Consider the following 114,401-nt stretch of genomic DNA (forward strand, 5'->3'; position numbering starts at 1 on the left):
CACTCAGCGAGGGCTGCCTGGTCTCATCGCACTGGCCTTAATCGTCAACTGGCCGCAGACGGGGCGGGGTGAGAGCTACTTTAACCCGGCATTTTTATCCGATAGCGCGGCAGACGTCGCCGATTTATCGCGCTTTGAGCAAGGTTATCAGCAGGCTCCGGGCCTCTATCGGGTCGATATTTGGCTCAATGAGGCCTTTATTGGGACGCAGGATATCCGCTTTGAGAGCGCGTCTGAACCGGTTCCCACCGTGGCGGGAGGGCTGGCGCCCTGTATCACGCGCGCGCTGCTGGAGCGGTTTGGTGTAAACCTTGCGGCATTTCCGACACTCGCCGGCGCGGAAGGAGAACACTGTGTTCCGCTGACCCAGGTGATTGCGGGAAGTCAGATCATCTTTAATTTCGCCGCGCAGCGGCTGGACGTAAGCCTGCCGCAGGTGGCAATGCAAAACAGCGCGCGGGGATACATCTCTCCTGAGCAGTGGGATAACGGTATTCCGGCGGCATTGTTGAATTACAGCTTCAGTGGCAATCGCGGTAGCGACGACGACAGCTATTACCTCAATCTACAAAGCGGGCTGAACTATGGGGCCTGGCGATTACGTAATACCGGGGCGTGGCGCTATACCCGCAGCAACGGAACGCGGCACAGCGAATGGCAAAATATTGGAACCTGGGCGCAGCGTACGCTGGTGCCGCTAAAAAGCGAGCTGGTGCTGGGAGACAGCAATACGGGTAACGACGTATTCGACAGTATCGGTTTTCGTGGGGGACGACTTTACGCTGCAGACAGCATGTATCCGGACAGTATGCAGGGCTACGCCCCCACCGTGCGCGGTATCGCCAGGACCCCGGCCAAAGTTGTCATCCGTCAGAACGGATATGTCATTTATCAAAGTTACGTTCAGCCCGGCGCCTTTGCCATTACCGATCTCAATCCCACCTCATCGAGCGGCGATCTGGAGGTGACGGTGGAGGAAAAGGCGGGAAGCGTCCAACGCTATAGCGTGCCCTATTCCACGGTCCCTCTGTTGCAACGCGAAGGGAGACGAAAGTTTGACCTGGTCGCCGGCGCCTACCGCAGCGGTAATCAGGGGCAGGATACGCCGGTATTTGCGCAGGGCACGCTGCTCGCAGGTCTGCGCGACGGTTATACCCTCTACGGTGGCGCGCAGGTTGCCGCACGTTATAGCGCTCTGGCGCTGGGGGCGGGCAAGAATCTGGGGGAGTGGGGAGCGGTCTCGATCGATGTTACGCATGCCCGTAGCCAGCTTGCCGACGAGAGTCATCATCAGGGCCAGTCCCTGCGCTTTCTCTATGCCAAATCATTGAACGGCTATGGCACAAATTTCCAGCTGCTGGGCTATCGTTACTCCACTAAAGGGTTTTACACCCTGGATGATACCGCATGGAAATCGATGGAGGGTTACCAGTATGGCGAAAGCCTGACGAAGGACGGCGTGCCGGATGTGCAGAGCTATCACAACCTGGCATGGAGCAAAAAGGGGCGTATCCAGCTCAATATCTCCCAGTCACTGGGGGAGTGGGGGTCGGTCTATCTGTCCGGCAGCGAGCAAAGCTACTGGGACACCTCAGAAACTAACACCTGGTATCAACTCGGCTACGCGGGTGGGATGCAGGGGATCAGCTACGCCTTTACCTGGGCCTGGAGCCGGGCGGCGGGCATTGAAGGCACCGACAGGATTGCCTCTTTTAACGTCAGCGTGCCTTTCTCGATCTTTATGGGCAGAGGCTACCGTCGCGATAACGCTCTTGAGCGCGCGTGGGCGACCGCCTCGGCCAGCCGCAACAGCGACGGGCAAAGCAGCTGGCAAACGGGCGTGAGCGGCACGTTGCTTAAGGATAAGAACCTGAATTACAGCGTGATTCAGGGGCACTCCAGCAGTGGAGGCGTAAGCGGAAGTGCCAGCGCGAACTGGCAGGCAGCCTGGGGGAACCTGGGCGCGGGGTATAACACCAACCGCGAAAAACGCGACTGGAACTGGCAACTGGCGGGCGGCGTGGTGGGTCATGCCGACGGTATTACCCTGAGCCAGCCGCTGGGGGACACCAACGTTCTGATCAAAGCGCCGGGCGCATCGGGCGTCAGCATTGAAAACCAGACCGGGGTAAAAACCGACTGGCGTGGCTACGCCGTTATGCCTTACGCCACCGTGTATCGCTATAACCGCGTCGCGCTGGACACCAATTCTATGGGTAACAGCATCGATATTGAAAACAACGTAAGCAGCGTAGTGCCGACCCGGGGGGCACTGGTGCGGGCCACCTTTGATACCCGCATTGGCGTACGCGCGTTAATGACCGTAACGCGATCCGGCAAACCGGTGCCCTTCGGCGCGCTGGTGCGTGAGAACCAAAGCGGTATCACCAGCGTGGTGGGTGATGATGGACAAATTTACCTTAGCGGATTGCCGCTGGCGGGAGAGTTAATGATTCAGTGGGGTCGCGATGCGCAGTCTCAGTGCCGGGCACAGTACCGGCTGCCTGACGATAGTCAGGAAAGGAATATCACTCTGGCGGAGGTGGAGTGTGAACCATAAAGGGCAATCTCGGCGCGCCATTGCCGGGGCGGTGTTAAGTGGCCTACTGGCGCTGAGTGCCCTCTCGGCCAGGGCAACCGTGTGTCAAAACGTGGACGGCGGGGCGAAAGATATCTCGTATGACCTCTCGGATGTCTTTAACAGCGCCAATAACAAACCAGGCCAGATCATCACGCTTTCCCAAAAATCCGGTCTGGTGGGAGTGAATGCTATCTGCCCGAAGGGCACCACCGGTAAATCGACAATGCGAAGTTATGTGACCGATCTGCCTGTCACCAGCGTGGAGGATAATTACCAGTACGTAAAACTGAACGATTATCTGGAGGGGGCCATGCAGATACACGATGATTTTGCCGGCACCTTCTATCCGCCCGCTAATTTCATCCAGATGGGACAGCACCCCAACGTGCCAAAACAGAAAGCCTTCCCGGTGACGGACTCGAAGCTGATTTTTCGTCTGAAGGTGACCCGGCGGTTCATTAACCTGGTGGTCATCCCACGTCAGACCATGTTTCGGGTTTACGTCACCACCGCGAAGGGCGATCCCTTAACCACGCCGGTGTATACCATTAGCTACAGCGGAACCATACAAGTGCCGCAAAGCTGTATGTTGAACGCCGGCTCGATTGTGGAGTTTGATTTCAAAGAGATGGCGGCCTCCCTCTTTAGCGAGGCGGGGGCAGGAAATCGTCCGCAGAAAATTTCGCCCCAGAGTAAAACCATTGCCATCAAATGCACTAACGTCGAGGCGCAAGCCGCGCTGACCATGCGTATTGAAGCGGATAAGGTGGCGGGCAATGCGCTGGTCTCCGACAACCCGGATCTGGGATTTGTCGTGGCGACGGAGGGCGGCACGCCGCTTACGCCAAATACGCTGGCAAGCAAGATCCCGTTCCGCCTGGATGATAACGCCGAGGCGTCAGTGGCTATTCGCGCCTGGCCGGTGAGCATTACCGGCATTAAACCGGCGGAAGGGAAATTTACCTCGTTGGGCTATCTACGCGTGGATTATGAATAAGATAAAACCTCTGATCGTTCTGGTCACATTATTAACGCAGGGTTTCGCCAGTGCCAGTAACTCCCTGGGGCAGGTGAATATCAAACTCTCTGGCACCATCGTGGATTTTACCTGCGTGGCAGAGGTGGGCGACAGCGTCAAATCCGTGCCGCTGGGGCGCTGGTCGACTAAACAGCTGAGTACGACGGGCAGCCGAACCCCGGCGGTACCCTTTAGTTTGAAACTGGAGGGCTGTCCGCCGGGCGCGGCATCGTTAACCTTCACCGGCAAAGCCAATGCACAAGATAGCGAACTGCTCGCACTCAATGAGGCTAGTCATGCCAGCAATGTTGCCATTGAGATCCGCAATCAGGATAAAACGCGTTTGCCATTGCAGCAGGCCAGCCAGGATGTGAAAGTCGATGCGCAGGGGCATGCCGTTTTGCAGTTTTATGCTAATTACATTGCCACGGCCAATGACCCGCAGCCGGGGCGTGCCGATGCCGATGCGACTTTTGTTATCAATTATTACTAATACCGTTGCCAGGCCCTGCCGTCTCTTCGCGGCAGAGCGCAACAGTAATTACAGCAATTCGTGCATTTTTGCGTAATCAATTAATTCGACAATGCTCTGCACGCCGAGTTTAGCGTAAATATTCGATTTGTGGGCGCTGATGGTTTTGTTGCTTAACATCATTTGTTCGGCAATTTCTTTATTAGTCATACCATTGGCAAGGTAGCGTAAAACGGTTACCTCGCGATTGGATAAAGGCATGTCGCTGAATTTGCCCCGTCTGGACTTGAAATGATTTATAAAATTTAACGTCTCCGCCGGGAAAAAGGAGTAACCCGATAAAATCATTTCTACGGCGTTATAGATATCATTTAAATCCTTACGTTTACTCACAAAACCGTTGGCGCCGGCAGCTAAAGCTCGCCCGGCGTAGAACGCCTCTGATTTTGAAGATAAAAAAAGTACCTTTATATCTTTATTTATGTCTTTGATTCTTTTCAGTAAAGAAAAGCCATCCGCGCCGGGAAGTTCAATGTCGAGGATGACAAGATCGACAGGGTGATTCCGAAGATACTCAAGCGTCTCATGGCAATCCCCTGACTTGAGTGTAATCTCAATATTTTTATTTTTCTGTAGCAGGACCTCTATCGACATTCTGACGATAGGATGTTCGTCCATAATGATTACGGATGCCGGTTTCATTGTTATGCCTCAGATGGTTAAAGCGTGGGTAAGTCGGAAGGATATTTTGCACATCCTTATGCGGGGTTCGTCGTTAAAAAGTCATCACTGCCTTATTGACATAGTGATGTTCAGGGCACCTCTTTATTGTGAATAAAATACAAGCTCACCACAGCGTGAGATATTATTCAGGAAATTAATCTTATAAGTCTTATTATACCCGCTACGTTTTATCCGAAAAGCAGGTAAATGATTGTTAATGGCTTGCCTAATATGATGTTCTGGAGAGGAAAAACTATTATTTTAAAATTGGGTTAATAACCTGCTTATCAGAAGAACGGCAGCGAAACATGTGAATGTATCAGGAAAAAATAATACATCTCGCCAATTGTTGGCAAAATGTTAATAATCGAGCGACGGCTTCCGTAGCTGAAATTCCCGGCATCGTCAGCGAAGAGGGTGTGCAGCCCGCGCTGTACCTTCATATGAAACATTCAGAGAAAATTTTTCTACCAAAAGCCATATCTGCTGCGCGCCTGCCCGGCAGCCAGCGTCTTGTCTACAACCAATCCTTGTTTACATTGCTATTACATTAATTACGCAAAACAGCCCGTAATCGTAACCAGACGAATATTCTTTTTTGGCCGTGTTTCTGGTGTTTAGCATCGTCAGAGCGGTGCCGTTAGGAATAGTTATATTTGTTGTTGTTTTGTTTTTATTTAACAAAAATTTAACCAAGTAAACTACGTCATTTCTTAACATTCTCCAGGAAGAGAGGGGCGGTCGAACGTACTGGACGAGGCTGGAAGCTGGCTCAGTAGATGAAAGAGCTCCTGACGATGACTCAGCCCCAGCTTATTCAGGATGCGGCTAAGCCGGTAAACGACGCGGCTATAGGGCTGGCTATTCTCCTGTGCTATCTCCTTCAGGGATTGTCCACACGATAACGGGAACAGCAGTTTCCACTCGTTGGCTGAAAACCACCCCTCTTTCGGTATATCGTGCGGATTCAACGCCGCTGGCAAGGCGGTAGCGCAAAGCTGGCGTTCGACGACGTGAAACGGGCCCGCCGTTTTGCAAAACAGGCGGCCCGGGTAGTTATCAGCGCGTACCAGCAAAGTGACCGGGGTATAGGGAGGGTAGAGCGTTAACCGGCGTAGGGCGTCGAGGAGTTCAAGCCACGGCGCGATGTCGCTTTCAATATCGATCACCAGCCGGGCGGAGGGCCAGAGCTGACTGGCGCCCAGGGCGTCGTCCAGAGTGTCATAACTGCGGCAATGCTTCACCGGTGAGGGGCTGCGTTGTAGCCCCGCGCAGAGATAGTTATCGCGGGAGACCAGGATCATCCAGGGAACTTCAGGTTTGCGCGTTTGATTTATAGCCTGGCTGAGATAGACCAGCCGATCAAAGAAAGGCGCGCTAAAACGGGACTGTGCGAAGCCTAACGAATCACTTCCCGTGCGACGTCGCCGGTAACGGCGTACGGTCATGCGCATAGTTGTTCCCTCAGGCAAGCCTCCTTTTAGCCATGCCGTCTGCCGACGGAGGGCCATAAATATCCCTGGCCGAATCCGGCCCCCGCCTGACGCGCAAGCGCTAAATCCTCTTGTGATTCGATTCCTTCAACAAGGACGTTTCGCGCAAGCGTTGCGCAGAGGTTTACCAGGGATGAAAATGCGGGAGTCGTCTTCAGACGCCAGAACGCCATCTTATCGATCTTGATCCCGCTCAAAGGTAAATGCGCGTCGATGAAACCGTGGATTTGCGCTTCATCAACGTCATCGAGCCATATACGGCAGCCACGCCCGGACAAAAGATGCAGATGTTCTATCGCCAGGATGCGTGAGGTGCAGGGCAGGGAGAGAAGCTGAGCGGGTTCAACGATCTCAATATTCGCACCCGGACCGGGTAGCGACAGCAACTGGTGAAATAAATCCACCTCTGTTAGCAGGGTTATCGGCAAGTTGATGAAAAGGTTGTGCCAGGGAAAGTGATTTTTGAGCGTCTCGCACTGTACTTGTAGCAAGGCGAGTGCGTGTTCCGCAGAGAGTTGTTGAAACCACAGCTCGCTTTGCAGGGTCGGCGACAAAAGGCTCAGCACTTCCACACCGACAGTGTGAAATGTGGCGAGGTTGACGATGGGTTCCAGCTTCATGCCGACGATGCCGCAGGGGAGAGACTGCAACGGACTCTTTAGCGGAGGGGAGGCCAAAAACGAGGTTAAGCTCACTTCACTGTCCTTTATACCGGCTTCCAGGGTGCCGGGTTACCGCAGAACAGTGTGTCGGGTGGCGGAGGGGGATAAAACTGGGCGTTACTTAATGTCGACTAAGCTATTTCGTAGTTGGCTGATCCGCCAGTAAATGTTGAAATTTTAAACGTATTGTTAAGGGGGAAAGAGACATCTGCTGAGATGCGCGGCAAACGCGCCGAAAGGCATTGACTCACCTGCTATTGACCGTATAATTCCACGCGTTTCACCACTGCGTAGTACCCGCATTCAGTGCGCCCTTAGCTCAGTTGGATAGAGCAACGGCCTTCTAAGCCGTAGGTCGTAGGTTCGAATCCTACAGGGCGTGCCATTTCCCATCAGAGACTCACCTCACTCCTCCCGCGTCACAAATGTCATGCTGAGACAGAGTTGGGACATCAGCCGTCAAAATCAAAAAGCAACGTCTGAAATAAACGCCTTCATACGGTTACTATGCGTTTAATCAATCTGAAACATAAGGTTAGGGTAAAACAGCACCGCCAGAACTGGTAGGAATAATCCTAATGAGTTGCGGTTGAAAGTTCATTCTGAATAATGGACGCAAACGTGTTATGGAAAACGCTTATGAGAATCTGGCTTGGTATCCTTTCATTTCTGGCTGTAATCAGTTCAAGTGCTTCGGCTGCGTCTCTCCAGCGGGAATACAACACATGGTATTCGGATGGGGTGGTACTTTACGGCATGACGCAAACCTCGAATGAGCTGCCGGTTATGGTGAGCATCTCACAGCAGGGCCATCCGGGCGCCAACATGGTTGTTTCCTATATCGCTGAAGGTGGGTGTGATACGCCTGAAAAGCCTTTCGAGGTGAGTGGACACGAAGTTCCCGCAACTTATAAATGTGTGAATATCGGACACCATCAAAAAATTGAACACTTTGCGGTGACTGACGCGGAGCGGGTAAATGGGATGGTTCAAAACCTGAAATCAGACTTTACGCTCGTCTTACAGAATGACATTAAAGTGTGGGCAGCGAATATTAAGACGCCGAAGTTTGGCGTTGCCCCCAATTTCTTATAGCTCTGCAGAGTCGCCGCCTGGAATGTTTTCGTTACTTTCGCTTCTTTAATTCGCGTCGTTAAAGTGATGAACAGCCGCCCGTTATACAAAGTGCCCGTTGCACGGTACGGGCTGATTGAGACCGTTAACCTCTGCTCGCCCGAACGCAACTGCCGCTTACCATTAAAGAAACAGAGCCTGCATTCCGCACTGTCATAAATAATGCGTTCCAGCTCATGGAATTTGTACGCTTTCTCACCCATGCTGTTTAAACTTTGCGCACTGTCGCAAGGTCAGGTAGATCTTGTATTAATCAAAAGGAATCAGGTTATGAGAAAGACGACTGCTATTTTGTTAGGAACCGCTTTTTTCTTTACCACCAACACCTTTGCTGCAGAACTTATGACGAAAGAGGATTTCTCTAAGGTCGAGTCTCAATACGAGAAAATCGGTACGGTTAATACCTCGGGTGAAACGGCGGTTTCGGATGCAAAAGAAGAGCTGATCAAAAAAGCCGATGAGAAAGGTGCTGATGTGCTGGTGCTGACCTCCGGCAATACCGATAAAAAAATCCACGGCACCGCCGACATCTACAAGAAAAAATAACCCTTCCACCGCCCCGGGAGACCGGGGTGGTGTCCAATCACTTCCCCTCTTTATGTCCCCCTTCGGCTTTTATGTCGGGAGATGTCCATATTTACACTTGATTACGAAAGGATAATAAGTATAGTTCTCATTCTCTTTAGTGTTTGCGGGTGACAGGGATCTTTCCGCAGCAGGAGTGAGCGCAGATCTCACAAGGAACACTGAGTGTTACGGTGGAGTCTGCAGGGGCGTAAGCCCAACATCACAACCATAAACGCATTTTCATGCGACGCAGACATCCGCCTCAAATTCGATTTGTACGGTAAAGGATGTTCCTGATGACCCAAAAACTTTCCGCCCTGGCGCTATTCGTTGCCCTCTCCCTGACGGGCTGCGCCACACAGCAATCCGCCGTCACCAAACCGGTAGCACAAACTCCCGACGCTGCGACAGCGCCCGCCCAGACCGGCGTGGTAAAACGCGAGCTGGCAGAGGGGCTGTATGAAATGGTGCTCAGCCCGAAAGGCGATGCGCTCTACGTAGCCAGCGCTGAAGGCTTTAAAGACGTGCAGGGTGGGGTGGTGTACAAGCTCGATCCCACCACGCTGAAAACCCTCGGCCGCAGCCATACCGACCTGAAAAACTTTGCGCTGGCGATCTCTGACGATGGCAAAACGGTCTATACCACCAATTCGCTGGATGGCGGCATCAGCGCTATCGACACGGCCGACGGCAAAGTGAAACAGCGCCTGCTCTTTAGCGAACGCAATAAAGAGGGGTATCCGTACGGTGCGCGTCAGGTCTTGCTGCATGAAGGCACCCTCTATATCGGCGGTGTCGCCGATCCGGCAGTAGTCTGGGTTGTGGATGCAAAAACGCTGAAGCTGAAAAAGACCATCAAGAACGCCGGTCAGTGGGTGACAGGCCTGCTGTGGTCTGAGCAAACCGACCGTATCTATGTGGCTAACGGCGGCGGTGAGATCCTGGTGCTTAACCCGCACACCAACCGTATCGAAAAACGCTGGAAACCGCTGGGCGATAAACCGGCGTTGCTGCTGAACTTCGCTGAAGACAAGGCCACAGGCCGTCTCTTTGTCACCGATAACTCGAAAGCGAAAACCACGCTGGTGCTGGATATCCACAGCGGCAAGGTGATTAAGCAACTGGATGTCGGCGATTCGCTGGCGGTGAAATTTAACGCCAAACGTAATGAGCTCTACATCTCCCAGCGTGAGGCAGGAAAAGTGCTAAGCCTGGATGCGACCACCTATGCGGTGAAGCAGAGCTGGGATCTGCCGCCGAACCCGAACAGCCTCCTGCTCTCTGAAGATGGCCAGACCCTGTACGTTACCGTCAAACAGCCGTTCAACAAAGATCACTCTACCAGCGGGCCGGATAGCGTCGTCAGAATCTCTCTTAAATAAAAATAGTCAGGCCCGGCAACGGGCCTTTTTGCGCGTATTTGAACGAGTTAACCATGAACAACACCAGAAAATTAAATAAAACGTTGCTGGCGCTGGCTATTGGCGCCGTCACCCACTCCGCCTGGGCCGCCGTTGACCCCAAAGAAGAGACCATTGTGGTGCAAGCCGCGCCAACCGGTGAGTTCAAGCCCGGCGGCGATCAGCTGGTGCCGGCCTTCCTGGATGGGCAGGTCGCCAACGGCGGACGCCTGGGGATGCTCGGCCAGCAAAACGCCATGGACGTGCCTTTTAACATCATCAGCTACACCTCCAAGCTGGTGGAAGATCAGCAGGCGCGCACCATCGGCGATGTAGTTTCTAACGACGCGGGCGTGCAGCCGCTGCAGGGCTATGGCAACTATGCGGAAAGCTTCCGCATTCGTGGCCTGAAGTTTGATGGCGATGACATGACCTTCGGTGGCCTCTCTGGCGTTCTGCCGCGCCAGGTGGTAGACGCGCAGATGGTCGATCGTATCGAGATCTTCAAAGGGGCTAATGCCCTGATGAACGGCGCGGCCAGTTCGGGCGTGGGCGGGATGATCAACCTTGAACCCAAACACGCCGGTGACATCCCGCAGGTAAAACTGGGGATGGATTACACCTCTGATGCGCAGATTGGCACCACCCTGGATGCGGGCCGTCGCTTTGGCGACAGCGATCAGTTCGGCGCCCGCGTTAATCTGGTCCACCGTGAAGGGGATAGCCCCGTCGACAACGATCGCCGCCGTACCACCCTGGCCTCGCTGGGCCTGGACTACAAGGGCGACAGCTTCCGCACCTCCGTCGATATGGGTTACCAAAAGAAAACGTTCCACGGTGGCACAACCGGTCTAAACATTTCAGTGGTCGATTTTGTCCCCTCGCTGCCGAAAAACGATCGCAGCTATTCGCAGAAATGGGCCTGGAGTGATATCGAGAATGAATTCGGCATGTGGCGCAGCGAATACGATATTAACGACAACTGGACGGCTTACACCGGCCTGGGGGCGCAGCATGCCCACGAGCAGGGGCTCTACAGCGCGCCAAGACTGCTGGATGCAGACGGCACCGCGAAGGCCAGCCGCCTTGATACGAACCGCATCATCGACTCCGTGAGCGGGATGGCGGGGATTCGCGGTCAGTTTGACACAGGCTTTGTTTCACACAGCGTGAACCTGGGCTATTCGGCGCAGACGAAAACGGACAAAACCGCCTGGAAAATGTCGGCGCTGGCGGATAACCCGATCGTCAATATTTACCATCCTTATGCGGTTAATCCTCCAGTCAGCACGGACTCCGGTGGAAAGGGGGGGAATTACACCGATCCGCGTATAAGCGGACGTACCCGTCTGCAGGGCTGGTTGCTGAGCGACACCCTGAGCGTACTGGATGATACGCTGCTCTTCACCGTGGGGGCGCGTCATCAGAAAGTGGTGATTCGCGGCTACGATAAAATCACCGGGCAGGAGAACGCCGCCGACGGCTTCGACGGCAGCCGCTGGATGCCGACTTACGGGGTGGTCTATAAACCGTGGAAAGAGCTGTCGTTCTATGCCAACCACACCGAAGCGCTGCAGCCGGGCAAAACGGCACCTAACACCGCCAGCAACTACGGGCAAAGCACCGGCATCGTGCACTCTAAGCAGAACGAAGTGGGGGTTAAAGCCGATTTCGGACGTATCGGCGGCTCCCTGTCGCTGTTTGAGATCAAAATGCCGACCCCAACGCTCGACAGCGTAACCCAACACTACGGTCTGGACGCCGAACAGCGTAACCGTGGCGTAGAGCTGAGCGTCTTTGGCGAGCCGATGCTGGGCCTGCGCCTGAACGGCGGTGCGACCTGGCTACAGGCAGAGCTGACCAAAACCAACGGCGGTGTGAACCAGGGCAACGATGCCATCGGCGTGCCAAACTTCTACGCCGTGCTGGGCGCGGAATATGACATCAAGCCGGTCGAGGGGCTTACCGCTATCGCGCGCGTCAACCACTCCGGCTCGCAGTATGCCAACCTCGCCAACACCAAAAAGCTGGATAGCTACACCACACTGGATCTGGGCGTGCGTTACCGCGTAGCGCTGAACAACAATCAGAATCAGATGACGGTACGTGCCGGCGTGGAAAACGTTACCGACGAAAATTACTGGGCGGGTGCGGACGACAGCGGCACCTATATCTACCAGGGTGAGCCGCGCACCTTTAAAGTCTCTGTTGGCTACGAGTTCTAAGTTTTACCTTCGTTATCCGGGGCAGGGATGCCCCATTCTTGCGTCTGTTATAAAACTGTCATGCGGAGTTTTTATAGTGTTCCCACCGTGCTATTTTCGAGCCAATGACAGGAAGCCATCGTGGGTAAACCTCTTAAGTCCGTATTTAAAAAAGAACATCGCGACGATGTCAGTAATCCCTCTACCAACCCGGCCTTTTCCAGCGTAGCGGAGATATTTCTCTCCCGCCGACGTCTTCTGCAGTTGGGTGCCGTTGCCGGAGCCGCAGCCGCGTTTCCCCTGCTGATTAAACCTGAGCAAGCCTTTGCCGCAGTTGCTACGCCCTCACCGCTGGCGAAGGCGGTCTCACTCGGCTTTACCAGCATCGCCGTGTCCACAGAGGATAGCGTCAGGGTCCCCGAAGGGTATCTTGCGCGGCCATTCTACCGCTGGGGCGACGCCACCGGCATTCAGGGGAATATGCCTGCCTTTAAACTGGATGCCAGTAACACGGCAGAGGAGCAGGCGGTACAGGCCGGTATGCACCACGACGGCATGGCGTGGTTCAGTCTGCCGCAGAATCAAGACAACCCCGCTCACGGCCTGCTGGCAATGAACCACGAGTATATCGATAACGGCATGCTGTTCCCCGACGGCGCGGCGAACTGGAATCTTGAGAAAGCGCGCAAAGGGCAGAACGCTATGGGCGTGTCGGTCATCGAAGTGAAAAAAGGTGACAGCGGCTGGGAGGTCGTTCGCCCCTCCGGCTACGCCCGTCGCATCACGGTCAATACACCGATGCAGCTTACCGGCCCGGCGTGCCACCAGCCGTTGATGAAAACGGCAGCCGATCCGCAGGGTGAGCAGGTGCTGGGCACCATGCAAAACTGCGCCAACGGCCATACGCCCTGGGGCACCTATCTCACCTGTGAAGAGAACTGGTCAGATATTTTCGTCAAAAAAGGCGATCATAACGCGCTGGAAAAGCGCTACGGCATTAGCGATAGCGATGAATCCTACCGCTGGAATGAAGTGGACGATCGTTTCAACGTCGATAAAACGCCAAACGAACCCAACCGCTTTGGCTGGGTGGTCGAGATCGATCCCTATAATCCCACCTCGACGCCGCGTAAACACACCGCGCTGGGCCGCTTTAAGCACGAGGGGGCCGCGGTAACGCTGGCGGCCGACGGACGGGCGGTCGTCTATATGGGTGACGATCAGAAATTCGAATATATCTATAAATTTATCTCAGAGAACAAATACGACCCGGCGAACCGCGATGCCAACATGCGTCTGCTGGAAACGGGCACGCTCTACGTGGCCCGCTTTAACGACGATGGCAGCGGCGAATGGCTCCCGCTGATCTACGGGCAGAACGGTCTGGATGCGCACAAGGGCTTTGAAAGCCAGGGCGATCTGTTAATCAAAACCCGACTGGCCGCCGATGCGGTAGGGGCAACGAAAATGGATCGTCCTGAGTGGATCGCGGTGGATCCACACAGCAGCGGTAGCGTCTATTGCACGCTGACCAATAACAGCGATCGCGGGAAAGAGGGCAAGGCGGCACCGGATGCGGCGAATCCGCGGGCGAATAACCAGTACGGTCATATTATGCACTGGCTGGAAGCCGGGAACGATCCTGCCGCCCAGGGTTTTGCCTGGGATATCCTGGTGCTGGCGGGGCGCGCCCAGAGCGACGATCCGCGCGCGAAAGGGACGATGAAAGGGGCCGAGTTCGGCAGCCCCGACGGCCTCTCCTTCGATCATCAGGGAGTGCTCTGGATCCAGACCGATGTCTCCTCCAGTACCATCAATAAGAAAGCGTACGAAGGGATGGGCAACAACCAGATGGTGGCGACCATTCCTGGCACCAATGATTATCGACGTTTCCTGACGGGACCGCGTGGCTGTGAGATCACCGGTATCGCCTTTACGCCAGATAACCGCACGCTGTTTATCAATATTCAGCATCCGGGAGAGGGCGGGGATGATATTACCGATCCGGCTAACCCGCGCGCCGTCTCTAACTGGCCCGATGCCAATCCGAACGGACGCCCGCGCGCCTCGACGGTGGTGATCACCAAAGCGGACGGCGGCATTATCGGATCTTAACCTCTGCATGCCGGGCGGCGTCCGCTGCCCGGCGATTCACTTGCTCCCATCTGCCTGAAGTGTTAAAAGGTGCCCCTTCTATTAGAAAGAGACAGGGGTAGGACGTGAAAGACGCGTCATCCGCTTCAGCCACTGGTGCTGCTGAAGCCTCGTCGGAACAGGCTCCGACGCTGCATCGTGGTTTGCAAAATCGCCATATTCAACTCATTGCCCTTGGGGGCGCTATCGGTACCGGCCTTTTTCTCGGTATCGGACCTGCAATTCAAATGGCCGGGCCAGCCGTACTGCTGGGCTACGCTATCGCCGGGATTATCGCCTTTCTGATCATGCGCCAGCTCGGCGAGATGGTGGTGGAAGAGCCGGTATCCGGTTCCTTTGCCCACTTTGCTTATAAATACTGGGGCCCGTTCGCCGGCTTCCTCTCCGGCTGGAACTACTGGGTGATGTTTGTGCTGGTGGGCATGGCTGAGCTCACTGCGGCTGGCATCTATATGCAGTACTGGCTGCCGGACGTGCCGACCTGGATCTGGGCCGCGGGCTTCTTCATCATCATCAATGCCGTCAATCTGGTGAACGTGCGCCTGTATGGCGAAACCGAGTTCTGGTTTGCGCTGATCAAGGTGTTGGCGATCGTCGGCATGATCGGCTTTGGCATCTGGCTGCTGTTCTCTGGTCATGGCGGGGAACGGGCATCGATCGACAACCTGTGGCAGCACGGGGGCTTCCTGGCGACCGGCTGGAAAGGGCTGATTCTGTCGCTGGCGGTCATTATGTTCTCCTTTGGCGGGCTGGAGCTGATTGGTATCACCGCCGCTGAAGCGCAGGATCCGCACAAGAGCATCCCTAAAGCCGTAAACCAGGTGGTCTACCGTATTCTGCTGTTTTATATCGGTTCGCTGGTGGTGCTGTTGGCGCTCTATCCGTGGGTAGAGGTGAAATCGGACAGTAGCCCGTTCGTGATGATTTTCCACGATCTGAACAGCAACGTTGTGGCCTCTGCGCTGAACTTTATTATCCTGGTCGCCTCGCTGTCGGTCTATAACAGCGGCGTTTACTCCAATAGCCGGATGTTGTTTGGTCTCTCCGTGCAGGGCAATGCGCCGAAATTCCTGACCCGGGTCAGCCGTCGCGGCGTGCCGGTGAATTCGCTGATCCTCTCCGGGGCGATTACGTCATTGGTGGTGCTGGTTAACTACCTGTTGCCGCATGATGCCTTTGGCCTGCTGATGGCACTGGTGGTCGCTACGCTGCTGCTGAACTGGGTGATGATCTGCCTGGCACACCTGCGTTTTCGCGCGGCGATGCGCCGTAAAGGGCGTGAAACGCAGTTTAAGGCCCTGCTTTACCCGGCGGGTAACTACCTCTGTATCGCTTTCCTGGCGATGATCCTGGTGCTGATGTGCACCATGGATGGTATGCGTACTTCAGCCATTTTGTTACCGGTGTGGGTGGTGTTTTTGTTTGTGGCGTTTAAGCTGTCGCGTAAAAAGTAACGGCAGGGGGTTAAGGGGAATGGCAACGTAGAGTGTCATGCCGGGCAGTTAAGCAATTCGGTATTTCTATGTCACTCAAGTGGAAAGGTTCCGTTCACTAAGGCATCTCTGCTTTATGCCGGTACCTCTGCGGTGAACGTGCCAGGGGGGCTCGCCGCCTCCCCCCTGGCTACCCCGGCTCCCGGCAATGAAAATCGCCGCTTCGCGGATTGTTCGCCCCATCCCTGGGGCTCACCCCTTCGGGGCCAGCACAGGTGCTGTCCAAAATTGCTCCCGGCAATTTTGTCCTCGGCTTTCTCCCTCCGGCTGTCGGGTCGGGCGCGATCCTACATCCCTGTAGGTCGCGCCCTCTCGGCGCATCCCTGCGCCTCGCCCCGGCCTGCGGTCAACGCCTCGGCGATTTTCTGCCGGACTGGTCCCCCCCTCCGGCTACTCTGCGGCCTGAACAGGGCACGGGTGTTGAATCCCCGCTGAACATGCGGTGAACGAAACAATTCTACTGAGCTTAACTGATCGCCGTTTTTTGTCTCTTCTCCGGATGCACACAACCCCCACCAGCGCATAAGAATCTTTATCGTGACCCCTCTCCCAATTCTGTTTCGATCCCCATGATCTTTCTTTTGTAATCGATTACTTTTCAATTGATGTAATTTGTAATCGATTACTTTTGAGGGTGAGGCAGATCATGGTGTCAACAACTGAAAGTCGTGGAAAGGCGATAGTCCAGCACCGCATGCTGGTGCCGCGCCTGTCGCTGATGATGTTCTTACAATTTTTTATCTGGGGGAGCTGGTCAGTTACGCTCGGCCTGGTAATGACCCAGCACAATATGTCACTGCTCATCGGTGACGCATTCTCGGCGGGGCCTATCGCGTCAATCTTGTCGCCGTTTGTGCTCGGCATGTTAGTTGACCGCTTCTTCGCCTCGCAAAAAGTGATGGCGGTGATGCACCTCGCCGGGGCGGTGATCCTGATGTTCGTCCCCGGGGCACTGGTGGCGGAAAACGGCGCGCTGTTAATTGGCCTGCTGTTCGGCTACACGCTTTGCTATATGCCTACGCTTGCCTTAACCAATAACATTGCTTTCCATAGCCTGGCGAACGTCGATAAAACCTTCCCGGTGGTACGCGTGTTTGGCACCATCGGCTGGATTGTGGCGGGGATCTTTATCGGGGTGACGGGCGTCGCCTCCAGCGTCACCATCTTCCAGGTGGCGGCGGTAAGCTCCGTGCTGCTGGCGCTCTATAGCCTGACGCTGCCGCATACGCCTGCGCCCGCCAAAGGGCTGCCGGTCAAGGTGCGCGACCTCTTCTGCGCCGATGCGTTTGCGCTTCTGAAAACGCGTCACTTCTTTATTTTCTCCCTGTGCGCAATGCTGATCTCTGTACCCCTTGGGACCTACTACGCCTACACCGCGTCGTACCTGGCCGACGCCGGTATTGCCGACGTCAGTACCGCCATGTCCTTCGGACAGATGTCCGAAATCTTCTTCATGCTGGTGATCCCGCTGCTGTTCCGTCGTCTTGGGGTGAAGTACATGCTGCTGATCGGCATGCTGGCCTGGTTTGTCCGCTATGCCATGTTTGCGCTGGGGGTCAGTGAAGAGGGGCGGATCCTGCTCTATCTCGGCATTCTTCTGCACGGTGTCTGTTACGACTTCTTCTTCGTGGTGGGCTTTATCTACACCGACCGCGTGGCGGGTGAAAAGGTAAAAGGGCAGGCGCAGAGCATGATCGTGATGTTCACTTACGGTATCGGCATGCTGCTCGGCTCGCAGATTTCTGGCGCGCTCTATAACCGCCTGGTGGCGGGTGAACCCGTGCCAGCGGCGTGGGTCACATTCTGGTGGATCCCGGCGGTAGCCGCTGCCGCGATCGCACTGATTTTCCTTGTCTCATTCAAATATGAAGATGACAAGGCGTAATAACGGGAGGGGGTATGAGGACAATTAAAGGACCGGGTATTTTTCTGTCGCAGTTCATCGGGGGGCACCCCCCCTTTAACACCCTGGACGGGCTGGCAGGCTGGGCGGCGGAGAAGGGCTACAAAGCGCTGCAAATCCCCTGTAATCATCCGGCGATATTTGATGTGGCGCAGGCGGCAGCCAGCCAGACTTACTGCGATGAAATCCGCGGAAAGCTGGCCGAGTTTGGGCTGGAGGTCAGCGAGCTGTCCACGCATCTGGAAGGGCAATTGATTGCCGTTAATCCCGTCTACGATGACGCCTTTGATCACTTTGCACCACAGGCCGTGCGGGGGAATGCCGGAGCGCGTCAGGCGTGGGCGACCCAAACGCTAAAACAGGCGGCGGTGGCGTCGGCCAGACTCGGGCTTACCGCCCACGCCACCTTTTCCGGCTCGCTGGCCTGGCCGTGGATGTACCCCTGGCCGCCCCACAACGAAGCGCGCTTCCGCGATGCCTTCAGCGAACTGGCGCGACGCTGGCGTCCCATTCTGGATGCGTTTGATGAGCAGGGGGTCAATGTCTGCTACGAGATCCACCCAGGGGAAGATCTGCATGATGGGGTGACCTTTGAACGCTTCCTGGCGCTGGTGGATAACCACCCGCGCTGCAACATGCTCTACGATCCCAGCCACCTGTTGTTGCAGCAGATGGACTATCTGGCCTTTATCGATCACTACCATACCCGCATCAAGGCGTTCCACGTGAAGGATGCGGAGTACCGCCCGAACGGACGCAGCGGCGTCTATGGCGGGTATCAAAGCTGGATCAACCGTGCCGGGCGCTTCCGCTCGCCGGGAGATGGGCAGGTGGATTTCAAGGGCATCTTCAGCAAGCTGACCCAGTACGATTATGACGGCTGGGCGGTGCTGGAGTGGGAGTGCTGCCTGAAGGATGGCGACACCGGCGCCCGGGAAGGCCGCGAGTTTATCTCCCGACATATCATCCCCGTTTCGGCGCGCGCCTTTGATGATTTCGCGGCAGGAGAGAGTGATGATTAACGTTGGCATTATCGGCAGCGGCTTTATCGGCCCGGCACACATTGAAGCGCTGCGCCGCCTCGGCTGCGTGCAGGTGGTGGCGCTTTGCGACGGGTCGTTTGCGCAGGCCCAGGAGAAAGCACAGGCGCTGAATATTCCCCACGCCTACGCCAGCGTGGAGGCGCTCCTGGCCCATCCGGATCTGCACGTGGTGCATAACTGCACGCCGAACCATCTGCATGCGGAGATTAACCGCCAGATCCTGCGCGCGGGTAAACACGTCTTCTCAGAAAAGCCGCTGTGCATGACCCCGGAAGAGGCCCGCGAGCTGGTGACGCTGGCCGAGCAGGCCGGGGTGCTCCACGGGGTGAGCTTTGTCTATCGCCAGTTTGCGATGGTACGCCAGGCGGCCAGCATGGTGCGCGACGGCACTGTCGGGCGGCTTTTTGCCGCCCACGGTAGCTATCTGCAGGACTGGATGCTGCTGGAAACCGACTACAACTGGCGGGTGGATGCCGCGCTCGGCGGCGCGTCGCGCGCGGTGGCGGATATCGGCTCTCACTGGTGCGATACGGTGCAGTTTATCACTGGCCGCCGCATTACCGAGGTGATGGCCGATCTCGCCATCGTCTGGCCAACCCGTAAGGCGAACGTTGCCGGCAATCAGACCTTCAGCCACACAGCCGAGGCGGAGTATGAAGATAAACCCGTTACCACGGAGGATTTTGGTTCGGTGCTGTTCCGCTTTGACGACGGCAGTAAAGGCTCTTTCAGCGTCTCGCAGGTGAGCGCAGGGCGCAAAAACCGCCTCAGCGTCGAAATTAATGGCAGCGAATGCGCGCTGGCCTGGGACCAGGAGGTGCCGCAGCAGCTATGGATTGGTCGTCGCGCCGAGGCCAACCAGCTGCTGACCGACGACCCAGGCCTTATGCACCCGGACGCCGCCGACAGCGCCCACTTCCCTGGCGGGCACATTGAAGGCTGGCCGGATGCCTTTAAGAACATGATGGCGCAGTTCTATCGCGCCGTTCAGGCCGGGGCAATGCCTGCGCAGCCGCTGTTTGCCACCTTCCACGACGGCGCCAATGTGATGCACATCATTGATGCCATTGTGCAGAGCCATCAGCAGCAACGCTGGGTGAAAGTCGCCGTGTAACACGCAGCCCGGTACGCCGGGCCGCGAATTTATGATAGCCTGCCGGGAATCTCAACTGCAGGATCACTCGTTGTTATGTCCATTCAGAAAATCGCCCGGCTGGCGGGCGTGTCGGTCGCGACGGTCTCGCGCGTGCTTAATAACAGCGATACCGTCAAAGCCAAAAACCGCGACCGCGTCTTGCAGGCGATAAAAGAGGCCAATTACCAGCCCAACCTGCTGGCGCGCCAGCTGCGTACTGCGCGCAGCTACATGATTTTGGTCATGGTCTCGAACATCGCAAACCCTTTCTGTGCCGAGGTGGTAAAGGGCATCGAAGAGGAGGCGGAAAAGAATGGTTTTCGCATTCTGCTCTGTAACTCCGGCTCGGATATCGAACGTTCACGCTCGGGCCTGAGCCTGCTGTCGGGCAAGATGGTCGACGGGGTCATTACTATGGATGCGTTCTCACGCCTGAACGAACTGGCGGCGCTGATTGGCGAGGCACCCTGGGTGCAATGCGCCGAATATGCCGATGCCGGGGCGGTCTCCTGCGTCGGTATTAACGATGTGGATGCGTCACAGCACGTGGTCAGCCGTCTGGCTGACGCCGGCCGGCAGCGCATAGCCCTGATTAACCACGATCTCAGCTACAAGTATGCCCGCCTGCGCGAGCGCGGTTATAAGAGCGTGCTGCATCTGCGGGATCTGGAGTATCAGGCGGTGGAGTATGCCAGCGAGCTGAGTTCGGCGGCAGGCATGGCGGCGATGGAAGCGCTGCTGGCAGCACCCACCCGACCGGATGCGGTCTTTGCCGTTTCCGATACCCTTGCCGCCGGGGCGCTGCGCGCCATTGAGCAGGCGGGTTTACGGGTACCTGACGATATCGCCGTGGCCGGCTTCGACGGCACCGAGCTTGCCGGGCTGGTCTCACCACCGCTCAGCACCATCGAACAACCCTCGCGGGATATCGGGCGCAAGGCGGTGGAACTGCTGCTGAACAAGATTGACAACCCCGATGCGCCCACGGAGCGGGTGATGATGGACTGGCACTATATTGAGCGTGCCAGTACCTAATCGTTATTTTGTCAGGGCGCCTGCCAGCGAACGAATATCGTTACCGGTAGGGGCCTGATGAATACGCAGCCCAAACTCCTCAATCACGGCATAGATATGATCGAAAATATCGGCCTGAATAGCTTCGTATTCTGCCCAAATCACCGTATTGGTAAACGCATATATCTCGATGGGCAGACCGTTCGCCTCCGGTGCCAGTTGACGCACCATTAAAGTCATATCCTGGCGAATGCGCGGGTGGTTGCGCAGATATTCATTCAGATAGGCGCGGAAGGTGCCAATATTGGTCATCTTTCGCAGATTCAGTACCGATTCACCCTCACCGTTCTCCTGATTCCACAGCGTAATCTCTTCATGGCGTGCGGCCATATAGGGCTTCAGTAACTTCGCCTGTATCAGTTGCTGCTGCTCCCCGGCATCCAGAAAATGGATGCTGGTGGTATCAATGTTCAGGCTGCGCTTAATACGCCGCCCCCCGGAGGCGGACATCCCGCTCCAGTTGATAAAGGCATCGGAGACCATGGCCCAGGTCGGAATGGTGGTGATGGTATTATCAAAATTGCGCACTTTTACGGTGGTCAGCCCAATGTCGGTGACCGTGCCATTCGCGCCATATTTCGGCATCTCCAGCCAGTCGCCCAGCTTAAGCATGTCGTTGGCAGAGAGCTGGATCCCGGCGACCAACCCCAGAATCGGATCTTTAAAGACCAACATCAGCACGGCGGCCATCGCGCCCAGACCGCTTATCAGTATCGCGGGGGACTGACCAATCAGCAGCGAGATAATTAAGATCCCCACCAGGATTGCGCTCACTAACTTTATACCCTGGAAGATCCCTTTCAGCGGCAGTTGCGAGGCGGTCGCCAGCTTTTGCGACAGGTTGAAAATCACATCCAGCAGGGAGAAGAAGGCGAGCAGGGCGTATACCATCACCCACAGTTTTGCGCAGGTGGTGAGTATTTCAGCCGCTTCGCTGCCACGCTGCAGCCATAACACCGCCTGCACGTTGACGATAATCCCCTGCAGGGTAAAGGCTAAGCGGTGAAATAATTTATTCTGGGTAATAATCTGCAGCCATAAATGGCTGCTGGCCTGCGCCCGTTTTTCGAAAATGCGCAGCACCAGCTTGTGTAAAATAAGATGAATAATGAGGGCGGTAAGAAAAATAATGCCAAAAATAATCACCAGCGAGGTGGTGTGATTAATTTCAATGCCTAACTCTTCGACCTGAGCAATGAATTCCTGCATAACGTCTCCTGTATTGATGCGGCTACATGATGACGGCTGCGAATTTATTATGCAAACCGCGACGTTATGCAGGAGAGGGTTATTTCACGGCGGTGCAGCCCGCCGGGACTGTCGCACTCAGGCGATGGCGCAGGCGGAGCGTGGCCGCGGCAAGTATTCCCATCATGGCCGTTTCCACCAGCAGGAAGACGTTAATTGCCCTGGCATAATCGCCCCCATGCGTCTGCAGCGCGTGCAACAAGATCGCGCCAAATATAGCGGGGCCCAGCCCCAGCGCGGCCTGTTGCAAGGTGCTAAGAATGGCGCTGGCCGCGCCGGCGTCGTCCGGTCCGATATCACGCATCCCCATGCGATAAAAGCTGTTCACAATCAGCGCCTGGCCGTAGCCCACCAGCCCGGTGGCGGGGGCCAGCGTCAGGGCAGTATTGTGCAGCCCCCAGTAACGGAAGGTCGCGATCAGGGCCAGCAGGCCGACCATCTGAATCCCCAGCCCCATCAGCAGAATGGTGCTTGTGCTGTAGCGGGCGATCAGGCGCGGGGCAAACCACGCCGAGACAAAATAGGTCACCCCGAGGGCGATAAAGCTGTTGCCCGACTGCCAGGGCGCCATCCCCAGCCCGGTCTGCATGGTCAGCGCCATGCAGAACATAAATCCGGACCAGACGCTGAAAAACAGCATCGCAATCAGTACACCAAAACGGATACTGTGAAGCTGCATCAGGCGCGGGGGGATGAGCGGATGCGCCTGATCACGCTCTTTTTTCCGGGCGCTGATAATCATCAGCCCCGCAAGCGGGATGATGGCGATAAGCGCGGCCTTAAGCGGCCATGCCCAGTGCCACTGAGGGCCGAGCGCCATCGGGAACAGCAGGCAACAGAGGATCGCGGCCAGCAACACCGTCCCTTGCCAGTCGATGCGCGACGGGGTATCACGATGCGTCTCCGGAATGTACTGACGGCTTAATGTCAGCACCAGCAGGCAGATGGGCACGTTGATAAAGAAGGCGTTACGCCAGCCCAGCCCGGCAATATCTGCTGATACCAGCCAGCCGCCACCCATCTGGCCGACAATAAAAGCAATCCCCCCTATGCCGCCAAACAGGCTAATGGCCTTCGCGTGGGCGCTGCCTTTTAGCGTGACGTGCAGGGTGGCCAGGATCTGCGGCATGATCAGCGCCGCGCCAGCACCCTGCACCACCCGGGCGGCCAGCAGTTGCGACACGCTGCCTGCTATACCGCAAAGCAGTGAGGCCAGGCCGAATATCGCCACCCCGGTCATAAACAGACGACGGCGACCAAGGTTATCCCCCAGTTTGCTACCGAGCGCCAGGCAGACGGCGAAAGCGACCCCATACAGGGCGACGATTAACTCCAGTTCGGTCGCGCTGGCGTGCAGCGAATGCGTGATGGAGTCCAGCGCGACGTTCGTGATCGAGGTGTCAATCAGCGGCAACATCTGGCCGGTGAGCAGTAAAATGAGGCCGGCGCGCCCCGGTGAAACGGCAGAGGTTTTCATGGTAACTCCATTGCATGTAACAGCTGAGGGACGTAGCATCAACGATCTGATAAACGGGTACCAGTTCCTGCTTATACTGGTACTGGCACTACCACGCAGGAGTGATGTATGGCGTTGATAGCAGACCCCCTCCCTTCGTTACAGGAAGAGAACCGTAAACAGCTTGGCGCGTTTTTACGTTCCCGCCGCGAAAGCCTCGATCCGCAGCGGCTGGGGCTGCCGCGCAGTGGCCGCCGGCGTACCCCAGGGCTACGCCGGGAAGAGGTGGCGATGCTGGCAGACGTGGGCGTGACCTGGTACACCTGGCTGGAGCAGGGTAGGGACGTCAACCCCTCAGGCGTGGTGATGGCGGCGGTGGCAAAGGCGCTACAATGTACCCCTACCGAGACGCGTCATCTGTTTGTGCTGGCCGGACTGCCGCCGGGGGAAGCGCCGCAAACGCTGCCGTGCGAGGGGATAAGCGAGGGCACGAGGCGCCTGCTGGATACCCTGATGCCGAAACCGGCCAGCATCCAGAAACCGAACTTTGACATCGTGGCCTGGAACGACAGTTTTGGGCATCTGATGGGGGTGGATTTCAATACTATCCCGCCGGAGGATCGCAACTGTATTTACCTCTACCTGACCCATCCCACATGGCAGGCCCGCCTCGGCAGGCGTGATGACGTGCTGGCGATTTTTGTCTCTTATTTCCGCGCGGCGATGGCCGAGCATCGCGGCGATCCCGCCTGGGAAGCTCAGCTGGCGCGCTTTTTTGCGGTCTCGGCGGAGTTCGAAGCCTTGTGGCACCAGCGCTACGACGTGCGTGGCGTAGAAAACCAGTTGAAGCTGTTTTCCCATCCGGAACTGGGTGATTTTCATCTGCAGCAGATGTACTGGTACTCAGCGCCGCGAAACGGATCCCGGCTGCTGGTCTATCTGCCGGTGGATGAGCAGGGTGAGCATGCACTAACGTGGCTGGCTCAACAGGCTGTTATACTCAGTTAACTCTATCGGCTTCAGGGATTGAACATGCAGGTAACGCGTAAACAAGAGCGTCTGCTACGCCGGGCGCTGGCCCAGTGGGAGCAGGAAGGGGCGCTCAGCGCCAGCGATCATCAGCGGCTGGCTGCAACCTTAAAACGTACCGTGCTGGACTGGCAGCGGTTGAGCCGCTACGCCATCTGGACGGCGCTGGCCTGCGCAATTATCGCCCTCGGCAGCCTGTTTGCCGACAGCGAACTGATGGCCTGGATAATCGATTTTCTCTCCTTCTCCTCGTTGGCCCGCATCGGCCTCCCGGCCGCGCTGGCGGTAGGGTTTTACCTGTGGGGGTTTGCCCGCCAGCGACACGAAACCCAGTGGCACTACACCACTGAAGGTCTGCTCTTTCTGGGCGTGCTTTTTACGGCAATCGCCCTCTGGCAGCTGGGCGAACGGCTGGATAACGGCAGCGGGCATCTTGCCCCCCTCTTCCTGGTGGGGTGTGCGGTCTATGGGCTGGTGGGCTTTTTCGGGCGTTCCGGGCTGGTGTGGCTCTTCTTTTTGCTGTCGCTGGGTAACTGGTTTGGCGCCGAGACGGGGTATGTATCCGGCTGGGGAGCTTACTGGCTGGGCATGAACTATCCGGTGCGGTTTATCTTCTTCGGTGGGGCATTACTGGCGCTCTGCTGGCTGCTGCGTAAGACCCTTATCCAGCGTCATCTCTACACCACCAGTAAGGCGATGGGGCTGACGTATCTCTTCGTCGCGCTGTGGATCATGTCGATTTTCGGTAATTACGATATTGATAACTGGTATGGCGTGACACGCGCGGCGTTACTCCCCTGGGCGTTACTCTTTGCCGTGGCCGCGGTGGTGGCTATTTACATCAGTCTGAAAACCGACGACGGCATGCTACGCGGATTCGGCCTGACCTTCCTCGCGATTAATCTCTACACCCGCTATTTCGAATACTTCTGGGACGGCATGCACAAGGTGCTGTTCTTCCTGATTCTGGCGGTGTCGTTGGCGATGCTGGGGCGTTATGCGGAGAGGATTTGGCACGCCACCGAACCCGGTAATTAATTTTTTGCGAGTCGCTTTCCGGGAATCAATTCGAGTTGAGGTGGCGCGGTAAAAATTGCGTATTGTTCATTGCGTTAACAAAATAACTCACTGAACTTCCGTCATTTCGATGGAAAGTAAAGTGGCCTATAATGACGAAATGAGCAACAACCCCCATGTCGCCACTGATGATTGAATCTGCTGAATTCAGCCAGAAGCTGGGGCTTATCGCCCGTAATATCGAACATACGGAAGCCTTTCTGGCCCGCGGTACCGCAGCCTTCGCGCTGCCGGGTTTTGTCCTGCCTGTCGGCTATCGCCTCTTAAAATCCCTTTATGGGGACGAATACCGGATAGTGACAACGGATGAGGGGCAGCCCTATACGGCCTATGCCGTTAAGTTGCAATTTCAAAATGAGATCACCTTTCCCCACGGGGCAGCCACTCAGGTTATGGTCTGGCGTACCCCGCGTACGGTTCATCAGCCTGTCATTAGCGGGTTTCCGCAGCTTTTTTTCCAGTGGCTCTTAAATGAGTACGACATTGTGGTATCAGACAGCGAACAGACCGGCGATGGCCAGCGTTTTTGGTTGCGGATGATCGACTGGGCGTACAGCATGCAGTATCAGATTAGCGTAGCAGACGGCACAGTCGGGGAGGTCTGGCAATTAACGCCCGTAGCATCTTACGCTGAACTGGAGGCGCGGTGGATTACCTTTGCATGGGGTGACGATAAAAATGTGCATCCACATCGCAGGCTGGTGATCAGTAAGGTAAAATTGTAACGGGCCGCAGAGTGCGGCCCGTTTGCTTTTAGCACTCGGTCACGATAGTGCTTAACGGCAGGCGAGATTTCGGCAGGGAGGCGTTGAAATCTTCCACGCTGTGATAGCCCACCGGCACCACCACGATGCTGGTGAAGCCCTGCGCTTTCAGGCCAAACTCTTCGTCCAGTACCGCGGCATCAAAGCCTTCGATTGGCACGGCGTCCAGTCCGAGCGCCGCCACGCCCAGCAGGAAGTTACCCACGTTCAGGTAGACTTGTTTCTCCATCCAGTGGTTGTCATCTTTCAGATCTTTGCGGTGCATATCGGCAAAGAAGGTGCGGCCTTTATGGTTGGCGGCTTTGGCCTCTGGGGTGGCGAAGCGGCCATCGGCCTCTTCCTGGTTTACTACGCGCTCCAGCCAGGCGTCGTCCATCGCAGTTTTGGCGCAGAACACCACCACCAGCGACGCGTCCAGCATTTTGCGTTCGTTAAAAACAAAACCGCCCGCGGCCGATTTTGCCACGCGGGCTTTGCCCTCTGGCGTACGGGCAACGATAAAGTGCCACGGCTGGGAATTGGTGCTGGACGGGCTGTACTGCAGCAAGGTTTTCACCTTCTCTACCTGCTCGTCTGTCAGGGTTTTGCTCGGGTCAAAGGCTTTGGTGGAGTGGCGTTTCAAAGCAACAGAAATAATATCCATAACAGCTCCTGGTGAATAAGATCCGCCCCTCAGCGAGGCGTAAGCTGAGCAGATTACCAGGGGAAACGTGAAATGATAAGTGCGTTAAATGCGCTTAAACTGTTCGCCTGAGGCGAACAATCACTGAGGGCGAATACGCTTCTGGTCACGTTTGGGCAGTTTATCCACGACCAGATGCCAGGAGTCCAGCACCAGATCGGTAACCAGCTCAGGGGTAATATCATCGCCGGCATAGAGGGAGATCCAGTGTTTTTTGTTCAGGTGATACCCCGGCTCCAGGCTGCGGTAGATGGCCTGGTTGAGCAGGGATTTTTCTGGATCGGCTTTCAGGCTCACGTGCGCCCGCCCGCGCGCCACGCCCATCAGCATAAATATTTTCCCGCCCACCTTAAAAACATCATACTCCGGACCAAACGGCCAGCAGTGTTCCGTAAAGGGGAGCTCCAGCGCCACTTTTTTGGCCTGCTCCTGCAAGGTACGACTATCCATTGTCCTCCTCCGAGGCGAGGCCGCGCCACATCACCTCAAAGCCCAGCGATTTAAATTCCACGGCGCGAGAGGGATCGCGGGTGGCAAATTCCATCGTGGTCTCGGCCAGGGATAAGAAAATGGCATCGCCAAAGGTGCGGAACTCGTCAGACATAAAGACCTGGCGGATAGAGCGGCGGCAAAGCTCATGCAGCTCCGGGAACATATCTTTTACGGCCTGCTCGGTCTCATTGTTGATTTTCTCGCTGACGCCCAACTGGCGAATGGCCGCGTGGGAGACCGGATTGCGGATACCCCATTCAACGTAGCTGTTCCAGATATTACGCGTATATTCTTTTGGCAGCGTGATGGTGCGATCAAGGTTCGCCAGCATCGACTGGCAGAGATCCTGCTTCAGGTGCAGATAGAGGGCATTCAGCAGATCGTCTTTGGTAGCAAAGTAGCGAAACAGAGTCCCTTCAGCGACCCCCGCGTTACGGGCAATTAATGCCGTCGAGGCGGCAATGCCAGACTGGGCAAATGCAGCCGTTGCCGCCTCCAGTAACGCCAGTTTCTTATCTTCGCTTTTCGGACGTGCCACTAAATATCCTCCCGTGTCAATTGTAAAAAAGCGTATTGAAGCATGCGTTTCATATGGCTGCAACGCGGAATGTCAAAGATTGAAAACGTCTTGACGACATTCTATTCACTCCTATAATGAGTGCTTACTCACTCATAATCAAGTTTTGCCCGCGCATACCATCGGATGGAGCGCGAAATCGGGTCGGGATATGAAGAAACCTCTCATTGTAAGCGTGGTGTTGGTCATGATTCTTGCGTCAGCGGCGAGTTTGCCTTTTGTCTTCAATGCGGGTTTTGGACAACCGCCTCAGGGCGCACAGCTAAGCGAAGTGGAGGCCTCTCCTCACTACCGCGACGGCCAGTTCCACAACACCCTGCCAACGCCGGGCTATACCGGTCAGAAAAATATGCTGGCGGCATGGTGGGGCTTTTTGATGACCAAAACCGAAAATGCGCGTCCGGCGGCGCCGCTGCCAATGGTCAACACCGATCTGGCCAGCCTGCCGCTGGAGCAGGAAACCCTGGTCTGGCTGGGTCACTCTTCCTGGTATCTGCAGTTGGCGGGCAAGCGCATCCTGATTGATCCGGTGTTCAGTAACTACGCGGCGCCTTTCTCGTTTCTGAATAAAGCCTTTACCGGGGACTACCCGTGGCGGGCAGAGGCGATGCCGGAGATCGATCTGCTGATCATCTCTCACGATCATTACGATCATCTCGATTACGCCACCATCAAGGCACTGATGCCAAAGGTGAAGCGTGTCATTACGCCGCTGGGCGTGGGCTCACACCTGCGTTATTGGGGCATGAACCCGGACATTATTGACGAACGCGACTGGAACCAGTCGGTGCCGGTGAGCGATGCACTCACCGTTCACGTTCTGCCCGCTCGCCACTTCTCCGGGCGCGGCCTGAAGCGTAACCAGACATTGTGGGGCAGCTTTATGTTCGTCACCCCGCAGCGCAAGGTTTACTACAGCGGGGACTCTGGCTACGGGCCGCACTTCAGCGCTATTGGCGAGCAGTTTGGCGAGGTGGATCTGGCCATCATGGAAAACGGTCAGTACGACCAGGACTGGAAATACATTCACATGCAGCCGGACGAAACGGCACAGGCCGCGGTGGATATTAAGGCCAAAGCGGTGGTGCCGGGGCATAACGGACGCTTCGTGCTGGCTAAGCACACCTGGGACGACCCGTTGATCCAGCTCACCCGCGCCAGTAAAGATAAAAATTATCGGCTGTTAACGCCAGAACCCGGCGAGCCGGTAGATGTTAGTAGCGCCACGCAGCACTTTCGCGAGTGGTGGAAATAATGTTAACCCGAGGAAGAGAAGGGGAGAGCAGTATGACTATTTCCGCTCAGGTCATTGATACGATTGTCGAGTGGATCGACGACAACCTCCATCAGCCGTTACGCATTGATGATATCGCCCGTCACGCGGGATATTCGAAATGGCATTTGCAGCGGCTTTTTATGCAGTACAAAGGAGAGAGTCTGGGACGCTATATCCGCGAGCGCAAACTCTTGCTGGCGGCGCGCGATCTGCGCGAGTCAGATGAAAAGGTCTATGACATCTGCCTGCGTTACGGCTTTGATTCCCAGCAGACCTTTACCCGGGTCTTTACCCGCACCTTCAATCAGCCGCCCGGCGCGTATCGCAAAGAGAACCACTATCGGGCGCACTGAAGGTTGACCTCTCCCGCCAGGGGAGAGGGGAGACATTCCTCTTACCAACGATAGTTCACGGTGGCGGTCATCGTCCGGCCAATGCCATAGAAGCATGCCGTATCGCTTGCACACGAAGCCACATACCGGGTATCCGCCACGTTATTCACGTTGAACTGCACGCTGGCGCCTTTCAGCGTGCTGTTCAGCTCGCCGAGATCGTAGCTCACCATGGCGTCATACAGATCGACCGAGGGCACCTTGAACGTATTCTTCGCATCGCCGTAGCTGGTGCCGATGTAGCGCATGCCCACGCCTGCGGTCAGGCTCTTTAGCGCGCCTCCGGGAATGGTGTAGCTGGCAAAGGCAGAGGCCATATGAGCAGGTATACGCGCCGGCGTTTTGCCCTCCGTCCCTGCCACCGTGGTGCTTTTGGTTTCTGCATCCGTCCAGGTATAGGAGCCAATCAGGTTGATGTTCTCCATCAGCGTGGCGTGGATCTCTGCTTCAACCCCTTTCGAGCGAACTTTGCCGGCGTTCTCAAACCAGCCTTCGGCGCTGTTGTACGTTGCGACGTTCTCCTGGGTTAAATCGTACAGCGCCAGGGTCATCAGGGTGGTGTCCACTGGCTGATACTTCAGGCCAATCTCCGTCTGCTCGCCGGTGGTCGGTTTAAAAGGCCCGACGCCCGGCGCGCGGTTGGTTTGCAGGTTCGGTTCGAAGGAGGTGCTGTAGCTAATATAGGGCGACAGGCCAAAATCAAAGGCGTACAGCAGGCCGGTACGCCAGGTGAATTTGCTGTCGTTTTGCTGGGTGACGCTGCTGTCCGTGAAGTCTTTGGTGCGAACTTCGCTCCAGTCGTAGCGCCCGGAAACCAGCCACTCCCAGTTTTTCCAGCTCATCTGATCCTGCAGATAGAGGCCCATCTGGTCGAGATTTTGCTGTTCATCCGTTGCGGTGCTGAACGTGCTTTCATCGACATTCACGCCGTAGACCGGGCGGGTCCAGTCGAGGTCGTACTGCGTGCCGGCGCCGCGCGCCAGCAGCTGTTTATCTTTGCTGGCCTTGTAGTCGACGCCACCCAGCAGAATGTGGCTGACTTCGCCAGTATTGGCCAGATACTCCAGCTGATTATCCAGACCAAACTCGTTGGTGGTGCGCACTTCACGCTGCGCCCGGCGGGTCAGCAGCGTGCTGTTGGCGGCGCTATTGGCATAAACAAGGTAGCGATACTTCTGCTTGATAGTGGCGTAACGCGCGTTCTGGCGGAAGGTCATATTATCGGTGAACTGGTGCTCCAGCTCGTAGCCGATAAGGGTCTGCTCGCGCCAGGACTGGTCGTAACTGGGATCGCTCACGTTAAAATCGTAGGGAATGTACTGGCCGTTAGCGCTCTTTACCGTGCCGTAGGCGGGCAGGAAATTGCGGTAACCTGCATCGGGATCTTTCTGGTAGCTGGTGAGGAGCGTAAAGCGCGTCTGATCGTTTGGATACCAGGTGATCGCCGGGGCTATCGCCATACGCGTCTCTTTATAATCGTCCACCTGGTTGTGCTGGGTGCGAGCAATGCCGTTCACACGATACAGTACGCGACCATCGTCGCTAAGCTTGCCGCCGAAATCAAATGCGCCTTCTGCCAGATCATGATTGCCGGTGCGAAACTGCACATTATGGATAGCCTCTGCGGTGGGGCGTTTGCTGGTCATGCTGATTAAACCACCAGGGTTCACCTGACCGAACAGAACGGATGCCGGACCCCGTATCAGCTCCACCCGTTCCAGTAACCATGGATCGATCGTCCCCGTCTGGGAAGAGGCGGTTGCGCCAAAGCTCAGCTCGTCGAGGAACTTTGGCACATAGCTAAAGCCGCGCACAAAGACCTCGTCGTTACGGTTGGATGATCCGCGGTATTCTGTAAAGACCCCAGCGGAGTAGCGCAGCGCCTGCGATACGGAGGTGACATCCTGCATTGCCATCTGGTCGCGGGTGATCACCGAGACCGACTGCGGCGTCTTCACAATTTCTGCGCTGGTTTTCGTCGCGGAGAGCGTTTTGGTGGCCACAATGCCGGTGACCGGGGCCGTGGGCTCCTGACTCACACCCTGCGTAACCACAAGCGTTTCTTCATTGTTTGCGGCCTGAGCCACCATGCTGACTGTCGCCAGGCTCATAAGCCAGAGGCGCATTACTTTATTCTTTTTAAACATTTTTATTATCTGTCCTTGGTTGCTATCGCCATAAAAACACCGGTAAAAACGGTTTAAATGATATTGCAAACAATTACCATTTGCATTAGCGTTACTGACAAATTTTGCGAGGAAAGGGTGTAAATGAAAAGGGTGTGGAGTGGGTTGCTGTTAGGAATAAGTACACTGCCAGCCATGGCGGCGACCTGTGAACACTCTTCCCTTCAGGGGGATGTGCAGGGGAAATTTGATACCAGCGGCGAAGTCTGTTTTACGCTGCCGAAACTGAATGAAAACTATGTCTCGGCCACGCTAAAAGGGGTAACCGACGCCCGCCTGCTGGATGGGCAAAATAGCCGGGTTCGCACCCTGATTGAGAATGGCCCGGCGGACGGCGAACACTCGCTACTCTTCGCTTTGCCGGTGCGCCAGAACACCTCCCTGGTGCTGCACGGCGAACCGGGTCAACCCTGGCATTTTCAGTGGCGAATAAGAGAAACCTCCGCATTACCGCGCGTGCAGATGCTTGAGCCTGAAAGTCCGACCCTGAATGCGCTGGCAAAAACGGTTGCTGCTGGTGGGAGTACTGAGGCGTTCTGGCAGGCGCAGCGTCGGCAGGGAACGCCGATGGTGGAGCCGGTGGACGCCGACCACAAGCGGGTGACCTTTCTCTGGCGCGGCGCGCGGGAGAACGTCTTTATTCTTGGATCACCGGCGGGCGACCATGACCCCCTGTTCCGGTTAGGGCAAAGCGACGTCTGGTTTCGCAGCTATGTGGTGCCTGCCGATACCCTGATGCAGTACAAGCTGGCGCCGGATGTGCCGGTTATCACCGGCTCCCCACGCGATCAACGTCGGGCGATCCTGGTCAGCGCACAGGCCGATCCGCTCAACCCCCAGACTGCCGTGCAGGGTAAGCAGGATCGCTGGAATCGTTATTCACTGCTTGATCTCAGCCCGACCCGCTACTGTTCCGCGCAGGCCGCCGCCACGCCCATTGTGAATGGCTCGCTTACCCGTCACACCTTTACCAGCACCCAGCTTGGCAACAGCCGCGACGTGTTGCTCTACCGGCCGCGCAGCGGGCAGCCAGCGCGCTGGACGCTCATTCTCTTCGACGGGCAGATCTATCAGCGCGACTATCACGTCGCCAATATCTTCGATAGCTTAATTGCGCGGCATGTTCTGCCGCCGATAAATGTGGTCTTTATCGATAGCCTCGATCACGCCCGCCGTAGTCAGGAGTTGCCGCCTAATCCGCGCTTCGCCAATGCCATGGCCCACGAGTTTCTGCCCTGGCTACGGGGTCAGGGCGTGGCTTTACAGCGGCAAAAAACGGTGCTGGCGGGCTCCAGCTACGGTGGCCTTGCCGCCTCGTGGGTGGCTTTACGCTATCCACGCCTGTTTGGCAATGTGCTGAGTTTGTCCGGCTCTTACTGGTGGGCGCCTGAAGGCGAAGAGGCAAGCTGGTTAACACGTCAGTATCAGCATGCCCCGCGCTACCCGATTCGCTTCTGGCTGCAGGCCGGCAGGTTTGAAAGCAGTGGTCCGGATGGCGGTATCTACCGGAATACCCTGGAGTTTGAGCAGGTGCTAAAAGAGAAAGGGTATCGGGTGAGTTTTCACCCGTGGTCCAGCGGTCACGATTACACGGCGTGGTGCGAAGCGCTGGTCCAGGGGATGCGCGATTTCACCGGTTTACGACGCCCGTGAGAACCAGCGGCGCCAGATGAAACGCAGGATGAAAAATTCAATGGCGCCCAACAGCAGAAACCACAGGCAGAACAGAATAGTGTAAAGCTGATTCAAATCGACCATATGGAAGGTGGTCATTAGCTTTTGCGCCAGCCACAGACCCAGCGAGGGCGCGGGCAACAGCAGCACGGAGAGAAAGGCCATCAGCAAAATGCCGCCTGCCGTTAACAGCGATTCTAACGGGTGTTTCATAGTAATGTTAATCGTCAGTTAAAAATAGCATTGTCCGGGATAGCGCAACGTAAAGCAATATAAACCTCTGGCCGCGAGGGCGGATAATAATCCGCCGATGTGCGCCGGAATTGCATTATTTTAGTGGCGAATATTCAAGTAATCCTTATCCGTGTAAATTAATGTCATCCCACGGAAAATAATTTAACGAAAGTGTAGGTGCTATATCCAATTAACGTGGCGATAACAATGGCAGCGACAATATATAACGCCAGACGGCGGCCGCGATAAATACCAAACATGCTTCCCCCTTGTTTAAGGTTGGTTTAGAAATATTTTGTGAAAATCATTATATGAAATAAGTTGTGCTGAGTTTTGCCGTTATCTTTTTAGAATATATTGCGATAAATCAATTTTTGCCACAACTTATTATTTTATTTCACGCCCATTTTAATAAGCCAGAAAGGAATTCCGGCTGCCATTCACATGAAATTAAAGGAACTGACTATGACGAAAATGCCTAACCCGCCGTCTTCGCCATCCACTGACAACAAGGCTTCTGGTCTGGCGTACCAGCAGACCGTAGAGCAGACTCTGGCCGCGCTGCAAACCCACACTAACGGTCTGAGCCGCGCCGAGGCGGATGAACGCTTAAATAAATATGGCCCGAATGCGTTGCCAGAGAAAAAAGCGAAACCTGCCTGGCTGCGTTTTCTGGCTCATTTTAATGATGTCCTGATTTATGTACTGCTGGCGGCAGCGGTATTAACGGCGGTAATGGGACATTGGGTCGATACGCTGGTTATTCTTGGCGTGGCGGTCATTAACGCCTTAATTGGTCATGTTCAGGAAAGCAACGCTGAGAAATCGCTGCAAAGTATTCGAAATATGCTCTCTAGCGATGCACGTGTTATTCGTCACGGCGAGCACGAAACCATTCCAACCACTGAAATCGTTCCGGGCGATATTATTGTCTTGCGCGCAGGGGATCGTATTCCGGCGGATATGCGTCTGATTGAAGCGCATAATTTACGCGTGGAAGAGGCGATACTGACCGGGGAATCCACGGTGGTGGATAAACATACCGATGTGCTGCACGGCGAACTGCCGCTGGGCGATCGCACCAATCTCGTCTTTTCAGGCACGACCGTCAGCGCGGGCGGTGGCGTGGGCGTGGTCATCGCCACCGGGAAAGAGACTGAACTTGGGCACATCAACCAGATGATGGCCGGTATAGAGAAGCACCGCACACCGCTGCTGGTACAGATGGATAAGCTGGGCAAAGCGATTTTCGCCATTATCCTGGCGATGATGGCGGCGCTGTTTGTCTTTAGCATCCTGTTGCGCGATATCCCGCTGGGTGAACTGCTTCTCTCCCTGATAAGCCTGGCGGTCGCCGCCGTGCCGGAAGGTTTGCCGGCCATTATTTCGATTATCTTGTCGCTGGGCGTGCAGGCGATGGCGCTTAAGCGGGCGATCATCCGCAAACTCCCTACCGTGGAAACGCTGGGGGCAATGACCGTGGTCTGTTCGGATAAAACCGGCACCCTGACCATGAACGAGATGACCGCGAAGGCAATCATCACCGCCGAAAGTTGCTACAGCGTGGACGGTAATAGCTACGAGCCGGAGGGGAAGATCTGCCTTGAGGGCAGCGACGAGCCGGTACAAATCCAGCCAGGCACCGTGCTGGAGCAGTATCTGCGCACGATTGACCTCTGCAATGACAGCCAGTTGATTAAGGACGAGCGCGGCCTGTGGGGCATTACCGGCGGGCCGACCGAAGGGGCGCTGAAGGTGCTGGCCGCTAAAGCGAAGCTAAGCCCCGTGGCGACCACGCTTATTAGCAAAATCCCGTTCGACTCCCAGTACAAGTACATGAGCACGCACTACCAGGTGGGCAACGACGCGCAGATTTTAATTACCGGCGCGCCGGACGTGATTTTCGCCCTTTGCGAGCAGCAGCAGACCCGCAACGGCGCCGAGCCCTTCAACCGCGCGTACTGGGAAGACGAGATGGCGCGCTTTGCCCGGCAGGGGCTGCGCATGGTTGCCGCCGCCTTTAAGCCGGCTGCCGCCGACAAGCCAGCATTGTGTCACGAGGATCTCAGCAGCGGGCTGATCATGCTGGGGATCGCCGGCATGATGGATCCACCGCGCCCGGAAGCGATCGATGCCATCCACGCCTGTCAGCAGGCGGGGATCCGAGTGAAGATGATCACCGGTGACCACCCGCAGACGGCCATGAGCATCGGTCAGATGCTGGGAATTGCTAATAGCAGCCAGGCGATAACCGGCTATCAGCTGGAGCATATGGACGATGCGGCGTTGGCGACCGCGGCGGTGCAGTATGACATTTTCGCCCGTACCAGCCCGGAGCATAAGCTGCGCCTGGTGAAAGCCTTGCAGGAGAAGGGCGAGATTGTCGGCATGACGGGTGACGGGGTGAACGATGCGCCCGCGCTGCGTCAGGCGGATGTGGGCATTGCGATGGGTATTAAAGGCACCGAAGTGACTAAAGAGGCGGCCGATATGGTCTTGACCGATGACAACTTCGCCACTATCGCCAGCGCGGTAAAAGAGGGGCGCCGCGTTTACGACAATCTGAAGAAGACCATTCTCTTCATTATGCCGACCAACCTCGCGCAGGGTCTATTGATTATCATCGCCCTGCTGGCGGGGAACGTCATTCCGCTGACGCCGGTACTGATTTTGTGGATGAACATGGCAACCTCCGCCACGCTCTCTTTCGGCCTGGCTTTCGAAGCCGCCGAGCGCAACATCATGAAGCGTCCGCCGCGCCAGACTGCGCAGCATGTGATGGATGCCTATGCCGTATGGCGCGTGGCGTTCGTTGGCACCATGATTGCCATCGCCGCCTTTGCGCTGGAAGCCTGGCTGGCGCCGCGTGGGCACAGCGCCGAATTTACCCGCACTGTGCTTCTGCAGATGCTGGTCTGCGCCCAGTGGGTTTATATGATTAACTGCCGCAACACCGAGGGCTTCTCCCTCAACCGCGGCCTGCTGGCTAACAAAGGTATCTGGCTGGTAACGGGTGTACTGCTTCTGCTGCAGCTGGCGATTATCTACCTGCCATTTATGCAGATGTTGTTCGGTACTGAGGCGTTGCCACTGCGTTACTGGTTCGTCACCCTGGCGGTGGCTGGCGCAATGTTCTTCGTTGTCGAAATTGAGAAACGATTGACCCGCAGGTTCCGTAAGGCGGCATAAGATAAATGGTTCCTCCCGCCCTCTCCTCAACGGGGAGAGGGCGGGAGGAGATCACGCGCCTTTAGGCCATCATGCCTGTCCGTAAGCGTTACGGACTCGTCGCCCACAGCTCAGCATGTTTCTGCACCAGAGTGATCAGCGACCCGCCGTCGGCGACGAAATCACGCATGCGCTGCGCCTCGCTTTTACCCTGTTTCAACATCCGGCCAATCTCCTGAATCGCGCTTGTCGCCCCCAGCTTTTCGGCTGACGGGGCGACGCGCTCCAGCAACCATGCGATATCCTCTGCGATGGTCTTCTGATCACCGCTGTGAACATCCGTCAAAATGCCCGCCAGACCGTAGCGGCAAGCCTGGAAACGGTTGAACCGATACAGTAGAAAATCCTGCTCCTGATGTTTGTAAGGCCGGGTGGTCAGCAGCCAGTGTGAGGTGGCCTGAATCAGACCCGCGATATTAATGGCATGGCCCAGCGTCAGGGGGGTGTCCATTACCCGCACCTCCACGGTGCCGAAATGGGGGCTGGGGCGGATATCCCAGTGCAGATCTTTGATGCTGTCGATCATGCTGGTGGAGCTAAGCCGGCGGAAAAGCCCTTCGAACGCCTGCCAGTTAGGTACCCAGGGCATCAGCCCGTTATCCGGGAAGCCTGAAAAGATATTCAGCCGTGATGAAGCAAACTGGGTGTCGGTGCCCTGCATATAGGGCGAGGAGGCCGCCAGCGCAATAAAGTGCGGCACAAAGCGGGATAAACCGTGCAGCAGATAGATAGCGTCGTCACCGGTGCGGCACCCCACGTGCACATGCTGCCCGAAGACCGTCGCCTGTAAAATCAGGTAGCCAAAGCGCTCCAGGGTGACGTTATAACGCTCGTCGTCGCACACTTCCTGGCGTTGCCATTTCTGGAAGGGGTGGGTACCACCGCCGCAGATCTGCACATGATGCTCGCTGGCTGCGCGCAGAATGGCCTGCTGGATAGCCGAAAACTGTGCGGCGGCCTGGTCAATGCTCTGGCACACGCCGGTGGCAATTTCGAGCATGCTTTCGGTGATATCGTGTTTGACTTCACCGGCCTGGATCTCGTTTTCAACCGCGGCAATCAGCGCGGAGGAGTCCTGGCTAAGGTCATAGCCCGGTGGGTTGACCACCTGTAGCTCCAGTTCAATGCCAAGCGTGAAGGGTTCAGAGGCGTGGAAGTCAGGTAAAGGCATGGCACACTCCGTTGTCAGGTATCATTTCAGTATAGACAACGCAGGCGGTTCGCCCTCGCTGGTCAGTTGCCGGTATCGGCACGCTCCGACAACTCACCGCGTGTTACCGGGGCGCGTTTCATCCCGCCTTGATCTTCACTTATCGTTATTGCCGATTTTTTCTCTCCTTGTCTCCCCATAGCCTCAAAACCCATTGTGCTTTACACTGCGCGCTGCAAAAATTGAGTTATGAACGATCAGACAGGCGGTAAAAGCGATGAACGGAACAATCACAACGTGGTTTAAAGATAAAGGCTTTGGATTTATCAAAGATGAGAACGGTGACAACCGCTATTTTCATGTGATTAAGGTCGCTAACCCTGATCTGATCAAGAAAGATGCGGCGGTGACCTTTGAACCGACCACCAATAACAAAGGCCTCTCGGCATATGCCGTGAAGGTGATCCCCGAAAGCAAATACCTCTTTATTGCGGGCGAGCGTGTGAAGCTTACCTCGATCAAATCTTTCGTAGTCTTTAGCGAGGATGAACCTGTTGAGACCGGGATCGATAAAGAGAACGCGGTACTGTCGGTAGGGATCCTGATGAGCAATATCAGGCCAAAAGCGGATAAGAAGCCAGGCGAAATGCGCGCCGTGAAGAAGCTGGCCATTACCACTTTCCAGAACACAACGCTGATCTTCACCGAAGATGAGATCGACATCGATGCCACGGTGAAGCTGCTGAAGTGATCCTGTGCCGAAATTCTGCAGCAATGAGAAGCAGAATTTCGGCTTTATAGGTTGTCTCTGCACTTACTGTGCCGCGCCGGACGACTCCTTCACAAATTCCGCCAGCATCCACACCATGTCATGCAGTAGCCCCGTAAGTGAACTCTCCACGCTGGCTGGCAACGTTCCGCCCAGAACGGCCTGCGTCAACGCCAGGGCATAATCCACCTGAACGGTTATCTCCTGCCAGCACGCCGGCACGCTGGTGCTGAATCTTTCACCTTCGATCAACTGCGCAATCAGTTCCGGGGAAGGCTCGCTCGTGTCGCACTCCCGCATCTGCCCAAGGGTTTGCAGCAGCTTTTCGCAGAGGGCTTTGCGCGTGTCGTGCGCGTCGGTCTCCTGCAGCACGCTAACCAGTGCCGCGCTGATATCAGCCAGTTCAGGAAGTTCTGCCGTTGTGGCAAGCGGCGTATCGATCAGTTGCTGAACTAACGCGTTAGTGGATGAGGCGTAAACGTATGTCGATTTTGTTGTCATGTCGTGTTCCTTCTCTATAAAAGCTCCTGACAGCGAAATTTTCTGTGCTCGTGAGGGGTAGCACTGACGGAGGTAGGAATACCGTACACGACAAAACGGCCAGCCAACCGGCTGCTCCGCCAGCGCTACCGCGATTTTAACGGCGTGGCAAAGTGACTGTCGTGTCATCCTGTCTGGGTTCCTACACCCGGTTGCAGAGCGCCCGCAACTCAGGCACTTTACGGCCCCGCCCTGGCAAATAACAGTCAAAACCGCGAAATGCACCCGCTAACTTTTCGATTTGCGAGGCGCTTTCCAGAATGTCGGGATCCAGGCGTAAAAATCCTCTGTTCGCCTGCTTTTCATCCTGATATAACAAAGTGTTTACATTTCAAAGGAGGGGCACCGTGCCGGAAATTAATGAATTTGGTCAGACTGTTAATGACATCGTTCCCGGCTGGAATGGCGCACGCGTTTTACCCCGCTCGCTTCTGTCAGGACGCTTCTGCCGACTGGAGCCGCTGGATGCCGCCCGCCACGCCGTCGATCTGTTTGAGGCTTTTGCGCTGGGTGATGGCAGCGACTGGACGTGGATGGCCAGTAACCTGCCGGAAAGCGTGGAGGTCACCCGACACTGGCTGCTGGGCAAAGTCATGGACGATGCCCTGGTGCCCTATGCGGTGATTGATACCCGCACGGACCAGGCCGTGGGGGTAGTGTGTTACATGGCGATCGACCGCCAGATGGGAACGGTAGAAATTGGTCACGTGACCTGGTCGCGCAAAATGCGTCACAGCCCGATGGGTACCGAAGCCATCTGGCTGCTGCTGAAAAATGCTTTCGCGCACGGATATCGCCGGCTGGAGTGGAAGTGCGACTCAATGAACGTGGCCTCGCGCCGGGCCGCCGAACGGCTGGGGTTCACCTGGGAAGGGCGGTTGCGACAAAAAATTGTGCGCAAGGGCCGAACGCGCGACAGCGATATGCTTTCGATTATCGATGGTGAGTGGCCAGAAAAAGAGGCGGCGCTGTGTGCCTGGCTGGCGGCGAAGAATTTTGACGGGGAAGGGCGGCAGATTAAAAAACTGGAAGCGTTTCGCGAATAATCCCCCTCTCCAGTGAGGAGAGGAGGAGAGGTGAAGGGCGACTTAACTGCGAACCGGTGCGCCGTTCGCCACATAATAGGCTGCTGTGCTTTTCGCCAGCGGCTCGCGCCCGCGGATCGCGTCAGCAATTTTCTCGCCAATCATAATGGTGGTGGCGTTCAGGTTGCCGGTGATGATTTGCGGCATGATCGACGCATCCACCACGCGTAACCCTTCCAGCCCGTGAACACGGCCTTCGCCGTCTACCACCGCCATCTCGTCGTAGCCCATCTTGCAGGTGCCGCACGGGTGGAAGGCGGTTTCAGCGTGGTTACGCACGAACTCGTCCAACTGCTCGTCGGTCTGGCACTCCACGCCCGGGCTGATTTCCCGGCCACGGTATTTGTCCAGCGCGGGCTGGTGCATGATCTCGCGGGTGATGCGGATCGCGTCGCGGAACTCCTGCCAGTCCTGTTCGTGGGACATGTAGTTGAACAGGATCGCCGGATGCTGATGCGGGTCGCGGGATTTGATCCGCACGTGCCCGCGGCTCGGCGAGCGCATGGAGCCGACGTGACACTGGAAGCCATGCTCTTTCACCGCGTTCGAGCCGTTGTAGTTAATCGCTACCGGCAGGAAGTGGTACTGAATGTTCGGCCACTCGAACTCCTCGCGGCTGCGGATAAACCCGCCCGCTTCGAAGTGGTTGCTTGCGCCCACGCCGGTGCCGCCAAACAGCCACTCCGCGCCAATCTTCGGCTGGTTCCACCACTGCAGGGCAGGGTAGAGGGAGACCGGCTCTTTGCATTCGTACTGGAGATACATCTCCAGGTGATCCTGCAAGTTCTCACCCACGCCGGGTAAGTCATGCACCAGCGGAATGTCGAACTGCTTCAGCAGTTCAGCGCTGCCCACGCCGGAGCGTTGAAGGATCTGTGGAGAGGCAATCGCCCCCGCGCACAGCAGCACTTCTTTGTTCGCCGTTGCTTTCGACGGAATAGTGCTTTCGCCCTCCAGCCACTCGACGCCCACCGCGCGTTTGCCGTCAAAGATAATATGATCGGTCATGGCGTGAGTGCGGATGGTCAGGTTCGGGCGCGGCTTCGCCTGGTCCAGATAGCCGCGCGCGGTGCTGGCGCGTCGACCCTGCGGCGTGACCGTGCGATCCATCGGCCCGAAGCCTTCCTGCTGGTAGCCATTGAGATCGTCGGTGCGCGGATAACCCGCCTGCACGCCCGCTTCTACCATCGCCTCGAACAGCGGGTTCACGCCCGGTTTAGAGGTGGTAACGCTCACCGGACCGTCGCCGCCGTGGTAGTCATTCGGACCCACGTCGCGGGTCTCCGCCTTGCGGTAGTAGGGCAGGCAGTTGAGATAGCTCCAGTGCTCCAGCCCGGTTTCCTTCGCCCAGTTATCCAGATCCATGGCGTTACCGCGCACGTAGCACATGCCGTTGATTAGCGATGAGCCGCCCAGCCCTTTACCGCGTCCGCACTCCATGCGACGGTTGTTCATATACGGCTCTGGTTCGGTTTCATACGCCCAGTTGTAGCGCTTGCCCTGCAGCGGAAACGCCAGCGCGGCGGGCATCTGGGTACGGAAGTCAAAGCGGTAATCCGGACCGCCTGCTTCAAGCAGCAATACGGTGGTGTTGGGATCTTCAGTCAGTCGTGTTGCCAGCACGTTGCCGGCAGAGCCGGCTCCGATAATGATGTAGTCAAATTGCAAATAAACCTCCCGGTTAAAATATGGACTGGAATTTAGCCATCTCAACCTGGATGGACTTCACCTGGGTATAGCTCTGGAGCGTCATCACTCCGTTCTCGCGGCCAATGCCGGAGTGTTTATAGCCGCCGACCGGCATCTCTGCGGCGGATTCACCCCAGGTGTTGATCCAGCAGATGCCCGCTTCGAGCTGATGAATGGCGCCGTGGGCGCGGTTCAAATCGGCGGTGACGATGCCCGCCGCCAGCCCGTAGTCGGTGTCGTTGGCGCGACGAATCGCTTCCTCGTCGGTTTCATAGGTGAGGATGGACATCACCGGCCCGAAGATCTCCTCGCGCACGATAGTCATCTCGTCGGTGCAGTCGGTGAACACGGTCGGGGCCACCCACGCACCGTTGTCAAAGCCTTCACCTTTCAGCACGTCGCCGCCGCACAGCACGCGCGCGCCTTCCTCTTTGCCTTTGGCGATGTAGCGCAGCACGTTGTCGCGGTGCGGGAAGCTGACCAGCGGGCCGAAGTTGGTGTTTTCATCGAACAGATCGCCCGCACGGATGCGACCCACGCGCTCGACAATTTTCTGCTCAAATGCGGCTTTGTATTTCGCAGGCACAAACACGCGGGTGCCGTTAGTGCACACCTGGCCGGAACTGAAGAAGTTGGCCATCATGGCGATGTCTGCCGCAAGATCGAGATCCGCATCATCGAAAATAATCAGCGGTGATTTGCCGCCCAACTCCATCGTCACCTCTTTCAGGGACGAGGCAGCAGAGTTCGCCATCACCTTTTTGCCGCTGGCGACGCCGCCGGTAAAGGAGACTTTCTCGATGCCCGGATGTTCGGTCAGGAACTGGCCGGTTTCCGCGCCCACGCCCGGCAGGACGTTAAACACGCCGTCCGGCAGACCCGCCTCGGTATAAATTTCGGCAAGTTTCAGGGCGGTGAGCGGAGTAACCTCACTCGGTTTGAAGATCATTGCGTTGCCCGCCGCCAGCGCCGGGGCAGATTTCCACAGGGCGATCTGAATGGGGTAGTTCCACGCACCGATCCCCGCCACTACGCCCAGCGGCTCGCGGCGGGTGTAGACAAACGAGGTATCGCGCAGCGGGATCTGGCTCCCTTCCAGCGCCGGGATCAGGCCCGCGTAGTACTCCAGTACGTCCGCGCCGGTGACGATGTCGACGGTGCTGGTTTCAGAAAACGCTTTACCGGTATCGAGGGTTTCTAGCTTCGCCAGTTCGTCGTTACGTTCGCGCAGGATCTCCACGGCGCGGCGCAGAATGCGCGAACGCTCCATGGCGGTCATCGCTGCCCAGATTTTTTGCCCGCGCTGTGCGCTTTCAACCGCGCGGTCGACATCCTCGCGCCCGGCGGCCTGTACGGTCGCCAGAACTTCGCCGTTGGCCGGGTTGATGGTCTCGAAGGTGCGACCGCTGGTGGCCGATGTATAACCACCATTGATATAAAGCTGCTGTTCTGCCATTCGGGACATAATTTCTCCTCGGTTAATCGGTCGGTAAATGCTGGCTAATAAAGTGGCTGGTGAGCGACTGGGCCAGGTTTTTGTCCAGCGGTTTGCCGCTCAGTGCGGCGCGTAGCCACAGCCCGTCGATCAGGGCCGCCAGTCCGTATCCTGCCTCCTGCGCCTGGTCACGCGGCAGTTCACGACGAAACTCGTACACCAGATTCGACAGCAGGCGGCGGCTGCTCACCTGCTGCAATCGATAAAGCATCGGCTGGTGCATACTGCTCGCCCAGAAGGCCAGCCAGGCTTTCATCGCCGCGCTGCTTACCTGGGTTTCATCAAAGTTGCCGCCGACAATCGCCTGTAATCGCTGCTCCGCGCTGCCGTTGGGCAATGCATGTAAACGGCTTAATACCGCATCGCGCAGCTGGCCGGTAATGTCGCGCATGGTCGCTTCCAGCAGACCGTTTTTGTCTTTGAAATAGTGACTGATGATCCCCGTGGACACGCCCGCCCGACGGGCGATCTGCGCGATGGTCGCGTCGTGCATGCCCACCTCATTTATTGCTTCCAGCGTGGCGTCGATCAGTTGCCTGCGCCGGATTGGCTGCATCCCCACTTTGGGCATTTTTGCCACTCCATTCATCAGCGTTGGTAATACATTAAAGCGGTTTTTGATTGGACGTTCAATATAAAATGTGTCTTAATTGTTGCGGATTTGGATTTCAATAGTTACAAAAACAGTGGGGATACTGGATGACAGACCTTTCACAAGACAGAGAAAAAGACAAAATCAACCCGGTCGTTTTTTATACTTCCGCCGGGCTGATTTTGTTGTTTTCCCTGACGACGATCTTCTTTCGTGATTTTTCTGCCGAGTGGATTGGGCGCACCCTCAACTGGGTGTCGAAAACCTTTGGCTGGTACTATCTGCTGGCGGCGACGCTCTATATCGTCTTCGTGGTGTGCATTGCCTGCTCGCGCTTCGGTTCGGTGAAGCTCGGGCCGGAGCAGTCAAAGCCCGAGTTCAGCCTGCTGAGCTGGGCCGCGATGCTGTTTGCCGCAGGCATCGGCATCGATTTGATGTTCTTCTCGGTGGCCGAGCCGGTCACGCAGTATATGCAGCCGCCGGAAGGGGCGGGGCAGACCATGGAGGCTGCGCGCCAGGCGATGGTCTGGACGCTGTTCCACTACGGCCTGACCGGCTGGTCGATGTACGCCCTGATGGGGATGGCGCTCGGATACTTCAGCTATCGTTATAATTTGCCCCTGACCATCCGCTCTGCCCTCTATCCGATTTTCGGTAAAAAAATCAACGGGCCCATTGGGCACAGCGTAGATATTGCGGCGGTGATCGGTACCATCTTCGGCATCGCTACCACGCTGGGTATCGGTGTGGTGCAGCTTAACTACGGGCTGAGCGTGCTGTTTGATATCCCGGATTCGATGGCGGCCAAGGCGGCGCTGATTGCGCTGTCGGTGATTATCGCCACCATTTCGGTCACCTCCGGCGTGGATAAAGGGATCCGCGTGCTCTCCGAGCTGAACGTCGCGCTGGCGTTGGGGCTGATTCTGTTCGTGCTGTTTATGGGCGACACCTCGTTCCTGCTTAACGCGCTGGTGCTGAACGTTGGCGACTACGTGAACCGCTTTATGGGCATGACGCTGAACAGCTTCGCCTTTGACCGTCCGGTGGAGTGGATGAACAGCTGGACGCTTTTCTTCTGGGCGTGGTGGGTGGCCTGGTCGCCGTTTGTTGGCCTGTTCCTGGCGCGTATTTCGCGCGGACGCACCATTCGCCAGTTCGTGCTGGGGACGCTGATTATCCCGTTCACCTTTACCCTGCTGTGGCTCTCGGTGTTCGGCAACAGCGCCCTGCACGAGATTATCCATGGCAATGCGACCTTTGCTCAGGAGGCGATGGCGCACCCGGAGCGCGGTTTCTACAGCCTGCTGGCGCAGTATCCGGCGTTCACCTTTAGCGCCTCCGTGGCGACCATTACCGGCCTGCTGTTCTACGTCACCTCGGCGGATTCCGGCGCGCTGGTGCTGGGGAACTTCACCTCGAAGCTGAAGGACATCAACAGCGACGCGCCAAACTGGATCCGCATCTTCTGGTCGGTCGCCATTGGCCTGCTGACGCTCGGCATGCTCATGACCAACGGCATTTCCGCCCTGCAGAACACCACGGTGATCATGGGGCTACCGTTCAGCTTTGTGATCTTCTTCGTGATGGCCGGGCTGTACAAATCGCTGAAGGTGGAAGACTACCGCCGCGAAAGTGCCAATCGCGACACCGCCCCGCGCCCGATGGGCTCGCAGGACCGCCTGAGCTGGAAGAAACGTCTGTCGCGCCTAATGAACTACCCGGGCACGCGTTACACCAAACAGATGATGGAGACGGTCTGCTTCCCGGCAATGGAAGAGGTGGCTCAGGAGCTGAAGTTACGCGGCGCGCGCGTCGAGCTGAAAAGCCTGCCGCCGGAGGAGGGCGAAACCCTGGGGCACCTGGATCTGCTGGTGGATATGGGCGACGAGCAGAACTTTGTTTACCAGATCTGGCCGCAGCAGTATTCCGTGCCCGGCTTTACCTATCGGGCCCGCAGCGGGAAATCAACCTACTACCGGCTTGAGACGTTCCTGCTGGAGGGCAGCCAGGGCAATGACCTGATGGATTATAGCAAGGAGCAGGTCATTACGGATATTCTGGACCAGTATGAACGGCACCTGAACTTTATCCACCTGCACAGGGAAGCGCCGGGGAACAGTGTGATGTTCCCGGATGTGTAAGCTGGAGTGTTAAATTGAGAGCGGTGCCACGCGTAAGTGTGGTGCCGTTTTTTTTGGCGTAAGCGCCAGGCACCACGAAAAAGGGTATGTGTTTGGGGTTAGGGATGAATGGCTAATCTGTGCCAGAAGCGGACTTTCGGGGCACAGTCAGTCAGTGGCCGCTAATTTCTTATCATAAGTTTCCGGGATTGCCAGAGTGGCAACTTTGTCAAAGCATTCCGCTTTGATCATATCGTTGCCAGCAAAAGACTTATCGATAAGGGTTAACCATGCCTATGTTTCAATAATAATTCGGAATGCGTACTCAGTGGTCAAACCGATTACAGAGAACGCAGTCCCTCAGGTAAATCAGCCCTCAGGTATCCAACGTTGTTCTGTCGCTTCTTCATCGTAACGTACACCGGCTGGAAGGGATATTAGCTCAATTAATATGCCAAACGGCGTCATGCCGAACCACGTCTGGTTACCTTTACCCTCTTCCTGTGCGAAACAGTCTGACGGCCCGTCGAACATTTGCGCTCCGTGTAAACGCATGTTGGCAGCAGTCTTATGGATATCATCAGTATACAGCGAGAAGTGATTAATTCCCGGCTGGCCAGGATTGGCAGAATGTTCCTGAACAGTGGGGGAGGTCTGAAACAGTTCAACGTTACAACCGTTAGCCAGACGTAACATGGCTAACCCTGTAAGGTTCATTTCAGCGGGAAAACCATTCAGAGGGGACATTTTATCTCCTGTTATGGTCTGATCCGGATTGTCAGGCGGCACTAAACGATAAAGGACGGAAGCCCCCAGCGCCTGACAGAAAAATGCTTCAGCTTGTTCAAGGTTTGAAACCGTAATGCCAATGTGTTCAATCCCGCGAATCATAAAAACCTCCATTCGATGCTTTTCATTAAATAGATATCAGAGGCATATAAGCCTGGCAGAAATGTCATATTTGTCACATGAAGGGGGTTAATCGTACTTGAGTAAGACCAGAAGCGGACTTGATAAAGCTATTCGGCTTTCTTCGTATGTTCTGGCGGGCGGGATACAATTAATTCACCACGCATAATAGTCCGCATCGTTCTGACGCATAGCGAAAAGAGACAACGTCCGCAAAGTTTTGCATGGCAAGTTTCCCGATGAACATGATAAAGGCACTGTAGCTCACCCTTCGTCAGTGTCGGCTAAATAGAAGCATAAGTGCCTGTCTACGCTGACTAAACGGATTAATCTTCAGGTCATTGTGCCGTACCGGCTACTTCACTTTTCCGATACGGATATTGAGTGGCCACGACATTTTTCTACAGCTTTCAGGGTCGCCCCATATCTTGGCCAGTTCATCAGCAAAGCGCGCAAAAAGATGCGCCTGTCCTTTCTGCTGAGCCTGCCGGACAGCAGACCATGTCGAGATGTAACCCAGCAGAGCCTGTAAATTCCATTCGGCTTCAATCTTTAAATCGGGAACCTCCAACTCCTGGAACGGGAAGTAAAGCTCCCTGTAACCTGAATCAACGAGCTTTCGTTCAGGAGGCCAGAGATGGGCGATTTCCTCGTAATACAATTTTTGGAAGCGCGTACCCACCTCTCCCTCAATATTCAGTACACCGTAACTTATCAGTACGATGATAGCGTCAGGCGAGGCCACGCGTCGGACTTCGCGATAGAACTCCTCCAGATGGAACCAGTGTGCGGCCTGAGCAACCGTAATCAAATCATAATCACACAAGTTACCGGGCAGGCTCTCAGCAGTAGAATGGAGGTAAGTAATTCCGGGCTCCGGGGAGACGTTTTTTAACTGGTCCTCGCTTGGGTCGATGCCGGTGACGGATGCAAAATAGGCCGACAGCGTACGGGTCAACTGTCCCGTACCGCAGCCAACATCCAGGGCTTTATGCGTACGCGGAGAAATTTCCGCCAGAAATCTGGCGAGCTCAGGAGGGTATTCCGGACGATATTGCGAATACTTTTGCCCTCCCTGCGAAAACCAGTTTGCTTCATCATGTTTCGTGTTCGTCATTGCGCTGCTCCCCCTTTAAAATGTCGGCCTTCGCCTCTTCTATACGTCCTTCAGCCGAGCGTTCATCAAGCGCCTTTATCGTTTGCTCGAGTGTCTTCATGATCGGCAGGCCCGTCTCTTTCTCAAGCCTGTCGACGGCCAGAAAAATGGATTGCCAGTGCACTTCAAGATCGCGTTGTACAGAGCGACCTAAAGGTGTGAGTCGCAACGCGTTTTTTCTTGCGTCCGGTAAGGCTTCCCGCCTGAGGAGGCCATCTTTCTCCATCAGGGAAACTGTCTGGCTGACGGCCCCCTGAGTGAGGAAGGTGACTGAAGTTATTTCGCTAACCGTCGTTGCTCCGGCAACAATGGCCCGCATGACGGGGGTATAGCGGGGGCGGTAATGCACGGACAGCTCGGGGTAAGTTTTCTCCGAGCCGCTGTCGAAAAGTTCGGTGAGGTATCGCAACATCTCACCTATCCCATGAATGTAAGCCACGGTCATCCTGTCATGTCAAAAAGCATTAGTGCTAATGCTTTTAAACCGACGAGCGGGTCGTTGTCAACCAGACAACGATTTCTAGCATATAAGTTATGAAGCAATATAAACGTAATATGTCCGCTTATCGTACATAGCGGCATGATTGATATACCTGAACCAGATCCGCCAGGCGCTCGGGGTATTCGCTAATCCGGATTTGAAACAGCGGAGGAGCGGGGGCAAGGTCGGCGTTAAATGCAGGGGTACACCCAGTTTTTTGATGGTATATTCCTTTTTTTCAGCAGAATAAGTGTCGCAATATGAAAAAGGCCGGTAATAAAGCACCTACCATCACTGACATCGCCCGTCTTGCTGGCGTCAGCAGTATTACCGTGTCGAGAACCTTTACCGATCCGGACAAAGTAAAACCGAAAACGCGGGAGAAAATCCTGCAAATAGCCCGCGAAGTTAAGTATGTTCCCAACGTTTTTGCGCAAAATATCAAGACGGCACAAAGTCCAATCATCGGGATAGTGACCGACGATACCTTTAACCAGAGTTATGCGTATGTGATTCAGGAGCTATGCCAGCACGCGGAAGCGAAAGGCTACTCGGTGATGATATTTACTACGGGTGGCAGTCGGGAGTCAGAGGTGAAGGCCGTGAATACTCTGGTCGGCTATAAAGCGGCAGGTATTGTGTTATCGGTTATTAACGATACGCCAGACTATGACACTAGCCACTTGAAAATGCTCTACCATTCAGCGACCAAGCTTATCCAGTTTGACCGCCAGTTTGATACAACGCTTCCTGCCGTCTACGTCAATGATGAACGGGCAGGGGAGTTGATTGCCTCGGTGATTAAACAAAAGCAGTATCGGCATGTGCTCGTGATTGGTGGCCAGGAGCAGTCTCGCATCACGCAAGCACGTGTGCGGAGCATCTGCGATAATGTTTCAGCCACAACAAAAATCACGCATTTGTATGCGGATTATCGCTACGACAACGCAAATGAGATGATTACCGCTCATTTTGCAGCAGGTGCCAGGCACTATGACGCGATTGTGGGTGTCAACGGTGCCATCTCCCTTGCCGCTCGCAGTGTCGCCACGACATGGTCGCTCACTGACGTGGATTTCCTGTCTATCGACGACATCCCTCATGCTGAAGCCTTTGGCTTTTTTTATCCCTCCGTTGTTCACGATTACAAACAGTGGGCCACCATCGTGGCGGAAAACCTGGTTGCCGCCATTGAAGGCCGTCCCTGGCAACCTCGCACCGTTATCAATGGTTTTTTAAAGAACGCCCGTTGAACTTCGAATCCGTAGCCTGGTTGTTGGTTTCAAAATGTTCACATAAACATTTTAAGGCTGTTTTAAGTGTTATTTTTTGAACGTTCTATCCCTCAATATCAACTGAATAATTTTAATGTATTGATAAATAATAATATTTTAAGATTAGTGTAATGTTGATCACAAATGAGAGCGCCTGGCTTATAAATGTTCACGAAAACATTATAAGGTTGATCCATCATCTTTCATTTCAGGAACGCTGCTGTGAACATTCAACCTACCGTCATCAAGCAATTGGTCAATTTTGGTCCTCACGATTACCGCTTAGTCACTTCGCCTTTGCAAAAACCGCAGCACAATGAGCTGCTGGTAAAGGTTGGAGCATGCGGTATTTGCGCCTCTGATTTTCACTGCTATCACGGTGCCCCTATGTTCTGGGGAAACGAGACCTTCCCGGCGTATGTCAAAACCCCGGTCGTGAGCGGCCATGAATTTTTTGGCACGGTCGTAGCGGCAGGGCCTAACGCGCTGGAACACTTTAACGTCGAGGTGGGAGACCGGGTGATCGCTGAACAGATCGTTCCCTGCGATAAGTGCCGGTTCTGCCGGAACGGACAGTACTGGATGTGCGAAAAGCACGATATTTATGGCTTCCAGAAAGAGGATGCCGACGGCGGCATGACCGAATACATGCTGTTCAAACCCACGAGCCGGGTACACAAAATTCCCCCATCACTCTCGCTGGAGGAGTGTGCATTGATCGAACCGTTCTCCTGTTCGGTGCATGCCGTTAATCGTGGGGATATTCAGTTTAATGATGTGGTGGTGTTGGCCGGGGCGGGAACGCTTGGATTGGGCATGATCCAGGCCATTAAACTAAAGACGCCGAAAAAGCTGATCGTCATAGACACCATGCCTTATCGTCTGGCACTGGCGAAGACGCTGGGAGCGGACGTGGTGCTGAACCCGCTTGAAGAAGATGTTATCGCCGAGGTTAAAGCGCTCACTGACGGCTACGGCTGCGATGTGTATATCGAGGCGTCTGGTAATCCCGCCGCAGTAACTCAGGGGTTACAGATGATTCGTAAACTGGGCCGCTTCGTTGAATTTAGCGTCTTTAGCCGCGAAACCACCGTGGACTGGTCCATCATTGGCGATCGTAAAGAGTTGGATATTCGCGGCGCGCATTTAAGTCCCGGCTGTTACGAAACCGTTATCGATCTCTTCAGCCGCAAACTGTTCACTGCTGAAGGCATTGTCACGCATAAATTCCCGCTCGACCAGTGGGAACACGCGTTTGATACCTTCGGTACGGCAGAGGCGGTAAAAGTACTCCTGGTGCCTCACGCGGAGTAACGCATCACGTTCAACCTCCGGTGCTGGCGGCTTCGGACGCCAGCCTGCTCAGCCTGTACTCTACGCTTCGGGGCATAATAAAAATGAAAGAACGCAAAATCCGGCTCCACCACTATCTGGCTTACGGTTCAGGTGATTTTCTTGGCGCTGGCACCGCAGTGCTGACCTCTGCCTGGCTGCTCTATTTTTACACCAGTTTCTGCGGGCTGACGCCTGTCGAAGCAACGCTCATCTTCGCCTGCGCACGCGTGCTGGATGCGGTGGTGAGTCCGTTGATGGGGTATCTCAGCGATAACTTTGGCGGAAACTGGTTTGGAAAACGATTTGGACGCCGTAAGTTTTTCATTCTTCTGGGGATCCCCTGCATCTTCAGCTACGCCGTCATGTGGGTGGGTGGGATGGATTTCTGGTACTACCTGCTCACCTATCTGATCTTCGATATCGTCTACACCATGATTCTGGTGCCTTATGAAACGCTGGTGCCGGAAATGACGGACGACTTTAAACACAAATCCCGGTTCTCTGGCGCACGCATTGCCATGGGGCAATTATCGGCCATTCTCGCGGCCTTCCTGCCCGGTGTTTTTCTTGGCTATTTCGGCAAAGACAATCCCCTCTCATTCTTTTACGCCAGCCTTGTCCTTGCCACCATTTGTGCGGTGGTGTTGACCCTGGTTTACTGCTTTACATGGGAGCGGCCCGCTGAACTGAAGTCTGAGGCTGAACGGCAGTCAGACGAGGAGGTACTCAGCGCAGGGCAGCGGCTGAATCGTCTGCGCATTGAGTTGACCTCGACGTTTCGCATTAAAATTTTCCGTCAGCATCTGGGGTTATACCTGGGAGGCTATATCGCACAGGATGTCTTCAATGCGGTATTCACTTATTACGTGGTGTTTGTACTGATGCAAACCGCCCAGACCGCCTCAAACTTAATGGGCGTGATGGCAATCCTGCAATTTGTCGCTGTGATAGGGATGATCCCGCTCTGCATTCGCTTTGGGCCTGCGCCAAGCTACCGTTTTGTGGTTGTGCTATTTGGCCTGGCGTCGGCGTCGTTCGCGCTGGTTTATTACATGGGGCTGAGCGATATCTACTCGCTTTTACTCTTTATCTCAGCGGTGGCCGGGCTTGGCCGCGGCGGGATTAATTACATCCCCTGGAACATCTATACCTACATTTCTGATGTCGATGAAGCGGTAACCGCGCAGCGCCGCGAGGGGATCTTTGCAGGGGTTATGACGATGACACGTAAAGCCTCGCAGGCTGGTGCCGTCATGCTGGTGGGGGGCGTCATGCAGATGTCCGGTTTTGTCTCGGGGCAGAGCGTTCAGGACCCGCAGGTTAGCCATACAATTTTACATCTTCTCAGTTTTGGTACGCTGGGCGTGCTGGCTATAGGCTTTATCATCTCTCTGAAATTCAAGCTTAATCTGCAAACGCACCAGCAACTTCAACAGGAAAATCAGCGTATGCGCCTCGCCAACGGCCCGCTGCCGGAGAGCGTGTCGTCAGAAACCCGTACGACGATAGAAATGCTGACGGGCATGAAATACGAATCACTGTGGGGCAATAACAATATTGGCTATCTCAACCGCATGAAGGCCGCACCGGTTAAAGCCGACATTTCGCACAGGGCTTATATTCCTTCCGAAAATGACAAATATACAGGGTGACACCATGACAATTTATCCCGTGAAACACAGCGCCTTACTGCGCCAGCCAGAGCACTTTATTTCGCGTGACGCGCTAAAGGCGCTCATCCGTAAGGTCACGCAAAACCTGATTGCAATCGAAGACAGTACAGGTGAGTTTGCTCTGCATTTGGATGATGGCCGGATTATCGATGCGAAGGGCTGGAGAGCAGGCTGGGAATGGACGCATGGCGTGGGGTTGTATGGCATTTTGCAGTTCTATCAGCAGACGGGCGAGCCGGAAGTGCTTGCCATCATTGACGACTGGTTTAGCGCCCGACTGGCAGAAGGCGTCCCTACCAAAAACGTAAATACAGTCTGTCCGCTGTTAACCCTGGCCTACCGTTATGAAGAGACGCGTAATCCTGCCTGGCTGCCCCTGCTTGAACGTTGGGCGGAGTGGATCATGCACGAAATGCCGCGCACCGAGAAAGGGGGCATTCAGCATGTTGTCATCCATAAAGAGAACAATCAGCAGCTATGGGATGACACCCTGATGATGACAGTTATGCCGCTGGCTAAAATTGGCAAGCTGCTGGGGCGCCAGGCATACATCGAGGAAGCTAAATTTCAGTTCCTGACCCACATCCAGTATCTGATGGATCGCGAAACCGGGCTCTGGTTCCACGGCTGGACCTTTGAAGGCAACCACAATTTTTCTCGCGCCCGCTGGGCACGCGGAAACAGCTGGCTGACAGTCGCAATCCCGGACTTTATCGAGCTGTTGGACTTACCCGAATACGATGCCACACGCCGTTTTTTACTCGAGGTATTAAACAGCCAGGTGAGCGCACTGGCAGAGCTGCAGGATGAGAGCGGCCTGTGGCATACGCTGTTGGACGACCGGGATGCCTACCTTGAGAGTTCGGCCACGGCGGGCTTTGCCTATGGAATTTTGAAAGCGGTGCGCAAGCGCTACATCAGTTCTGAATATGCCGTAGTCGGGGAAAAAGCGATTCGAGGTGTGGTGAACTGCATCAATGACGAGGGGGAATTAACACAATCCTCATTTGGTACTGAAATGGGGCCGAATTTAGACTATTACCGTCAAATCCCTCTCACGCCTATGCCCTACGGGCAGGCCATGGCCGTACTTTGTCTGGCCGAATATTTACATACCTACCTTTAACAGAAGAGGTCATGGCGGAAAACCGCCATGACTGTCTGGCAGTACTTCCAGATGGCATCTCCAGCGATTATTTAAGAAAAATACAGGTATTCCTCTCGATCTGTTTATCAACCGCAGAAAACTTAAATTTGCATACCCTGATATATCGATAAATAAAACACCCTCACTGATATCGCGAATAAGTATGGCTTTGAGTCATTACAGCCATTTACCCGCGCCTTCACCCGATATTATAGATATCCTCCGTCTGAAGTCAGAAACAATCGGAGCGCGGGAGAGTGCTCTGGCCTCTTTACTCGCCCTCATTTTGAATGACGGGATACTCACTTCACCTTTCGGAATATAAGCCTTATCTTTTATCACTACAGGATAACTGCTACTCTATCATCCCGATATTCCTCGGGATTTTCTAACCTAAATACATGGCGGCATATATTTGCGTTAAGGTATCCTCTCTTCCAGCCTGCGCTTATAAAAGATATTCAGCGACCAGAGTGAAACGGATTTTTATGAGAAACATAACAAGAAAAAACGAACATAACGGAAAGCGTCGCACTGCTCTTTTTGCAATATTGCTGTTGCTGCCCGCCTTTATAGCCAGTGCTCAGCAGAATGTAGAAGGAAAATATCTTTTTGCGTTTACCTCGACCAAAAGCACCTGCCTCTTGCGCGTGAACGATCTCCCCGCGTTTGATAATACGACGGATGATGACGGCACCCTTTCTGCCGGGTTAAATATGACCGCCTTTCTGGAGAACGGCAGCAACCAGATTGAGCTTTTGATGGGGCCGCAGGATGCTGAAGATCCGCAAACGCTCTTTGCCGACTCCTCGTGCCAGGTCACCATTAGGTATGAAACGGAAAAGAAGAGCGTCAGGCTGGCCGACTATCGCCTGGCGGTGAACGATAAAAAAGCCATCACTGCTCTTTATTCGGTCGACGCTACACGCGGGGAGAAATTCACCGAGGGCTATAGCAAATTAGAGGGCGATTACGGGTTATATAAAATGCAGGGCGCACTCTCCCTGCAGCACGTGCCTGTCTGGTCATGGGTGAACGCAACGCCAGTCACGGAGAACGATCTCCCCAAAATTCGTAAGGCCTATGAAGAGATTTGGGCACAGATAAAACGTCGCGATATCGATGGCCTGAAACGTACCGCAAAAGTGTCGTCAGCGGAAATGGCCAGGGCCGAAGCCACCACGCCGGAGATGATATTTGTCTCGAATGATTTACCCGCCTATGTTGCTGCGCCAGAACTCACACCCGTGGAAATCGACTGGGAAAAATATCACCTGCTACGCTATCGCGACGGGCGTCTTTTCCGGCTTGGCGTCGGGTTCTTCCAGAACTCTCCGCTGATGTTCCAGGATGCCAAAGGGAAAGTGATTTATACATGGAATCCCTTGTTCTCAATGATTGATGGCAAGGTTGTATTAGTCCGCTAACGGCGGGGCGGCAAGGTGAATGCAACACCTTGCCGCACTAAGAGGCGTTGAACTGCCCGGCGTTTCAGGTTTATTCGTGCCCGTGATGCTCACTGATGGCCTGCGCTGCGCAGATAAGCGCAAGATGACTCAGTCCCTGGGGCATATTACCCACCCACTCGCCGGTGCGGGTATCAAACATCTCATTGAACGTTTCAACATTGCCGCGGTGGCATAGCGTCTCCAGAATCTCCTCCATGAGCTCCCCGGCAATCTTCGGATCGCCCATCGAGGCCCAGGCCTCTGCAAGCCAGAATGAGCAGGCAATGAAGGTGCTCTCCTCCTGTTCAACCCCGCTGTAGCGGTAGACCATCGCGCTATTGTGACCCAGCTCGCGCTGGATAGCCTGATAGGTCAGCTTCATGCGTTTCGGATTGACCTTCACACCGTAGCGTGAAACCAGGGCGAGCGAGGCATCCAGCTTGCCGCCATCTCCGACGTAAAAGCAGTAGGATTGATGGGCATCGGACCAGCAGTGCTCTTCCACCCAGTCGCGGATCCGATCTCGCTCGCGCTCCCAGCGCGCCTTCCATGTGGGTTCAATATGGCTAGCCTCCGCCAGTACCACGGCGCAGTCCAGCGCCAGCCAGCAGGACATTTTGGAATGGGTATAGTGATGCTCGTCCGGTAGTTCCCAGATGCCGGAGTCTTTCATGCGCCAGCGGTCAGCGCACTGATTGGCAAGATGCCCGAGAAAGCGTGACGTGCCCGTATCCAGAATGTGGCCTGCTTCCACAAACAGCTTTGCCACCCCAAGCATATCGGCATACATGCTCAGCTGGCGCTGGTTGCGGGCATTATTACCAATGCGTACCGGCTGCGAATTTTGGTAACCCTGGAGTTCGGCATACCACTCTTCCGGGACCAGATCGCCTTCCAGGGTATAACAGGCCCGCATCTCCGGACCGTGTTTAATAATGGTTTTCGACAGCCAGGAAAACGCTGCCTTACACTCTTCCAGGGTACCCAGATAGGTAAAGGCTTTGATGATCAGACAGGCATCTCTTACCCAGGCAAAGCGGTAATCATAGTTTTTCTCGCCGCCGATCCCTTCCGGCAGGGAGGTGGTAGCCGCCGCGGCCAGCGCGCCGGTTGGTGAATACCAGAGAAACTTCAGCGCCAGCGCAGAGCGGATAACGTGATCTTTATACAGGCCATCATATTTCAGCCCCTTCACCCAGTCCTGCCAGGCGGTGTGGCTGGTTTCGATGCGATTATCTATCGCCTGAATATCCGGCACCGCCAGCGGTTCGCTCTGGGTCACGAGCAGGGCGACCACCTCGCGGCTTCCCTTTTTCAGGGTGATTTCCGCTTCGATCTCCTCGTCATCGGCATGGGTGATGACGACGTTTTCACTGGTGTGTAGCATCGCCATCAGATCGCCGATATGGTAAACGCTGCCCTTGAAGGTGTCTGACCGCCAGGGCGATCGCGTTTCGATCATGGTGCCGAACCGCAGCTGGAGCCGGAAAGGAACCGTACCGCGCACACCTTCAAGCCGCCGCGCCAGTTCACTCCAGGGCAGGCGTCCCGCCAGGGTGCTGTTAATCGACTCGGTTAACAACGCCGTGCCATCCTCCGTCTCAAAACGGGTCTCCAGCACGTTGCTGTCCTCGCGGTAAGCGCGGGTGACGGTATATTCAACCGCGGGCGTCAGGCTAAAAAAACCGCCGATGGTCGGGTCAAGCAGACGATCAAAAAGGGGCGGCGAGTCGAGATTCGGCGCGCTCCACCAGTCAATTGAACCATCCGGAGCGATAAGCGCCACGGATCGGCCTTCGCCGATCGCGGCATAATCCCCCAGGCCAATGAACCCCTCCTCGCGTAACGGCATCGTGTATTTAGCATTTTTCAAATGAGTCATCCCTTATGTCTGGTGCAGCGGGCCGCGTTGTCGTCACGTTGTGGTGAACCCTATAAAGCCTGGCATAATGTGATGGATATCGCGCTTTCGGAGAGGATTTTTTGAGAATGTGCCGGGTTTAACGCGTCATGCCGACAGCGCTAACACGTTGAAATACCTTCGTTGGGAGAGGAGGGCAGGGCGTATCAAAGGCAGCATAACCCCTGGGCCTGGCCGTAGCCAGAAGCGCTCCTTCGCCTGGTTTGCGCCATGCTGCCGGGTACGAGTCCAGGCGCAGCGCCCTGCGCCTGGCAAACGATCCGCTTACTTATCTGCTGGCATCTTCATCTGCTCGGCAGCCTTCAGGTGCATCTCAACGACCGGGGTGTGCTCGTCGGCCAGGGCCTTCACATCCGGGTCCTTGATATTTTTGGCATCGCTCTGCAGTTTAGACAGCACCATTTTATGGTCTTTGGTACCGGCGTTTTCCATATACATCTTATCGAATGCGTCACCGCTCTCTTTTTCCAGCTTGTCGGCCATCGCCTTATGCTGAGCGTCCGGCTCGGTCGGCAGCGTTACGTCCTTTTGCTTAGCGACCGTCTGCACTTTGGTCAGGGCATTGCCGTGGTCATCGACCATCTTCTGCGCAAAGGCTTTTACCTCGCTGCTCTGGGCTTTGTCCAGCGCGATTTTGGCGGCGGCAACTTCGTTGATATTGGCCTGCGCCATGTCCTTCAGCGCTTTTTCATCGCCGGAACTGAGCTTAGCCATCGATCCGGTCGAGCTGGTCTGGGCTGAGGCGTCACTCTGCGCGGCGCTCGTCGCCTGGGCATGCACACCGACAGTGCTGAACATTGCGGCGACGGATGATGCAATCAGCAGTCCTTTCAAGGTCTTACACTTTTGCATGTTGCTCTCCTGATGGTCATGGATAGGGTTGATGTCAGAGACTGAATCGTGCGTCTTATCCTGCAAAATCGACAACTGCAATGGTCAGTATAGTGGACAGGCGAGGAGGGATAGCAGATTAAGCTATATTCCTGGTCGGAGGGCGGCAGGAAATGACGCAGGCTGGAGATTGAGCTGGCCTGAAAAGAGCCCGGTGCGCCATTTTTACAGGGCATATCACGCAGGGATTTGCATACCTATTCGCTTCGCGTCAACGCAATCAGGTATGCTGACACAGGAACAAAATAATAGGCGCATTAACTGTCGATACAGACGGTACTGAAAAATCAGTCACCTTCTCTATTTTGCTGACTAAGGATGGCGGTTATTTTTATGTTTTATTCTGATAACAGTGACCCAAATTTTCCTGCTGCCCTCGGTTGCGGGAGATATATATTCCATTAATGAAATCTGTAACGCCTTGCGTTCCAGTAACCGTTCCCCTGACAACGATGCTCCTTCAAACCCAACGACCTCAGTTCTCTTGCAATGAGTCGATTCATCACGCCATGCCCCATGAGCAGCACAGGCCCGTCGGATATTTTTGCACACCTGACGAGAATATTCGCAGCGTGTTTAGCGCGTCGCTTTGCTGTTCTCATCGACTCCACTTTACGGGAAAAGCCGCAGATCCAGATGATGCGGAAGAGAGCAGCCCAGAGGGATGGGGATAATCTGATGCCGGGGATGGCGAATACCGGCAGGTCAGCCTCCCTGAAGGCCTCATCGACGACATCCGGTTCGCACCCTAATGCTCTGAGGGAAGAAAGCGTTCTGGGAAGCGGGCTACTTATGATTTGCAATGCGCTGGAGGCTAAGCGTTTACTGGATTCAGGCGGCATATCATCCCCCGTGTCAGAGAGATCATATTCCGTTATCCAGTTTGCCATTTCATGACTCGTTACCTTTGAAGAGCCTTTATAAGCAGGCTTTCCATGACGCATCAAAATAATTTCCATACCGCGTTTATTCCCTGTGGCCTTTTAGGTAGTGGCAGACTAACGCGATTAAGCCAGGGATCACTACGACCATCTTTTGGGTTGACGTACGGGGGGAAATCGCACCTTATGGTTTTGTTCATCTCTGCGGCATTGGGTCACTCATGAAATCATTACGTCTGCCAGACATTTATCGTTCAACAAATTTAAACACGTTAGCGATATGGAAGGAAAATGCTGGGATCGGGGAGATCAGAGAAGATAGCTACTACGACCCGGTAAAACTTGCTCTGGCAACGGGCATAAAACCCGCTATGCCATCACCTGTGTCACGCCTGGTTAATGAATTAAACGCCGTTATAAGTAACGATCCCCTCGCCGATATTCTGCCGACAGAGAGTTTTCATTTCACTTTCTTACCTCTGACTCTGCCGCTATATCAGGTCAACGAGCCATTGCCTGACAAAGTTCAGCAATTGACGACTATCTGGACGGGATACGATTCGAAAAAAATTGTTATCAGACACCTTCGCTTAGTCGCATTACCCAGCCAGTTGTTACTGGCTGGGATCCCAGAGGAAGCGGCGGTAACGATGCGCCAGTCGTTATGCGAAGAGATTCTGGCGTCTCGCTGGAAAGAGGAGTTACTGATGCGCCACAGCAACACGCCATTACCCGCTCCGTTCTGGCACAGCACGATTCTGCGCTACCACGCTGCTTATTTACCTGCTGCGGTGCGTCAGTTTTTCTTAGAACGTCAGAATAATGATTACGGCGATGTCGCCGGAGAATTGATATTAGCGAGGATAAGTTACAACTGGACAAAATTTTATCCATTCCGCTACGGCACAAAATGAACTCTTCTCCATCAGGCTGTTAGCCAGCGCTGACCTTCGGCTTTCATTGCTGTTTCAAGTTCGCTGCCCCGGGTGGCAAATACGCGCCCGAGTGGAAACCCGCTGCACTCCAGTAAGTAAGCCAGCGCTGCATATTCTCGTGGATATTTCAGGGCAATATTCCGATCAATTTCGACAGGACCTAACGGGAAGGTAAATGTGCCGATGTCGTAAATACTCTGACGATGAAAGAGTTTCCAGACCCCCTCTCTTTTTTCTGCCAGATCATAAAAGCGATTGTGGCATTCACAGCCAATATTTAACTTCACGTTTTCAGCAATTATGATCGCATTGGTTTCCAGAATGGCTTTATTACCCGCGTCATTGAATGTCACAGCGGGAGAGGCGATCAGGTGCTTAGTCCGCAAATCCGACGCCCCCATCCGCATTGAACCCTCTACAAAATCACTCGCCAGCCCTTCAAACCAGGTGATTTCAATGGTGCCATCAGGATGGAAAAGGTTTCGTAATTGTGCCCATTCGCCAAGATCTCTGTGCATCCAGCCATTCACTAAATCGTTAAGTTGTTGACGGTCTTGCAGTTGATTGTTCATTGCGTTTGCTCCGGTACGTTGACAGGATTCAGTTTGCCCAACATAAGAGATAAAATGAAATATATTGATTTTACTAATCAATCATTTTTATTTATTGATAGGGGCAGCCATGGATTTACGTCATCTGCGTTACTTTTTAGCCGTCGCGGAAGAGGGCCATTTTGGTCGTGCCGCGAAGAGGCTTAACATTGTTCAGCCCGCCCTGAGTATGCAAATCAAGGCTCTTGAGGCCGAACTGGGAGGGGCCCTCTTCGTCCGTACCAGCCGTCGGGTTGTGCTTACAGAAGCGGGGCTGTTAATGCAGGCTGAAGCAAAGCGAATATTTGAGCAGACCGAGCGTGCCCGACTTACCGTGGAACGCGCGATTCGGGGGGAGACGGGTCGGGTACGGGTGGGATTTGCCGGAAATGCCATCTTTAGTGGCAAACTGATAGCCGATCTACGTCTGTTTCATCAATGCTTTCCTGATGCAGAACTAATGATCCATGAGGTCGGTCCGCAAGAACAGGTTGAGGCCATTTTAGCCGGGCAACTGGACATAGGGTATACGCCCGTGCACAGCAAAATTACGGCATCAGATCTGGCTGTCAGACCTATTGGCGACTGGGAAATACGGGTTGCACTTACTGAGGATCATCCGCTTACGCAGCATGAATGCCTAACGATAGACATGCTTGCCGGGCAACCCCTCATTATTTATGACGCTCACGACGCACATGAGCATCTTTTTATCACTCTCACCCAGCGGCTTGGGGAAGATTGTCACATTGCTTATCGATCGGGTAGCACGCTGAGCATACTTGCTATGGCTGCTACCGGCTTGGGTCTGGCATTCATTCCAGCGCCTTTGCAGCAGGTGCATATTCCGGGCCTGGTTTATCGTCGTCTGATTGAACCCAATTTAACCGCTAATCTGGTGCTTATCAGTCGTGAGCAAGAAACCAGTGAAAGTGTTAAAGCCTACCTGAAGTTGATTAGCCGGTCCGCCTGAGTGAGCGACACCAGTAAAAACTAACAGAGGAATGTGACAACGCCGCTTTGTTGAGGAGCCTCATAAATAGATTCTCTGACGTGGCGCGCCCCTTAAGCCATCAAGCCATGTGTTTGTCTCTCGCTTTACCCAATTTCAGTTCCCCCTGCGGGTCCTGCAGGGGGAAGCGAAAATGCCATTTTGACGCAGGGCGTGCCTTTATGCCGACTTTGTCGGAAAACCATGCAGCCTGGCAGCCCAGATCACCGCCAGTGCTGAGAGCAGCAGTAAAACGACCGCAGGTGAGAAAGCGGTAGACCCTAAGGAATCAAGCAATATACCCCCGACAATACCGCCGCCGGCAATCGCCAGATTCCAGGCTGTGACCAGCATGGATTGTGCCACGTCAGCGGCGTCACCCGCGTTTCTGGCAATGGCGGTCTGGAATAAGGTTGCAGCGCCACCAAAGGATAAGCCCCAGACGGCAACTGCCATATAAACCGCAGCCGGCATATCATTCATCACTCCCAGTACAAACGCAGACAGGGCGAACAGTACCGTACTGATCAGCGTCAGCAGGCGCAGATATCGGTCAACGAATACGCCGATAACCCCAATGCCAGGTAACGACGCGACACCAAAAACCAGCAATATCAGGTCAGTTCGGTCAGCCATGTTAACGGATGCCAGAAACGGCGCAATGTAGGTATAAAAGATGTTGTGCGCCAGGACGAACGTCAATACCACAAATAACACCGGGCGGACGCCTGCAAGCGTCAAAATCTGCCTCAGCGGCAGGCGTTTACCCGCAGCCAGCCCCGCAAAATCAGGCACACGGATACGCACCCATACCATCAACCCCACCGCCATCACGCTCATGATACCGAAGCACATGCGCCACCCGATCAGGCTGCCAAGAAGAGTGCCGGCAGGCACGCCAAGCGACAGAGCAAGTGGAGTGCCGACCATCGCTATGGCAATAGCCCGGCCTTTCTTTTCGTCTGGCACCATACGTGCGGCATAGCCAGCCAGCAATGCCCAAACGAGCCCGGCTGAAACGCCGGCCAGGAACCTTGCCGCCATCGTAATGACATAATTACCAGAGAACGCTGTGACGGTATTTGCGACAACAAATCCTGCCAGCGCGAGCAGTAATAACGGGCGGCGACGCATGCCCTGCGTGGCGGTAATCAAAGGGATAGCAGCCACCAGCGATCCGACAGCGTAAAGCGTAACGAACTGTCCGGCCAGCGCGCCCGAAATATTCATGCCAGCACTAATCTGCGGCAACAATCCCGCAGGGAGAGCTTCTGTCACAATGGTAATGAACCCTGCGAGGGCGAGCGCCAAAAGCGCGGCAATGGGGAGCCGATCATGTTCAGCATTTTGACGCTGAGTGAGAGTTGAATCAGTCATAGTTGTGCCTTGCTGCACGGCGGAACCCCGTCTTTGTTACCCGGGGCCGCCAGAGGAAGTGGGTAGCAGCCATAATGCGGGTGTTACTTATTCAGGACAATAATGCTAATGTTCAAAACATATCGGACAAATATTCTTAAGTGTTGTTAATGATGGAATCACTGAGTGGTATCACCTTTTTCGTGCAGGCAGCAGAAGCGTTGAGCTTCTCCGGGGCCGGGCGAAACCTTGGCGTTTCTTCATCAACGGTAGGCAAAAGCGTCTCCCGGCTGGAAGAGCGGTTGGGCGTCCGCCTGTTTCACCGCAGCACGCGAAGCATAAGGCTCACCGCTGAGGGCAGTCTGTTCCTTGAACGATGCCGCCGCATTCTGAGCGAAGTGGAAGCCGCCGAGCTGGAGCTTTCTGAAACCAGACTGAAACCCCGCGGGCGCTTGCGTATCAGTATGCCTCTTGTTGGTATGCTGGTGATGCCTGCCATAACCGCCTTCATGCATCGTTATCCCGAGGTCGAGCTGGATGTGGATTTTTCGGATCGCATGGTAGATGTGATTGAAGAGGGATTCGATGTAGTGATGCGTACCGGTGAACCGGCTGATTCACGCCTTATGTCACGCACGCTGGGCAACTATCAACTAAAGCTGGTTGCTTCACCGGGCTATCTGGAAGCGTCCGGCGTACCCGAAATTCCTAACGATCTGGTCCAGCATTTCTGCCTGCACCACAGATTTCCCAGTACGGGCAGGCTTGAACCCTGGCCGCTGAAAACATCCCCTGAGACCCCGGTCGTAAGCCCACCCGTAACGATGATATGCAACACCTCGGCCGCACTGATGGACGTTGCCCTGGCAGGGCTGGGCATAGCCTGCCTGCCGGATTTCATGATTCGGCGCTCTCTGGCGACAGGCCAACTTCAGCTCGTCCTTGATCAGCATATCGCGCATCAGGGTACGTTCAGATTGTTATGGCCCTCAAGTAAGTTTCTCTCACCCAAAATACGCGTGTTCATCGACTTTATGGCCGAAACGCTTTTTCGGGACGAGGATGAGACCTGTTAAGTCTGCATGGGGCATGTGGGGGATCGCTTGCGAATGCAGTATCCGCTTTTTGCTCACAGCGGACGTTGGCTCACAACCTGGCTCGCTTTGCGCCAGAAGCGGAAGTTCATTTACCCCAACTGTCGAAAGGTGAATCATTGCGTTAAGGCTTTGTTTGCGTATCTGTCCCAGAAACCGGTCATTTTGAATAGGCGGGGCGTTCAGAAATGCCAGTAATCGACTTGCCTATAGCACTTATCAGAGAGGGTATACGACACCTTCGTGTCCGTAGGTATAACGCTTTCCCTGTGTTATTGTGCCAATAAGTGCATGGGTAAATTAAGGATGAGATATGTCCCGATTTAATTATATGAGTGACGACTACTTATCGACAGTATTTGCCGATGAGTCATTTACTTGTGATTGCTGTAAAAAAATTAGCAATGCTAAATATATCGGCCCCCAATATTCTACGGCGGATAATGATGCCAGCCTGTGCCCGGATTGCATTCAAACTGGTGAGGCTGTTCAATCCGGCTTAGTCGATTTTTTTAATGAAATAGATCCTGAGTGTGTCGATGAGAACGTCTCGAGTGAAATTTCTTGCCGCACACCGGGCATCTTTACCTGGCAAGATCAGGAGTGGGCTACGCATTGTAATGATGCGTGTGAATATCATGGCGATGCTACTGCTCAGGATATAATTAAAGCAGATGAAAAAACTATCCAAATCTGGATGGAAAGATACGACCAAAGCCGGAATGACTGGGATACCTTTATGAGCGGGTATCAACCCGGAGGAGATCAGGGGGTTTATAAATTCTCGTGTAAACACTGCAACGCTATCATTCTTAATTGGGATTTCTCATAGTTCCTGAGAATAAAGAGAGTTGAGTCGCCACGATGCCGATATGCACGTTTGCGTTCTTTGATAAATGTTAACGTCCGCTTTTTCTCAGAGCGGACCTTCAGATCCCTGCCGCATTTGCTTCGCTATTTTTCCTGCTGTATCTCCTAATTCCTCTGTTAGTAGTCAGTTTAGTTCCGGAACAACCTTTTCTCGAATCGCAGAAGAAAGAGAAAGATGTTATTGCCAGGTAAGCATAAAAACCAGATCCCGCAACCACTGATGGCTGAGCTGCTACGGACTTTTTAAGAGGCTGAAAGCCCATATCTCGTACTATATGGCTCCCCCAGGAGAGATCTCTCTGGGGGGCGCCCAAGCACCCGGAAAACCATCCTTATACAGAGCATTACGCCGTATCTTGATACTGTCGACTGAGACAGGTTCATCAAGGTCAAGTAAAACCGTGGCCAGTGTCGCCAGGCTGGCGTCGGAAAGACGTAAATCTGTCGGCAAAAATATGTGTGCCGAGCGCCAGTCATTTTTTTTGACCCTGGCATCATGGAGATTGCTGAACAGCCGACGCAGGAGATCCGGCACCGCCGCCCCTCGTGCCTGCACGATAGCTTCATCACTCCGGTCCCTGAACGCTGCCACGGGAGATTCATTCGCCACCACATCTAGGATCTGCTGCAGCGAAGGCCAGTATTTGTCACCATAACGTCCACGAAGGGCCTCAAGAGGATCACGAAGATAAGAGTGATAATGACCATTCTGTGAGCAGGCCTTGTCGATCAAATCAACGATATGGGAGGGATGGTCAAGATTAATGGCATGGTGGTTAAGGATATCTTCCCGCTCAGCCCACATTCTGGCGAGATCGACAGCCTTTCTGGCTATACCCGCATTCAGGGCTGAGAGTTTTGCATAATCTTTTTTCAGACGGCTGTTCTCTTCTTCAGAGCCGTAAGCACCGGCAAAGAACAGCTGCTCGAGGAGAGTGCGGCACTGCTCGGGGGTCAGCGCATATCCGGCAATATCATTCCAGACCGGTGTCATTTCCAGCTCACGGTTAATAAGCCTTTCCAGCACAGGCCAGTGCGGCTTCCTGAGATCGAGTTCATGCAACTCATCACGGTATGCTTTGAGTATATTCAGCACATCAGCACCTGTGCGGGAACGGGTGTAGTCCATGTCTCTTCCTCATCAATTTTCAGTCACGGCCATTATGTGTGGCCACTCCGGAAATGTCGGTAACGCAGGAGAGGAATATTTTTAGCCGCTGCGTTACTTAACCTCCGGGTCTAGCTTTTTTCGGATCTGCCGTAAAAAAAGAGAGGCAAAAGGAATCGAAGCATCACGTTCATCACATTATAAAAATTATATGTAATCACTAAACGAATAAAACACATAATCATGGCAGTTCTATAACATCGAGATGCTATGCTAGCATGTGGTTGCTTATAAATAATGAAGGAATGACCATGCTTAGCCAGTTGAACCTGCGTTTCCCCAAAAAGCTGATTGAGGCGCTCAAGGTCCGCGCTAGGCAGGAAAGTACGTCCGTCAATGCACTTGCTGAGCGCTTTCTGGATGACGGTCTCGCCACAGCCACCGCGGGCGATGGTTTTTTTCAGCTGCTGACCGATCCGGAATCAACGGCGCGGCAGCTCTATCGCCGGATCGTGCTCGGACAGGCCTTTGGTCTGGCCCCCGTTTCCCGGGATGAACTTCGTTTCATGCTCACGTATGCTCGTGAGGGCTTTCTGCCTGGGCGTAACCGGGTGGCCTCGCTGCCAGCATTCAGCACATTGCTGCAGATCACGCGAGATCTGCTTGCCTGGCAGGAAGCACATGCACAACCGGTGGATAGTCACTACCTGAAAGGCATATTCCGGTTGACAGGTGAAAACCTGACGGAGGAATTTGACGCGTTTCTGACGGAGCTGCGACCGGTCATCGATCAGGTCTATGCTGAAAATCTGTTGCGCCCGCTCATCAGCGGGTGCTTCAGACTGACGGACTTCCCGGATACGGTGCTGGTGGATATCTTTACCCTGCCGCGGCTGAAGGCAATTTTCCCTTTGATACTACGCGGACTGGGCTGGACGGATGAAAAGGCAGAATCTCTGGCGCGTGAGATGCGTCCTCTCATTGCAGCCCAAGTCCATACCATTGAGGCCGGTACACTGCGTGTGGATCTGCGTATAGACGGCCAGCCGGCCGGCCAGCGCCCCGGCGCCTGGTATGAGACACCTCGGCTTCATGTACTCATCACCGGGCAGGAATTTGTGGTCCCCTGTGCTTGGGCGCATTTTTCAGAGCTGCTGGGTCTGCTTGATCTCTACGCACGATACCCTGAGGCCCTTCAGCATGGTCATCAGGGAGAACATGTGATGTTTTCCCCCCCCGGGCACGTAATCAAAGAAGGCTTTTTCGGCATTGACGGGCTGCGTATCTTCCTGCCGGCGAAGGCCTTTGAGACCATGGTCAGCCGGCTAACGCTGGCCTGTCGGGAAGGTGCGCTTGCAGCGGCGCTGACGGAACTGCGCAGCCTCTACGGAGACATTTGAATGTCCGTAGAGACCAAATTTCCCGGGCAGGTGATGGCACCTGATGAGGACAGCGATGGGGTCACGGCGATTGCTGAAGGGCTGGGTCGTAGCATCAGCATGCTGGATATGAACGTCAGCACGGTGATAGGCATCGAGGAGAGGTGATGGGTGGGAAAGCCGTGAGAAAACGGGCGCAGAGCTGCGGACACCGATTGAACAGCAGATGCCGCGCCCGGGATAAATATTGTCGTGATGATTGACGATCTGGACAGGCTGGAGCCTGCTCAGTCCTAGGATATTCTGAGGATAGTGCGGGCCGTGGCTGACTTCCCCCGGCTTTCAGTACACCATGAGCTATTACCGGAGTGTACTGGCCTAAGCCATTAGATCCTGCCAGCGCGTGCAGAGCGGACTTTGTACCTTACCGCTGTTACCCAGTCTGCGCAGACTGGAAAGTTTCGGTCTGTGGCAGCAATTTGAGGTGAGGCGCTGGCATGAAATTAATGGGCGTGTTACTCGATATACAGTATATTCAATTTAGCGTGTTAGAACGAATTAAAGAATAAATCTGGCCAAAAGCTTCTAACCAGATTTATTCTGATAATTTAATCTATTTCAGATAATGATAACAGCGGGCAAATTTAAAATAAATGTAATCCATGTGCTACCCCAGCACCAGCACGCATTGCGGCAGCTACCATCGTCACTTCTGCTAATTCAGTTTCCGTTGCACCGGCTTTACGAGCACGTTGACTATGGTCTTCTATACAATACGGGCACTGTGTTGTTAATGCTACGGCAATTGCTATAAGCTCTTTGTACTTGGCTGGAATTTCTCCATCTTTTAAGGCAGCATCAGTAAAGGCCTTAAAACTATCAACCGCCTCCGGTGCATATTTTTTTATCTCGTTTAATTTACTTATTTTCTTCATATCATACATATGTTCAGCTCCGTTAAAGCAATAAGCTCACCCTATTACTTGTATTGTAAAACAGGGTATGAAAAATAATAATATACTACGAAGGCAATAACCATAATTGATTGCCTCATATTGAAATATATCACTAACTATAGCTAATGAGAAATTTTTTATTGCTGCATCGCATTGCGGAAATTTATATAACCCAAAGCGTTAACTGTATCGCGTTATGGGTGAAATTAATCACTTAATAATCACCTTTGACCCAAATTCGCATTTTTTAGATGTGAAAACGTGCATCAATAACTCGCATACTTTACCCAGTATTCAGGCGTAAAATCTTCTGATAAAAGATCATAGCAATTACATTTTTAAGTGAAAAAGTACATCACACTCATGTGCGTTACCAATGTGCGTCATTAACAAAATAAATTGTATCCCTCCTCATTAACTAGATTTATTCATGCGTTCTTCAGTAAATTTGACAAGCATATAAACACTCCGCAAAATTCACCTTACTGATTAACAACTCATTTATTAGAGTAGTAAATCATGAAATCCCTATAGATTAACAATCGGTATATGCCTCAATTCCAAAACAATATTAAAATGAGCACCATAAAATCATTTAAAAAAAATTATTTTGCACATTTCATTAAGGTCACTTATCAAAGTGGTCAGCAACATATTTAGCACATATCAAAAACGTATCGAGCAGAACCTCTTTCACAACTTAATAAATATTTTTGCTTTGCCTGTGAAATCTCTATGAAAAAGCATGATTTCTGTCTGCAAATGGATGTTGCGAGTATTTTAGCACATCGTGATAATAAAATAATTCGCTTATGAATATAATAAAAAAGGTTCGGGAGGCAGTCTCTCTCACGTCTTCCGCACACTGTCACATCTTAACCCTCATTGATCTTCTTCGGTGACTCGCCCGTCCGTGTGAGTCACCTTTTTTTATCTTTGCAGTATGAGAAAAGGGAAAGCATTTCTGCCATTCCCTTTTGATAGTTACTTGTTGCCTTTTCTGTGAGTTTTTCTGGTCAGCAATGAGCTATTTTTTTATTGCACGTAACTGGCGCCGGTATGAGGCCGGAGGAGAATTGAAATAGCGACTGAACGTGCGCGTGAACGACTGCTGAGATTCATATCCATATTTGAGTGTGATTTCAAGGATTGAATCGTAGCCGTTTGCCAGATCTTCAGCGGCGCTGATTAATCTCCTGGTCCGAATGTACTCGCCAAGCGTCATGCCGGTGTACAGTGTAAATATACGCTGCAGATGCCATTTTGAATAACCTGACTTTTCAGCCACGTCATCAATTTTGAGGTTCAGATGAATATTGTCATTAATCCATTCCAGCAGGGGTGTGATATGATTTTTATAAACCATTAGATTCTCCTTTGCAGAAGGGTTCTTCAAGGATGATGTCAAATTCAGGATGTTTTATTTAACCAGTTGAAAGTGATCGTCTGCTATTTCAAGGGCGAAACCGAGCAATACCCTCGCCTCGGTATTTGCTGTGGTGGCCGTAAGACCCTCTGGATATATTCCCTTTAATCGGTCGCAAATCAGTTGTCCGCGAGTGCAAAAATCCTCATGATTTCCTTGATAAATGCCTGCTATAATCTGTCGATAGTCACGCAGCCATAAATAAATTTCCTCTTGAACCAGAGACTGATTATCTTGAAGCAGTTTAAACAGAGTAAAAGTAATATGCAGGTTACGCAGGGCCTGCAGTCCTGCAAGATGCGCTTCGGCACTTTTTAACGAGAAAAGTTTTATTACCTTGCCGCCCGTCTTATAAACGAAATCGTCTTCCTTTATATTTCGCACGGAAATAACTTTAAGCTCCCGGGAAAAGGAACGCATGATCCTGTTTTTGATAAATAGGTTATCTGGTGTTTTCATCAGAGAGAAAACTGCCCACAGAATCCCGAGACCAGTCAAGAGCGCGAGCCCGGTCGTCACGGAAACATCGGCGGAGAAGGACATTTCATTACCCGGTTGGGTCAGCAGCACGAATGGCAGGCAGAAGCCGAGACCGTAGGGCATTGTCGGTGCCCAGGCAACGGCCATGAGTGCAATGAATAACGGCGCGCCCATCACCATAATCAGCAGCTCAAAGTTTCCGCTACCGGCAGACAGCAGGAACAGCTCAATAAAGGCGGAGGCCGGTATGGCCACCACGGCCCCTATTATCACCTTTCGTACAATCATTTCCGGTACGGGGGCCGGTGCAAAAGCCATGGAAAAGAACGGCGGCAGGATCATCATCATCAGAACCGCAGGCGGCGAACCTGTGCCAATCCAGAGCGCAACACAGCTCAGAAAAACCACCATACTGCGCACGGCTCCGATGCCGGCGACCAGATTGTCCTGGAAAGCGGGTAGTCGCCTGGCCTTAAGCGGCATGTTACGGTGATTTTTTATCGCGCTGACGATACGCGTGATACTCAGCAGCATGCTGGTGATCCTGCATAACATCCTGAAAGCCACCACATCCGGGGCGGTTTTCAGATAACCTTTTAGCTTGTGGTTACGTAATGCTTTTTGCAGATCGGACAGCAGCGCCTGACGTTTGGCATAGGTTTTTTCCTCTGCCAGTTTGCTCAGAACCTGGCGTGAAAATCCAAGGAGGTGACGCATATTCTCCCCAAACGTATTTGCATCAGCGCTAATCTGATACCCCAGCGTCTGGGTGACAGAGGATGCGACAATACTGAGGTTACTTATTTCATAACAGGCCCGGGCACGGCGCCTGCCGTCAGGACCATCATAGGAGGAGGCCCGGGCATCATGGTTCAGCTGTGATACGGCCGCCAGGAGAGCGCCTGAATTTTTATACCGTAACGTTTTTGAGGTCTCAGCATTCAGCTCGGCGAGGATAAGCCCGGTAAGCCTGCTGAACGTCTGTTCCGCATGTTTCTGCAGCAGATCCCTGAGACGAAAGGGAACGAAAAAAATGCTCACGGCCGCGGCACAGAATGCGCCCACCATTCCTTCGCTGATACGCGCTCGCGCAATTTCGAACACGTGTAGCGAGCTGACTGTTGAAGCGTCCGACATAGCGAGTAGGGCAATCAGCGGCGCAGTCACGCCCGTCAGACCCAGAAAGTAGTTGTAATTGACGTGCTGTACTTTGGCAGAAAGAAATGAAGTTCCTCCCACCCAAGCCGTCAGTAACGCAATCGCGACAAACGGTATTTCAGAGAAGGCGCCGATGGTCAGTACCGCGTAGAGCCCGCCCAGCCAGGAGCCTGCTACAAGATATAAAGCCTTTTCAGTCACCAGCCCGCTTTCTGGCCTGGCCTGCAGCAGCATTGATGCCACGACAGCCCAGTAAGGCCGGTCCAGCTCAAGGTGCATGGAGATGAACAGCGCGGCCGCCATCGAAATCACCCCCTTTACCGCGAAGATCAACGTATTCCTGTTGGGTGTGAGGAAGTGGCTGATAACAGGAGAAAGTATCATCTCGTCACCCTTTTTTGTCGATTTCAACGGATGCCGTCATGCCCGCGCTGAGCCGGATATTCGCCGGAACGTTCGTCAGCTGAATGTCCACGGGTATACGCTGTGCCAGCCTCACCCAGTTAAAGGTCTGCTGGGTGGATGGCAGCAGTTGGCTGTCAGTTGCCGTATTGTTATTCGCAATCGCGCTGGCAATACTAATGACCCTGCCGGTCAGTGGTGCACCGCCGCTCATCAGCTGTATGTGTGCTGTGTCGCCGGGTGCGATGAGGGGCAATTTTGTTTCTTCAAAGTACCCGGTTACGTACATGGAGTTTTTTTTGACCAGCGAGAGGACGGCTTTACCCTGTACCGCGTAATTACCGGACCGTAAACTGAGATTCATGATCGTGCCGTCTGCCGGGGCGAGGATCTCTGTCCGTTTGAGATCGATCAGGGTTTTCTCATAGGCACTTCTGGCCAGCTCATAATCTGCACGGGCAAGGTTACTGTTAGTTTTGTAGGTGCTTAAATCATCTTTGCTGATAATCGCACTTTGGCCGAGGCGCAATCTTCTGGCGTATTGTTCTTTCGCGTGCTCAAGGGCGTACTGCGCTTTATCCATCTTTGCCTTTGCTTCTTCTGCAGCGTTACGAAAACGAGTGGCATCAATGGTGAACAACATCTGACCTTTTTTCACTTCCTGATTATCCTGAAAGTTCACCTCACTCACCCATCCGGCAATATCAGGCGCCACGGTGATGACCTCAGCCCTGATCCTTCCGTCTCGGGTCCAGGGAGAATACAGATAATGCTTCCAGACCCATTCCCCGCTAATTGCCGCTGCGGCAACGAACAAAACAGTGATCGAAACCCTGATGACTGTACGAACCATTTATTTCAGACTCCAGTTAGAAAAAGTGCGGCGGTGAGAATGAGAACAAAAAGGGAGAGATCGAACCAGGCACCTGCCCAGATGAGCCGCCGTAATCCCATCGCAGCGAGGAATCTACGTGTTGCGAGTGTGCCCGCAATGGCCAGCACGGAGCACAACGCAATCGGACTGAATAACAGCCCGGCAAAGGCATATTCATGCAGCATGCCACTCTCAAGAATTTTCAACATACTCATAGAAGACCATTAAAAAAGCAGAATATTTACCATCAGCGATACAATTTTCCACAATGTGGTACAGCTATATAATCTACTTGATTGCTGTATCGTTATTCGGTACACTATACTGCAATGTGGTAACTTGAAATGTATCCTAGCGCTCAGTTTGATGCTTTTCAACCCTTCTTCAGGCAGGGTTTTATTTACTCTCAAAATGATGTGAGAGCGGGAACGGAGGAAAAGATGAATACAGCCGATGAACAGGAAAAAACCGGGGGAGTGCAGGTTATCTCCCGTGCCGCAACCATTCTAAATCTTCTAAGTGAACATCCTGAAGGACTGAGCCTGGGGAAAATTGCGCAGGCATCAGGACTCCCTCGCTCGACGGTACAGAGGATAGTCGGCGCGCTTGCCGACGTGGAGCTGACGCGAACGTCGGCTAAAGCCGGGGTTTCACTTGGTCCCGCCTTTCTCCGGCTGGTCAGTAACACTCATACCGATGTCATAAACACCATGAGGCCGCGTCTCGAAGCACTTGCGGAACAAACCGGTGAAACGGTGGCGCTGAGCAGACCCACCGGCAGGAATCTCACAGTGATCCACTGTGCCGTAGCCGACGGCGAACTACAGGTTGTTCCGCGTCTGGGTTTTGCGCGACCGCTCTACAGCACCTCTGCCGGCCGGGTATTATTGTCACTGAAATCTAACGCGGAAGTCATAGCGCTGTTTGAGAGTGATTTCAGCCCGGCGCCGGATTTCTCGATCCAGACAACCCGCGATCTAATCGCCGTGCTGGATGACATCCGTCGCACAGGAATTTCGTATGATTTTGGTGAAATGATAGAGGGAGTGAATACGATGGCCATCGGGCTGGAAACCCGCATCGGTCAGTTCTCCGTGTCGATGCTCATGCCTCAGGGTCGATACGATAAAAAACATGATTTCTGCCTCGAAAAGCTGGCAGAGTTCAGAACAAAATTGATGAACGAAACCGGCCCGTCGTAATGCCGGTTATCCTTTAAGAAGGGGGTAAAAAGCAGTGTTAAAAGTGTTTTTTCATACAGATGTTCACCTGCCGAACGGCACTTTTCACAAAGGAGCCCTGGTGCCCCTGAACCTTCGCCGCCATTCTGTAGGGCTTACATCAAACCGGGATCGGAAACTTTGTCTGAACGATACTGGTGCCTGAAATCCGCAAAGCCCAGCGATCGTCTCAACCGTGTGATCGGTGGTTTCAAGCAACTGCTGACTAAACTGCAGCCGTTCATAAGTCAGCCAGTCTCCCGGAGACATACCGGTTGCTTTAAAGAAATGTCGGGTGAACGTACGCCGACTCATTCCAGTAAAGTGTGCCAGCGAATCGAGATCGTGAGGCTGGGCAAGGTTACGTCGCAGATATGCCAGAAGATCGTTAATCTTCAGGTCACTGGTGGTTTCAGGTACCGGCCGCTCGATAAACTGCGCCTGACCACCCTCCCGGTATGGAGGAATAACCATCCTGCGGGCAGCACGGTTGGCAAGCTGACTGCCATAGTGCTGGCGGACAATGTTCAGACAGCAGTCGATACCGGCAGCTGTTCCTGCCGAGGTGATTAGACGTTCATCGCTGACATACAGCGAATTAGTATCCAGCCTGACGGCCGGAAAACGTGTTCTAAAGTCACGCTCACATTCCCAGTGCGTGGCAGCACGCCTGTTATCAAGCAAACCAGCATAGGCAAGGACATAGGTTCCGAGGCACAGCCCGACTATTTCCGCACCCCGTAGCCAGGCTTCGCTGAGTGCTTCCATTAAATTCTGCGAGGGGCTTTTTTCTGGATGGTTCCAGAACGGGACAATGATGATATCGGCAGAATCGAGCACACCGAGACCGTGCTCAACGTTCATACTCACGCCGATATCGGAGGCGATCGCTCCTGGCTGTTCTGCGCAGATTTTTACATCGAATAGCGCCTCGCCGGCCAGAATGGTCCCGAAAATGATGCAGGGTACGGAGACATGAAACGGGCTAAAGCCTGGCGTGGCGATAACGACTACGGAGCGGGCAGACATGACTTTCTCCTTCTGAGCGGTATGAGGGGCGTCGGCCGCGTTAACATCTGAATTGAGCCGGGTATCCCAGCTTTTACATAGGCGTCCTGTATAGGCTGGAATGCAGTTGGCAGGAATGTTCAGAACACCATCGTTTCACCGTCTTCCGGTATGAAGACATTATCCTGGATATTGTGTTCTATCGTATAAGAACGCAATTCCTGACGACTCAGAATACAGTGATTCACGGCTTCCATATGGGAAGCAACGATTAGTGACGACGGTAAAAACTGGTGAGTACGCAGCACGTCGTCTTTGCCCATAATAATGGCACCCACACCATCGACCTGTGCAAAGCCGGTGTTAAGAACAATCACCTCCGGTTGCCAGGTCCGAAGGCTGTCAGCATAAGGTTTAACCCAGATGGTATCCCCTGCAATGTAGAGCGTTTTCTCATCCGGATGCTGGAAAACAAGCCCGCAGGCATCCCCAAGAAAAGCGGCCATAGCGGGATCGGCATAGGCCTCGTCGCTGCCATGCTGCCCATCAGTTTTGTTAATAATTATCCCGTTCAGCGAATTTTGTTCATGCAGTACATTTACATCAAGAAACCCCTGAGCGCGCAGGATGGCTGCATCGCTATCGTTCTGGGTAAAAATTTTCATCGCTTTAGGCACCGCCTGCTGAGCGGCTTCGTCCCAGTGATCGGGGTGCGTATGGGTAATAATTACAGCATCCACATTCATTAAATGCTCAGCGGTGAAAGGTAATTCGACCAGAGGATTTCGCAAATGAGACCGTGCAGTTCCGGCAAAACCCGGGAAGCTTTCTTTTGCCGCCAGCATAGGGTCAATAAGAAACGTCATGCCGGCATATCCCAGCGTTAATGTTGCATTACGTACCTGAGTAATTTCCATCGCAATTCCCTCATTACAAAGTGGCAGTCAGCGATGCGGCTCGGTGCTAACCCGCATGCGATAAGGTCCGGAAAGTATATGGCGAAAGGCTGTGGGCAGTGAGTAGCTGCATGGTCAATGACCGATGAATACGGGCCACATTATCAGATTTAAAATCGTGGTGGCCCGAGACGCAATCATGTGCATCGGGCTAGCCCCTGTTATTCCAGGGCATGGCTGACAGTAGTTTTGCCATACCGCACCAGCCGCTTATGCCGGCGAACGTCAGTCCGGTGCCGACTAAACCCGGAATAACATAAAACCAGGGTGAGAGCAGACTGCCAGCAAGCGTCCCGGCCAGGGTTAATGTCCCGGCTACGATCTGAACCTGCCTCATCAGGGGGATCGGTTGGCTGCGATTGAGGCGGGTGGGATATCCTGCCTTTTTCCAGGCATTTATTCCGCCTTCCATGATGAGAACAGTGGTGGGGCTCGCCAGAGACGCCAGGGAATCGGCATGCTGCTTCGTTCTCATGCCACTCTGGCAGTGAAACACTATAATATCGGGTTTACCTTGTCCGTAAGCCAATGGCAGTGCAATACCCTCCTCATTCATGGGAAACGACAACGCATTGTCAATGTGTTCACGCGCCCAGTCTTCCCGACTCCTGATATCCATCACCGTGATATTTTTGCCAGTCAGTGATTTTATCTCCTGTGGTGTGGCTATTCTGTAAGTCATTAAATCCTCTATTATTAATGCCGAGCAGGGATACGGCCTGTTACCATTAAGCTGCCGGAATGAAAGGCAGAGGTTAACTCCGGCCGACGTTGAAGACCTTACTGAGAGCTGTTGCGTCATCCTACTCCCGGTAAATAGTACGCACGACGGTACTGATGCTAAACGGGCTAAAATGACGCGGTATCATCGCTCATTGCCTTAGGAGGGGGGAGCGAATATCACCCGCCACCTGTTATGTGCATTGCAGTCACGCAATGCAGGTTCGCGCATCGGACAGAGCCGGAAAACAGTGAGTGCTGAACATTACCACCATACTTCCGCCTGGGCACCCACGGTAAACTGATCCTGTTTACGGTCATCAAAAGTAAAATTATCCAGCTCATTATCAAGGACCTTGAGCCACGTTCCGTAGAGCCTCAGCTCAGGCCGTGAAGTAAGCATGCTGGTATCAATTTTGAAGGTGTGGAAGAGGGTTGTTTTAAGTCCTGACTCCGTAAACCGGTTTTTGGCTCTGTCTTTGTTAACCTGGCTGAACCAGCCTGCTTCAAATCCTGTCTGATTATACTTATCCCAGATCCACGCGGGGCGCACTACCGCCCGCAGACTGGTGAACCGTGTATGCGGACCTGTGTCCGGGCTATAAATGTCCTTGCCCCAGGAATAAACCAGAGCATTGGCCATAATGATGCGATCGCTCAGATAGTTTTCACCCTGCGTAATAAGCCGATAGGCTTTTCCATCACTATGTTCGCCATAGTAATATTTTCCCACACCAAAGAGAGCGGTGGCTGAGTCATAGCTAGAGAAGCTCGTGGCAAATGAATTATCAGCCACCTGCAGCGCAACATCATTGAACCCCCCATTGCTGAACCTATGCTTTAACATTGCCGTGACCAGCCATGCGTTTTTAACCGTATAAAACTCGTCGGCATTGGCACCGCTGCCATTTGCGTGATTAGGTTGCGCAAACCTGGCTGATACGCCCATCTCAGTTTGCTGTGTTACTGGAAACTGTTTAAGCCTGATCTCGAGTTGATTTGTATTGATTTGCTTTGAACTGGTGCGTGTTTTATTCCACAGATCGTAATCTTCACGCATCAGGGCTATATCCATTCTGCCTTTCCCGACACTGATATTATCAATACCGAGACCAGCTCCTGCATTTGCGGAGTGAACCTTCCAGTCAAGCATCTGGATTTCATACCCCTTCAGACCATGGCGACCTACCCAGAAATCAGCTCCCGGCGCGAACGGCAGATAGCCCCGAGTAGAGACATAGAAGTCCTGGAACTGCAGTTTGCTGTCATTGCGCGTGTCATCTCCAAACCAGCTGTTGGCGTATTGCTGACTGGTATTACCGTCCAGTTTGAAAATTGCATTAACAGAATGCGTGTCGTCACGGTAAAGCCGTTTATTAACAATGAAATCAAACCAGCCGGAATATTCATTACCAAATCGCCCCAGAGAGCCTATGGCCCAGGACCTGGGCGCGCCTCTGTTTCCGGTACCCCAGCCTGAACGAAAATACCCTTGAGTAATCAGACCTGCATCATCTTTCAGATACGAACTTATCTGTTTTAGTGCGCTATCATTGATCTGATCGTTATCGATTCTCTCTGCCCCTGACTGCTTAGCGGGTCCTCCTGACAGTATTTCCGGCTTAATATTCCACTGTTCTTTGTTACTCACTGAAGAGGTATAGGGCTGGTTATTTATTTTTTGCAGAGCGGTGATCTGTCTGCGTGCCTCTGTGAGCTCTTTCTGGTTGCGTATAAGTTCTTTTTCAAGGATTTCCATTCTCTGCTCAAGAGTTAATGGTGAAGCGTAAATAATATGTGGTATCAGAGCGGAAAATATAAATAAAAAAACTCTTTTATTTTTAAAGTACTTGGTTTTCATTTATTTCACTTATTGCAGGCAAAGCTGTGCCGGGCAGCTGTTTAACATATGGCTGCCGACTTGGGATAATATAAAAAAGTAGCATGAGAGTCTCATGCTACCGAATTAACTGGCGTTAATGAGCAAGCCCAAATCCAGTCGGATAAAGTGGAGATTTAATATCGCCAGGTACTGAGGGATCCTGTTCAAGCACTGACTTCATTGTGGAAGGAAGCGCAAAAGGCAGGCGGCCTGAGTAGGGCGCAACTGACATCAGACGAGTAAATAAGACTTCATCACTCAACCCAAAATTGGCAATAAAAGCGCGTGTCTTACTGGTGATATCAGTAAGTTCCGCAGGTCTTTCCATATACATCGTCATAATCACGGGAACAATGGCACTGACCTTATCCAGAGTTTTCATCACATCATCTTCAGGTTTGAAAGCCAGCGAACCTTCGTGATGTCGGCGGCCGAAGAAATAGCCATAGTGAGGCTGCTCGAACGGCGCAGAGGTTCTCATTATTGCGACCTCGGCGTCTTCCGGATGCTCCACCACTTCAAAACCGGCCCTCACAGCTTCAGATGACTTAATACCGTATAGCCAGACGCGCGTGGCCTTTTTCAGCGGAAGGATGTTCTTATTTTGAAGCAGTACCAGAGAACGCAGCTGCGCCTTATCCGCTTCGTGCTGGGTGGCTTTACGTCCAACAACTTCTTTTGCATTCTCCGGGCTCACATAGGGTTGTTCGAACAGCCCCAGCTCAAACTTTTGCAAAAGAATACGTTTGGCAGACTCGTCTATGCGGTCCTGAGATAAACGGCCTTTCCTGACCGCATCGACCAGGATAGCGGAGTCAGTGACGCCACCGAACTGATCGATCCCGGCATTTACCGCTTTAACAAAACGCTGTTCTTTGCTGAGATGTTCGACACCCCAGGGCATTCCGCCAGGAACCGGTTTTTTATCGCCGGTTGTACCATTCACGCACTCTGCATCACAATCAGCAGTAATCAACCAGTCGCTGATAATGACACCCCTAAACTTATATTCGTTACGAAGAAGATCGGTCAGCAAGAATCGGCTGTAACCGGCAGCAACCGGTTCAGGGTGTTTCCCGTTCCAGTTAACACCCTGGAGAACTGAATACGTGGGCATTACGGCTGCAACCTGTGATTCGAAAGCGCCTTTAAAGGGGATAATATGTTGCTGCAGATTATTGGTTTTGAATACGATGTTCTTACCATAGGCATTGTGCCCATCCCAACCGTCCTCCGCCGCACCGTATCCTACCCAGTGCTTAACCACGGCAGCCACGCTACGCGAGCTGAGTCCATCGCTTCCATCCTGCATACCGGTAATATAACCTCTGACCAGTTTTCGGGTCTGTTCGGGGTCTTCACCGAACGTGCCACTGATTCTGGCCCAACGGGGTTCACTGGCAATATCTGCCTGCGGAGATAAGGCCTGCGTTATACCTACGGCACGGTATTCTTCACGGATATGAGCTGCATAATCTCTGGCAAGACTCTCGCTTCCGGCAGCACCAATGCCAATTGCTTCTGGCCACTGGCTGAATTTTCCTGCAGGGTTGCTGATACCTACCAGATCCTGATAAGAATTTCGGGGGTCGGTACTGACAGTCACGGGAATCCCGAGACGTCCACTTTCTGCAATTTCCTGCAGGAGGTTATTCTGGGTGGCCAGCAGAGCAGGGTCGTCTCCGTTAAGGCGCGTAAGCAGGCTCGTTACATGGGCTTCAAGTATCATTTTCTGCGAAGCATCGCGGTCATAAACGGCGCCACTGCCGATAACACTCCCTTTCACCGGTGCTGTGCCGTGCATCATCAGGCCAGCTTTTTCTGCAAGCGTCATTCGGTGCATCAAATCGGCTGCGCGTTCTACGGATGACAGACGCCAGTCTTCATACTCGTTGAGTTTGCCGTCATGGTTCAGATCTCTGAATTTGAGCCCATTCTTATAAATAAAGGACTGGTCGTGGGAACCCAACGCGGGCTGGGTAATTTGCTGTGCGTTAACGGATATCGCCAGTGAGGCGATTAAAGCTGCCAGAATTTTGTATTTATTAGTCCTGTGGTTCAGTTTCATTGATGCCCTCAAAACATGCAGTTGTTATAATTGGTCATGAGATAAAGTGGTTTTCGTGACATATCATTACAATTTTGCATTTATTTTTGACCCCGAAACAAATCGGTACATGTGCATTTGTGACAACCATCAACATTAATAATATTGAGCAATTATTTATGACCTGAATTCATCTAAATCTGGCCCAATATAAATCCTTAATACAAGGGTGGTTGCTCACTTATTAAGTGGCAATGTAAAAAGAAAGCGGTCTGAAAAAGATGCAAGAAAAAGATCAATACCTTTAAGGAATAATGATGAAATGAAGTGTATTTAATCAAGTTTAGATTTGACCGGGAATTTATGGCATGGATACGCAACGGCGAAACGAAAACGCTGGGGAATGTGGTTAATGAATGAAAGCCGAGGTCATGAGTTTATCAAGTCTGACGCTCTGACTATACGCCAAAGTAAATCAGAACAATTTCTATCTGTATGTGCCAGTGCGAACAGCCCTGGCACATACCGGTTAAGGCTCTTAAAGTATCGGCTTAAGGTTATGAGGTTAAAGCTCTGCTAGCCCTTTTCATCCCTGGGCCCCAGGAAATAAAAACCAAAGGGTAGTGAGCCCACTATCGTGAACATTAGGCTGTAAATGGCCACCCATGCGCCCTGGATGATAAACAGAGATGTGTCCCAGGTTTCCATCGGCAGATTGTACTGGTCTTCCACGCCCTGGAACGCGGCTTTTGACACCACGCATACCGCAATGATAAACACACAAGCCACAGCAATAAGAAACTTTTTTCCTTCCGGGGTTTTAAGAATTTTCAACATATCGATTTCCTCATATTTTCTGAATAAACAACCCGGCCCTTTCGAACCGGGATCGGTCAGAATGTCACATTAATTTTGCCCCAGAATGTTCTTCCTGGTTCGTTAACGGAGGTATTGGCGGAGTAGCCAAAGCTACTGTTACCCGCGAGGTTGAGATGTTCGCTGTAATCCTTGTTCAGAAGATTATCGACACCGGCGCTCACTTTAAAGTACTTGTTCACGCGGTAAGCGGCATTGGCGGAAACCACAGCAAAACCGGCGCTGCTGTCAAAATCTTTGCCCACCACGTTACCTTCATTAATCGCCACCCGATGCTGGCTACTGACCAGGCGTAACAGCCCGGTACTGCTCCAGTTGCCACTTTTCCAGGACAATCCCAGGCGGGCTTCGAGAGGAGGCATTTGCGGAAGGGGTTTACCATCTTCCGAGTTCCTGCCCCAGGAATAGGCCAGGCTGGCGTCGGTTTTCCAGCTGTCGGTCAGCTTATAGCTGACACCGGCCTCGCCTCCCATGATAGTGGAGTTGATGTTATCGACCTGGCTGATATACGCATCGTTGGGATCGTAACGGAAAAGGATAAAATCATTTACGCGACCAACATAAGCAGAAACCCAGGCGTTAGTACGTTTGCCGGAATACTGTGCGCCAATATCAAGCTGGGTCGTTTTTTCGGTTTTCACTTTATCAAACGCGTCTGAGGTGCCGTCAGGCCCGTAGGTGGGGGAAAACAGTTCCCAGTAATCCGGGAAGCGTTCTGTATACCCAACCCCGGTATAAAACATTAGCGGCATTTCTGCGAGGGTATGCTCGAAACGTACAAACCCGGCAGGAAGAGTGTCCGTTCGCTCTGAGGAGCCTTTACCGGAAAAATTATCCACTAGGACACGGTCAAGGCGAGCCCCCCCCACAACCTTGCTTGAATCAGTGGTATTCCAGGTGAGTTCACTGAAGAGACCATAATCATGGAAACGGGCATCTTTGACCCAGTTGTTATCCATTTTATTACGATGGATATTCAGCTGGGTATCGGCGCCGCTTTTCAGCTCCACATCCGCCCACTCCCACGTGCCCATCATACGACCGCCAATAGTACGTCTGTCGACTTCCATTGCCATTGGCATATTCATGTCCATTGACATGCCAGCATCCATTGCGTCAGCCATGCCACCGTCTGTCATTCCTTCCGACATACCCTCTGACATCCCACCGTCGGGTGAACGCAGTGAATAGTTATCCATAATGTGGTCGGCGTAGTTGTAATAGACATTCGCTTCAAATTTCTGGAATAACTCCCCGATATTTGATTTTTCGAACCTGGCACCCAGGCTTTCTCTCCTGAACTGGGAGCCGTCCATACTGCGCCCCGCATACCGCGATTCCCCGTCACCTCTCCCTGCCGTCAGTTCAATCAGGGTATCTTTATCAGGCGTCCAGCCAAGCGCCATATCACCGTTCCATTTATCCCATTTTGAGGGGACACGATCGCCATTGCCATCCTTATAGTCATCGGAACGTGATTTATTACCCATCAGGCGTAAATATCCATCTTCGCTACCCAGGCTGATATCCGCATTCTCATCCCAGCGATTGTTCGAGGCTGCAAGCAGGCTGGCATTTCCCTGTACGCCGGGTTTATCAAAACGCGGCTGCTCGCGATCGAAACGAATTGTCCCTGCAGAGTTACCTGGCCCCCAAAGGACCGTTTGCGGTCCTTTGGTCAACGTCAGAAGGTCAAAACTTTCCGGGGAGATATAAGAGCTGGGGGCATCCATTCGCGCCGGACATGCCCCCAGCATTTCGCCATTATTGGTCAGGATACGCAGACGCGATCCGAACATTCCGCGGTATACCGGATCGCCATTCGTACCACCGGCCCGTATCTGTGTAAAACCGGGGATGGTTTTTAGATAATCGGAACCATCACTTGCCGGGACAGGCTGACGAGGTCTTTTTGGGGACGTGACAACCTCCAGCGGCGATGAGGCGGGAGCCGTAACAACCATAACGGAATCATTCTCCATCGTTGCGTGATCGTGGCTCTCTTGGGCAGCAATGGCATTCGTCTGGAATGTCATCATAATCAGAACTGCAAGAGGGGTACGTACAAGACGTTGAGTTTTCATTATTTGCCTTACTGTTTTTCTGACGTAAGCAAGCTTGCCTGACCTGAGGCAGGCAGCAAATTACGTCTATTTTTGTGAGTCGTTAATTCGCAGAAAGAAAAACAGCAGGAGGGGCGCGAGCGCGCTGAGGTGCCCAGGCGCGGAAAATTGGTGAGAAAATGGCCTGCAGAGGAAGAGACAGACGAACGCAGAGTAACATCAGCCAGAGCATTACCGTCAGCACGAACTGGACGAAAGGCAGATGAATCAGTAGCTGGCAGTACCCACAGGCAATTTCTTCCACTGGGGACATAGCGTGTCCCGCCATCATGGGATGAACCATGGTGAGATTTTGTTCGCAGTGTTCCGGCATAGCCATGTCGTGGTGCATTCCTGACATAGTCATCCCATGATGCTCAGGCATGGCCGTCGTAATCGCTGAATTCACACAGTCGGAATGGTGAATTAAAGATTTAGATATGACAGGCGCAATGAACAACATGGCTACTGAGAGCAATGCCATACATGCTGCAATGAAGAAGAAACGATTGCGCCCGTACAAAATGTTACCTGGTCATGACTATGTGCGCGCTAGTGTAGCTTATTTGATTTGCGAATGTTAAAAAAAAGACCAATTATCAATATGGATACCCATAATTACGAGACCGCCTCAATCTTACAGCCGGGCAAATTGTGCACTTATTAGAGGGAATTCTGAAAGGGCTTGCCTAATGTATGCTGCCATTACGTCCGCTCTTCGCTGTGAGTTCAATGGCTCGATGCAACGCTATCCTTAATCAAGGGGGGGGGGGACGTTGCCATGAAACGAAGAACTCGGATTAACTGCACGCCAGAGCAGAAGGCGATTATCTGGGACAGATATAAGCAAGGTGATTCCCTGCATGATATCGCCAGAATGTTCGACAGATTTCATTTTTCTATCATGCCCACAATCCACCAGACAGGGGGCTACCGTCCTCCCGTTCGAAAGCGGCATCGATTAGCTCTTACGCTTGATGAAAGAGAGGAGATATCCAAAGGACTGGTAGCTAAACTCAGTATCAGGGACATTGCTGCCAACTTATCAAGAGCACCCTCAACGATTAGCCGCGAGGTCAGGAGGCACGGAGGAGCCAAGCAATACCGTGCAGCAAAAGCCGATGCTACTGCGTGGGAAAATGCTCTGAGACCAAAACCTTGCAAGCTAATTGAAAGCCCCACATTTTGTAAAATCATTGCAGAGAAGATGCATCAAGACTGGTCGCCGGAACAGATCGCCGGTTGGCTGAAACGCTGTTATCCGGATAATCAGGACATGCTTGTATCCCTGATGAATCCGCAGCCAGTCCGGTGATCTGTAATACCCTGATAGCGTGATAGCGCTTCGTGATATGTTCTCGAATATCAGCATGGTACTTACCGCGGCCGAGAAAACAGTGATCGATTGGAATGATCAGAAGACCCGAGACGCGCTGGCCCGCATTCAGGGCTACGTAAAAGACAACGGACTGCCGTTAACTTTTCTGGGGTATCCTGACACATAAGACTGTGCGCTGCAGATTGACATGTGGTCGCTGCTTAACTGGATTGATAAGGGACAAGGTGACCACCGCATCGATGATTACGGTCTGCGCAATGACAGGGTTCTGACAGATAAGTACGCCGTCATGCTTGAGGCGTACCAGAATATCCGCAGTAACCAGCCGTTCGACCTTAACGGGCTCGAACAGATGGTGAAGAGCCGTCAGTTCCACATGTTCTGAACCCGCTAGGCACCGAAAGGTGCTTTTTTCTGCACTAGCTCAGCCACTCAGTGACATCACTAGACGACGATGAATTGCGTGGCGTGGAGAACTGAACTGTGAGATATGTGTGACGAGCGCGGGAATGATGAAAGAGCTGAATACCAATATGACGGGGCTAAATATCAGTTTAGCTGTAAGATTGCTTCAGTGTGAAAATAAAGTCCAGTCTGTTGGATGAAAATATATGTTATGCCAGCAGTGTGTTGATATAATAACTATCCTGTTATCAATAGCGTGTAATGAATATTGATGGTTTGTGAAAATAACAGTCTGTTGGGTAGGCCGTTTGAACGAAAATTCTCCGCTCCCGTCAGTCTGGAAATTCTATGTTCACTGTTGTTTACGTTGCTGAGAGTTGCCAGAACACGCAGTGTCAGCGCCTCCTGTATGGATGACATATGCCTTTCGGCTTAGCCTTACGACCCTCATCTGGTCCGGGCTTCCTTGCTGCGCCCTGCTGGATTAATCCTGGTTATTTTTGCTGTAAATATTATTCATCAGGACGGATGTATATACTCTTTAGTTAACGTATAACCGGGCGGTACGCTCATTCAGCAGCAAAATTAAATTAATGCCTAACCTAAATAAATCCACCTTGCTGCCGATAATAATAATGTCAGTAAGGAATGGTTATGAACGATTTTCATATTTTAAGTATCTGCATTCAGAATAAAGACTCAGCGGGCTGCATGCGGATTTTCCGTGATAAATCTGAATTTGCGGCACGCAAAATAATCGAGAAGCTGAAAGTCAGCGTCACTAACCGGACCGGCAAGGCGTTCTGGCTCTGGGTACAGACTTGGCTTCTCAGTACCTGCCGTCAGGAGACAAAAGATCGTGATTCTGTCCATCCCGGAGCGTCATCTGTATCTGTTCCCGGCCCGACTCAGCCCTGCAGCCCTGGACTGGGTGAAGGTACTGGCACTTTTGGCCATGTTCGTCGATCACATCAATAAGCTGTTCATAAACCCGCTCAGTCCCCTGATGAATGCGCTTGGCCGGATGGCCTTCCCCCTGTTCACGCTTATCTGGGCGATGAACGTGCACGGCAGTCCCGGACGCCTGCAGCAACGCGCAAATCGCCTGTGGATGTGGGAGATGGTAACGCAGCCCGCGTTCATGCTGGCGTTCCGTCACCAGCTGCCCGTGTATGCCCTGAACATTCTGTTCGTGTTTGCCGGCGTGACGCAGCTGCTGGCACTCCATCACCGTTACGGAAGAAAAGGCCTGCTGACGGGCCTGTTATTACTGGCCGTCCTGGTCGTTCCGCTGACGCCCGGAAGCTTCGGTCTGCCGGGACTGATGCTGGCCTGTTCACTGGCCGTCGCCAGTGCGCCCGTTTCCCCTGGCTGGCGTCGGTTCGCCGGATTTCTGGCCGTCATCTCGCTGGTCTGTCTCAACGGCATTTCACATCTGATAGCGTTGCCGGTGGAAACCCTCTTGTTTGCCACGCTACCGACGCTGTTTCTGCCCGTGCTGGCCATAAGGTTGGTTCAGCAGTACACCAAAGACGATGGCCAGCGCTTCATGCCCCGTCATTTCTTTTACATCGCCTATACCGGTCACCTGTTACTGGCAGGGCTTCTGCTCAGCGTCTGGATGCCCGTGAGGGCATAAAGGCGACAGACTCTGTTACGCCTGGCTCTGCGGGTAAGGGTCGCGGGGACCGGCGTAAGCCGCTGCGCATTGATAGTTTCTGCCTTACCAGCCCCTCACCCTGTTAAGCCATACCCGCTTACCGCTATCCGTTTATGTTATGTGCGCGTCCGGAGTTAGCCCGGCAAGGCCTTTGGCCGCCGTCGGACTGTATCTCCGCGTAAGCGCCGTCAGGCGCTTAAGAGCGTGTACGTAAAACCCACCGCGATTTCCTGCAGTGACACCTAATCTAGTTACAACATCCCTCGTAAAGCGATGCTGTTTCGGCCTTTGGGGTCGGGGCGGCGGCGGTTTTGCAGGGGTGGGGCTGTGCTGGATGACAGATTGTAGCTCTAAGGGGCCGGGCGCGTGCGACGGGAGGAAGCTTGGATTTACTCTGAGCGCGCGGCCGTGAGTCCGCTGCATGCGAAGGCATTATTGATTATCCACAGAGTGGCGGAAGATAAAGACCCACTCTGGAATGAAATGAACAGAGCGATAAAGAAGGGGGAATACATTAAAACAATCACCATGACGGCCCTTTGCCCTTAGTTTTCAAGTGATCTGTAATTTATTTAAACACGAAAATTATCGTAAATTTAAGGAGCACACTATGTCCGTACCTGTCGTTGCTATCTTTCTTGCAAAACCCGGCACTGAAGCACTTGTTGAACAACTGTTCCGCTCGGTCATTGACACTACGCTGGAAGAGGATGGCTGCATAAGCTATCAGCTCAATCGTGATACCGGTAATCCGCGCCGATTTATCTGGACAGAAGAGTGGGAGAGTAAGGCACTACTGGAGCGTCATCTCAGCGCCCCGCATATCACGCATTTGTTAAGCGTTATTTCTCAGTATATCGAAACGTCGGACATTATTGTGCTTACTCCTCTGGCGGGAGGCGCTGCGTGAACCTGTATATCAGTGACCACACGCATAGTAGCGGACACGCTTGTCAATAACGTTGATACCCCTCCCCGGGCTTATGTTACAGCTGTTCCGGTCACCAGTAGCTAAAATCCAGGCTACATCGCGTGGCCCCTTTCTTATTCCTTAGTGGCCTCCCTGACAGCCTGCGCAGGCCTTGCAATGTACTTTGCTTTATCATGATCAAAGCTTCGCTAACGCACTGGCATATTTCGGCGCCCACCGAAGCAACATGCCTCTGTCATCATTAATCTGTCCGAAATTTGACGATGGAGCGAAACATGATTGCCGTACTTTTTGAGGCAGATGCCCTGCCAGAAGCGCAGGAAAGATATCTTCAGCTCGCTTCAGAGCTGAAGCCTCTCTTATCCGACACGCCCGGCTTTATTTCAATTGAGCGTTTCCAGAGCCTGACTACACCCGGAAAAATTCTTTCGCTGTCGTGGTGGGAAGATGAGGAATCTGTAGCGGGATGGAAGCGAAATGTGATGCATCAGGCTGCTCAGACAGAAGGGAAGCAGTCGATTTTTTCATTCTACAGAATACGGGTAGCCAGCGTACTCCGTGATTACTCTTCAGATAAGGGAACAAATCAGCATGTATGACATTCACGTTATTCTCAAAAATAGCCCGGGTTCCCTTGGTTCACTGGGGAGGGTATTGGGCGAAAACGGAGTGGGACTTGAAGGCGGTGGCGTATTTACAGGAGCAGAAGGCGGGCACGCACATTTCCTGGTTGAAGACGGTGAAAAAGCCCGCAGGGTGCTGACTGAAGCCGGTTTTGAAGTCCGCAACCTGTGTCGTCCTCTGGTAAGAAAGTTACCTCAGGAACGGCCCGGAGAGCTGGGAGAAATAGCGAATACAATTGCCCGGAACGGGATCAATATTCTGGTACAGTACAGTGACCATAGTAACCGGCTCATCCTCATTACGGATGATGATGCCCGGGCAGCTGAAGTAACCCAAAAATGGGCAATACCTTCTGAATGAACCTCGTTAAAACAAAGCACGACAGTGAGTCAGATGATGTCCTTGAAACATCCATGGCAATGGTGGCTTCTGCGTTGTCTGACCCGTCCAGGGTCAGCATCCTGTGCGCCCTGATGGACGGGCGCGCATGGACAGCCACCGAACTTAGCGTAGTGGCTGATATAGCAGCCTCGACAACCAGCGGGCACCTAAACCGGCTTCTTACCAACGGTCTGGTTATTTGCCTGACGCAGGGGCGTCATCGCTATTACAGCCTTGCGGGACATCATATCGCCGGACTGCTGGAAAACCTGATGGGTGTGTCCATGCGTACTCGTAAGGCTCCTGCCTGTAGTACACCGCACTCTCTTCGTTATGCACGCACCTGCTATGACCATCTGGCAGGCGAGCTTGCTGTCAACATTTATGAGTGTATGCTGCGGGAAAAATGGCTGGAAGCCGACGGCTCGGCACTGACGTCAGCCGGCAAAATACATTTTGAGAAAATGGGCGTCGTACTGAATTCACGTTCGCGCCGCAAGCACTGTTGCCCCTGTCTGGACTGGAGTGAAAGACGTTCCCACCTCGGCGGTAATGCTGGCTCGGCACTGCTTACGCTTTTTCTTGAAAAAGAGTGGATAACGCGTACACCGGGATATCGTGAAGTGAATCTAACCGATTCAGGCAAGGTCGCCATGTATCGGCTGTTTGGACTTAAAATTACCTGATTAAAGAGGATTGTCATTTACATATTTTGGCAATTTATGATTCATCGTAATAACTTCGCTGATGTTATTCGGCAATCGACGAGCGCCAATATACATTCTCTTCCAGTATACATTCCTTAAAGACGAACGGGTGACACCCTTACTGACTGACGCGTGAATAAACTTATTGTTGGTATCATAAAAACCAACATGGAAGCCATTTTTAATTTTGAAGAAAACAAGATCTCCCGCACGAAGATTTTTTTTATCAACCTTTACCCCCATATGAATAAGATCATGAGTGGTAACACGTTTCATAGGAAGGTTAAATCTGTCTTTAAGGGTTCTCCATACAAACCCAGAACAATCGACACCATCAATATCAGTCCCTCCCCACTGATAGGGAGCCGTACGCCAGGTGTTCAGCTGATCGTGCAGCGCAGCCACGACAGGAATTAAGTCCGGGGAATAATGACTGTTAGATTTGACAAGAGATTTGCCGTCATTATTTTTTACTTTATGAACTTTTTTCTCACTGCAACCGGAAATAATCGCAACGACTAAAAGAATAACTAATTTAATACTTATAAGTTTCATAAACATTTATACAGGTAACCGGAATGTCATACTAACCCGACAGAAGGATTACCCCTGTATATAATGTGAGCAACTTACTCTACATTACAAAATTCATAACTTGTTAATGTTTTTCAGTTATCTTTCTCGTTACTGGTATTGTCATGGCCTTTCAGCAGGCTGATTTCGCCCTTCCTCTGGCGTCTCACGCATTCCTGCCACGCCAGTACCGTCATGCTGAACTTCCATCGCTCTGGGCCATAAGTCGTGGTTTACAGGGCTGGGTTGCAAGAGAGTCAGTCAACAATAAACAGTTTTGCACCCGTACTCGTTTTCGACTGATGTTGCTCTGCATTATCGCCAACCTGATAGCTCATGCCTGGCTTCAGGATGAATTTCCGCCCATCATCGAGCACTGTTTCTAACTCGCCTTCCATGCAGAACAGGATATGGCCTTTCTTACACCAATGGTCCGCAAGGTAGCCCGGCGTATATTCAACCATCCGCACACGGATTTGATTGAGCGCGTTACCAAAGAACTGGGTGCGCCAGTAGGCGGTGCCAGTCTCTCCTGGATGCTCTGTTCTTTCGACGTCATCCCAGTTCGTTGTACCAAAAGCAAACGCATCCATCTTCATTCTGTTGTTCTCTTTGTGAATTAGAATTCAATCAGCGCACCCACAGGATTGTCGTTGCGCTGCTTAACTTCACCCTCGGGGGTATTAATTTTCAAATAGCATTTTAACCGTCGGCGACCCGATTAAAACGATCAGCATGACCAGACTCGTTGTCCACACCGGCAAGGGGAGACGACCATTCAGTGAAAATACGATTAGGGCACAGGCAGCCAGCAGCATAGAGCCATACAGGAACAAGAAGCGCGGCGAGGTTAGCTCTGGGGTGCTGGGGAACTGCAATGAAAATATTGGCCCGATAAACAGGATGGCCAGCGGTACTGCCCAGTATAAATTCAGTTTCATAAAGCGCTTCCTTTCTTTGTTTTCAGCTCGTGATGCAGCAATGATCGGATCTTTCTGGCGATATACAAAGCGGAAATCGTTTTTTGGCCTCAGAAAAAATTCTGAGGCGCTTTGCGAATGGGACGAAAATTAAGCGGGGCATCTGGCGACGGGATAAATCATTCAGCTTCAATCTTGCGCATGCGTTAACCTTTATTCTGCGCCGTAGCATCGGCACTGAATCCTTAAAGGAGCGGCTCTACGCTAATTGCTTACGCTGAGCGCGTTGCCCGCCACCTAACCCTTTGATTACGGTTCCGGTACCCAAATTTTCGCTTCGCTATCGTCAGGGTAGTAATAGCCATTGGGTATCGATTGCAACTCGACAAGACTTCCCCAGGGGGTATAAAAGTATACGCCGGCATTATTTTCAGTGTCTTCATGACGCGAGTTTCCGTGGGGCTCTGAAAGAAACTTGCCTCCCGCAGCCTTCACTCTTTCAATGGCGTAATTGATATCGTCTACGTATAAAGAAATATGGTTCCAGCCAAAATCCTGCACTCTTACCGGCTTCGTTTGATCTTCACTGATAATTTCAAAAAGTTCCAGGTTTGGCCCATTACCAATGCGCAGTAGCCGTTGCTTGATCATCATTGAGCCAGAGGTTAAGCCCAGTTGTTTCTCGGCATCAGCCCCTTTCAGCGGTGTGTCCTTGTCCGTCAGGCCGTCATAAACATATTTTGCATCCAGCGCCTTCTGCAGAAATTCCGTTGCCTGTTGCAGATCGGGCACGGTTAATCCGATATGGTTGATACCGCGGGTAACAGCACGAGTCGTTTCATGTTCCATCTCTATCCTCCAGTCAGGTAATTGAACGCTCTTAAAAAAGCGTAGTCCCTTTTCCTTGATGAGGTTTGTTCATGCGTTTAATGAAAGACTAAAAATCAGACGTTATGGGCGAAAAGACAACAGCTTGCGTAGTGCAGATCTGTTGTCCGCTTTTGCCAGAAGCGGACGTTGCCAACTCTACGCAGTCTCTCTTATCGAAGAGATAAACGTTAAATTTTTTCCTGATTAACGCGGACGGAGAGCGCCTGGTGGCTCTCTTTTCGTTCGCTATAACGATCGGCGAGATAATCTGTTTGGCCCTTCAGCAGCAGCGTGATTTTAAATAACTCTTCGGTCACATCGACAATACGATCGTACCAGGAAGAGGGTCGCATTCGTCCATTTTCATCAAATTCCTGCCAGGCTTTGGCGACTGAGGACTGGTTGGGAATGGTGAACATCCGCATCCAGCGGCCCAGAATACGCATTTGGTTCACGGCATTGAAAGATTGCGAGCCGCCGCAGACCTGCATCACCGCCAGAGTTTTCCCCTGGGAGGGGCGAAGGGCGCCTTCGCTTAAGGGTATCCAGTCAATCTGGGCTTTCATCACTGCGCTCATGGCCCCATGCCGCTCCGGGGAACTCCACACCATGCCGTCACACCATCTGACCAGCCCGCGCAGTTCGGCCACTTTTGGGTGCGTATCCGGGGCGTCATCCGGCAGGGGTAAACCGGAAGGGTTAAACAGTCTCACCTCTGCCCCCATTGCCGTCAGCAGGCGACCCGCTTCTTCCGCTGCGAAACGGCTGTACGAACGCTCCCTTACCGAGCCGTACAAAATCAGAATACGTGGCGGCTCCTGAAGCTGCAGGCGTTCAGCAATCTTTTGGTCAAAGCATTCAGCGTTCAGGGCAGGGAACTGTTCCATTGTTTACTCCGGGAGATGATGATTTCAAAAAATACACATATGATTTACCATATATGAAAGATAAAGGGAACGGAGCAAAAAATGCTACAGCCTGTGCAGCTTTTTAAAATCCTGGCGGATGAGACCCGCCTTGCCATTGTCATGCTTCTCCGGCATTCGGGGGAGCTGTGCGTCTGCGATATTTGCGCGGCTACCTCGGAGTCACAGCCCAAAATTTCCCGGCATATGGCTATCCTGCGTGAAGCAGGGCTGGTGCTCGATCGTCGGGAAGGCAAATGGATCCACTATCGGCTTTCTCCCCACATGCCGGCATGGGCCAGTGAAACAATAACGATGTCATGGCAGTGCCTGCGCGAAGAGGTGGGTGAATGGTTAAAAAAATCCGCCTGTACCTCCTGCTGAGTAGTGTAATCATATACGTATAATCATATATAAAGGAGCCTGAGATGTTTCTGGCAGGGAGTATCTTTATCCTGACGCTGGTTCTGGTCATCTGGCAGCCCAGAGGACTTAGCATCGGCTGGAGCGCAAGCATCGGAGCCGGGCTGGCGTTGGTTACGGGAGTTATTCATGTCGAGGATATTCCCGTCGTCTGGGACATCGTCTGGAATGCCACGGCCGCTTTTATTGCGGTGATCATCATTAGCCTTTTGCTTGATGAGTCCGGTTTCTTTGAATGGGCCGCGCTGCATGTTTCACGCTGGGGGAACGGACGGGGTCGCCTGCTCTTTACCTGGATAGTTTTGCTTGGCGCTGCGGTGGCTGCGCTGTTTGCCAACGACGGCGCAGCGCTGATATTGACGCCAATCGTGATTGCGATGCTGCTCGCACTGGGGTTCAGCGAGGGGACGACGCTGGCCTTTGTCATGGCGGCAGGGTTTATCGCCGATACCGCCAGTTTGCCGCTGATCGTCTCCAACCTGGTGAATATCGTCTCGGCGGATTTCTTCAACCTGGGCTTTACGCAGTACGCCTCGGTCATGGTCCCCGTAAACCTGGCGGCCATTGCGGCCACGCTGGTCATGCTGCATCTTTTCTTCCGCCGCGATATCCCGGCGACCTATGACGTCTCGCTTCTGAAAACGCCTGCCAGCGCGATAAAGGATCCGGCGACCTTCAGGGCGGGCTGGGTTGTGCTGCTGCTCTTGTTGAGCGGGTTCTTTGTTCTGGAGCCGCAGGGGATCCCGGTCAGCGCAATAGCCGCAGCTGGCGCGGCTGTGCTGCTGGTGGTGGCGAAGCGAGGTCATGCCATCAATACAGGAAAGGTGCTGCGTGGGGCGCCATGGCAGATCGTGATCTTCTCGCTCGGCATGTACCTGGTGGTTTATGGCCTGCGTAATGCCGGACTCACGGAGTCGCTCTCGGACGTGCTGAATCTGCTGGCGGATAAGGGGTTATGGGCAGCCACGTTCGGCACCGGCTTCCTGACCGCCTTCCTCTCGTCGGTGATGAACAACATGCCGACGGTGTTGATTGGCGCCCTCTCTATTGACGGGAGTACAGCAACCGGTGTCATTAAAGAGGCGATGATTTACGCCAACGTCATTGGCTGCGATTTAGGCCCGAAAATCACCCCGATAGGTAGCCTGGCCACGCTGCTGTGGCTGCATGTGCTGGCACAGAAAAACATGACCATCACATGGGGATATTACTTCCGCACCGGCATCATCATGACCCTGCCCGTGCTCTTTGTCACTCTGGCCGCGCTGGCGTGGCGGCTCTCTGTCACTTTGTAATGAGATACTGATATGAGCAACATCACCATCTATCACAACCCGGCCTGTGGCACCTCCCGTAACACGCTGGAGATGATCCGTAACAGCGGCAACGAACCGAACATTATCTATTATCTCGATACACCCCCCACCCGCGATGAGCTTGTGCAGCTGATCAACGATATGGGGATCCCGGTGCGGGCGTTGCTGCGTCAGAACGTTGAACCTTATGCGCAACTGGGTCTTGCAGAGGAGATATTTTCTGATGCGCAGTTGCTTGATTTTATGCTTCAGCATCCCATCCTGATCAATCGACCAGTGGTGGTCACGCCGCTTGGGACAAGGCTTTGCCGGCCTTCAGAAGTGGTGCTGGAGATCCTCCCTGAAGGTCAGAAGGGCGCTTTCACGAAAGAGGATGGCGAAAAAGTGATTGATGAGACCGGTCAGCGGATTAAGTAGCTGGACCTCATTCGTTGAGCCGGGCTGGCTGTCTCAGAAAATGCCAACGATCCTGCGTGGGCACGCTCTTTAAAACAGTCCCGGTCCCCTGAAGGTGCGCCGCCATTCGCTGGGGCTGACATTAAAGCGCGCCTTGAAACTCTGGCGAAAAGAGACCGGGGACTGGTATCCCACCAGGGACGATACTACGTCAATGCTGTGATCCGTGGTTTCGAGCAGCTCCTGGCTGCGCTGCAGACGCTGGGCGCTGAGCCAGTCTTTGACGGTCATACCGGTTGCCTTGACAAAATGGCGCGTCAGCGTGCGCCGGCTCATGCCGGAAAAACCGGCCAGAGAGTCAATATCGTGGCGCTTGTCCAGGTTGCGGCGCAGGTAGTTAATAAGGTCATTAATCTGCTCGTCACGCGTCGTCTCCGGCACCACGTGCTCAATAAACTGCGCCTGTCCCCCTTCACGGTACGGAGGAATGACCATTCGCCGGGCCACGCGGTTCGCAAGTGCAGATCCGTAATGTTCCCGCACGATATTCAGGCAGCAGTCTATGCCTGCGGCCGTACCCGCAGAGGTGATCAGGCGCTCATCGCTGGTATAGAGCGCATTACCGTCCAGCCTGACCTGCGGAAAGCGCCCGGCAAAATCCTGCTCAAACTCCCAGTGCGTCGAGGCCCGGCGGTTATCCAATAGTCCGGCATAGGCGAGTACGTAAGCCCCAAGGCAGAGTCCCACCACCTCAGCCCCGCGTTGCCAGGCCGCTCGCAGGGCATCAAGCAGGGCTGGGGAGGGACGCACCCCGGGATGCTCCCAGAAGGGGACGATAATAATGTCTGCAATCTCGAGTTGCTCAGCGCCATGCTCCACGTTAATGGAAATCCCGATATCAGATTCCACTGTGCCAGGCTGCTCAGCACAGATCGTCACGTCGAACAGCCCCGGCTCCGGCATGGCCTTATCAAAGACCATGGACGGAACGGAGAAGTGAAACGGGCTAAAACCCGGCGTGGCAATAACGGCAACGTGCAGAGCGGACATAATAGAGACCTTTTACTGATTAAATCGGGTATGGCCGACGTTTTGCCGGCAGGCGGCAATCAGATTTTAGCCGCCTGCAGACAGGTTGTGCGTCAGAGACTGAGCGTCTCGCCGTCTTCAGGCACCCGCACCTTTTGTTGCAGACCGTTTTCTGCGGTGTATGCACGCAACTCAGCGCGGCTGAGCAGGCAATGGTTTACGGCTTCCATATGTGAGGCCACCAGGGTCGCTGCCGGCAGAATCTCCAGCGTGCGCAGGGCATCCTCTTTACCCATAATAATGGCGCCAATCCCGTCGACCGTCGCACATCCGATATTGAGGACGACGACGTCCGGCGCGTATTTCTTCAGGCTGTTCACGTACGGCGGTACCCAGATGGTGTCGCCGGCAATATAGAGCGTCTTTTCACCCTCAGCGGAAAAGACCAGCCCGCACGCATCGCCCAGGCGTTCGGCCACTTCAGGAATGGCATAGGCTTCATCGCTGCCGTGCTGTCCATCGGTTTTTACGACGTTAATGCCGGCAATGACGTTGGTGTCAGCCAGCACGCTGACTGCGGTAAAGCCCTGAGAGCGGATAAGTGACGCATCGCTTTCATTCTGAGTGTAAATCACCTTGTCTTTGGGGATGAGCTTCTGAGCCGCTTCGTCCCAGTGATCCTGATGCGTATGCGTCACGATAATCACGTCTACGTCCAGCAAGGTATCAACGGAAACCGGCAGCGCCACCAGCGGGTTACGCAGGTGAGAACGCGCCGTTCCGGGAAAGCCGGGCCAGGCCTCTTTATCCGCGAGCATCGGGTCGATCAGGAAGCGAACCCCGGCATAGTCAAGCTTCAGTGTGGCGTTTCGTATTTGAGTCAGCTGCATTTTTTACTCCGTCAGGTACACCGCAGCGATGCGGTCTGTGCATGGAGAGCGCAGTATAAAAAAGCTGCGGAAGAGGGGTGAGGCGCGCGCAGGTCATTCTTCGATGAAAAAGGGTCAAAAAGCGATGCCATTGCGCTCAAAGCATTATCCCTTTCCCGTTGGCGACCGGACTGTCTCCTGTGGAAACGACGTTGGCCCAATATCATCGCATTTTGACTTTCTGACCTCTCACGCCGTTGCGGGGCGCTTTTTATACTTTTCGGACTGTTCACATCCGAGGTAATACTATGGCATACGCACTCACCGATGACGGCATCGAAATTTACTACGAAGCGAAGGGTCAGGGCCTGCCGATCGTTTTTGTTTCCGGCTATTTTGGCATCAGCGATATCTGGCAGGCACAGACCGAGGTGTTGTCCAGGACATTCCGCACGGTCTCTTATGACAGCCGCGGCTATGGCCGTTCCGCTAAACCCCTGCAGGCAGAGGCATACAGCATTCCACGTCACGCAGAGGATTTAAAAGCAGTTATTGATGCGGCTGGCATCAACGGGCCTGTGGTTCTGGTTTCTCATTCGATCGGCTGCAATATCATCTCCACCTTTGCAGCCAACTCTCCGCAGCGGGTGGCCGGACTGGTCTATACCGCCTGCTACGTAGACGGCAAGCAGATGCGCGACGCGGGTATGTCCGTGGAGGGAGTTAGCGAAGCGGTTGCCACGCCTTCCGGTGCGGTGGCCTTTTATCAACCCTTTGGCGTCCCGGAAAGCGTGGGTGCCGAGGCCGCAAAATGGGCGACGCACGCCCTGCAGGCGAATGCCGCTGCATTCCTGAACCATGAAATGGCCGATCGCTATTGCGCCATTACCGCACCGGCACTCATCCTGCAGGGTGAAAACGATGCGCCTAATCCGCTTCCGTTTGCCACCGCGCTGCAGCAACTGCTGGGCGGTGGGGCAGAGCTAAAGGTGCTTAAGGGGGTCAATCACTTCCCGCCGCTGGAGGCAGCGGAGACCGTTACGACCTTTGTTGAAGAACATGCAATTCGCTGCTTTGCTGAATAATCCTTCTCTGAATGCCCATTAACGACGAAGCCACCTGCAGGGGTGGCTTGAATGAGCTGTGATGGGTCATCACGCTAAGTGCTTATGCTTGAATAGGGCTTACCGACGAACAGGCAAAAAAGGTTATCGCTGCCGTAGCCAGCCCTGAATACCCATGGATGCGGAGTCGATTGCGCCGGCGAGGTAGCCTGAAAACTGTGGTGACCATTCACTGGCAATACCCGTTATTTTTCCTGTCCACTCGCCACGATCCGGGACTGACTCAGGCAGCGCATGTCCTGCTTCCTGCAGCAGGTCGAATTCCGTGGCCGTAAACGGATCGGCTGCCCAGTCTTTCAGGAACTCCGCTTCAGGAGCGGCCGCATCCGGTCCAAACAGGCGCGCCAGCTGCTCACGACAAAGTTGTATGAGCATCTCTTCGCTGACCGTCCATCTTGATTTAGCCGGTACGCCGATAAAGCCAAAGAGCACCGTTTTCCCTGAGTCAGGCTCGGAGACATCGTGAATTTCAACCATCGGGCCAGCCTGGCTGCTGGCATCGCCGGAAAGCCGCTGAGCTTGCAAAAAATCGGTGTTGTAGACGGCGACATACTTTGCATGGGGTGCCATCCAGGTTGGCGTAGTGCGCCAGTTTGAAAGCAGCGCCTCAGGCAACGCCGGGCTAAAAGCAATGTTTGCAGCCAGCGCGGGCGGCAGGGCAAGAAAAATGTGCTCGCAGGTAAAAAGGGTTTCCTCTCCCGCCCCGGTTTTGGCCAGGACCTGCATTCCCTCTTCGGTGCGAATAATGGATTTCACCTGCTGATTCAGCTTAATTTTGTTCGCCGAAACCTGATGCCTGAGTGCGGCCGTCAGGGCCTGCATTCCATCCTTCAGCCTGAATGATGGCGGTGCGGTTTCATAGGCAGGATAACGCTGCGCCGGGGAGGAGGGATGGCGCTCATACAATATATCGCCTGGTCGCCCCTGTGGGATGACGGTGAGTCCCAGTTGCCCGATGAGTTGCGCGAATTCAGGCTGGATCTGCGGCCAGAACCAGGCTGCCCCCATATCCACATGCAGCCCTGCAACTTCGCCGGACAGCACTCGGCCGCCTGTCCTGTCCCGCGCTTCCAGAATCACATAATCCACGCCTGCTTTTTCCAGTAGCGTGGCGGCATAGAGCCCGCTAACGCCTGCCCCGATAATAATAACGCTGCTTCTCATGGTGTGGCTCCGGTCAGGGTGGCAGGGCTGAGGTGCCCGGTTTTCAGATAAAAAAGTGCGCCACTGGCGGTGGCTGTCAGGGCGGGCATGTCGCCAGGCGGAAACCGTAACCAGCTCCCCTGTTCGTAGCGGCCTTCCGGTGCCATTAATGCCCCTTCCAGAAGCAGCAGTTCAGCACCGCCGATGAGTGGCGCACAGAAGATGCGTTCGCCCGGCGCCAGTTTCTGGAGTAGTACCGTCTCTCGCGAGTCAGAAAACAGGGGGCAAATTCTTCGTTGCGGCTGGCCGTGCCAGTTATGATCATCATGTGTATTGATTCTGACGGGCTGGCGTTCATCATCGGTCATCTGGCGCAGTTTGACGAAAATCGTTGTGCCGTCGCGGCTGGAGGGCTGATGGGACGATCCGTCCGGACTACGCAGATACCAGCCTGCAGGGTAATCCATCCCGTTTTCCGTAAACGTGCCGCTCAGCACCAGTATCTCTTCGCCACCAGGGTGGCTGTGCTCGGGGAAGAGCGATGCCGGCGCATAACGGACAAGGCTGGTGGCCCGGGCCTGCTCACGGCCTATCCGATCGAGCATGACGCGTTCCACGCCCGGCTGCGGAGAGGTGATCCAACGATAATCATCCGGCGTGATGATGGCTCTTTGCGAGAAATCAGAATTCAGTAACATCATAATCAGTCAGTTGACGGCACCCAGTGGGGTGCCGTTTGCGGGTTTATTTATTCGGCAGGTTATCGTAAACATCCAGAGCACGCGCGGTATAAGTCAGTGCCGCACCGGTATTCAGATTGATGGCGACGGCAAGCGCTTCGGCAATCTCTTCCCGTGTGGCACCGTGTTTAACCGCAGCATCCACGTGCACCGCCAGGCATCCGTCGCAGCGGGTGGTGACAGCCACGGCCAGCGCGATCAGTTCATGGGTTTTAGGATCAAGGTGCTTGTTTTCAGACGCGCCTTTATCCATTTGCTGAAAGCCTTTCATAAACTCAGGCTGCAGTTTGGCAAATTTGCCAATGGTGGCGAGCAGGCCGCTGCGATATTCATTCCAGTTTAAGGACATTGAAAACTCCGGTTTTTTGTCTCAGAAAAACGTTAATTACATAACGTCGTAGATGCGTACATCAGGGTCGCTGTTCAGGTAAGGTTTCAGGCCTGCAACAACATCCTGGGTGAAAAGTGGGCTGTTGAGATACCCCTGCGCCTGGGCTGTGGTCGCAAAACCGTGCAACACCTGCACGTCCTGGTCGCGGATAAGCAGTTCTTTCGAGGTGGCACCGTCGATGGTGGTCAGAAACGGGGTTTTGTACTTCTGATAGATACCCGCGGCTGCCGCACGGTTTTCATTGCTGATATCAAGGGTGATTTGCAGATAAGCCATCGTTCTCTCCTTCGCTCAGGTTAAAGCAATGCCGTCAGGGCCACTGCCGTTCGTTGAGAGGGATTATCGGAAAGCTCGCGAGCGCCAACAAATCAGATAATCTTGCGAAGCGGAGAAGAAATTCTATGTCGCGCCTGTTATGGAATTAACGCCTCATGCTTGAGGCGTATTTTCAGAGAGGACGTCCTGCACAAGCCAGTCGTGGAAGACTTTGACTTCTTCACGCATGACGTTCTGCTGCGGAGTGACCAGGTAGTAAGCCCAGGTCAGTGGCCAGCGATGGGCGGAGTGCAGCTGAACCAGCTGGCCCGTTTCAATCAGCTGCTTCACCAGGGCGTAACGCACCACGGCCACCCCCCGTCCACTCAGGGCGGAGAGGATAACGGCAGAGGTGGAGTTAATATGCAGGCCGCTTTCCTGCGCTTCAGGCGCACCGACGGCGCTCAGGACATCGTCCCATGAGGGAAAATTCGCCCCCGGATGCGGCGTGTCATCATGGATCAACTTTTGCGTGGCGAGCCACTCAGCACAGGTGATTTTCTCTGCCGGGACCAGCCGCGGACTGCAGACCAGCACCGCCTCTTCATCCATTAGCCAGGTCTTATTCACGCCGGGCCAGTCCCCCTGACCGCAGCGGATGCCGATATCCGCCTCACCGTGCGACACATCCATCAGCTTTTCCGTCACGTTAAGCCGCAGGTCGATCGTTTCATGCGTTTCTGAGAATCGGTTCAGGCGATCCATCAGCCAGTTCATCATCAAAACCTGCGAGGCGGTCACGATCACAACAGAGCGTGCCCGACGGCCGCGCAGTTTATTTAACCCGGTTTCCAGTTTATCCAGCCCCTGGGTGATGTCCTGCAGGGCTTCCTGCGCTTCATCCACGAGGGTCAGACGCTCTTTCCCGGAGCGGGTGCGGTGGAGCAACGGGTGTCCTACCCAGTCCTCCAGCGAGCGGACTAGCTGGCCCACCGCGGCTGGCGTAACGCCCAGCTCCTGGGCGGCGCCGGTAAAGCTGCCGTGCCGGGCAGTGGCCTCAAAGGCATGCAGCCACTTCAGTCGGTTTAGCGATCGCATTGCAGGTATCCTGATTCAGTGTTTTTTTTCAGTATACCTGAGCGAGAAAGATTTTCTTTCCTGTGTCGCAATTTCTTCTCAGTCGTCAATCCGGCTTCAGGGTGGCATTCTGGCTTCACACGATGAGGAGCAGGGCTTTTCATCAATGACAACCAAATGAATTTAAAGAGGTTAGCGATGAACGCATCTTTTGCCGGTAAAAAACTGTTAGTGGTTGGTGGTACCAGTGGAATGGGCTTTGAAACAGCGAAGCTGGTTCTGAAAAACGGCGGTAGTGTCGTACTGGTTGGTAATCGTCAGGACAAAGCCGAGCAGGCACGCCAGGCGCTGGCTGCTGACGGCCAGGTATCCATCATCGTGGCTGACCTGATGAAAGAAGAAGGCATGCAGCACGTGGTGAACACCATCAACGCTGAGCATAAAGACATCAGCCTGCTGGTGAATGCGGCGGGTGTATTCTTCCCGAAACCTTTCACCGAACACGAAATGTCTGATTACGACATGTACATGAACATCAACCGCGCGACCTTCTTCATTACCCGCGACGTAGTGCGCAACATGGTTGAGGCCGGCATTAAAGGCTCTATTGTTAACATCGGCTCCATGTGGGCGCAGCAGGCCATTGGTGCCACACCGTCTTCAGCCTACTCCATGGCGAAAGCCGGTCTGCACGCACTGACCAAAAACCTGGCGATTGAGCTGGGCGAAAAAGGGATCCGCGTCAATGCGGTTTCTCCGGCCGTCGTTCACACGCCGATCTACGAAGGCTTCATTCCGAAAGACGACGTGAAAGAGGTGATGAACAGCTTCGACAGCTTCCACCCGATTGGCCGCGTGGGTACGCCGGTGGATATCGCGGAGACCGTCGCCTTCCTGCTTTCTGACAAGACTGGCTGGGTCACCGGCGCCATCTGGGATATCGATGGTGGCGTGATGGCTGGCCGTAACGCCTGATGACTCTGCCGCACGCGGGCGACCGCGTGCGGCACTGGAGTACCTATGCAAATCCAGACCGCAAACTATGACCTTGTCACCACATGGCAGGGGGGAATGGCGAGCCGAACGCGTTGCCGGTCCATTACGGGTAACAGAAGTCAAAGCCACGTTATCGATTCCGATGAACCTGTCGCGCTGGGTGGCGAAGGGCGAGCCCCCGCTCCTCAGGACCTGATGCTGGCCGCTTTTAACGCCTGCATGACGGCCGCTTTTGTTCAGGAAGCCAGAGGGGCGGACCTTACGCTCACCCATCTCGATATCGAGACCCGCGGCGAACTCCTGACGGAAATCACCCAACTCTGTGACAAAACGACAGAACTCTCTCCTGGCAGGCTGCAGTACGTCATTCACGTCAGCGGGAATGGAACGGCCCATCAATTTGAATGCGTCCATCAGCGGGTCATTAACGCCTCCCTTAACCGGTGGTTACTGGCTCAGAACATGACGATAGAGGGTGATTTAATCCTTATCTGACGCGGCCCCGCTATTTAACCGGTGCAACTTATGAATAAAAAATATCGCGCTATGCAGGTTGTCGCCCCCGGCGTGCTGGAAATGACAGAGCGGCCGATACCTGCTCCCGCTCCTGATGAAGTACTCATCAAAATTGAAGCATGCGGCGTATGTGGTGCCGATCTCCGGGATACGGAAAAAGCGCCGCAGGCAGGCCAGCCCGGGCGAATTCCGGGTCATGAAATTATTGGATACATCACCCGGAAGGGGGGCAGGGTGCCCGATATCTGGCAAACCGGCCAGCGGGTCGGGGTCGGGCGTTTAGGGGGCTACTGTCAACAATGTAAGCCCTGCCGTAACGGACTTTTTCATCTGTGTGAAAATCAGTTAACGCCGGGTCTCAGCTGCGATGGCGGCTACGCAGAGTATGTTGTTATGCGCCATACCGCGCTGATCGCTATTCCCGCAGAGCTCTCTTCCGTGCATGCCGCGCCGATCCTCTGCGCCGGTACTGCCACCTTTAATGCGCTGCGTCACGCCGGTGCCAGGGCGGGCGACAGAGTGGCTGTTCTCGGGATGGGGGGGCTGGGGCACATGGCTGTTCAGTACGCTCGTCACATGGGTTTTGAGGTGACGGTGATAGCGCGTGGTCGTGAGAAAGAGCGTACAGCCTTTCAGCTGGGCGCGCATCACTACATCGATGCGCTCAGCGAAGATGCCGCAGCGTGCCTTAAAGAAGATGGCAGCGTGGATCTTATTCTGGCTACAGCGGCGGATTCTGAAACGCTTTCAGCCCTGCTGCCTGCTCTGGCGCCCCGGGGAAAAGTCGTCCTGCTGGGTACCGGACGCACGCCCCTGCAGATTATGCCGGGTATGATGATTGGTGCTGAACGCTCGCTGGCCGGGTCATTCGTCAGCACACCGGCTCAAACCGAACGTGCGCTGCATTTCAGCCATCTCTTTCAGACGTTGCCTGTCACCGAACAGTTGCCGTTTGAACGGGCAAACGAGGCGCTCAGCAGACTCAAAATGGGCAAGGTACGTTACCGGATGGTGCTCACAATGAATCAGGATAATTAATCACATGTCCACAGAACAGTTCCTGCCTGTCGCAGATCAGAAAAAGAATATTATTCGCCTCTCCGCCGCGCAGGCTCTTGCTGGTGCTAACTCGGTCGTTTTTTATGCCACCGGGGCCATTGTCGGAAACGCAATCGCGCCCAGTAGTGCTCTGGCGACGCTGCCCATTACCATGTTTGTTCTGGGAATGGCCGCCTGCATCCTGCCGTTAGGCTCACTGGCACGAAAAAATGGCCGGAACGCCGCCTTTATGGTTGGCACTGGGGCGGGCGTCATTACCGGGCTGACTGCGGCCCTGGCCGTCGTGATTGGCTCATTTTTGCTGTTCTGTATTGCTGCTTTTCTGGGTGGTGCTTATGCCGCCGTTGCCCTGAGCTTTCGTTTTGCTGCAACCGATGGTGTCACGCCGGAGCGCCGGGCACGGGCTTTATCGCTGGTGATGGGAGGCGGGGTGATCGCTGGCGTGGTTGGCCCCATGCTGGTTTCCGGCACCATGCACCTTTGGCCGCCTCATACCTTCGCCGTCACCTTTCTCGCCCAGGCTTTTGTGGCGGTCATATCGGCATTTATCCTCAACGGCGTGAAAACAACAGAGCCAGCCAGCGCAGCGAAAGCTGCAGGGCGGCCTTTGCGCGAAATTATCCGCCAGCCGGGATTTACCAGAACCGTATTTAGCGGTGCGGTCACCTACATGGTGATGAACTTTTTGATGACGGCAGCACCGCTCTCAATGCACATGCACGGCATTTCTCAGCAGGCCTCCAACCTGGGGATCCAGTGGCATGTTATTGCAATGTACGGACCAGGATTTTTCACCGGCAAATTAATTAACCGCTTTGGTGCGATGCGTATTGCCGCTATGGGTCTGCTTATCACCGCATGCTCTGTGCTGGCTGGTCTCGGTGGAACCGATATTTTCCATTACTGGCTGTCGCTGATTTTGCTGGGGCTTGGCTGGAATTTTGGCTTCACTGGCGCATCGGCGAAAATCATTGACTATCATCGTCCCGAAGAGAAAACCCAGGTTCAGTCTCTGAATGACTTTGTCGTATTTGGGGTGATGATTGTCGGGTCGTTTTCTTCCGGCGCGCTGCTCAGCCTCTACGGCTGGAATGCGGTCTTGTGGGGTTCTTTAGTGCCCGTTGGCCTTGCATTTATAGGGATAGCGAAAGAGCTGCAGGCAAAAGGTCAGGGCAAGTTAACCTCCTGATGGCGGCGCGCTTGCTGGTGTTGGAAACAGTCTCTCAAGTCCAACATCAGCGTGCAAAGTTTTGGGGACGTTGCGCGTTTCATCATCAAAAATCAGGGTGGAGCATTTTAAGGAAGATGGTAAGGTCGTTGTTTGCTCGCTTCCAGAAGGATCTCAGTATGAACAACCTGTTACGCAAGAATTATCCTGAGTTAGGTGAAGTAAAGGCTCCTTTTGTTCATTCCGTAAAACATGGCAATACGCTCTACATTTCAGGATTGACCGCATTTGGCACCGCCGCTCAACAGAAAGGCATGGCTGAGCAGGCTGAAGAGATATTCAGTCAAATGAGAAAAATTATTACTCTGGAAGGCGCTGATTTTTCAGCCCTGATCAAAGTGACGATATTTATTACCTCTTTTGCGGAGATCGACGAACTACGCAAAGTGTTGTACCGAAATTACGGTGATCACTTGCCAGCGAGCTCGCTCGTAGAAGTCAGCCGCCTCTTTTCACCTGACCTCTCGATAGAAATTGAGGCGATATTCGGCCTCTAATTCATATTTCATAACCGGATAAGATCAACTCTTCAGTTTTTAACGCCGTTATATAAAACCCTTTCTGGAAATAGCGTCCGCGCCTTGCTCGAGGCAGACTGCACGACGCTTCAGGTGGTCAGTTTCGTGCCAGGCGCGGACGTTCCTGGCACTGTATTATGTTGTTCACCATGCGCAGGTCGTGGCGCAGGCGTTTGACGCATTGAGGGCCGAGTCTGGAAATCTTCCAGACCTTACCCGTCAGTTGGCTTCGCCCTGCAGCCGGTGCCGATAATGTTTCAGGACAACTTGTGTCACGATCTGGCCGTAAATAAAGCCACCCAGCCCAGCAAATACTACGGTGCCAGCCATGCCGCCTAAGTACGCTCCTGCGCCGCCGAAGGCCCCGCAGAGGGCGAGGCCGCCCCAGGTTTGCCAGTGCCGAAAGGCCGATTTATACGCGCTCCGCCACAGTCTTCCGCGCTCCTTATAAGGTAAGTCTTTTAGTTCGCTGATACTTTTAAGGGTCCAGTAGATTTTCACGGTGATGTCCTTGTTCCGTTGCTTACGTAAAAGAAAACATAAAACGTTGGCATAGGAAAGGATTACTCAGTGTCCGCTACTGGCTCAAAAAGAACCTGCAGTCCAGACAATTCGTCCGCTTCATGCCATAAGTGGACATTGATCGCTTTCAGGGTAATTTCATAACAGCTCTGGTATTTATGCTTCTGCAAATCAATTTCTAATGATTATTGCTATTTCGCCATAAAAGCATTCTGAATTGGGTTAAAGTCAAACATGATAGTGCGCACTACAATACCTCTCTTATTGATACAAGCATTCAGGCTAAGCCTTTCTAACTGAGCTCTTCCCGGCAGGGATAGCTTCAGAAGCCGTTGCGGAAATACATTAAGGAGAAAGCTATGTCTCGTATCGTTGTTATTGGTGGCAGTGGTCACGTGGGCTCTTATCTTGTTCCAATGCTGGTTGAATTGGGTCACCAGGTGGTAAATGTCAGCCGGGGTGCAGCAAAGCCTTATCGCCCTCATTACGCATGGTCTCTCATCGAAAATGTTGTTATTGACCGGCTGGAAGAAGAAAAGAAAGGAACCTTTGGTCAACGTATTGCTGAGCTTCAGGCCGATATTGTCATCGACATGATTGCATTTGATCTCGACAGTACGCAGCAGATTGTTGAAGCGCTTCGCGGCAGGATTGAGCATTATCTTTTCTGCAGTTCAATCTGGGTTTACGGTCGCTATGTGTCAGTCCCCTCTCTGGAGACAGATCCTGTCAGCCCGATTGATGCTTACGGACAGGGTAAAGCGGAAAGCGAAGCCTGGCTGATGCGTGAAGCGCGGCTGTCTGGCTTCCCGGCTACTTGTTTCCGTCCGGGACATATTGTCGGTGAAGGATGGGTACCAACTACGCCTCAGGGGAATTCGAATCCTGAAGTGTATTCGCGTATTGCCCGTGGTGAAACGCTGGCACTGCCTAATCTCGGAAGTGAAACGGTACATCATGTTCATGCAGTTGATGTCGCACAGCTTATCATTAAGGCCATTGAAAACCGTTCTGCTTCAGTAGGTGAAATTTTCAATGCGGTATCCGGCCAGGCCATCACGCTCAGGGGTTACGCTGAAGCTGTTTTCCGCTGGTTTGGCAGGGAGCCGTCCCTGAAGTTCCAGCCTTTTGACGAATGGCTTGCCGGGCTTGAACCTGAGTTTGCTGAAAACTCCAGAGGGCATGTGGTGCGAAGTTCTTCACATTCCATTGAGAAAGCCCGCGTCAGGCTGGGTTACCAGCCCCGTTACAGCAGCCTGGAAGCGATCCATGAGTCCGTTCAGGCACTGATAGCCCAGGGGCAGGTAGAGTCACCTTTACGCTGATCACAATGCAGATACGTTTTTAACCTTTGTTCAGGCGGGGCAGATTGAAATCGCTGCTCCGCCGTCATCCTGCTTTTTTATCTGACTGCAGGTTGTAAGCCTGTGGTAACTGTTCACCATCATCATTAGAAATTATCTATGAATAAACCGCTTAATGCGGGCGGCTTCAGTGCGCCCGAAATGACGTCTGCCTGGAGTGCAGTCATCAGCATGGCTCTGCTGTGCTTCGTCCTCGTTTCATCAGAATTTATGCCGGTCAGTCTGCTGACACCGATTGCAAATGATCTGTCGGTCACGGAAGGCCAGGCGGGTCAGGCCATTGCCTTTTCCGGGCTATTTGCGGTGATTACAAGCCTGTTTGGTAACACATTGCTTGCCCGCTTCGACCGGCGTACAGCAGTGATTTTCTATACCCTTGTGATGGTGATGTCCGGGGTCATCGTCACGTCTGCTCACGGCTACGGCATGTTTATGTTCGGGCGTGCGTTGATTGGTATATCCATTGGGGGATTCTGGTCGCTTTCTACGGCCATTCTGGTACGGATTGTGCGTCCCGTGAGTGTCCCTAAAGCTATCGCCATTCTGCAGGGCGGGACCGCACTGGCGTTCGTGGTGGCGCCACCGCTGGGAAGCTTTCTGGGCAGCCTCATCGGCTGGCGGGGTGCATTCTTTACCGTGGTACCTGCGGGTGTGATCTGCCTGATATGGCAGATGGTCGTCATACCGAAACTGCCGCCGCAACGTGATACCGGCATAAGACAGATAGCATCCCTGTTACGCAGCCGGACATTCGCCCTGGGCATGATTGCCGTAACGCTTGCCTTCATGGGACAGTTCTCGCTGTCCACTTACCTGCGTCCTTTCCTCGAAAGCGTCACTGGACTGGGCATCAACATGATTTCCCTGTTCCTGTTGGGCGTAGGCGTTGCAGGGCTGACGGGAACGCTGATTTCAGGTTTTTTTGTCAGGGATAATCTGCTGCCAGCCCTCACCGGTTTACCAGCGGGCCTGGCGATCGTCGCAGGTTTGTTAACGGGGCTGGGACACATACCCGCCGCCACAGGAGCATTGCTTCTGATATGGGGCATACTTGTGACTCCCATTCCTGTCGTATGGAATACCTGGATGACCCGGATTATTCCTGATGAACTGGAGGCTGGCGGTGCCCTGATGGTCGCCCTGATTCAATTCGCTATTACAATGGGCGCGTTCACTGGCGGCGAATTATTTGATCACCGGGGCTGGGTCAGCACCTTCATGCTTGCCACCGCCCTGCTGGTAGCCTCTGCCATTATTGCCGTCCTGCCCGGGCGTCGCTCACTGGCAGGAAAATGAATGCCAGACAGGCCACCTAACCCGCCGAAGGGATGCGTAAGGCATCAATAATAACTTTCAGTGCCGGCGACATCTGTCGCCGGCTGGGATAATAAAGATGATAGCCCTTGAAAACAGGGCTCCAGTCCTCAAGCACTCTCTCCCACTTCCCCTGCTTTATCCCGGGTTCAGCCAGATTATCCGGAACATATGCCAGTCCATATCCAGCTTCAACGGACGTGAGCATCGGATAAACACTGCTGTATATCAGCTGACCCTGAACTTTCATGTTCAGTTTCTCATCCCCTTTTTCAAACTCCCATGCGTACAGCTGTCCGGCACCGGAGTGTCTGACATTGATGCAGTTATGACCAGCCAGTTCTGAAGGGTGTGAAGGTTTACCGGCCCTGGCAAGGTAGTCCGGAGATCCAATTACGGCAGGCCGCCAGTCAGCCCCAATCCTGACAGCTATCATATCCTTGACCACATCATCGCCTAACCGAACTCCCGCATCAAAGCGCCCCTCAACAATATCAATAAAGCCGTTTTGCTGAGACAGTTCGACCTGAATATCAGGATAGTGTTTAAGGATTGGGGCCAGAGCCGGCCAGATGTACTCATGCAGCATGTGATCTGAAACCGTGAGCCTTACCGTTCCCGCCGGTGTGTCGCGAAAACGAAGCAGGTCAGAGATATCTGTTTCTATGGCGTTGAGGCGCGGTTCAAGCGCGGCCATTAGTTTTTCACCGATATCGGTGGGTGCCACTTTACGTGTTGTACGCATCAGTAACCGCATTCCGAGCCTTTCTTCAAGACGTCGTATAATGTGAGACAAAGTGGACTGAGAAATATTCAGCCGGGCAGCAGCTCTGGTAAAACTCCGTTCCTGCGCGACAGCAAGGAACGCAAGATAATCATTAAAATCTTCGCGCATGAACGTTTTCCGTGTAATGAACAAACCTGTTAGCTGTAGCTTTTCCTAAATAATATTACAGTCATCCTCTTTGAAAGTCCGTATTCGCTCGAAGCGGTCATCAATAAATACCGCCGCAGCCGCGCTTAAACTGATTTCTTTACCAGTAATATGAATATTTCAACCTGGCTTTTTCTCAACTCAATGCGTCGTATCTTCCTTCACTCTGAATAATGAAATTCAATGCGTATTCCGCTCGGGTCGTAGCACATCATGTGCATAGACGGCCCTTCTCTGATTAATGCCGGTTCAAATTCAATCTCAATATTGTTCGCCTTGAGCACCTCAAGGATCTCAAACAGCGCCGCTTTAGTTTTAACCCGTAGCGCCAGGTGGTGGAGACCGACATTCTTTTTACGGTCAAAGTTAACGGGCTCTTCGGTCTGCGTTTTCCAGAGCGTAATCATTATTGCTCCGTCCCTGACAAAGATGGCCGGATAATCCTCACGTTGTTTTACCTCTTCCCAGCCCAGCAGTTTAGTAAAGAACCCGGCGCTCTCTTCAAGCTTTGATACCGCCAGACCAATGTGATGTACACCTGTAGTCAATGACATATGAAATAATCCTTTATGGAACGATGCTTACCCGCTTCTGAATCGCGGTACGTTAAAGCGTTGGTAAGATGCAGCCTGGTCACGTCGGCACAAATGCCTGTACCGACGCCTTTCGTCTGAGGTTGTACTTTTCCCTCCGCCGGTTATTCTTGCCGGTGAGGGGCGTGAAGATTACTGAACGAGATGCCTGTCGAGGAAGTCGCGAATGTCAGCGCCTATCTCATTCGCATGGGTCTCAAGCGCAAAGTGGCCGGTATCATAGGAATTTATCTGCGCGTTCGGGATATCACGCTTCCAGGCTTCGGCACCTGCGGTCATGAAGAACGGATCATGTTTACCCCAGACCGCCAGCAGCGGGGGCTGGTAGTCCCTGAAATACTGCTGAAACTGCGGATACATCCGTACATTCGAAGCGTAATCCAGTAATAAATCGAGCTGGATCTCCGCATTGCCCGGCCGTAATACCTGCATTCCTTCCAGCGAGTAGCCATCCGGAGAGACCAGACTCGCATCGCTTACCCCTTCCAGATACTGCCATTTGATTGAGGCGGGCGTCGGAAATTCACGCAGCGCGCTGCGGTTCTCGGGAGTCGGGTCGCGCCAGTATCGTTGAATAGGTGCCCAGGCCTCACCCAGCCCCTCTTCGTAAGCGTTGCCATTCTGGGAAATGATGGCGGTAACCCGCTGTGGATGCGCGAGGGCAAGACGCCACCCGACGGGGGCGCCATAGTCGTGAACCATCAGAGCATAGGCGTCGAGGCCGAGCGCTTCAGTGAACTGGTCAATGGTTTCAGCCAGCTGGTCAAAGGTATACGCGTAGTCGCCGCGCGCTGGCGCCTCGGTAAAACCAAAGGCCGGTAAATCTGGGGCTATCAGACGGTAACGATCGGCCAGTTGGGCAATAAGGTCGCGGAACATAAAGGATGAGCCTGCAAAACCGTGCAGCATCAGCAGAACAGGCGACGCCGGATCGCCTGCCTCACGGTAAAAAACGTTAACCTTGCCCGCCTGTTGATAGCGGTAGTGAACCTGCGCGGTAGATGCGTTATCGGCGGATGAAGATCCTGAATATGGAGACGTCATAGTAAACCCCCTTGTAACCGTTAAAGTGCTTAATTGAAGGTTACACATATTTTTGGTAACCTGTCAAAATTATTTAATGGGTTACAGGTGCCTATGAACATCGAAAAGCTTTCTTCTCCGCCGCTCTTCCTGGCTGATAACCTCGCGCTGGATTTCATCAACAGTGAATATGGGATGGGTGACGAGCGACACGATTGCTTTGAGGATGCGCTCAGCGTTATTGACTGGCTGGAGAGGGCGGGCCTGGTGCCTGAAGGAACGCAGGCTCCGCCTGAATTACTGACGGAGGCCCGCCAGCTCCGTGAAGCTGCCAGAGCCGTCGTGCATGCCGCGATGCAGTCCCGTGAGGCAGAGCTGACGGTCATCAACCGGATTCTTGAAAAAGGGCGGCCTGAGGTCAGGCTAAAATGGGCGCAGGATACACAGCGCTATCGTGTCGATGTACATTGCGGCGTTGAGAGTCCTGCCAGCCTGCTCTGGCCCATCGCCGACGCCCTGGTAAAACTCGTCACGGATGAAAAATTCGAATATGTACGCCAGTGTGAGGCGCATAACTGTGTTTTACTTTTTCACGATTTGAGTAAATCGCACCGCCGTCGCTGGTGCAGTATGGCCACCTGCGGTAATCGCATGAAAGTGGCCGCGTTTCGAAACAGGAAAAGTTCATAGTCGTTCAGGCCGCACCTGTAAAAGTGCGGCGTGAACTAACAGTTAAAAACATACGGTGCCCGGCGCTCCGGGCGGCAAAGCTTTTCGCGTATTGATTGGGTATGAAGTGAACTGGATTATCTTTAATGGACGATGGTATCTGATATCCCCGATGCCATTAAATGGTGAGTTCAGGCTGACCATACCTGGCGAGCGGACCAGTATCATTCTCGACAGAGTACAAATGCGTCGGGCGGTTAAAGAGAGCCTGGGCCTGCCAGGCAAATCTCGCACTCAATCCAACAAACTGCGTTGATCGGCGCGCAGCACTATCCCCGCATTTTTACGTTTATCGTCATCTGACCCAGCCCCAAATTTCTTCCTCCACGCCCGATTTATTTCTGAATGCGTATCTGTTCAAGCGAACCCCCGTTACAACGCTGAATATAAAATCACATTTTATTCAACTGCTTATGTGACTTCCCCTTCGTGATTTATCCCTTCTGAAAAAAGAAATAATAACAAATGCTTGACCAGGTAGAACGATCGTTCTACCTTTAAGGCATGAACAAGAAGCCAACTGATACACGAGAAAAAATCCTCACGACCGCTGAGCAACTTATCTATCAGAACGGGATCCACGCCATGGGCATGGACCTTCTGGTGAAGACCTCGGGCGTCGCCAGGAAAAGTATTTATCGCCATTTCGCGAACAAGGAGGACGTGGCATCAGCCGCGTTAAACGAGCGTGACGAACGGTGGATGCAGTGGTTCAGAACCGAGTCTGATAAAGGCGAAACGCCCAGGGACCGCATTCTGAATATGTTCACCGTTCTGAAAAGCTGGTTTGAGTCCGAGGGGTTCCGGGGATGTGCCTTTATCAACACGGCCGGAGAAGTGGGGGACCCGGAGGATCCCGTCCGCCAGATAGCGAAAATGCATAAGCAAAAATTGCTGGATTACGCGCTCGAACTCAGCGAGCAGTTGAACCCTGAGCACGCTGTTGCGCTGGCCAGACAACTACTGCTGCTGATCGAGGGGGCTATCACCATGACATACGTAATGGGTGACCGGAACGCCGCTGACGACGCACGGGAAATGGCAAAAGTTTTACTGGAACGGCTCTCAGCCGGGGCCTGAGCAACGAATCTTTTATTACCTTTAAATCAAGTTAACAGGAATATTACCATGACCGATACACAAGTCCGTCCGCCGCTTCCGCCATTTACG

General features: G+C 53.6%; 110 protein-coding genes, 1 tRNA gene and 1 pseudogene (2 of these 112 only partly in view). 59 read left to right on the forward strand and 53 right to left on the reverse strand.

Features of this window, described 5'->3' with window-relative positions; all coding sequences use genetic code 11:
- The 3 genes in view from WFN75_RS01095 to sfmF are tightly spaced (at most 19 nt apart) and all read left to right on the forward strand, a layout consistent with a single transcriptional unit that may run on beyond the window.
- Positions 1-2,560 carry the 3' portion of a fimbrial biogenesis usher protein gene (locus tag WFN75_RS01095; protein WP_336995453.1) on the forward strand. The gene continues 5 nt to the left of window position 1, outside the view, so only the last 2,560 of its 2,565 coding nucleotides appear in the window; its start codon lies off the left edge, out of view; it ends in the stop codon at positions 2,558-2,560.
- A gap of 19 nt (positions 2,561-2,579) precedes the next feature.
- Positions 2,580-3,578 (forward strand): type 1 fimbria D-mannose specific adhesin FimH, encoded by a 999-nt coding sequence (fimH, locus tag WFN75_RS01100; RefSeq protein ID WP_336996214.1) that lies wholly within the window; start codon positions 2,580-2,582, stop codon positions 3,576-3,578.
- A complete protein-coding gene (gene sfmF / locus WFN75_RS01105) occupies positions 3,571-4,092 on the forward strand; it encodes a fimbria assembly protein (protein WP_336995454.1) in 522 nt (173 codons plus the stop codon). Before fimH ends, sfmF begins: the two co-directional genes overlap by 8 nt.
- 48 nt (positions 4,093-4,140) lie before the next feature.
- Here the strand turns inward: sfmF and fimZ are convergent, their stop codons facing one another.
- A complete protein-coding gene (gene fimZ / locus WFN75_RS01110; RefSeq protein ID WP_040076822.1) occupies positions 4,141-4,773 on the reverse strand; it encodes a fimbria biosynthesis transcriptional regulator FimZ in 633 nt (210 codons plus the stop codon).
- Between the two features lie 335 nt (positions 4,774-5,108).
- Between fimZ and WFN75_RS01115 the strand changes: the two genes are divergently transcribed.
- Positions 5,109-5,348 carry a hypothetical protein gene (locus tag WFN75_RS01115; protein ID WP_336995455.1) on the forward strand — a complete coding sequence of 80 codons (240 nt, stop codon included), beginning with the start codon at positions 5,109-5,111 and terminating at the stop codon, positions 5,346-5,348.
- Between the two features lie 159 nt (positions 5,349-5,507).
- On the opposite strand, the gene WFN75_RS01120 is transcribed toward WFN75_RS01115, so the two are convergent.
- Positions 5,508-6,248, reverse strand: a complete 741-nt coding sequence (locus WFN75_RS01120; RefSeq protein ID WP_336995456.1) for a DNA-binding response regulator — start codon at positions 6,246-6,248, stop codon at positions 5,508-5,510.
- Positions 6,249-6,274: 26 nt separating this feature from the next.
- Positions 6,275-6,907 carry an EAL domain-containing protein gene (locus WFN75_RS01125; protein WP_336995457.1) on the reverse strand — a complete coding sequence of 211 codons (633 nt, stop codon included), beginning with the start codon at positions 6,905-6,907 and terminating at the stop codon, positions 6,275-6,277.
- A gap of 350 nt (positions 6,908-7,257) precedes the next feature.
- Here WFN75_RS01125 and WFN75_RS01130 point away from each other — a divergent pair.
- From WFN75_RS01130 to WFN75_RS01180, 11 genes are all read left to right on the forward strand, one after another.
- A tRNA-Arg gene (locus WFN75_RS01130) sits at positions 7,258-7,334 on the forward strand.
- Positions 7,335-7,588: 254 nt separating this feature from the next.
- The gene (locus WFN75_RS01135; protein ID WP_336995458.1) at positions 7,589-8,044 is read left to right on the forward strand and encodes a hypothetical protein; all 456 of its coding nucleotides are present in this window, start codon (positions 7,589-7,591) and stop codon (positions 8,042-8,044) included.
- A 309-nt stretch (positions 8,045-8,353) separates the two neighbouring features.
- The gene (gene yahO, locus WFN75_RS01140) at positions 8,354-8,629 is read left to right on the forward strand and encodes a DUF1471 family periplasmic protein YahO (protein WP_336995459.1); all 276 of its coding nucleotides are present in this window, start codon (positions 8,354-8,356) and stop codon (positions 8,627-8,629) included.
- A gap of 317 nt (positions 8,630-8,946) precedes the next feature.
- Entirely contained in the window at positions 8,947-10,032 is a 1,086-nt protein-coding gene (locus WFN75_RS01145) for a YncE family protein (RefSeq protein ID WP_046884399.1), read from the forward strand.
- 53 nt (positions 10,033-10,085) lie between these two features.
- Entirely contained in the window at positions 10,086-12,275 is a 2,190-nt protein-coding gene (locus WFN75_RS01150; RefSeq protein ID WP_336995460.1) for a TonB-dependent receptor, read from the forward strand.
- 120 nt (positions 12,276-12,395) lie between these two features.
- Positions 12,396-14,369, forward strand: coding sequence for a PhoX family protein (locus WFN75_RS01155; RefSeq protein WP_336995461.1), 1,974 nt, complete (start codon positions 12,396-12,398; stop codon positions 14,367-14,369).
- A 104-nt stretch (positions 14,370-14,473) separates the two neighbouring features.
- Positions 14,474-15,862: a phenylalanine transporter gene (gene pheP / locus WFN75_RS01160; protein ID WP_040076723.1), complete on the forward strand. Its 1,389-nt coding sequence runs from the start codon at positions 14,474-14,476 to the stop codon at positions 15,860-15,862.
- A gap of 685 nt (positions 15,863-16,547) precedes the next feature.
- On the forward strand, positions 16,548-17,786 hold the full coding sequence (locus WFN75_RS01165; RefSeq protein ID WP_336995462.1) for an MFS transporter: 1,239 nt from the start codon (positions 16,548-16,550) through the stop codon (positions 17,784-17,786).
- A gap of 14 nt (positions 17,787-17,800) precedes the next feature.
- Complete coding sequence (locus tag WFN75_RS01170) at positions 17,801-18,826, forward strand: sugar phosphate isomerase/epimerase family protein (protein ID WP_327061655.1); 1,026 nt, start codon at positions 17,801-17,803, stop codon at positions 18,824-18,826.
- A complete protein-coding gene (locus WFN75_RS01175; RefSeq protein WP_336995463.1) occupies positions 18,819-19,961 on the forward strand; it encodes a Gfo/Idh/MocA family protein in 1,143 nt (380 codons plus the stop codon). Before WFN75_RS01170 ends, WFN75_RS01175 begins: the two co-directional genes overlap by 8 nt.
- Positions 19,962-20,036: 75 nt before the next feature.
- Positions 20,037-21,017, forward strand: coding sequence for a LacI family DNA-binding transcriptional regulator (locus WFN75_RS01180; RefSeq protein WP_207293149.1), 981 nt, complete (start codon positions 20,037-20,039; stop codon positions 21,015-21,017).
- Positions 21,018-21,020: 3 nt separating this feature from the next.
- On the opposite strand, the gene WFN75_RS01185 is transcribed toward WFN75_RS01180, so the two are convergent.
- Together WFN75_RS01185 and WFN75_RS01190 are read right to left on the reverse strand one after the other, a co-directional pair.
- The gene (locus WFN75_RS01185) at positions 21,021-22,265 is read right to left on the reverse strand and encodes a mechanosensitive ion channel family protein (RefSeq protein ID WP_046884392.1); all 1,245 of its coding nucleotides are present in this window, start codon (positions 22,263-22,265) and stop codon (positions 21,021-21,023) included.
- A 79-nt stretch (positions 22,266-22,344) separates the two neighbouring features.
- Entirely contained in the window at positions 22,345-23,781 is a 1,437-nt protein-coding gene (locus WFN75_RS01190) for an MFS transporter (protein ID WP_336995464.1), read from the reverse strand.
- A 108-nt stretch (positions 23,782-23,889) separates the two neighbouring features.
- Here WFN75_RS01190 and WFN75_RS01195 point away from each other — a divergent pair, with 108 nt between their 5' ends.
- The 3 genes from WFN75_RS01195 (at position 23,890) to WFN75_RS01205 (ending at position 26,591) form a co-directional block, all read left to right on the forward strand.
- Positions 23,890-24,768: a helix-turn-helix transcriptional regulator gene (locus WFN75_RS01195; RefSeq protein ID WP_046884390.1), complete on the forward strand. Its 879-nt coding sequence runs from the start codon at positions 23,890-23,892 to the stop codon at positions 24,766-24,768.
- A gap of 24 nt (positions 24,769-24,792) precedes the next feature.
- Entirely contained in the window at positions 24,793-25,827 is a 1,035-nt protein-coding gene (locus WFN75_RS01200) for a DUF2157 domain-containing protein (RefSeq protein ID WP_336995465.1), read from the forward strand.
- A gap of 155 nt (positions 25,828-25,982) precedes the next feature.
- Positions 25,983-26,591, forward strand: a complete 609-nt coding sequence (locus WFN75_RS01205; protein ID WP_207293151.1) for a hypothetical protein — start codon at positions 25,983-25,985, stop codon at positions 26,589-26,591.
- Between the two features lie 28 nt (positions 26,592-26,619).
- Here WFN75_RS01205 and nfsB read toward each other — a convergent pair whose 3' ends face one another.
- The 3 genes from nfsB to WFN75_RS01220 all read right to left on the reverse strand — a co-directional run bounded on the left by nfsB (position 26,620) and on the right by WFN75_RS01220 (position 28,342).
- The gene (gene nfsB, locus WFN75_RS01210) at positions 26,620-27,273 is read right to left on the reverse strand and encodes an oxygen-insensitive NAD(P)H nitroreductase (RefSeq protein ID WP_336995466.1); all 654 of its coding nucleotides are present in this window, start codon (positions 27,271-27,273) and stop codon (positions 26,620-26,622) included.
- Between the two features lie 120 nt (positions 27,274-27,393).
- Complete coding sequence (locus WFN75_RS01215; RefSeq protein WP_040076711.1) at positions 27,394-27,762, reverse strand: MmcQ/YjbR family DNA-binding protein; 369 nt, start codon at positions 27,760-27,762, stop codon at positions 27,394-27,396.
- Positions 27,755-28,342: a TetR/AcrR family transcriptional regulator gene (locus WFN75_RS01220; RefSeq protein WP_336995467.1), complete on the reverse strand. Its 588-nt coding sequence runs from the start codon at positions 28,340-28,342 to the stop codon at positions 27,755-27,757. Before WFN75_RS01220 ends, WFN75_RS01215 begins: the two co-directional genes overlap by 8 nt.
- A gap of 190 nt (positions 28,343-28,532) precedes the next feature.
- Between WFN75_RS01220 and WFN75_RS01225 the strand changes: the two genes are divergently transcribed.
- Complete coding sequence (locus WFN75_RS01225) at positions 28,533-29,636, forward strand: MBL fold metallo-hydrolase (RefSeq protein WP_040076709.1); 1,104 nt, start codon at positions 28,533-28,535, stop codon at positions 29,634-29,636.
- A 32-nt stretch (positions 29,637-29,668) separates the two neighbouring features.
- Positions 29,669-30,010 (forward strand): RamA family antibiotic efflux transcriptional regulator, encoded by a 342-nt coding sequence (locus WFN75_RS01230; protein ID WP_040076707.1) that lies wholly within the window; start codon positions 29,669-29,671, stop codon positions 30,008-30,010.
- Positions 30,011-30,051: 41 nt separating this feature from the next.
- Here the strand turns inward: WFN75_RS01230 and WFN75_RS01235 are convergent, their stop codons facing one another.
- Positions 30,052-32,196: a TonB-dependent siderophore receptor gene (locus WFN75_RS01235; protein WP_336995468.1), complete on the reverse strand. Its 2,145-nt coding sequence runs from the start codon at positions 32,194-32,196 to the stop codon at positions 30,052-30,054.
- A 123-nt stretch (positions 32,197-32,319) separates the two neighbouring features.
- On the opposite strand from WFN75_RS01235, the gene WFN75_RS01240 reads away from it, so the two are divergent.
- Positions 32,320-33,888, forward strand: a complete 1,569-nt coding sequence (locus WFN75_RS01240) for an alpha/beta hydrolase-fold protein (RefSeq protein WP_336995469.1) — start codon at positions 32,320-32,322, stop codon at positions 33,886-33,888.
- On the opposite strand, the gene WFN75_RS01245 is transcribed toward WFN75_RS01240, so the two are convergent.
- A complete protein-coding gene (locus WFN75_RS01245) occupies positions 33,874-34,122 on the reverse strand; it encodes a DUF1158 domain-containing protein (protein ID WP_046884383.1) in 249 nt (82 codons plus the stop codon). The two genes, WFN75_RS01240 and WFN75_RS01245, sit on opposite strands and share 15 nt — an antisense overlap.
- A 486-nt stretch (positions 34,123-34,608) precedes the next feature.
- Here WFN75_RS01245 and WFN75_RS01250 point away from each other — a divergent pair, with 486 nt between their 5' ends.
- Positions 34,609-37,332, forward strand: coding sequence for a cation-transporting P-type ATPase (locus WFN75_RS01250; protein ID WP_336995470.1), 2,724 nt, complete (start codon positions 34,609-34,611; stop codon positions 37,330-37,332).
- Positions 37,333-37,420: 88 nt separating this feature from the next.
- Here WFN75_RS01250 and WFN75_RS01255 read toward each other — a convergent pair whose 3' ends face one another.
- A complete protein-coding gene (locus WFN75_RS01255) occupies positions 37,421-38,542 on the reverse strand; it encodes a YbdK family carboxylate-amine ligase (RefSeq protein WP_336995471.1) in 1,122 nt (373 codons plus the stop codon).
- Between the two features lie 256 nt (positions 38,543-38,798).
- Here WFN75_RS01255 and WFN75_RS01260 point away from each other — a divergent pair, with 256 nt between their 5' ends.
- Complete coding sequence (locus tag WFN75_RS01260) at positions 38,799-39,272, forward strand: cold-shock protein (protein ID WP_046884380.1); 474 nt, start codon at positions 38,799-38,801, stop codon at positions 39,270-39,272.
- 63 nt (positions 39,273-39,335) lie between these two features.
- On the opposite strand, the gene WFN75_RS01265 is transcribed toward WFN75_RS01260, so the two are convergent.
- Positions 39,336-39,791 (reverse strand): hypothetical protein, encoded by a 456-nt coding sequence (locus tag WFN75_RS01265; RefSeq protein WP_046884379.1) that lies wholly within the window; start codon positions 39,789-39,791, stop codon positions 39,336-39,338.
- A 386-nt stretch (positions 39,792-40,177) separates the two neighbouring features.
- Here WFN75_RS01265 and WFN75_RS01270 point away from each other — a divergent pair, with 386 nt between their 5' ends.
- Positions 40,178-40,876 (forward strand): GNAT family N-acetyltransferase, encoded by a 699-nt coding sequence (locus WFN75_RS01270; RefSeq protein ID WP_263617408.1) that lies wholly within the window; start codon positions 40,178-40,180, stop codon positions 40,874-40,876.
- A 42-nt stretch (positions 40,877-40,918) separates the two neighbouring features.
- On the opposite strand, the gene betA is transcribed toward WFN75_RS01270, so the two are convergent.
- From betA to betI, 3 genes are read right to left on the reverse strand one after another with little or no spacing between them, the layout of a single operon-like run.
- A complete protein-coding gene (gene betA, locus WFN75_RS01275) occupies positions 40,919-42,583 on the reverse strand; it encodes a choline dehydrogenase (RefSeq protein WP_212476945.1) in 1,665 nt (554 codons plus the stop codon).
- A gap of 13 nt (positions 42,584-42,596) precedes the next feature.
- On the reverse strand, positions 42,597-44,069 hold the full coding sequence (gene betB, locus WFN75_RS01280; RefSeq protein ID WP_336995472.1) for a betaine-aldehyde dehydrogenase: 1,473 nt from the start codon (positions 44,067-44,069) through the stop codon (positions 42,597-42,599).
- A 13-nt stretch (positions 44,070-44,082) separates the two neighbouring features.
- Positions 44,083-44,670 carry a transcriptional regulator BetI gene (gene betI / locus WFN75_RS01285; RefSeq protein WP_207293813.1) on the reverse strand — a complete coding sequence of 196 codons (588 nt, stop codon included), beginning with the start codon at positions 44,668-44,670 and terminating at the stop codon, positions 44,083-44,085.
- A gap of 128 nt (positions 44,671-44,798) precedes the next feature.
- On the opposite strand from betI, the gene betT reads away from it, so the two are divergent.
- Positions 44,799-46,832, forward strand: coding sequence for a choline BCCT transporter BetT (gene betT, locus WFN75_RS01290; RefSeq protein WP_046884374.1), 2,034 nt, complete (start codon positions 44,799-44,801; stop codon positions 46,830-46,832).
- A gap of 348 nt (positions 46,833-47,180) precedes the next feature.
- Here betT and WFN75_RS01295 read toward each other — a convergent pair whose 3' ends face one another.
- The 3 genes from WFN75_RS01295 to WFN75_RS01305 form a co-directional block, all read right to left on the reverse strand.
- Positions 47,181-47,702, reverse strand: coding sequence for a VOC family protein (locus tag WFN75_RS01295; protein WP_263616398.1), 522 nt, complete (start codon positions 47,700-47,702; stop codon positions 47,181-47,183).
- 373 nt (positions 47,703-48,075) lie between these two features.
- Positions 48,076-48,837, reverse strand: a complete 762-nt coding sequence (locus WFN75_RS01300) for a class I SAM-dependent methyltransferase (RefSeq protein ID WP_336995473.1) — start codon at positions 48,835-48,837, stop codon at positions 48,076-48,078.
- Positions 48,818-49,315, reverse strand: a complete 498-nt coding sequence (locus WFN75_RS01305; RefSeq protein WP_336995474.1) for a MarR family winged helix-turn-helix transcriptional regulator — start codon at positions 49,313-49,315, stop codon at positions 48,818-48,820. Before WFN75_RS01305 ends, WFN75_RS01300 begins: the two co-directional genes overlap by 20 nt.
- A 302-nt stretch (positions 49,316-49,617) precedes the next feature.
- Here WFN75_RS01305 and WFN75_RS01310 point away from each other — a divergent pair, with 302 nt between their 5' ends.
- The 5 genes from WFN75_RS01310 (at position 49,618) to WFN75_RS01330 (ending at position 56,213) form a co-directional block, all read left to right on the forward strand.
- Positions 49,618-50,610, forward strand: a complete 993-nt coding sequence (locus WFN75_RS01310; RefSeq protein WP_336995475.1) for a LacI family DNA-binding transcriptional regulator — start codon at positions 49,618-49,620, stop codon at positions 50,608-50,610.
- 243 nt (positions 50,611-50,853) lie between these two features.
- On the forward strand, positions 50,854-51,945 hold the full coding sequence (locus WFN75_RS01315) for an alcohol dehydrogenase catalytic domain-containing protein (protein WP_442913254.1): 1,092 nt from the start codon (positions 50,854-50,856) through the stop codon (positions 51,943-51,945).
- 83 nt (positions 51,946-52,028) lie between these two features.
- Entirely contained in the window at positions 52,029-53,618 is a 1,590-nt protein-coding gene (locus WFN75_RS01320; RefSeq protein ID WP_336995476.1) for an MFS transporter, read from the forward strand.
- Between the two features lie 4 nt (positions 53,619-53,622).
- Positions 53,623-54,765 (forward strand): beta-galactosidase BglB, encoded by a 1,143-nt coding sequence (gene bglB, locus WFN75_RS01325; RefSeq protein ID WP_336995477.1) that lies wholly within the window; start codon positions 53,623-53,625, stop codon positions 54,763-54,765.
- Between the two features lie 509 nt (positions 54,766-55,274).
- Entirely contained in the window at positions 55,275-56,213 is a 939-nt protein-coding gene (locus tag WFN75_RS01330; protein WP_336995478.1) for an IdsF, read from the forward strand.
- 70 nt (positions 56,214-56,283) lie between these two features.
- Here the strand turns inward: WFN75_RS01330 and WFN75_RS01335 are convergent, their stop codons facing one another.
- The 3 genes from WFN75_RS01335 to WFN75_RS01345 form a co-directional block, all read right to left on the reverse strand.
- Complete coding sequence (locus WFN75_RS01335; RefSeq protein WP_233801093.1) at positions 56,284-58,116, reverse strand: glycoside hydrolase family 15 protein; 1,833 nt, start codon at positions 58,114-58,116, stop codon at positions 56,284-56,286.
- Between the two features lie 303 nt (positions 58,117-58,419).
- Complete coding sequence (locus tag WFN75_RS01340) at positions 58,420-59,007, reverse strand: DUF4142 domain-containing protein (RefSeq protein ID WP_040076684.1); 588 nt, start codon at positions 59,005-59,007, stop codon at positions 58,420-58,422.
- Positions 59,008-59,447: 440 nt separating this feature from the next.
- Positions 59,448-60,005 carry a histidine phosphatase family protein gene (locus WFN75_RS01345; protein WP_336995479.1) on the reverse strand — a complete coding sequence of 186 codons (558 nt, stop codon included), beginning with the start codon at positions 60,003-60,005 and terminating at the stop codon, positions 59,448-59,450.
- Positions 60,006-60,148: 143 nt separating this feature from the next.
- On the opposite strand from WFN75_RS01345, the gene WFN75_RS01350 reads away from it, so the two are divergent.
- Positions 60,149-60,841 carry a hypothetical protein gene (locus WFN75_RS01350; protein ID WP_336995480.1) on the forward strand — a complete coding sequence of 231 codons (693 nt, stop codon included), beginning with the start codon at positions 60,149-60,151 and terminating at the stop codon, positions 60,839-60,841.
- Between the two features lie 11 nt (positions 60,842-60,852).
- Here WFN75_RS01350 and WFN75_RS01355 read toward each other — a convergent pair whose 3' ends face one another.
- The gene (locus tag WFN75_RS01355) at positions 60,853-61,434 is read right to left on the reverse strand and encodes a nuclear transport factor 2 family protein (RefSeq protein WP_336995481.1); all 582 of its coding nucleotides are present in this window, start codon (positions 61,432-61,434) and stop codon (positions 60,853-60,855) included.
- A 109-nt stretch (positions 61,435-61,543) separates the two neighbouring features.
- On the opposite strand from WFN75_RS01355, the gene WFN75_RS01360 reads away from it, so the two are divergent.
- A complete protein-coding gene (locus tag WFN75_RS01360; RefSeq protein ID WP_336995482.1) occupies positions 61,544-62,425 on the forward strand; it encodes a LysR substrate-binding domain-containing protein in 882 nt (293 codons plus the stop codon).
- A 198-nt stretch (positions 62,426-62,623) separates the two neighbouring features.
- Here the strand turns inward: WFN75_RS01360 and WFN75_RS01365 are convergent, their stop codons facing one another.
- Complete coding sequence (locus tag WFN75_RS01365; RefSeq protein WP_336995483.1) at positions 62,624-63,820, reverse strand: MFS transporter; 1,197 nt, start codon at positions 63,818-63,820, stop codon at positions 62,624-62,626.
- 152 nt (positions 63,821-63,972) lie between these two features.
- On the opposite strand from WFN75_RS01365, the gene WFN75_RS01370 reads away from it, so the two are divergent.
- Both WFN75_RS01370 and WFN75_RS01375 read left to right on the forward strand, forming a co-directional pair.
- A complete protein-coding gene (locus WFN75_RS01370; protein WP_336996216.1) occupies positions 63,973-64,875 on the forward strand; it encodes a LysR family transcriptional regulator in 903 nt (300 codons plus the stop codon).
- 331 nt (positions 64,876-65,206) lie between these two features.
- Positions 65,207-65,725: a CbrC family protein gene (locus WFN75_RS01375; RefSeq protein WP_336995484.1), complete on the forward strand. Its 519-nt coding sequence runs from the start codon at positions 65,207-65,209 to the stop codon at positions 65,723-65,725.
- A 309-nt stretch (positions 65,726-66,034) separates the two neighbouring features.
- On the opposite strand, the gene WFN75_RS01380 is transcribed toward WFN75_RS01375, so the two are convergent.
- Positions 66,035-66,892, reverse strand: coding sequence for a hypothetical protein (locus tag WFN75_RS01380; protein ID WP_336995485.1), 858 nt, complete (start codon positions 66,890-66,892; stop codon positions 66,035-66,037).
- A gap of 290 nt (positions 66,893-67,182) precedes the next feature.
- Between WFN75_RS01380 and WFN75_RS01385 the strand changes: the two genes are divergently transcribed.
- Positions 67,183-68,271: a transcriptional regulator gene (locus WFN75_RS01385; RefSeq protein ID WP_336995486.1), complete on the forward strand. Its 1,089-nt coding sequence runs from the start codon at positions 67,183-67,185 to the stop codon at positions 68,269-68,271.
- The gene (locus tag WFN75_RS01390) at positions 68,272-68,418 is read left to right on the forward strand and encodes a hypothetical protein (protein ID WP_336995487.1); all 147 of its coding nucleotides are present in this window, start codon (positions 68,272-68,274) and stop codon (positions 68,416-68,418) included.
- 476 nt (positions 68,419-68,894) lie between these two features.
- Here the strand turns inward: WFN75_RS01390 and WFN75_RS01395 are convergent, their stop codons facing one another.
- The 5 genes from WFN75_RS01395 to WFN75_RS01415 form a co-directional block, all read right to left on the reverse strand.
- On the reverse strand, positions 68,895-69,194 hold the full coding sequence (locus WFN75_RS01395; protein WP_336995488.1) for a carboxymuconolactone decarboxylase family protein: 300 nt from the start codon (positions 69,192-69,194) through the stop codon (positions 68,895-68,897).
- Positions 69,195-70,233: 1,039 nt separating this feature from the next.
- Positions 70,234-70,572 (reverse strand): helix-turn-helix domain-containing protein, encoded by a 339-nt coding sequence (locus WFN75_RS01400; RefSeq protein WP_336995489.1) that lies wholly within the window; start codon positions 70,570-70,572, stop codon positions 70,234-70,236.
- A gap of 54 nt (positions 70,573-70,626) precedes the next feature.
- Positions 70,627-72,654 (reverse strand): FUSC family protein, encoded by a 2,028-nt coding sequence (locus tag WFN75_RS01405; protein WP_336995490.1) that lies wholly within the window; start codon positions 72,652-72,654, stop codon positions 70,627-70,629.
- Between the two features lie 4 nt (positions 72,655-72,658).
- Positions 72,659-73,525 (reverse strand): HlyD family secretion protein, encoded by an 867-nt coding sequence (locus WFN75_RS01410; RefSeq protein WP_336995491.1) that lies wholly within the window; start codon positions 73,523-73,525, stop codon positions 72,659-72,661.
- A 5-nt stretch (positions 73,526-73,530) separates the two neighbouring features.
- Positions 73,531-73,761: a DUF1656 domain-containing protein gene (locus WFN75_RS01415; protein ID WP_336995492.1), complete on the reverse strand. Its 231-nt coding sequence runs from the start codon at positions 73,759-73,761 to the stop codon at positions 73,531-73,533.
- Positions 73,762-73,986: 225 nt separating this feature from the next.
- On the opposite strand from WFN75_RS01415, the gene WFN75_RS01420 reads away from it, so the two are divergent.
- A complete protein-coding gene (locus tag WFN75_RS01420; protein WP_336995493.1) occupies positions 73,987-74,748 on the forward strand; it encodes an IclR family transcriptional regulator in 762 nt (253 codons plus the stop codon).
- An 84-nt stretch (positions 74,749-74,832) separates the two neighbouring features.
- Here WFN75_RS01420 and WFN75_RS01425 read toward each other — a convergent pair whose 3' ends face one another.
- From WFN75_RS01425 to WFN75_RS01445, 5 genes are all read right to left on the reverse strand, one after another.
- Positions 74,833-75,795: a GlxA family transcriptional regulator gene (locus tag WFN75_RS01425; RefSeq protein WP_336995494.1), complete on the reverse strand. Its 963-nt coding sequence runs from the start codon at positions 75,793-75,795 to the stop codon at positions 74,833-74,835.
- Between the two features lie 119 nt (positions 75,796-75,914).
- Positions 75,915-76,691 (reverse strand): MBL fold metallo-hydrolase, encoded by a 777-nt coding sequence (locus tag WFN75_RS01430; RefSeq protein ID WP_336995495.1) that lies wholly within the window; start codon positions 76,689-76,691, stop codon positions 75,915-75,917.
- Positions 76,692-76,881: 190 nt separating this feature from the next.
- A complete protein-coding gene (locus WFN75_RS01435; RefSeq protein WP_336995496.1) occupies positions 76,882-77,412 on the reverse strand; it encodes a rhodanese family protein in 531 nt (176 codons plus the stop codon).
- Positions 77,413-77,715: 303 nt separating this feature from the next.
- Positions 77,716-79,311, reverse strand: coding sequence for a carbohydrate porin (locus WFN75_RS01440; RefSeq protein ID WP_336995497.1), 1,596 nt, complete (start codon positions 79,309-79,311; stop codon positions 77,716-77,718).
- 115 nt (positions 79,312-79,426) lie between these two features.
- Positions 79,427-81,400, reverse strand: coding sequence for a glycoside hydrolase family 3 protein (locus WFN75_RS01445; RefSeq protein ID WP_336995498.1), 1,974 nt, complete (start codon positions 81,398-81,400; stop codon positions 79,427-79,429).
- 306 nt (positions 81,401-81,706) lie between these two features.
- Here WFN75_RS01445 and WFN75_RS01450 point away from each other — a divergent pair, with 306 nt between their 5' ends.
- Positions 81,707-81,799: a DUF6434 domain-containing protein gene (locus tag WFN75_RS01450; protein ID WP_336995499.1), complete on the forward strand. Its 93-nt coding sequence runs from the start codon at positions 81,707-81,709 to the stop codon at positions 81,797-81,799.
- Positions 81,800-81,955: 156 nt separating this feature from the next.
- Here WFN75_RS01450 and WFN75_RS01455 read toward each other — a convergent pair whose 3' ends face one another.
- The 3 genes from WFN75_RS01455 to WFN75_RS01465 all read right to left on the reverse strand — a co-directional run bounded on the left by WFN75_RS01455 (position 81,956) and on the right by WFN75_RS01465 (position 84,841).
- Positions 81,956-82,216 carry a DUF2534 family protein gene (locus WFN75_RS01455; RefSeq protein WP_336995500.1) on the reverse strand — a complete coding sequence of 87 codons (261 nt, stop codon included), beginning with the start codon at positions 82,214-82,216 and terminating at the stop codon, positions 81,956-81,958.
- 56 nt (positions 82,217-82,272) lie between these two features.
- A complete protein-coding gene (locus WFN75_RS01460) occupies positions 82,273-84,339 on the reverse strand; it encodes a TonB-dependent copper receptor (protein ID WP_336995501.1) in 2,067 nt (688 codons plus the stop codon).
- 82 nt (positions 84,340-84,421) lie between these two features.
- A complete protein-coding gene (locus tag WFN75_RS01465) occupies positions 84,422-84,841 on the reverse strand; it encodes a DUF2946 domain-containing protein (protein ID WP_336996217.1) in 420 nt (139 codons plus the stop codon).
- 297 nt (positions 84,842-85,138) lie between these two features.
- Here WFN75_RS01465 and WFN75_RS01470 point away from each other — a divergent pair.
- The 7 genes and pseudogenes from WFN75_RS01470 to WFN75_RS01500 form a co-directional block, all read left to right on the forward strand.
- A pseudogene (locus tag WFN75_RS01470) lies at positions 85,139-85,645 on the forward strand (transposase); the annotation flags it as partial.
- A gap of 238 nt (positions 85,646-85,883) precedes the next feature.
- Positions 85,884-86,081: a hypothetical protein gene (locus WFN75_RS01475; RefSeq protein WP_336995502.1), complete on the forward strand. Its 198-nt coding sequence runs from the start codon at positions 85,884-85,886 to the stop codon at positions 86,079-86,081.
- Between the two features lie 879 nt (positions 86,082-86,960).
- Positions 86,961-87,740 carry a TraX family protein gene (locus tag WFN75_RS01480; protein WP_336995503.1) on the forward strand — a complete coding sequence of 260 codons (780 nt, stop codon included), beginning with the start codon at positions 86,961-86,963 and terminating at the stop codon, positions 87,738-87,740.
- 631 nt (positions 87,741-88,371) lie between these two features.
- Positions 88,372-88,671, forward strand: coding sequence for a putative quinol monooxygenase (locus tag WFN75_RS01485; protein WP_336995504.1), 300 nt, complete (start codon positions 88,372-88,374; stop codon positions 88,669-88,671).
- Positions 88,672-88,967: 296 nt separating this feature from the next.
- Complete coding sequence (locus tag WFN75_RS01490; protein WP_046884365.1) at positions 88,968-89,291, forward strand: antibiotic biosynthesis monooxygenase family protein; 324 nt, start codon at positions 88,968-88,970, stop codon at positions 89,289-89,291.
- Positions 89,284-89,676 (forward strand): amino acid-binding protein, encoded by a 393-nt coding sequence (locus tag WFN75_RS01495; protein WP_336995505.1) that lies wholly within the window; start codon positions 89,284-89,286, stop codon positions 89,674-89,676. The genes WFN75_RS01490 and WFN75_RS01495 overlap by 8 nt, the downstream gene beginning before the upstream one ends.
- Positions 89,673-90,383, forward strand: coding sequence for an ArsR/SmtB family transcription factor (locus WFN75_RS01500; RefSeq protein ID WP_336995506.1), 711 nt, complete (start codon positions 89,673-89,675; stop codon positions 90,381-90,383). The genes WFN75_RS01495 and WFN75_RS01500 overlap by 4 nt, the downstream gene beginning before the upstream one ends.
- Here the strand turns inward: WFN75_RS01500 and WFN75_RS01505 are convergent, their stop codons facing one another.
- From WFN75_RS01505 to arsH, 5 genes are all read right to left on the reverse strand, one after another.
- Positions 90,384-90,959: an NlpC/P60 family protein gene (locus tag WFN75_RS01505; RefSeq protein WP_336996218.1), complete on the reverse strand. Its 576-nt coding sequence runs from the start codon at positions 90,957-90,959 to the stop codon at positions 90,384-90,386. It abuts the gene before it with no gap.
- A gap of 275 nt (positions 90,960-91,234) precedes the next feature.
- Entirely contained in the window at positions 91,235-91,576 is a 342-nt protein-coding gene (locus tag WFN75_RS01510; protein ID WP_046884357.1) for a DHCW motif cupin fold protein, read from the reverse strand.
- An 84-nt stretch (positions 91,577-91,660) separates the two neighbouring features.
- The gene (locus WFN75_RS01515) at positions 91,661-91,918 is read right to left on the reverse strand and encodes a hypothetical protein (protein WP_046884356.1); all 258 of its coding nucleotides are present in this window, start codon (positions 91,916-91,918) and stop codon (positions 91,661-91,663) included.
- 288 nt (positions 91,919-92,206) lie between these two features.
- Positions 92,207-92,746 carry a VOC family protein gene (locus tag WFN75_RS01520; RefSeq protein WP_040076662.1) on the reverse strand — a complete coding sequence of 180 codons (540 nt, stop codon included), beginning with the start codon at positions 92,744-92,746 and terminating at the stop codon, positions 92,207-92,209.
- 209 nt (positions 92,747-92,955) lie between these two features.
- On the reverse strand, positions 92,956-93,654 hold the full coding sequence (gene arsH, locus WFN75_RS01525; protein ID WP_207293167.1) for an arsenical resistance protein ArsH: 699 nt from the start codon (positions 93,652-93,654) through the stop codon (positions 92,956-92,958).
- Positions 93,655-93,735: 81 nt separating this feature from the next.
- Here arsH and WFN75_RS01530 point away from each other — a divergent pair, with 81 nt between their 5' ends.
- The 3 genes from WFN75_RS01530 to arsC are packed head-to-tail and all read left to right on the forward strand — an operon-like array spanning position 93,736 to position 95,828.
- A complete protein-coding gene (locus WFN75_RS01530; protein ID WP_040076660.1) occupies positions 93,736-94,056 on the forward strand; it encodes a metalloregulator ArsR/SmtB family transcription factor in 321 nt (106 codons plus the stop codon).
- A gap of 44 nt (positions 94,057-94,100) precedes the next feature.
- A complete protein-coding gene (locus tag WFN75_RS01535) occupies positions 94,101-95,390 on the forward strand; it encodes an arsenic transporter (RefSeq protein WP_336995507.1) in 1,290 nt (429 codons plus the stop codon).
- A gap of 12 nt (positions 95,391-95,402) precedes the next feature.
- Positions 95,403-95,828, forward strand: a complete 426-nt coding sequence (gene arsC / locus WFN75_RS01540) for a glutaredoxin-dependent arsenate reductase (RefSeq protein WP_212476914.1) — start codon at positions 95,403-95,405, stop codon at positions 95,826-95,828.
- A gap of 69 nt (positions 95,829-95,897) precedes the next feature.
- On the opposite strand, the gene WFN75_RS01545 is transcribed toward arsC, so the two are convergent.
- Together WFN75_RS01545 and WFN75_RS01550 are read right to left on the reverse strand one after the other, a co-directional pair.
- The gene (locus tag WFN75_RS01545; RefSeq protein ID WP_263616431.1) at positions 95,898-96,857 is read right to left on the reverse strand and encodes a helix-turn-helix domain-containing protein; all 960 of its coding nucleotides are present in this window, start codon (positions 96,855-96,857) and stop codon (positions 95,898-95,900) included.
- A 92-nt stretch (positions 96,858-96,949) separates the two neighbouring features.
- Positions 96,950-97,726 carry an MBL fold metallo-hydrolase gene (locus WFN75_RS01550; RefSeq protein ID WP_336995508.1) on the reverse strand — a complete coding sequence of 259 codons (777 nt, stop codon included), beginning with the start codon at positions 97,724-97,726 and terminating at the stop codon, positions 96,950-96,952.
- A gap of 287 nt (positions 97,727-98,013) precedes the next feature.
- Between WFN75_RS01550 and WFN75_RS01555 the strand changes: the two genes are divergently transcribed.
- Positions 98,014-98,790, forward strand: coding sequence for an alpha/beta fold hydrolase (locus WFN75_RS01555; RefSeq protein WP_336995509.1), 777 nt, complete (start codon positions 98,014-98,016; stop codon positions 98,788-98,790).
- A 123-nt stretch (positions 98,791-98,913) separates the two neighbouring features.
- Here WFN75_RS01555 and WFN75_RS01560 read toward each other — a convergent pair whose 3' ends face one another.
- The 5 genes from WFN75_RS01560 to WFN75_RS01580 all read right to left on the reverse strand — a co-directional run bounded on the left by WFN75_RS01560 (position 98,914) and on the right by WFN75_RS01580 (position 102,456).
- On the reverse strand, positions 98,914-99,993 hold the full coding sequence (locus WFN75_RS01560) for a flavin monoamine oxidase family protein (RefSeq protein WP_336995510.1): 1,080 nt from the start codon (positions 99,991-99,993) through the stop codon (positions 98,914-98,916).
- A complete protein-coding gene (locus WFN75_RS01565; RefSeq protein ID WP_336995511.1) occupies positions 99,990-100,673 on the reverse strand; it encodes a cupin domain-containing protein in 684 nt (227 codons plus the stop codon). The genes WFN75_RS01560 and WFN75_RS01565 overlap by 4 nt, the downstream gene beginning before the upstream one ends.
- 43 nt (positions 100,674-100,716) lie before the next feature.
- Positions 100,717-101,061 carry a carboxymuconolactone decarboxylase family protein gene (locus WFN75_RS01570; RefSeq protein WP_336995512.1) on the reverse strand — a complete coding sequence of 115 codons (345 nt, stop codon included), beginning with the start codon at positions 101,059-101,061 and terminating at the stop codon, positions 100,717-100,719.
- A gap of 36 nt (positions 101,062-101,097) precedes the next feature.
- On the reverse strand, positions 101,098-101,379 hold the full coding sequence (locus WFN75_RS01575; protein WP_336995513.1) for a hypothetical protein: 282 nt from the start codon (positions 101,377-101,379) through the stop codon (positions 101,098-101,100).
- A gap of 153 nt (positions 101,380-101,532) precedes the next feature.
- On the reverse strand, positions 101,533-102,456 hold the full coding sequence (locus tag WFN75_RS01580; protein ID WP_336995514.1) for a LysR substrate-binding domain-containing protein: 924 nt from the start codon (positions 102,454-102,456) through the stop codon (positions 101,533-101,535).
- Positions 102,457-102,633: 177 nt separating this feature from the next.
- On the opposite strand from WFN75_RS01580, the gene WFN75_RS01585 reads away from it, so the two are divergent.
- From WFN75_RS01585 to WFN75_RS01605, 5 genes are all read left to right on the forward strand, one after another.
- A complete protein-coding gene (locus WFN75_RS01585; protein ID WP_336995515.1) occupies positions 102,634-103,410 on the forward strand; it encodes an SDR family NAD(P)-dependent oxidoreductase in 777 nt (258 codons plus the stop codon).
- Between the two features lie 45 nt (positions 103,411-103,455).
- A complete protein-coding gene (locus tag WFN75_RS01590; protein ID WP_233801130.1) occupies positions 103,456-103,926 on the forward strand; it encodes an OsmC family protein in 471 nt (156 codons plus the stop codon).
- A gap of 30 nt (positions 103,927-103,956) precedes the next feature.
- Positions 103,957-104,985, forward strand: a complete 1,029-nt coding sequence (locus WFN75_RS01595; protein ID WP_336995516.1) for an alcohol dehydrogenase catalytic domain-containing protein — start codon at positions 103,957-103,959, stop codon at positions 104,983-104,985.
- A 4-nt stretch (positions 104,986-104,989) separates the two neighbouring features.
- Positions 104,990-106,195 carry an MFS transporter gene (locus WFN75_RS01600; protein ID WP_336995517.1) on the forward strand — a complete coding sequence of 402 codons (1,206 nt, stop codon included), beginning with the start codon at positions 104,990-104,992 and terminating at the stop codon, positions 106,193-106,195.
- 158 nt (positions 106,196-106,353) lie between these two features.
- Positions 106,354-106,731 carry a RidA family protein gene (locus WFN75_RS01605; RefSeq protein ID WP_336995518.1) on the forward strand — a complete coding sequence of 126 codons (378 nt, stop codon included), beginning with the start codon at positions 106,354-106,356 and terminating at the stop codon, positions 106,729-106,731.
- Between the two features lie 240 nt (positions 106,732-106,971).
- On the opposite strand, the gene WFN75_RS01610 is transcribed toward WFN75_RS01605, so the two are convergent.
- Entirely contained in the window at positions 106,972-107,253 is a 282-nt protein-coding gene (locus tag WFN75_RS01610) for a hypothetical protein (protein ID WP_336995519.1), read from the reverse strand.
- A 380-nt stretch (positions 107,254-107,633) separates the two neighbouring features.
- Between WFN75_RS01610 and WFN75_RS01615 the strand changes: the two genes are divergently transcribed.
- Positions 107,634-108,599, forward strand: a complete 966-nt coding sequence (locus tag WFN75_RS01615) for an NAD-dependent epimerase/dehydratase family protein (RefSeq protein ID WP_336995520.1) — start codon at positions 107,634-107,636, stop codon at positions 108,597-108,599.
- A gap of 138 nt (positions 108,600-108,737) precedes the next feature.
- On the forward strand, positions 108,738-109,934 hold the full coding sequence (locus tag WFN75_RS01620) for an MFS transporter (protein ID WP_336995521.1): 1,197 nt from the start codon (positions 108,738-108,740) through the stop codon (positions 109,932-109,934).
- A gap of 16 nt (positions 109,935-109,950) precedes the next feature.
- Here WFN75_RS01620 and WFN75_RS01625 read toward each other — a convergent pair whose 3' ends face one another.
- The 3 genes from WFN75_RS01625 to WFN75_RS01635 all read right to left on the reverse strand — a co-directional run bounded on the left by WFN75_RS01625 (position 109,951) and on the right by WFN75_RS01635 (position 112,523).
- On the reverse strand, positions 109,951-110,847 hold the full coding sequence (locus WFN75_RS01625; RefSeq protein ID WP_286932942.1) for a LysR family transcriptional regulator: 897 nt from the start codon (positions 110,845-110,847) through the stop codon (positions 109,951-109,953).
- 200 nt (positions 110,848-111,047) lie between these two features.
- Entirely contained in the window at positions 111,048-111,440 is a 393-nt protein-coding gene (locus tag WFN75_RS01630; RefSeq protein ID WP_336995522.1) for a VOC family protein, read from the reverse strand.
- Positions 111,441-111,611: 171 nt separating this feature from the next.
- Positions 111,612-112,523 (reverse strand): alpha/beta fold hydrolase, encoded by a 912-nt coding sequence (locus WFN75_RS01635; RefSeq protein WP_336995523.1) that lies wholly within the window; start codon positions 112,521-112,523, stop codon positions 111,612-111,614.
- 93 nt (positions 112,524-112,616) lie between these two features.
- Between WFN75_RS01635 and WFN75_RS01640 the strand changes: the two genes are divergently transcribed.
- From WFN75_RS01640 to WFN75_RS01650, 3 genes are all read left to right on the forward strand, one after another.
- Positions 112,617-113,192: a CGNR zinc finger domain-containing protein gene (locus WFN75_RS01640; RefSeq protein WP_336995524.1), complete on the forward strand. Its 576-nt coding sequence runs from the start codon at positions 112,617-112,619 to the stop codon at positions 113,190-113,192.
- A gap of 543 nt (positions 113,193-113,735) precedes the next feature.
- Positions 113,736-114,311: a TetR/AcrR family transcriptional regulator gene (locus WFN75_RS01645; protein WP_040076644.1), complete on the forward strand. Its 576-nt coding sequence runs from the start codon at positions 113,736-113,738 to the stop codon at positions 114,309-114,311.
- 48 nt (positions 114,312-114,359) lie between these two features.
- Positions 114,360-114,401, forward strand: partial view of a nuclear transport factor 2 family protein gene (locus tag WFN75_RS01650; protein ID WP_207293182.1) — the start only. It continues 435 nt past the right edge of the window; 42 of the gene's 477 nt are visible here — the first part of the coding sequence; its start codon is at positions 114,360-114,362; its stop codon lies beyond the right edge, outside the window.

The sequence above is a fragment of the Leclercia sp. UBA7405 genome (genome assembly GCF_037152215.1).
GTDB classification, from domain to species: domain Bacteria; phylum Pseudomonadota; class Gammaproteobacteria; order Enterobacterales; family Enterobacteriaceae; genus Enterobacter; species Enterobacter pneumoniae.

Coding starts and splice junctions, on each gene's coding strand:
- sfmF (WP_336995454.1), top strand. CDS start 3,571: ATGAATAAGATAAAACCTCTGATCGTTCTGGTCACATTATTAACGCAG.
- fimZ (WP_040076822.1), bottom strand. CDS start 4,773: ATGAAACCGGCATCCGTAATCATTATGGACGAACATCCTATCGTCAGA.
- WFN75_RS01115 (WP_336995455.1), top strand. CDS start 5,109: ATGTATCAGGAAAAAATAATACATCTCGCCAATTGTTGGCAAAATGTT.
- WFN75_RS01120 (WP_336995456.1), bottom strand. CDS start 6,248: ATGCGCATGACCGTACGCCGTTACCGGCGACGTCGCACGGGAAGTGAT.
- WFN75_RS01125 (WP_336995457.1), bottom strand. CDS start 6,907: ATGAAGCTGGAACCCATCGTCAACCTCGCCACATTTCACACTGTCGGT.
- WFN75_RS01135 (WP_336995458.1), top strand. CDS start 7,589: ATGAGAATCTGGCTTGGTATCCTTTCATTTCTGGCTGTAATCAGTTCA.
- yahO (WP_336995459.1), top strand. CDS start 8,354: ATGAGAAAGACGACTGCTATTTTGTTAGGAACCGCTTTTTTCTTTACC.
- WFN75_RS01145 (WP_046884399.1), top strand. CDS start 8,947: ATGACCCAAAAACTTTCCGCCCTGGCGCTATTCGTTGCCCTCTCCCTG.
- WFN75_RS01150 (WP_336995460.1), top strand. CDS start 10,086: ATGAACAACACCAGAAAATTAAATAAAACGTTGCTGGCGCTGGCTATT.
- WFN75_RS01165 (WP_336995462.1), top strand. CDS start 16,548: ATGGTGTCAACAACTGAAAGTCGTGGAAAGGCGATAGTCCAGCACCGC.
- WFN75_RS01170 (WP_327061655.1), top strand. CDS start 17,801: ATGAGGACAATTAAAGGACCGGGTATTTTTCTGTCGCAGTTCATCGGG.
- WFN75_RS01175 (WP_336995463.1), top strand. CDS start 18,819: ATGATTAACGTTGGCATTATCGGCAGCGGCTTTATCGGCCCGGCACAC.
- WFN75_RS01180 (WP_207293149.1), top strand. CDS start 20,037: ATGTCCATTCAGAAAATCGCCCGGCTGGCGGGCGTGTCGGTCGCGACG.
- WFN75_RS01185 (WP_046884392.1), bottom strand. CDS start 22,265: ATGCAGGAATTCATTGCTCAGGTCGAAGAGTTAGGCATTGAAATTAAT.
- WFN75_RS01190 (WP_336995464.1), bottom strand. CDS start 23,781: ATGAAAACCTCTGCCGTTTCACCGGGGCGCGCCGGCCTCATTTTACTG.
- WFN75_RS01195 (WP_046884390.1), top strand. CDS start 23,890: ATGGCGTTGATAGCAGACCCCCTCCCTTCGTTACAGGAAGAGAACCGT.
- WFN75_RS01200 (WP_336995465.1), top strand. CDS start 24,793: ATGCAGGTAACGCGTAAACAAGAGCGTCTGCTACGCCGGGCGCTGGCC.
- WFN75_RS01205 (WP_207293151.1), top strand. CDS start 25,983: ATGTCGCCACTGATGATTGAATCTGCTGAATTCAGCCAGAAGCTGGGG.
- nfsB (WP_336995466.1), bottom strand. CDS start 27,273: ATGGATATTATTTCTGTTGCTTTGAAACGCCACTCCACCAAAGCCTTT.
- WFN75_RS01215 (WP_040076711.1), bottom strand. CDS start 27,762: ATGGATAGTCGTACCTTGCAGGAGCAGGCCAAAAAAGTGGCGCTGGAG.
- WFN75_RS01225 (WP_040076709.1), top strand. CDS start 28,533: ATGAAGAAACCTCTCATTGTAAGCGTGGTGTTGGTCATGATTCTTGCG.
- WFN75_RS01230 (WP_040076707.1), top strand. CDS start 29,669: ATGACTATTTCCGCTCAGGTCATTGATACGATTGTCGAGTGGATCGAC.
- WFN75_RS01235 (WP_336995468.1), bottom strand. CDS start 32,196: ATGTTTAAAAAGAATAAAGTAATGCGCCTCTGGCTTATGAGCCTGGCG.
- WFN75_RS01240 (WP_336995469.1), top strand. CDS start 32,320: ATGAAAAGGGTGTGGAGTGGGTTGCTGTTAGGAATAAGTACACTGCCA.
- WFN75_RS01245 (WP_046884383.1), bottom strand. CDS start 34,122: ATGAAACACCCGTTAGAATCGCTGTTAACGGCAGGCGGCATTTTGCTG.
- WFN75_RS01250 (WP_336995470.1), top strand. CDS start 34,609: ATGACGAAAATGCCTAACCCGCCGTCTTCGCCATCCACTGACAACAAG.
- WFN75_RS01255 (WP_336995471.1), bottom strand. CDS start 38,542: ATGCCTTTACCTGACTTCCACGCCTCTGAACCCTTCACGCTTGGCATT.
- WFN75_RS01260 (WP_046884380.1), top strand. CDS start 38,799: ATGAACGGAACAATCACAACGTGGTTTAAAGATAAAGGCTTTGGATTT.
- WFN75_RS01265 (WP_046884379.1), bottom strand. CDS start 39,791: ATGACAACAAAATCGACATACGTTTACGCCTCATCCACTAACGCGTTA.
- betB (WP_336995472.1), bottom strand. CDS start 44,069: ATGTCCCGAATGGCAGAACAGCAGCTTTATATCAATGGTGGTTATACA.
- betI (WP_207293813.1), bottom strand. CDS start 44,670: ATGCCCAAAGTGGGGATGCAGCCAATCCGGCGCAGGCAACTGATCGAC.
- betT (WP_046884374.1), top strand. CDS start 44,799: ATGACAGACCTTTCACAAGACAGAGAAAAAGACAAAATCAACCCGGTC.
- WFN75_RS01295 (WP_263616398.1), bottom strand. CDS start 47,702: ATGATTCGCGGGATTGAACACATTGGCATTACGGTTTCAAACCTTGAA.
- WFN75_RS01300 (WP_336995473.1), bottom strand. CDS start 48,837: ATGACGAACACGAAACATGATGAAGCAAACTGGTTTTCGCAGGGAGGG.
- WFN75_RS01310 (WP_336995475.1), top strand. CDS start 49,618: ATGAAAAAGGCCGGTAATAAAGCACCTACCATCACTGACATCGCCCGT.
- WFN75_RS01320 (WP_336995476.1), top strand. CDS start 52,029: ATGAAAGAACGCAAAATCCGGCTCCACCACTATCTGGCTTACGGTTCA.
- bglB (WP_336995477.1), top strand. CDS start 53,623: ATGACAATTTATCCCGTGAAACACAGCGCCTTACTGCGCCAGCCAGAG.
- WFN75_RS01330 (WP_336995478.1), top strand. CDS start 55,275: ATGAGAAACATAACAAGAAAAAACGAACATAACGGAAAGCGTCGCACT.
- WFN75_RS01335 (WP_233801093.1), bottom strand. CDS start 58,116: ATGACTCATTTGAAAAATGCTAAATACACGATGCCGTTACGCGAGGAG.
- WFN75_RS01340 (WP_040076684.1), bottom strand. CDS start 59,007: ATGCAAAAGTGTAAGACCTTGAAAGGACTGCTGATTGCATCATCCGTC.
- WFN75_RS01345 (WP_336995479.1), bottom strand. CDS start 60,005: ATGGAAATTATTTTGATGCGTCATGGAAAGCCTGCTTATAAAGGCTCT.
- WFN75_RS01350 (WP_336995480.1), top strand. CDS start 60,149: ATGAAATCATTACGTCTGCCAGACATTTATCGTTCAACAAATTTAAAC.
- WFN75_RS01355 (WP_336995481.1), bottom strand. CDS start 61,434: ATGAACAATCAACTGCAAGACCGTCAACAACTTAACGATTTAGTGAAT.
- WFN75_RS01360 (WP_336995482.1), top strand. CDS start 61,544: ATGGATTTACGTCATCTGCGTTACTTTTTAGCCGTCGCGGAAGAGGGC.
- WFN75_RS01365 (WP_336995483.1), bottom strand. CDS start 63,820: ATGACTGATTCAACTCTCACTCAGCGTCAAAATGCTGAACATGATCGG.
- WFN75_RS01370 (WP_336996216.1), top strand. CDS start 63,973: ATGGAATCACTGAGTGGTATCACCTTTTTCGTGCAGGCAGCAGAAGCG.
- WFN75_RS01375 (WP_336995484.1), top strand. CDS start 65,207: ATGTCCCGATTTAATTATATGAGTGACGACTACTTATCGACAGTATTT.
- WFN75_RS01380 (WP_336995485.1), bottom strand. CDS start 66,892: ATGGACTACACCCGTTCCCGCACAGGTGCTGATGTGCTGAATATACTC.
- WFN75_RS01385 (WP_336995486.1), top strand. CDS start 67,183: ATGCTTAGCCAGTTGAACCTGCGTTTCCCCAAAAAGCTGATTGAGGCG.
- WFN75_RS01390 (WP_336995487.1), top strand. CDS start 68,272: ATGTCCGTAGAGACCAAATTTCCCGGGCAGGTGATGGCACCTGATGAG.
- WFN75_RS01395 (WP_336995488.1), bottom strand. CDS start 69,194: ATGTATGATATGAAGAAAATAAGTAAATTAAACGAGATAAAAAAATAT.
- WFN75_RS01400 (WP_336995489.1), bottom strand. CDS start 70,572: ATGGTTTATAAAAATCATATCACACCCCTGCTGGAATGGATTAATGAC.
- WFN75_RS01405 (WP_336995490.1), bottom strand. CDS start 72,654: ATGATACTTTCTCCTGTTATCAGCCACTTCCTCACACCCAACAGGAAT.
- WFN75_RS01410 (WP_336995491.1), bottom strand. CDS start 73,525: ATGGTTCGTACAGTCATCAGGGTTTCGATCACTGTTTTGTTCGTTGCC.
- WFN75_RS01415 (WP_336995492.1), bottom strand. CDS start 73,761: ATGAGTATGTTGAAAATTCTTGAGAGTGGCATGCTGCATGAATATGCC.
- WFN75_RS01420 (WP_336995493.1), top strand. CDS start 73,987: ATGAATACAGCCGATGAACAGGAAAAAACCGGGGGAGTGCAGGTTATC.
- WFN75_RS01425 (WP_336995494.1), bottom strand. CDS start 75,795: ATGTCTGCCCGCTCCGTAGTCGTTATCGCCACGCCAGGCTTTAGCCCG.
- WFN75_RS01430 (WP_336995495.1), bottom strand. CDS start 76,691: ATGGAAATTACTCAGGTACGTAATGCAACATTAACGCTGGGATATGCC.
- WFN75_RS01435 (WP_336995496.1), bottom strand. CDS start 77,412: ATGACTTACAGAATAGCCACACCACAGGAGATAAAATCACTGACTGGC.
- WFN75_RS01440 (WP_336995497.1), bottom strand. CDS start 79,311: ATGAAAACCAAGTACTTTAAAAATAAAAGAGTTTTTTTATTTATATTT.
- WFN75_RS01445 (WP_336995498.1), bottom strand. CDS start 81,400: ATGAAACTGAACCACAGGACTAATAAATACAAAATTCTGGCAGCTTTA.
- WFN75_RS01455 (WP_336995500.1), bottom strand. CDS start 82,216: ATGTTGAAAATTCTTAAAACCCCGGAAGGAAAAAAGTTTCTTATTGCT.
- WFN75_RS01460 (WP_336995501.1), bottom strand. CDS start 84,339: ATGAAAACTCAACGTCTTGTACGTACCCCTCTTGCAGTTCTGATTATG.
- WFN75_RS01465 (WP_336996217.1), bottom strand. CDS start 84,841: ATGGCATTGCTCTCAGTAGCCATGTTGTTCATTGCGCCTGTCATATCT.
- WFN75_RS01475 (WP_336995502.1), top strand. CDS start 85,884: ATGTGGTCGCTGCTTAACTGGATTGATAAGGGACAAGGTGACCACCGC.
- WFN75_RS01485 (WP_336995504.1), top strand. CDS start 88,372: ATGTCCGTACCTGTCGTTGCTATCTTTCTTGCAAAACCCGGCACTGAA.
- WFN75_RS01490 (WP_046884365.1), top strand. CDS start 88,968: ATGATTGCCGTACTTTTTGAGGCAGATGCCCTGCCAGAAGCGCAGGAA.
- WFN75_RS01495 (WP_336995505.1), top strand. CDS start 89,284: ATGTATGACATTCACGTTATTCTCAAAAATAGCCCGGGTTCCCTTGGT.
- WFN75_RS01500 (WP_336995506.1), top strand. CDS start 89,673: ATGAACCTCGTTAAAACAAAGCACGACAGTGAGTCAGATGATGTCCTT.
- WFN75_RS01505 (WP_336996218.1), bottom strand. CDS start 90,959: ATGAAACTTATAAGTATTAAATTAGTTATTCTTTTAGTCGTTGCGATT.
- WFN75_RS01510 (WP_046884357.1), bottom strand. CDS start 91,576: ATGAAGATGGATGCGTTTGCTTTTGGTACAACGAACTGGGATGACGTC.
- WFN75_RS01515 (WP_046884356.1), bottom strand. CDS start 91,918: ATGAAACTGAATTTATACTGGGCAGTACCGCTGGCCATCCTGTTTATC.
- WFN75_RS01520 (WP_040076662.1), bottom strand. CDS start 92,746: ATGGAACATGAAACGACTCGTGCTGTTACCCGCGGTATCAACCATATC.
- arsH (WP_207293167.1), bottom strand. CDS start 93,654: ATGGAACAGTTCCCTGCCCTGAACGCTGAATGCTTTGACCAAAAGATT.
- WFN75_RS01530 (WP_040076660.1), top strand. CDS start 93,736: ATGCTACAGCCTGTGCAGCTTTTTAAAATCCTGGCGGATGAGACCCGC.
- WFN75_RS01535 (WP_336995507.1), top strand. CDS start 94,101: ATGTTTCTGGCAGGGAGTATCTTTATCCTGACGCTGGTTCTGGTCATC.
- arsC (WP_212476914.1), top strand. CDS start 95,403: ATGAGCAACATCACCATCTATCACAACCCGGCCTGTGGCACCTCCCGT.
- WFN75_RS01545 (WP_263616431.1), bottom strand. CDS start 96,857: ATGTCCGCTCTGCACGTTGCCGTTATTGCCACGCCGGGTTTTAGCCCG.
- WFN75_RS01550 (WP_336995508.1), bottom strand. CDS start 97,726: ATGCAGCTGACTCAAATACGAAACGCCACACTGAAGCTTGACTATGCC.
- WFN75_RS01555 (WP_336995509.1), top strand. CDS start 98,014: ATGGCATACGCACTCACCGATGACGGCATCGAAATTTACTACGAAGCG.
- WFN75_RS01560 (WP_336995510.1), bottom strand. CDS start 99,993: ATGAGAAGCAGCGTTATTATTATCGGGGCAGGCGTTAGCGGGCTCTAT.
- WFN75_RS01565 (WP_336995511.1), bottom strand. CDS start 100,673: ATGATGTTACTGAATTCTGATTTCTCGCAAAGAGCCATCATCACGCCG.
- WFN75_RS01570 (WP_336995512.1), bottom strand. CDS start 101,061: ATGTCCTTAAACTGGAATGAATATCGCAGCGGCCTGCTCGCCACCATT.
- WFN75_RS01575 (WP_336995513.1), bottom strand. CDS start 101,379: ATGGCTTATCTGCAAATCACCCTTGATATCAGCAATGAAAACCGTGCG.
- WFN75_RS01580 (WP_336995514.1), bottom strand. CDS start 102,456: ATGCGATCGCTAAACCGACTGAAGTGGCTGCATGCCTTTGAGGCCACT.
- WFN75_RS01585 (WP_336995515.1), top strand. CDS start 102,634: ATGAACGCATCTTTTGCCGGTAAAAAACTGTTAGTGGTTGGTGGTACC.
- WFN75_RS01590 (WP_233801130.1), top strand. CDS start 103,456: ATGCAAATCCAGACCGCAAACTATGACCTTGTCACCACATGGCAGGGG.
- WFN75_RS01595 (WP_336995516.1), top strand. CDS start 103,957: ATGAATAAAAAATATCGCGCTATGCAGGTTGTCGCCCCCGGCGTGCTG.
- WFN75_RS01600 (WP_336995517.1), top strand. CDS start 104,990: ATGTCCACAGAACAGTTCCTGCCTGTCGCAGATCAGAAAAAGAATATT.
- WFN75_RS01605 (WP_336995518.1), top strand. CDS start 106,354: ATGAACAACCTGTTACGCAAGAATTATCCTGAGTTAGGTGAAGTAAAG.
- WFN75_RS01615 (WP_336995520.1), top strand. CDS start 107,634: ATGTCTCGTATCGTTGTTATTGGTGGCAGTGGTCACGTGGGCTCTTAT.
- WFN75_RS01620 (WP_336995521.1), top strand. CDS start 108,738: ATGAATAAACCGCTTAATGCGGGCGGCTTCAGTGCGCCCGAAATGACG.
- WFN75_RS01625 (WP_286932942.1), bottom strand. CDS start 110,847: ATGCGCGAAGATTTTAATGATTATCTTGCGTTCCTTGCTGTCGCGCAG.
- WFN75_RS01630 (WP_336995522.1), bottom strand. CDS start 111,440: ATGTCATTGACTACAGGTGTACATCACATTGGTCTGGCGGTATCAAAG.
- WFN75_RS01635 (WP_336995523.1), bottom strand. CDS start 112,523: ATGACGTCTCCATATTCAGGATCTTCATCCGCCGATAACGCATCTACC.
- WFN75_RS01640 (WP_336995524.1), top strand. CDS start 112,617: ATGAACATCGAAAAGCTTTCTTCTCCGCCGCTCTTCCTGGCTGATAAC.
- WFN75_RS01645 (WP_040076644.1), top strand. CDS start 113,736: ATGAACAAGAAGCCAACTGATACACGAGAAAAAATCCTCACGACCGCT.